Source organism: Komagataeibacter xylinus (assembly GCF_004302915.1).
Classification (GTDB): Bacteria; Pseudomonadota; Alphaproteobacteria; order Acetobacterales; family Acetobacteraceae; genus Komagataeibacter; species Komagataeibacter xylinus_C.
The window spans coordinates 1-112537 of record NZ_QQBI01000006.1; the positions used below are offsets into that span (position 1 = coordinate 1).

Genomic DNA, 112537 nt, shown 5'->3' on the forward strand with positions numbered 1-112537 from the left:
TTGTCATCCCACCAACCCCAAGCCATAAAAAACGGGAACTCTCCTTTTGAGTGGATACAAAAAGGGGGGCACGTCACTCCTGATGCCCTGCAGGACATAATCGTCCGACGCCAGATGGCCGAAAGCGCCGTGCTGAATGCCCTGCCGCGCCAGGGCGCAGGCATTGCCCTGCTCATGTCCGAACGCCGCGCCCTGCGCGCCGCCACGGCCGAACTCAACCGGCAGATGGATGCAGAGGAAGCGGAGCTCGCCCGCATCGCCCGCCGCCATGTGTCCCGCCACCTGACCAGCACCGGGCGAGGTGTGGCATGACGCAGGACTTCACGCCCATTCCGCCTGGTCATCTGGTCGGCCTGCTGTCCGATACGGACCAGAGCGCAGCCATCAATGTCTATCAGCAGTTCCACACCAATTTTATGGCTGCCGAAACCTACAGGCATCAGGGCAGCCTGCAGGCAGCCCGTTACACCGCCCGCATTGCCGATGCCCGCCTCGAGGACCTCGAGCGGCTCATCATGGCCCCGTTCATGGCCGAAGGCCCCGAGATCGAGGCCGACCTGTACCGCAAGGCACAGGCGGGGAGGGTGCAGTCGTGACCGAAGCCCCGATCAAGCTGACCAGGCGCGGGCAGGAAATGCTGGCCAAGATCCGTACCCGCGCCCTGCACGACGCCCTGCGTGATCAGGAAAAGCCGCCCACCATCGATGCGGTCCTGACCGCGCTGCTGATTCAGGTCACTGCAGGCCACGGGCTCATGGCCGATGTGGTGGCGCAACTGGTGAACAGGGAAGGGGACATCACCATCCCGCCCGAAACCCAGCTGGTGCAGCTGGCCTGCGAGGTTCTGGCGCGCGAGGTTCATGTCACGCCTGAACACAGGCGCAACGGCATCACGTATTCGAGCGGCCATTATGACCGGGCAGAGTGGATTGGCGCCCTCATGGATGCCGACTACAGCATGCCCCGCCTCGATACGGCGGAAATACTGGGGGAAATGTCGGGCGATCAGTTGCGCGCCCTCTCTCTTCTGGTCGCGAAACGCGCCGACATGCCCACCAAAGTGGGTGAACTGCGCGAATGGCTGGTTGGCAAGCTGCCCGACTGGCAGCCCGTTGTCTTCCATGCACCCGGGCCGCCCCGCGCGCCTTTCCGCGTAGGAGAGGAAGCATGATCCAGATCCCCGCTGACCAGGTCGACCGCATCCGCGATCATCTGCCCACCATGCCGGAAGTCATGGCCTGCACGCTGCTGTGCTGCGTGGTGTGGGGCGGCGTTGCCCTGATCGTGCTGGAGGCGCTGCCATGATGGAAACCCGCCAGCTCGATCTTGTCGACTACCTTGCAGGCATCACCGCGCCGCCCGCAGTGGCACCGCAGGAAAACCCGCTGGACCTGCTGCCACGCCGCCCCAAGGCATGGGAGCGCATGGTTGCCCACGTTCCTGCCGAGGATGTCCGCATCAGTATCTCCACGACCTGGACCCGGGTTGTGATGGAGCAACTGCGCGAGGACGGGCGCGGTGACCTGCTGTTCGCCAGCGGCAAGATCAGATCCGACGACGTGCCGCCCGACCTCATCTGGCCTGAGCCCTGCCGCCTGATCCTGATGACAGCCACCAGCGCCGCTCGCATTCACGAACGCTGGTGCCTGGAGGAAGCCCCCGGCACCGGCCTCACCAACACCTTCCGCTTTGCCCAGCAGCAGCACGCTGACCGGGCAACCGTGTCGCAGCAGCTGCGCGCGCTGGCACAGGAGCAGTCATGACCGAGACGAAGATAGAAGCACCGATGTATCTGCTTCCAGGACGGTTGACCCCGCAGCAGGAGCACCATGCTCAGGCGACGGTAATGGATCTCTATGGCAGTGATATCACCTTTACGGAGTTTCACGCCTATATGGCTGCCATCGCCACGCCCATCCAGCCGTGCGCAGATGTGGAGACGGCATGCTGGATCACTCCCGGCCGTATCGCATTTTTGCGCGATCAGCGGATCAATCCGAGCGCTGCATATGCATCTGCAGGTGCAACACCTACCTCTACCGCGCCAGATGACGTTGCCCTTGTTCGCCGCACCGACATGGAGGCGCAGATTAATGCGCTGAACATGAAGATCACGCAGCTCAAAAGCTGTCTGGCCAATATCCGCGCAACCTGCCTGCAGGCAGCCGAGGGACCGACACCAGCCAACAGTATGGTCGCTGCCGGTATACGGACCATGCACTTGGCCGATGTAGCCCTGAATGGGGAGGGACGGGTTTGAGCGACCTCACCAGTCATCCGATCCTGCAGGGCCTCGAGTTCGGGCGCGAGATCTACAGCATCGAGATCCACGGCAACGGCCGGGGCGAATATGTGGGCATCGTGCGCGAGGATGATGGCCCGTGCTGCATCGTATTCCGTGGCCCGCTGGTGACCGAGGGCGGCCGCAAGCTCATCCGCGCACGCGGCACGATGGCCTGGCCGAAGGAGGGCAGGGACAACGAATGACCGCAGCCCCAGCACACGCAATGGAAAAGCGCGTTGACGCGCACGCCATCGCCGAACGCACCGGCGTACCCCGCCGCACCATCCTCGCACTGGCCCAGCGCGGGGAAATCCCGGCCGCCAAGATTGGCCGCCGCTGGACATTCAGCCCCGCCCGCATCGAGGCATGGATCATTGAACAGGAGGCCCTTAATTGCCAAAGCCACCGCGTAGACAGCCGACCAAAAAACCGAAGAACTGCTTCCTACGCGGCGATACATGGTGGGCGGAAATCGTCGTTCGAGGTGAACGATACCGACACAGCCTATGCACAACTGATGCGCGGGAAGCGGAAAAGCGGATAAAGGCCCTGCGCCTGCGCCTCGAGCGCTCCGCCCTGGACGTACCGGGCGAGGAATCATGGAAGGCCGCCGTGGTGCGCTGGTCGACCGAGGGACTAGACGGCGTGAAGGACTCAGTCCGTACGCGCTACCTGTCCAGCATCCGCCGGTTTGACGAGCGCTTCGGCTCCCTGCTAGTGGCTTCCATCACCACGCGCGACATTGCCGACTGGATCAGCGACCGCAAGCGCATCGGCTCGGTCAGGCTGCACGGGGAGGGGAAGCAGATTTCCAACGCCTCCATCCAGCGTGACCTGACCGCCCTTTCGCGCCTGCTGAGCTTCTGCTGCTCGATCGGCTGGCGCACCGACAATCCGGTCCAGGCTTTCGACCGCACGATCATCCGTGAGCGGCGCGAGCCAAAGCGGCCGCCCACGCGCCGGGAAATCCAGACGGCCATCGATGCGGCCCCGCCCGGCATCGCGGGCATCCTGACCCTGCTGGCCGAGACCGGCATGCGGATGAATGAGGCCGTGATGCTCGAGCGCTGGCAGGTGGACAGCCCCAAGCGCCAGATCCTGCTCACCAAAACCAAGACCAGCAGGCCACGCACCATCAGCTGGCATACGCCCGGCGGCAATGCCACCCAGGCGCTGGAGCAGGGGGCGGCCACGGGCTTTCTCTACACGAGCGGCACCACAGGCAAGCCGTTCGCCAATTTCTCATCCAACCATGCCCAGATCATGCGGCGCATCCAGCGTGACAACCCGCTGTTCCGGCGCTTTGGGGTGCATGACCTGCGGCATGCCTTCGCTGTGCGCTGGCTGAAGGAAGGAGGGAATATCTATCGCCTGTCCCGCCACCTTGGACACAGTTCCGTGAAGGTGACCGAACAGAACTATCTGGGCTTCCTGACCGTGGAAGAGCAGGAGCGGGTCCAGTTCCAAGCGGAGCAGATTTTTGAAGGGGTCCCCACAAAATCCCCCACAGTGGCCTGAAAAACCGTCCAGAAACGACCAAAGCGCCCCGTGGGGCGCTTGGCTATTTCTCGTTTATTTACAAGAAGTTCTGGCGGAGGGGAAGGGATTCGAACCCTCGATACGACTTGACATCGTATAACGGTTTAGCAAACCGCCGCCTTCAGCCACTCGGCCACCCCTCCGCCGAAGAGCGCGCATTATAAGTAACACGGCGTTTGCAGGGCTGCTTCTAGCGTGTTGTCGCAACCCTGCATAGCCCTAAAATACGTTAAAGCCCGTTTTTACAGAACTTTTTTCAGGGCTTCGTTCACCATGGCCGGATTGGCCTTGCCAGCCATGGCTTTCATCACCTGGCCCACAAAAAAGCCGAACAGCCGGTCCTTGCCACCACGGTATTCTTCCACCTTGTCGGCGTTACGGGCCATGACATCGGCTACAGCGGCGTCAATCGCGCCAGTGTCGGTCACCTGCTTCAGGCCCTTGCGCTCCACAATGGCAGCCGCGCTGTCGCCAGTCTCGAGCATGTCCTCGAACACCTCCTTGGCGATCTTGCCATTGATGGTCTTGTCGGACACCAGATCCAGCATGCCCCCCAGTGCCGCAGCCGAGATCGGGCTGTCGGTAATGGTGCGGCCGGTGCGGTTGAGCGCACCAAACAGGTCACCCGTTACCCAGTTGGCAGCAAGGCGGGCATCACGGCCCTTGGCCACTTCCTCGTAATAATCGGCAATGGCCTGCTCGGCCACCAGCACGCTGGCGTCGTAGCGAGGAATGCCATATTCCTTGACGAAGCGGTCGCGCTTGTCATCCGGCAACTCCGGCAGGCCACGCTCAAGCGCGTCCACCCATTCCTGTTCCACAACCAGCGGCAACAGGTCAGGGTCGGGGAAGTAGCGGTAATCATGCGCGTCTTCCTTGCTGCGCAGCGAGCGGGTCTCGTTGCGCGAGGGGTCGAACAGGCGGGTTTCCTGATCCACTTCGCCGCCATCTTCCCATACCTCGATCTGGCGCGTGGCCTCGACCTCGATGGCGTGCATGACATAGCGGATCGAGTTGACGTTCTTGATCTCGCAGCGCGTACGGAACGGTTCGCCCGCCTTGCGCACCGACACGTTCACATCGGCACGCATGGAGCCTTCCTCCATGTTGCCATCGCACGTGCCCAGGTAACGCAGGATCTGGCGCAGCTTGCGCAGGTAGGCACCAGCCTCCTCGGGGCAGCGGATGTCGGGCTCGCTCACGATCTCCATCAGCGCCACGCCAGCGCGGTTGAGGTCGATGAAGGAGCGGGCAGGGTCCTGGTCGTGCATGGACTTGCCCGCATCCTGCTCCATATGCAGGCGCGTGATGCCGATATGGCGCACGGTGCCATCGGCCAGTTCGATCTCGACCGTGCCTTCACCCACAATCGGATGGGTGAACTGGCTGATCTGGTAGCCCGTGGGCAGGTCGGCATAGAAGTAGTTCTTGCGGTCGAACCGGCTTTCCAGATTGATACGCGCGCGCAGGCCGAGCCCCGTGCGGATGGCCTGGGCCACACATTCCTGGTTCAGCACCGGCAGCATACCCGGAAAGCCCGCATCGACCAGGCTCACATGCGTGTTCGGCTCACCGCCATAGGATGCCGACGCACCGGAAAACAGCTTGGAATGGCTGATGACCTGCGCATGGACCTCAAGGCCCACCACGATTTCCCACGCGCCGGTCTTGCCTTCGATCGTGTAGGTCATTTCGCGGCCTCCGCACGGATGGCAGGACGGTGGGTGAAGCCTGCGGCACTTTCCAAAGCATTGCCGGTGGCCAGCAGGGTTTCCTCGTCAAACGGGCGACCGATAAGCTGCAGGCCCAGCGGCAGGCCGGTAGCACCCAGCCCCACGGGTACGGACATGGCAGGCATGCCAGCCATGGAGGCAGGCACGGTGAAAATATCGTTCAGGTACATCTGGACCGGATCATCACTCTGTTCACCCTGCGCGAAGGCAGGGGTGGGTGCTGTGGGGGTGAGCAGCACATCCACCTTTCCGAACGCCTCGGTAAAGTCGCGGCGGATGAGGGTGCGCACCTTCTGGGCCTTCAGGTAATAGGCATCGTAATAGCCAGCCGAGAGCACGTAGGTGCCCATCATGATGCGGCGACGCACTTCTGGGCCGAAACCCGCGCGGCGGGTGGCTTCGTACATGGCATCGAGCGTATCACCCGGCACGCGCTCGCCAAAGCGCAGGCCATCGTAGCGGGCGAGGTTGGACGAGCATTCAGCCGGGGCCACAATATAATAGGTGGCAAGGCCGTATTTCGTGTGGGGCAGCGACACATCCACAATCTCGCAGCCTGCCGCCTTGAGCCATTCGATGCCCTGCTGCCACGCCGCCGCGATCTCGGCGGAGAGGCCCTCGGCGCGGTATTCGGCGGGAATGCCCACCTTCAGCCCCTTGAGGCTGCGACCTATGGCGGCGGAATAATCCGGCACGTCGCAATTGACGCTGGTGCTGTCACGCTCGTCAAAACCGGCCATGGACTGGAGCATGATGGCGCAGTCGCGCACGCTGCGCGCCATGGGGCCTGCCTGATCGAGCGACGAGGCATAGGCAATGGTGCCAAACCGGCTGCACCTTCCATAGGTGGGCTTGAGCCCCACAATGCCGCAATAGGCGGCCGGCTGGCGGATGGACCCGCCGGTATCGGTGCCGGTAGCCCCCATGGCCAGCCCTGCGGCAACAGCCGCGGCCGACCCGCCCGATGAGCCACCGGGCACCAGCGCCGCATCATCGCCATTGCGCTTCCACGGGTTTTCAACCGGGCCGAAGGCGGAGGTGATGTTGGCCGACCCCATGGCGAATTCATCAAGGTTGGTCTTGCCCACGAACACCGCGCCATCGCGCAGCAGGTTGGCCGTGACCGTGCTTTCATAGGGGGGTACGAAGTTCTTGAGGATATTGCTCGCCGCCGTGGTCCGCACGCCATTGGTGCAGAACAGGTCCTTGATGCCCAGCGGGATGCCGGTCAGCGCACGGGCCTCGCCTTTGGCCAGCACGTCATCCGCCTGCTGCGCCGCCTTGAGTGCTTCATCGGCGGTGGTGGTGATATAGGCGTTCAGGCGCGGGTTGAGGGCGGCGATGGCGTCGGTATGCGCGCGCACCAGTTCCACGGCGCTGAATTTGCGCGCGCGCAGGCCACTGGCGGCATCGGCAATTGTCAGTTCGGTCAGGCTCATCTTATTCAACAACCTTGGGCACGGTATAGAAGGGGCCAACGCCATCGGGCGCGTTGGACAGCACGGCATCACGGCAGTTGCCATCGGTCACCACGTCCGGCCGCGTGCGCAGGGCGGCATGGCCCGTGCCGACCATGGGGGTTACCCCCTCGACATCGACCTCGTTCAACTGCTCGACCCAGCCGAGGATCCCGTTAAGCTCCCCTTGCAGGGCGGGAACATCAGACTCGTCAATACCAATCCGTGCCAGTCTGGCAATGCGGCGGACGGTCGCGGGATCAAGCGACATGAAGCAATAACTTTCCATCAGAACAGGGGCAGAATATCCTGCGGCGCAGGACCGCTGAGGAACATACCCCCGACCATGCCCCTGTTCAACATATCCGATCTCCGTGCAGGCCTGCGCCGCGACCAGCGCCTGCTTGGCCTTGACCCCGGCAAAAAGACGATCGGCATCGCCCTGTCTGACGTGGGCCTGATGCTCGCCTCCCCGCATATGGGGCTCAGGCGTGGAAAACTGTCAGTCAACGCGGCTGAAATCAGCAAGATCGCCCGCACGCAGGATGTGGGCGGCCTGGTGGTGGGCCTGCCGCTTTCGCTTGATGGCAGCTTTGGCCCCGCAGCCCAAGCCGCGCGGGACTGGACGCTGAACCTGTCCGACATGACCGGCCTGCCTGCGGCGATGTGGGATGAGCGGCTTTCCTCCTCCGCCGTGAACCGCTTCCTCATTGCCGAGGCCGACATGACGCGCCAGCGCCGGGGCGAGGTGGTGGACCAGATGGCGGCGGCCTACATCCTGCAGGCCGCCCTTGATGCGTCGGTGCCGCAAGGGTAGGGGCACTTTCGAATTCGTGATGGCATGACTGGATTGTGCCAAAACCGGACCCCACCGGTGCGGGGGCTGCTATGCTGGCCTCCACCACCGGCGCGCACCGGGACGTGACCCCTCCCAAACGCTTCTTTCGCCGGACCCATGTTGCATAAACAAGGATGCCCGGCCATGCGCCTGCCACACCTGCCGTACCTTCATATCCATGTGCATGACCGCCCGCTGGCAGGCGACCCGCACCCGCACAACCTGTTTCACTGGAAGCTGTATTTCTGCGAGGCGATCGCCACCGCCATCCTCATGATCCTTGGCCTGAGTGCCGTCATCCTGCTCAGCGCGCCCGCCAGCCCGCTCGGCGCGGTGCTCATGCACCATCCCTATATCCAGACCGCGCTGTGTGGGCTGTGCTTTGGCCTGTCGGGCACGGCGGCGGCCATGACGCCGTTCGGCAAGGTCAGCGGGGCGCATATCAACCCTTCCGTTACGCTGGCGTTCTCGCTGGCCAGGCGCATCGGCGGGGTTGATGCGCTCAACTACATGATCGCACAGGTGATCGGCGCGTTTATCGGCACGGCGGTGGTGTATGAAGCGGGCAGGCTGATCGCCTGGTGGGGCAACATGGCCGTGGCGGTGCATTATGGCGCGACCGTGCCCTATGGCCAGATTTCAATCTGGTGGGCCATGTGGTCGGAAATGTTCGTGACCGCGGCGCTGATCGCCATGCTGTACTGGCTGGCCGCCCATCCGCGGTGGAAGTTCATCACCCCCTGGTCGGGGGGGCTGTTCTTTCTCGTGCTCAACCCGGTTACGGCATGGCTGTCGGGCAACAGCGTCAATTTTGCGCGCACGCTGGCCCCGGCGCTGTTTGCCGGGCAATGGTCGGGGCTGTGGGTTTACGTGGTGGGGCCCTTCGCCGGGGCGTCGCTTGCGGTCATGGCCATCCGCATGAACCTTTTGGGCAAGCTGCACCTGCTTGAGGCACGACTGGTCAATTTTGGCCATCATGGCCGCGTGCCAGGGCTCGATGACCCGCACCGCAAGCTCAACCACCCCGATGATCCCGACCATGTGCCCCCCGGCGCGGGGCCAGCCTGAACCCGCAGGCCCGCGCAAGGCGCAACCCACACGTGACATATTCCGTTATTTTGCTACGGGGGGATTAGCGGCCATAGTGCCGCGCCGCCATGCCTGCCATGGGCTGCCAAGGGAGAGTGCATAAGAATGAAGCGTTTTTTCAACACGCGCGAAACCGTTGTCACCGAAGCGCTGGACGGGTTCCTGCGCTCAAGCGCGGGCCATCACCTGTGCCGCCTGGATGGCTACCCCGATACCTGCGTGATCATGCGCCGCGAGATCGACCGCCGTGAGGTTTCGGTCATTTCGGGTGGCGGGTCGGGGCATGAGCCTGCGCATGCGGGCTTTGTCGGGCATGGCATGCTGACCGCGGCGGTGTGTGGCGCGCTGTTCGCCTCTCCCTGCGTTGATGCGATCCTGGCCGCGATCCTGGCCGCGATCCTGGCCACGACGGGGGAGGCAGGCTGCCTGCTGGTGGTCAAGAACTACACGGGCGACCGGCTGAACTTTGGCCTCGCCGCCGAGCGCGCCCGCGCATTGGGCAAGAAGGTGGAAATGGTGACCGTGGGCGATGACATCGCCCTGCCGGATTCAACCACCCCGCGCGGCGTGGCAGGCACGGTGCTGGCGCACAAGCTGGCGGGCTATGGCGCGGCACAGGGCTGGTCCCTGGAGCATGTGACCGAATTCGTGCGCGACGGCACCAAGCGCATGCGCACCATCGGCCTGGCGCTGGAGGACTGCAACCCCTATGAGCCCGCCCGCGCCAGCCGCCTGGCTGCCGAGCAGGCCGAGCTTGGCCTTGGCATTCATGGCGAGCCGGGCGCACAGCGCATTGCCTTGGCGGCCGCCAATGACCTGATGGCACTGGCCGCCCGCACGCTGGAGGCCAGCCTGCCCACAACCGTGCGCAATACCCGCTTCGCCCTCGTGCTCAACAACCTTGGCACCGTGCCAGAGGTGGAAATGGCGCTGCTGCTCGAAGCCTTCAGCCACACGCCACTGGCCCGCCGCATCTCGCACGTGATCGGCCCGGCACCCCTCATGACGGCGCTGGACATGAACGGCTTCTCGCTCACCCTCATCGAGCTTGACGAGGCCATCACCACTGCCCTGCAGGCCCCCGCCCAGCCACGTGCATGGCCCGGCATCACCACATTCGGCAGCCCCAGCGTGGCCCCCATGCCCGCCATGCCCGAGGCGTTTCCCTTCACGCCCAGCCATGACCCGACTGTCGCCAGCCTGCTGGCGCGGGGCGCTGAAGTGCTGGTGGCCAACGAGGCCGCGCTGAATGAACTCGATGGCAAGATCGGCGATGGCGATGCGGGCTCCACCTTCGCCAGCGCTGCGCGTGACATCACCGCCGTGCGCGACCGCCTGCCCATGAACGACCCGCACCAGCTCATGGCCACCATCGGCAATATCCTGACCCAGCATGCCGGTGGCTCGAGCGGGGTGCTGTTTGCCATCATGTTCTCGGCGGCAGGCCACAGCAGGCAGCCCTGGCAGCAGGCCCTGCGCGAAGGGCTGGCCCATATGATGGAATGCGGCGGCGCCAGGCCGGGCGACCGCACCATGATCGATGCGCTTTACCCCGCCCTGGAAGCGCTGGCCAATGCCGGCACGCTGCAACAGGCAGCCCTCGCCGCGCGCAAGGGCGCCGATGCCACCACCACCATGGACAGCGCCCGCGCGGGCCGCGCTGCCTACGTGCCCAGCGAGCATGTGCGCAACGTGCCCGACCCCGGCGCCGAGGCCGTGGCCCGCCTGCTTGAAGGGCTGGCGGCTGGCTGAAACACCATGCGGGACGCTCTTTGAGGGGCCTTCCCGCACAGGGCTACGGGGCAGGGGCGACGCTGGGCCATGATGGCCATGCCATTGGCCCAGATGGCGGCGGTGCAAGCCTTTTCTGGCGGGCAGCGAACGTGTCGTTCCAGTCCCAGCTTTGCATGAGCGCAGCACGTCCTGGAACTTGCCGGAGTGGGATGACACGGTCCGCAGATGACAAAAAGATTGCCTGCATCCCATCCTTTGAGCAGGCCAGCAGGCGCGTGAGAACCATCCCCCGTGCCGCCCCGGCGGGGGCCATCAATGCGGGCGGGAAAACAGGCAGGGCGGGTGGCCCATCCTGACGTATGGCCACCCCAACCAGCAATCAGGCTTTTCTGACGAATTCGGATTTGAGGTTTATTGCACCGATACCCGCGATCTTGCAGGCAATATTGTGCCCGTCCGTGCCATCGACCAGACGGATGCCCTTCACCTTGGTACCCCCCTTGATCACGGAAGAGGCTCCCTTGATCTTGAGGTCCTTGGTCACCGTAACACTATCGCCATCGGCCAGTACGTTGCCATTGGCATCGCGGATCTCGCCGGAGCCATCTGCACCACCTGCCGGCCTGTCGTTCGGGTTCCATTCACACCCGCATTCCGGGCAGGTCCACAGGCTGCCATCGGGGTAGACATGTTCGCACCCGCATTCGGGGCATTTGAGGTCGTTTTCCATGATTATCCTTACTGTCTGGGCCCATGCCCATAAAGCATGCGTGCCCCGACAGGAAGGATATGGATCATGCAGGGGTGATTTTGTGGTTGCAGCCAACCCCGAAGGGGCAGGGGAGGCACGTCCCTTATTGCTGGGGCGCCGTGCCGCCATGGGTGCTCACGCCGGGGCCACCGCCATCATCGGAGCCACCACCGGCGGGCTTGGGTTTGTCGCACCCGGCAAGGCAGGTCAGGACGGCCGCAGCCATCATCATCCGCGCAAGGTTTCGCATTGGTTTTCTCCTCTCCAGCTGTTCTGGCTTTCAAGAGGGGTAAACCGCCGGACCGCGCCACGGTTGCGTATGAAAACGGGGCAGCGCTGCGCCAGCAGGCCTGCGGCGCACATCTCGCGCATGCGCATGCAGCAACGATGGCGGTGCTGGAAGGAAGGATATTCCATCCGGTGCCTGTCCGTCTGTTCGAGGCTGTTCTAGCGGACAGCCTGCTTGCGGAAAAAACGCTCGACAGCCAGCATGCCAAGCAACAGCGCGACGCCAAAGCCTTCGCGTGTATGGTCGATGAGGTAACGCATAACGGCCTCCTCCATTTGGCTTGTCAGCTTCATACTGACGCATCATCGGCGCCAGCGGTAGTAAAAACGCACACATCGCTCTTCACGATATGGAACTGATCGCACAGGCCAGCCGGGTGTTGCGCATGCAGGACCGATTTTTTTCTTTTCCCGCCGCCCAAGTTTAAAAAACCAATTAAAGAAGTTTTTGGTGAAGCTTTTTCAAAAAGCTTCAAAAGACACCGCCTGTCCGAAAGCAGGACGTTTTTAAGAACACGTCAGGACATAACCTTGCCAGTGCCCCGCACGACGGCATAGGAAAAAGGTCATGTCATGCTCCCTGCCGTACAACCCCGCCCGTTCCATGCGCCCTTCCACCCGCCACAGGGCAGGGGGCATGCCATGACCCGCATTTTCATTGATGCCGATGCCTGCCCGGTGCGCGACGAGACCTATCGCGTCGCACTGCGCTACGGGCTGCATACCTTTGTCGTCTCGAACAGCGTGCTGGCCGTGCCGGCCTCGCCCCTGATCGAGCGCGTGGTGGTAACACAGGGCATGGACGTGGCTGATGACTGGATTGCCGGGCATGCCGCTGCGCATGACATTGTCATATCAGCCGATATTCCGCTGGCCGCGCGCTGTGTCGCGCGCGGGGCCTGCGTGCTCGACCCCAAGGGCCGCATTCTTGATGATAACGCCATCGGCATGGCGCTGGCCGTGCGCAACCTCATGACCGACCTGCGTGATACCGGCGTCATAACCCAGAGCAATCGCGGCTTTACCCGCGCTGACCGCTCCACATTTCTTTCCGCACTTGATACCGCCGTGGTCAAGGCCCGCAAACGCGCGGCAGGGCACGGGCGGCCGCTGCCTGTTGTGCCACCTACAACATGATTGTGGCAGGCGCGTAAAAAAAGCCGCCCGCTTCATGGGAAGCGGGCGGCACCGAGGCTGTGAACGCCGCCTATTTGAAAAAAGGCGGCACCCAAAAACCTTTACATGATCTTACTTCTGCGCAGCCTTGGCAAACAGGGCCGAGATCGCATCCTGCGCCTCGGTCTGGATAGCCTTGAGGTGAGCCTCGCTCTTGAAGCTCTCGGCATAGATTTTATAGACATTTTCCGTGCCGGAGGGGCGGGCGGCAAACCAGCCATCCCTGGCCGAGACCTTCAGGCCCCCAATGGCCGCGCCATTGCCCGGCGCGTTGGTCAGCGTGCTGACAATCGGCTCGCCGGCAAGTTCGCTCATGCCGATCTGCTCGGGCGAGAGGTTTTTCAGGATCGCCTTCTGCGCCGGATCGGCAGGCGCGTCGATGCGGGCGTAGTACGGCGTGCCAAGGCGCTTGGTCATGGCTTCGTATGCCGCACCGGGGGTCTGTTTGGTGCGGGCCGTGATCTCGGCGGCGAGCAGGCCAAGGATGATGCCGTCCTTGTCCGTGCTCCACACCGTGCCATCGCGGCGCAGGAAGGACGCGCCAGCACTTTCCTCACCACCAAAGCCGAGCGTGCCGTTATACAGGCCATCGACAAACCACTTGAAGCCAACGGGCACTTCCACCAGCTTGCGGCCGATTTCCTTGGCCACGCGGTCAATCATGCTGCTGCTGACCACCGTCTTGCCCACACCAGCTGCGGGGTTCCAGTTGGCGCGGTTGTTGAACAGGAACTCGATGGCGGTGGCAAGGTAATGGTTGGGGTTCATCAGCCCATACTTGCCCGACACGATGCCATGGCGGTCGGCATCGGTATCGTTGGCGAAGGCGATGTCAAAGCGGTCCTTCATCTGCACAAGGCGCGCCATGGCGTAGGGCGATGAGCAGTCCATGCGGATCTGGCCATCCCAGTCAGCGGTCATGAAGCGGAAGGTGGGGTCGACTTCCTTGCTCACGATGGTGGCGTTGATGCCGTATTTGTCAATGATCGGCTGCCAGTAATCCACCGCCGCGCCGCCAAGCGGGTCGATGCCGATGGAAATGCCGGATTCACGGATGATGTCCATGTCCACCACGGCGGCAAGGTCATCCACATACGGGTTGATGTAGTCATGCCGCTTCGTGGTGGGGGCCTTGAGCGCCTGCTCGTACGGCACACGGGCAACACCCTTCATGCCCTTGGCCATGTAGTCGTTCGCCGCGTTCTCGATCACCTTGGTGATGTCGGTATCAGCCGGGCCGCCATGGGGCGGGTTGTATTTGAAGCCACCATCCTCGGGCGGGTTGTGCGAGGGCGTGATGACCACGCCATCGGCAAGGTCGCTGTTGCGGCCACGGTTGCACGTCAGGATGGCATGCGAGATGACGGGGGTCGGGGTATAGCCGTCCTTGTCATCAATGCGCACTTCAATGCCATTGGCGGCAAAGACTTCAAGGGCTGATTTCAGCGCCGGGCGCGAGAGCGCATGCGTGTCGATGCCGATGAACAGCGGCCCGGTAATGCCCGCGTTCTTGCGGTAGTCAGCAATGGCCTGGCTGATCGAGAGGATATGGTTTTCATTGAAGCTGGTATGCAGCGATGAGCCCCGGTGCCCCGAGGTGCCAAACGCCACCCGCTGCGTTGCAATGGCGGGATCAGGCTTGCGGGTATAATAGGCATCAAGCAGGGCATCGATATTGACAAGACGGTCCGGATCGACCGGCTTGCCGGCAAAAGGGCTTACGCTGGGCATTGACTGCTCCCGAAATACATTATGAAAAAGCGCATATTCCAACAAATTTCCTTACAGCCCGCCCCGGCATGCGTCCAGCCACGCAAGGCAGGAAAATGAACCGGAGGCGGCAAGGAAACGCATCATGCCATGACACTGCCGCGCGCTTTGGGGGAATGACATTGAACTATATCAAAATCCGGACCTTTTTCGTTTCCTTGGCTGCGCATCACGTTCCCGCGCGGGCATGTTGCGCAGGGCAGGGGACATGTCCACTCTACAGGGCATGAATACCCCCACAGCCACCGATCATGCCGAACATCTGCGCCGCGACCGGCTGGAGCGCCTGCTGCGGCGCCTGCCCGCGCGGGGCGAACAGGCCATGCGCTGGCTGCTTCAGCCCGGGCGGGTCGTCATGCGCGGCATCATGGGCGGAGTGCTGATCGTGGGGGGCATATTCAGCTTCCTGCCGGTGCTGGGGTTATGGATGCTGCCGCTGGGCATTATCCTGCTGGCGGAGGACGTGCCTTTCCTGCGCAGGCTGAGCGCGCGCATGCTGGAATGGATAGAACGCCGCCACCCGAACTGGCTGGCGCCCGCCACGCCCCACAAAGGCTGAGGCGCAGGCCCTGTTCAACGCGCGCAGGACGACCGGTGCAAAGCCGCCACTGCCACGATCAGGGCATTGACCCCCAGCCCGACCAGGCCGGGATTGACTCCGCCGGGCATGAGGCCCGCCCAGTACAGCCCCACCGCCAGCCCGTCACCCGCCACAAGCCCCGCCGTAATGGCCAGAGGGGATACCCGCCACCCGCACAGGGCCACCAGCAGCCCAGGCGCGATCTGGATCATGCCCAGGTAATACAGGTTATTGAGCGTGACCATGATGCTGCCCAACCCCGCTGCCCCGGCGGCAGAAAGCAGCAGATAGACCCCGATCACGACCTGCGCGCCCACGCGCTGGCCCCTGTCGGACAGGCCATGGAGCATGTTGCGCGAGACCAGCGGCCCGATGGCAAGGCACACGCCCGCCAGGATAACCAGCGCCGAGATCGCGCACCCGCCCGCAACAATACCCTGCATCCACGGCGGCAGGGTGGTGGTCACGCCCAGCATGAACACATCATTGGCCGATGAGACGGCCAGCCCGCGTTTGCGCACGAATTGCGCGATCATGTACAGAAAGGGGAACATGAGCATGTAAAGCGGCATGAGGATCTGGTTGCGGCGCACCATCCGTGCCGAACGCGCGGTAAACACGAACGCCACCGCCTGTGGCGTAATGCACAGCCCCAGCGACTGGAGCATGATGGTGGAGACCACGAACAGGTCCTGCCGCGCGGGCACGACCGCCGCGGGTGTCGCCACATACGCAGCGGGCAGGCCCGTGGCCAGCAGGGCCGCACTCCCTCCGGCCACGATGGCCAGCACCAGCAGCACATCCTTCAGCACCGATACATAGGCCGGAGCGCGCACGCCTGCCAGCGCCACCCAGCCAAAGGTCATGCCCGCGCCAGCACCTGCCAGCATGGCGGGTGTTACATGCCAGTGCAGGCTGCGCATGACCGAAATCAGGCCGGTAAACTGCGTCTGCCCCAATGGCAGCAGAAAGGCCACGGCATTGGCCGCCACCACGATTTCCAGCAGCCGGCTGCCAAAATGCGCGCGAAAAATATCAGCCAGCGTCATGCTGCCTGTCCTGCGCCCCAGCTGCCACAACAGCGGCGCAAGCACGAACCCCACAGGGTAAGACAGCAGGATATACCCCATGAACCACCCGGCAAACGCCGCGCCATGCAGGTACACGCCCGTTGAAAAGCCCAGCACGCTGCCAATGCTGTAGGTCTCGCCAATGGTCAGGAAAAAGACCAGCAAGCCACCAAGTTGCCCGGATGCAACAAAGAAATCACGCGCATTGCCACTGCCGCGCCGCACCCGCGCATACACCGCCAGGGCAATGGAGGCGGCAATGACCACGCCAAAGCTGAGGAATTCCATTCAGTCCGCCCGGACCCGGCCCAGCCACCATGCCACCGCCATGCAGACTGGCACCAGCACCATGCAGGCAAACAGCCACGCCACCGCCGGGGGGAAACCAAAGACCACGCCATCAACATGCTCAAATAACAGAAAGCCCCCGATAACCAGCCCATAAGGCAGCCCCAGTCCCACAACCAGCATAAGCGGCGTGGTGGCAGGCAGCGCTTCACGGGCGTTATCAGAGGTGTCAGACACGCGCATCAGGCCCTGGTCAGGGGAAAGGGGGCAAGCAGGCGAAACGCTGCTTTTCAGCCATTGCCGCGCGGCTTCGCCTTCTTGCGGCCTACAACCGAGAGGCGGGTGGTAACAAGGTCATAGCCCATCTCGCGCACGATATTTTCCAGCAGGGCATCGAGTTTGGGATTTTCGAATTCGATCACCTTGCCGCTATCGGCGTCGATCAGATGGTAATGATCGCCATGATCGCCATCGGCCACTTCATAGCGCGCCCGACCGCCGCCAAAGTCACGGCGCTGGAGAATGCCGTTTTCCTCGAACAGGCGCACGGTGCGATACACCGTGGCGATGGAAATGCGCGGATCGACTTCCACCGCGCGACGGTACAGCTCCTCCACATCCGGGTGGTCATCGCTGTCCGACAGGACGAAGGCAATCGTCCTGCGCTGGCCCGTCAGTTTCAGGCCGCGTTCACGGCACAGGTCGGCCAGGGGAGAATCGGGAAAAGTCGGCTCTTTCATCGCCTCATAGCATAATGCATACAGACCGCCCCGGTCCAGTAGGGATAAGCGGTTCGGGCTGTCGATTTTAATTGCAAATGATAATCTTTCTCATTAATACGGTCTCACCAACACATTCAGGGAGCGGGCCGCAGCCACGGCCCGAGCGGATGATGACCAACACCACAGTTTTCATGAATGATCTTTCATCAAGCGAACGCCTGCTGGTCTGGTGCGTGCGCCGCCTGAGCGGGCAGGGCGACGGCACGCGGGGCACGCCAGGGCTGGCGCTGCCGTGTTTCCGGGCTGATTTCGCTGCTGTGATCGAGGCGTTCCACATGGCCATGAACCGCCTGCGGGCCTACCAGCGCGCGCCGGTGGATGTGGCGATCTGCTCGGCAACACACCTGACCGGCACGGAAAACCGCTTCCTGCTGGCTGCCGCCGCAGCACAGGAGGGGCACGAGGGCGAAGTGCGGCGCATGCTGCGGCCCATCTTCGTTCACCATCATGTGCTCTCGCCCTTTGCCGCCGCCATTACGCAACTCGGCGCGTGCCTGGCGGGGGCGGGCTACTGGCTGCCGCGGCGGGGCAACATGCTTGTGGCATCCAGCCGGGTGCCTGTCACGCCGCCGCGCCAGATGGGGGTGGCTACGGCACGGCCCGCACCCCGGCCCCATGCGCAGCAGGCCCAGCCCGTGGGTGCAGGCTGCCTTGCGGTCATGCGCTGGCACAATGGCGACATGGGCCATGCGCAGGTCATGTGGCCCGGCCCTGCCGCCAGCGTGCACACAGGTAGCCTGTAAAAAAACCAAAGGGGCCGCACGATCGTGCGGCCCCGGCATGGCGGGATGACAGCAATGCCACCCATCGTATCGATCCGGCAGGCGCGCCGGTTCATGGAAAATGCTTTCCTCGACCTGCTCGACATCCTTGCCTGGCAGGAAGGCGCGCCGCCCGCCACCGGCCCTGACCGGCCGGTGGGCCCGCATGGTGGCGGGATTACTCCTGATCGGGAGCAGGGGCGGAGTTGAGCTTGATGTATTGCGGCAGGCCAAGCTGCTTGATGAGGTCGAACTGGCGGTCCAGGAAGTCCTCGTGCTCTTCCTCGTTCACCAGGATGCGCAGCAGCAGGTCGCGCGAGACGTAGTCACGCACGCTCTCGCAATAGGCGATGCCTTCACGCAGGTCGCCAATCGCCTTTTCTTCCAGCTTCAGGTCGCATTTGAGGATTTCCTCAACGTCCTGCCCCACAAGAATGGTGTTGTAGCGCTGCACGTTGGGCAGGCCACCGAGGTAGAGGATACGCTCGATCAGCCAGTCGGCGTGCTTCATCTCCTCGATGGATTCCTCGTATTCCTTCTTGCCCAGCAGGGTCACGCCCCAGTGGCGCAGCGTGCGGGCATGCAGGTAATACTGGTTGATCGCCGTCAGCTCGTTGGTAAGCTGGGTGTTCAGGTGCTCGATGACCTTGGGGTCCTTGATGGGCATGTCCGTCTTCCTGTCTTGATGAATATATTATACCCCTCACGGGTTACTGTGTGGCAGGCCGTAACGCAATTACAAAAAAGCATTGCATAACCATGCCCTGCGCGCGACCCTGCGGCCGGGCCACGCCAGGCCACGGCCACCACGCAGGGCAGGGGTAAGCCATATGGACCAGACCAGCTACCGCACACTTGATGCAGGCGGCATCCGCGCATTCCTTGCCGGTCTGCCCACTATTGCCACCCGCCTTGGCGGCCTGCCCGAACGGTGGCAGGTGCGCGAGGTCAGTGATGGCAACCTCAACAATGTGTTTCTCGTCACCGGACCTGCGGGGGAAGTGTGCCTCAAGCAGTCGCTGCCGCATGTGCGCGTGGACCCGAGCTGGAAAATGCCGCTCGACCGCACGCATTTCGAGGCCGCATGGCTTGCCGCCATCGGCCCGCTGGTGGGCGGGCTGACCACCGAATACCTGCATTTCGACCCGGTGCTTTACGTGCTGGTGGTCGAGAGCCTGTCCGGCCACACCGTGCTGCGCACGGCGCTGATGCAGGGAGCGGACTGGCCGGAGGTCGCGCCGCGCATTGGCACGTTCGTGGCCCGGGCGTGTTTCGGCACCTCGCTGCTCGCCCGCCCGTTCGAGGATGTGTTTGACGCCCGCCGCCTTTTTGCTGCCAACCAGGCCCTGACCCGCATCACGCTCGACCTGGTGTTTGACGACCCTTACCGCGACCACCCGCGCAACCACTGGCATGATACCGCCCTGAGCCCCATCGTGCTCGATATCCGCACCAGTGCCGCGGCACTTCTGGCCGTCGAGAACCTGCGGCGGCGCTTCCTGTCGCAACCCCAAGCACTGTTGCATGGCGACCTGCATACCGGCTCGATCATGAGCACGGCGGATGATACGCGGGTAATCGATGGCGAGTTCGCGCTGTATGGGCCGATCGGGTTTGACTGCGGCATGTTCGTGGGCAACCTCGTGCTGCATTTCTTCGCAACACCAGACCTTGCGGCCCGGCAGGCCGTGCTGCGCGATATTGACAGCTTCTGGCGCAGCTTCCACACGCAGTTCATGGCGCTGTGGAATGCCGATGACGCTCCGCCGCCCGGCACGCTGCGCCCGCTGGCCTATGGCCCGGCGGCCCATGTGGCGCAACAGGCCTTCATGGATGAGGTAATGGGCGACACCATCGGCTTTGCCGCCATCGAGATCATCCGCCGCCTCATAGGCTACGCCCATACGGCGGATTTCGACACCATTACCGATCCACGCCTGCGCGCCACCTGCCGCGCAGGCGCGCTGGCCTTCGCCTATTACGTGCTCGACCACCTGGCGGACATACGCACGATCGCGGATTTCCTGTCCTGCCTAGGCGAGAATGAGAGGAAGGGCATATAAATCAGGACATGCCGCCGGGCATGAGGGCCGCCAGCCGGGCCATGGAGGCACGCATGTCGGCCTCGATTTCAGGCAGGGCGCGACAGGGTTCGGACGTGTCGAAATACCGGGCAAACGAAATGGCGCATCCAATGCCCGCCCGCGCCATGTCCAGCCGGGCCGTGGGGTCATGCGGGGCAATCAGGCGGTCAAACCAGTCCTGCGGGTCGGTTTCCATGCTGGTGGTGAACACCGTGCGGGTCGGTGCGCCCGCATGATCCGCACAGGTCACGCTCAGGCTGCGATATAAGAACGCCCGCGCCGGTACCTGGCGTGCAAAACCGGTGCGTCGCCCCTGCGCCGCGCCCTCTTCAGGTGGCATGAGGCGCCATGCGGCAGGCGCGCCATCCGGACCATCGCGCACCTCAAGGTCCAGTTCCGTGCCATCAAGTGCTGCCTGCACGACAGCAGCCACATGGGCCTGCGTCATCTCGCGCCGTTTCTCGCCATGGCTGCGGCTGCACCGCTGCCACAGCGCCGCCGCATTGACCAGGCTGACCAGGCCACGACGGGCGGCGGGCTTGTTGTTATCCAGCACCCACACATAGGTGCTGATGCCGGTATTGATGAACATATCCTGCGGCAGGGCAATGAGCGTATCAATCAGGTCATGCTCCACTAGGTAGCGGCGAATGGCGGATTCACCGCTCTCCACCCCGCCACCGTTCAGGGCGGCTCCGTGCGTGACCACGCCAATGCGGCTGCCGCCGTGGCGGGGGGCGCGCATCTTGGCGAGCAGGTGCAGCATGAACAGCATCGATCCGTCCGACACGCGCGGCAGGCCCGGCCCGAAGCGCCCTCGCGCGCCCAGCGCATGTTCCGCCTCCACGGATGCGCGAATGGCACGCCAGTCCAGCCCAAAGGGCGGATTGGCCAGCATGCGGCCAAAACGCTGCCGGGCATGGCCATCGGCCAGTAGCGTATCGCCATGCACCACTTGCCGGGGCCTGAGCCCGCGCAGCAGCAGGTCGGCACGCGCCAGGGCACAGGACTGCCTGCTCAGCTCCTGCCCGTACAGATCCACCATGACCCCGCGCGCGCGCAGGCGGTCAGCAGCACGGCCAAGCAGGACGCCGGTGCCGGCGGCAGGGTCATAGAGCGCAGGCCGGGTGCCGGGCGTGTCGGGGGCGCAGACAAGATCGACCATCAGGTCTGCCACCTCCGGGGGCGTGTAATGCGTGCCGGTGCCCTGCGTGGTAGTGAAATGGCTAACCAGTTCCTCGAACAGCCGGGCCATGGCTTCGCTGCCATGCAGGGTGGGGGAAAGGTCAAGGGCAGCGAAATGCGCGGCCAACGGGCCCAGCATGCCAACCGCCGCCAGCCGCCGCGCCAGCCGCTCGATCTCAAGCTGCGCCATGATGTCGCGCATGGCGGCGGGCAGGCGCTCAATCTGCCCCGCCAGCACCCCGAGCGGGTCGGTCGCGCAAGCAATGGCCGCAAGCCCTCCACGCGCGGGCGGGCGGGCCTGCTCAAGCCGCCGCAGCACGGTAAAGGCCAGTATGGCAGGCCCGTATTCAACCGGCGGCAACACGCGGCGCAACTGGCCCGCAATGCGCCATATGGCTGCAGCCGAGAGCAGGGGCGTGGTCATGGGCGAGTTAACGGGCGCGTTCTTCCGCCGCCGCCGTGCGCCACAGCGACAGGGCAACGGCAATGACCGCAGGCCCGATGAACAGCCCGAGCAGGCCAAACACGTGCAGCCCTCCCAGAATGGCCGTCAACACCGCAAGGAAGGGGATGCTGGTGCTGCCACTGATCAGCTTTGGCCGCACGAAGTGGTCGCCCGCGCCATAGGCAATGGTGCCGATCACGCCCACGATCACCGCCTGCATCACGCCATTGGCCGCAAAGGTCATGAGCGTGGTCACACAGAGCAGGATCGGCCCGCAGAACGGGATGACACTGACCACTGCGGTGACCAGCGTGAGCAGGGCAGGGTGCGGGGTGCCTGCAATGAAGTAGCCAATGCCCACCAGCACGCCCTGGCCCAGCCCCACCAGCACCAGCCCTGCCACCGTGCCGCGCACCGCACCCACGGTGTTGCGGATCACATCACGCGCGCGCCCACCCAGAAAATGCTGCCCGACCGCGCGTATATCGGCAATGAGCGTTTACGAGGCGTGGAGATAGAAATAGACCGACAGCGTGGCGATGATGAAGGTCTCGGTCATTTCCATCAGGCGATGCGGCAGTTCGCGCCCGTCGCCGGTGGCCACCATGCGCGACGCCACGCCGGTCCAGTGCCGCAGTTCATCGGGTTCGGACAGGTAGCGTTGCCACAACCCGGCCAGCCTCGGGCCAATGCGCGGGATTTCATTGATCTGCGGCGAGACGGGAATGCCATCATGCAACGCGCTCCGCCCCCACGCCATGAGCGATGGAATTTCCAGCCCCGCCCGCACAGCCATGGCAATCATGGGCACGGCCAGCAGCGCAAAGATGGCCGCCGCGATCAGCCCTGCCGCCACCCCGCGGCCCATGCCGCGCCCGACCAGCCGGTTAAAGAGCGGGAAGGTGGTGATGGTGAGGATGCCCCCCCACACGAAGGCAAACAGGAATGACTGTTCGATCCATGCGGAAAACAGCAGGACCGCACAGACGAATATGAAGGTTCCGACATACTGGGTCCGGCTCCGGTTTTCTTCCATATGGTGTGCTCTATCCTGCTGGAGTTCATAAAGGCTGCAATATAACGCAACGCCTGTGGTCATGGCAGCACAGGGTAAAGGCCCGGTTTACAAAAAGACACCATCCATCTTGTCCATAAGGGCGCAAGCTGGTCCATTAGCATCCCTTTTCTGACCCGGATGCAGCATGTCGCGCCCTTCGAGAACCTTTTTTACCGCCGACACCCATTTCGGCCATGCCAATATCATCCGCTACACGAAGCGCCCCTTTGAAACGGTGGCGGAGATGGATGCCACGCTGGTCAGCAACTGGAACGCCACCGTCGGCCCCGATGATGATGTATGGCACCTTGGCGATGTCGCGCACGGCACGCAGCGGGCCGAAGCGATCCTGCCCCGGCTGAATGGCCGCAAGCACCTGATCTGGGGCAATCATGACAGCGAGGCCGTGCAGACGCTGCCGGGCTGGGCGTCATCACAGGCCTATGCCGAACTCAGGCTCGATGGCCGCAGGGTCGTGCTGTTTCATTATCCCATCGCGGAGTGGAACGGCTTCTGGCATGATGCGCTGCATTTTTATGGCCATGTCCATGACAGGTTCACGCCCACCAGCCTGTCTTGTGACGTGGGGGTGGATGTGTGGGATTACCGGCCCGTCGCATTCAATGACGTCGTTGAAACTCTCAGCGGGCTGGCCCCGCCCGCACGCCCTGCCTGACGTAACACGCCCGGCCGCCCCGCTTTCATGAAGGCGGGGCCGCGCCCATGGCTGCGCGCCTGACAGCAACGCGGTATTCACGCAGCAGGCCCCGCAGTCGCGCCCGTTCATCAGCCTGTGCCGTGACCTGCTCCAGTCGTGCCCACACCGCCCGTGCGACCCTGCGCTGGCATGCCAGCGGCGGCATGGTCAGTTCCAGCGAGGCCAGTGTGAGCGTATCCACCTCGGGGAACACGCTGCCCCCCGCGCGACGGCGTAGTTCCGGCCCTGCCGCCCATAACGCCAGCGCCGCATAGCGCAGGTCCACATTCTCCCCGCGCGGCACCAGCGCCTTGCACCCCTGGCTGACCGCAAGCGGCCCGCGCCCCAGCCCCACCCGGCCCACGGGGGCACGGGTTGACACCACCAGCGCGCCCGCGGGCACCAGTATGGCCCGGCACGCGGCCAGTCCCGCCGCCGAAAGGCCGCGCAGCCCGCGCGTGACCCAGCAGGGGCGCCCGGGCGGCAGGTCCGCAGGGGTCAGCCACGTGACGTCATCGCCCCAGTAGGCAGGCTGGGTCGTGGCGGGCGTGCCACCGCCAACAATGTCAAATACATGCCCCACCAGCCGCCGCGTGCCACGTGCCGCCCGGGCGGCTTGCGCGATGATGGCCTGGACCTGCTCGCGCGCCAGCCCGTCAAGCCCGTCAAGCAGGTGCAACTGCCCGTCAATGCGCTGCAGGCTTCCTTCCAGCCGGTCGGCCACAAGGCGCTGGCAGGCAAGGGAAGGGCAGGGGACAGGCAGGCTGTTCATGCGTGCGCGCGTCAGCTTCGCGCGGGTCGCGCCCTCCACATATGGCCCATAGGAGAGGGTATTGAGGGCATGCGCCACGAAGCGGCCCTCCACGCCCGCGCGCGGGCGCAGCACATGCACATGGTTGCCCGCCCATAACGGCCCTTCATGAAAGAAGGCGACATCACGCATGGGATCGGCAAAAGGCGCGCCGTCCTCACCAAGCAGCACGAGGGCGCCATCAAACAGCGCCCGATCGACATGACCGGTCACGCCACTGGCCCCGTGATAGGGCACCGGACCCGGCCGTTGCGCCCGCTGCGCACGGTTGAGGGGCACGCGGCCTGCATCAAGGCACTCGACCAGGGCGCCAAGCGGCACCACGGGCCATGACGGGGGCAGGCTGTCGTCGCACGTCATGCCTTACTCCTTACCGTATAAAAAATACATCATGACAGGCGTTTGCGCCGCATGGCTGCTGGCCGTGCGCCATCGGGTCGTATAAACCCCACCCCAAGCACCATACATACCGCGTGCCACACACGATCATGACCCGGCGGGGCCATGGGTGAAGCAGGGGGTTCATGACGCGTCCAACCACATCCTTCGGGGCGGAATTCCGTTCCATCCTTGCCATTGCCGGACCGATGGGCCTGTCGCAGTTCGCCCAGATGCTGATGGGTGTGACCGATAACGTGCTCCTTGGCAGCCTGGGCGCCACGGCCCTTGCCATTGGCGGGCTGGCCACGGGCACGTTCTTCACCCTCAACGCCATCCTTGCCGCCATGATCGAGGCCGGTGGCATCCTGCTCTCGCAGGCGCGCGGGCGGCAGGACCATGCAAGCCTTGGCACCACCATCACCTCCATGCTCATGATTGCCATCGTGCTGTGCGGGCCGGAACTGTTCTGCCTGTACCATATCGATACGCTCCTGGCATGGCTGCACGAGCCCGAGGCCATCCGCGCGCCGGTGACCGGGTTCGTGCATATCCTGATGTGGGCGGTGCCGCCTGCGCTGCTCGGCCAGGGCGTGCTGACCACAGCGCTGCCGGTCATGGGCGCGCAGGGCATTCTCATGCGGGTGATGCCGTGCATTACGGTGGTGAACGGGGTGCTGAACGCAACGCTCATCCATGGCTGGCTTGGCCTGCCCGCGCTGGGGCTGCATGGCTCGGCGGTGGCGACTGTCATCACCCTGTGGTGCATGCCCCTCATCTTGCTGGCGTTCATGGCACGCAGGCCCGAACTGCGCACGACGCTACGCCCGCGCGCGCATGACTGGGGGCATACGCGTGCCCTGCTGCGCACCGGCCTGCCCATGCTGGCCGCCGCGATGGCGGAGGTCACGCTGTTCCAGGCCAATAGCTTCGAGGCCGCCAAGCTGGGCAATGCCGGGCTGGCGGCGTTCCAGATCATGCTTGGCATCGGCATGCAGTGCTTCGTGCTGTACCTGGCCATGGCACAGGCCTGCAACATACGCGTGGGCTACTGGACGGGCCGCGACGACCCGGCCATGGTCCACCGTGCCGCCAGTGCGGGCATGGTGCTGGGCCTGGGGGTGGCATGCGTGACCACGCTCATCCTGGCGCTGGGGCGGCAGGCCATCATCGGCTTCTATCTCGATGCAACCCTGCCGGAAAACGCACAGGCGGTGCATCTGGCACTTGCCCTCCTGCTGATCGGCGCGGCCTTTCAGGTGCCTGACGCCCTGCAGGCCATCGCCACGGGCATCCTGCGCGGGCAGGGTGACACCACCATACCCATGGTGCTGGCCATTATCGGTTACTGGGGGCTTGGCTTTCCCGCCGGGATATTCCTTGCCTTTGACCGGAGCATGGGCGTGCAGGGCCTGTGGTACGGCATTGGCCTCGGGCTGGTGGCGGTATTCGTGCTCCAGGGCACCCGCATCCTGTGGCGCATGAAGCGCACGGCGCAAAAAGGATAGAAAAACCAGCGCCGCCCGGCCTTTCCAGCCCGCACAGGGCTGCTTTTTTTAAAGGCGGCGTTTCCTGAAGCTTTTTGAAGAAAAGCTTCACCAAAAACGTCCTTTAATTCTAAAGCGCTGTCATGAGCGGCTTTCTTTTACAGTCGCTTGTGCATTTCCTCACGGATGGAGTTGCATTTCTTGGTAAACACGCCCGCCTGCGATGCGGTCATGAAATTGATCAGGAACGCGCCGAGCAGCGAACAGAACGAGAGAATGATCAGCACCCGCCCCATGAGCGAGATCACCCCGCTATAATGCACCGCCGAATACCATAGCAGCCCCAGGCTCAGCACGGCGCCGAACACACCGAGCACGCCGGTGGAGCGGATGAGGGATTCCTCCTCGCGGATGAAGGTGGAGGATTCCTGCCATAACATGAACAGCTTGCGGTCCATTTCCTGCACGGCGGCGGCATAGTCCTCGGCATCATCGGGATGCTGGTGGTCGGTGCCGCTGCGGTGCAGTTCAAGTTCCTGCCGCGCCTTGGCAAAGACGCGCCTGCGTTCCTTTATGGCGGGCAGGCTGATATCGACAAAGCTGAGAATGGCCACGTTGAGCCCAGCCGATAGCTGGATTACCGCTTGGAAATCACCCCAGATCACAGGTTGCCCCCTGAGGGTCCACATAACCGTGCACTGTAGCAAACCCTAACAAATACAAAGCCATTCAGCATGCAAGGGCTGCATGCCAGTTCCCAACGTACCATGCAATATGGCGGCACGCCTGCCTTTAGGGTTAGCATGAAGCGTGATGAATATCCATGTTCCCTCCACCTATGAGGTCTACCGTGGCTGGCAGTCCATACAGGGCACCGGGCTGGAGATCGGCACGAGCCTGCTTGTCGGCGCCGTACTGGTGCTGGCCTGCAGCATGGTGCTGTTCCTGCTGCCGACCTTCATCGCATGCCGCCGCAAGGTGCATAATGCAGCGGTTGTGGCGGTGGTGAACTGCACCCTGGGCATGACCGGAGTAGGGTGGGTGATCGCGCTGCTCATGGCCTGCCTGCTCGAGACCGATACCAGCCGCCATGCGCGCCTGCGGCACAGCGAACCGGCCACGTTCCTGACCCTGCCCTGAGGTTGCTGGGGGGAGGCCCCCCAGCCTTGACCGCACCAATATTGTTCAATTCGGTATATATTTACTTCAACGCATGGCAGGATCATATGACGTCGTCCAGCATGCAGCCCGTCATCATCATGACACCGGGCAATAATGACCTGCCGCCGGAGGTCTATGAAGAATATGGCCTCTGCACCCTTGAAGATGAAAGGGAGCATGCGCTCGACGGGCATGAATTCGGCCCCGAAGCCAAGGCCACCCTGCCTCATCGGGCCTGTGGTAAAGGCTTGCCCGCCCTCCGCAAAAGGCAGCGTTGAAATCAGGCCCGGCGACGAGGAAACCGAGGGCCGCATCGTCCATATCCCCTGATCTATGCCGCCCTCATGAAAAAAAGGAGCATGCCGGCTGGCACGCTCCTTTCAAATCGTCAGGATGTTTCTGACAGCGCTTTTTCAAAAGTCTGAAAGAATGCCGCCTTTTTGAAAAAAGGCGGCGCCCTGTTACTGCTGCTTGTACAGCAGGCGGGCGCGCAGCGTGCCCTTGAGTTCACGCAGGCGGTCAAGGATGCGGTTGTCCTTTTCCACATCGCGGCCGGTATCGGCCTCGACCACCACGTAGCCCAGTTCGCCCGCCGTCTGCAGGTACTGTGCGGTAATGTTGCAGGACTCGCTGGAGAATATCTCGTTAATCTGCAGCATGATGCCCGGCACGTTGCGGTGCACATGCATGAAGCGCGTGCCGTGCGGGTTTTCGGGCAGCTGCACGGTGGGGAAGTTCACCGCACCGAGCGTGGAGCCGATATCGGAGTATTCCACCAGCTTGCGGGCCACTTCCACGCCAATGCGCTCCTGTGCCTCCGCCGTGGAGCCACCGATATGCGGCGTCAGGATCACGTTATCCAGCCCGCGCAGCGGGGTTTCAAGCGGCTCGGCCGCCTGCTTGGGCTCCTTGGGGAACACGTCGATGGCAGCACCGAGCAGGTGGCCATCCTTCAGGGCCGCGGCCAGCGCATCAAGGTCCACCACGTTGCCGCGCGCGTTGTTGATGAGGAAGGAGCCCTTCTTCATCGCGCGGATCTGCGCCTCGCCAATCATGCCCGCGGTTTCGGGGGTCTGGGGCACGTGCAGGCTGACCACGTCGCTCTGGGCCAGAAGGGTTTCGAGCGTATCGACCGGCGTTGCGTTGCCATGCACCAGCTTGTCGATCACGTCATAATAGAACACGCGCATGCCAAAGGCCTCGGCCAGCACGGAAAGCTGCGAGCCGATCGAGCCATAGCCCACGATGCCCAGCGTCTTGCCGCGCACTTCCCAGCTATTGGTGGCGGATTTCTTCCAGATGCCCGCATTGCATTCTTCCGATTTGGGGAAGATGCGGCGCATCAGCATCACGATCTCGCCCATGACCAGTTCGGCCACCGAGCGGGTGTTGCTGTAGGGTGCGTTGAACACGGGAATACCGGCCTCACGCGCGGCGTCGAGATCGACCTGGTTGGTGCCGATGCAGAAGCAGCCGATGGCGATCAGGCGGTCGGCCTTCTCGATCACCTCGCGCGTGAGCTGCGTGCGCGAGCGGATGCCCACGATATGCACGCCTTCCAGCGCCTTCTGCAGGGCCTCGCCTTCCAGCGCCGTCTTGAGGCGGGTGACGTTCTCGTATCCGTTTTCCTTCAGCAGGTTGACGGCACTGTCATGAATGCCCTCAAGCAGCAGGATGCGGATCTTGTCCTTGGGAAGGGAAAGGTGGCCGGTGGATGGGCTGGTCATGTCGCGTGCTCCCGCTCTGAATACGGTCAAGAAGGTAGGTCGTCCCTATCCGATTGGCCGCGCCATCGCTAGGGGGGAAAGTTGAATTCGTGCCGTCAGCCCGCGCGCACGCCCGGCACGAGCAGGCCGCTCACATGCGGCAGGAGGCCAGCGTCACCAAGGGCAAGCACCGTGCCATCGCCATCGGCGCGCAGGGGCTGGCCCGCCCAGTCGGTCATGGCGCCGCCAGCCCCTTCCACAACCGGCACAAGGGCGGCCCAGTCCCATATCTTCATGGTGCATTCGGCAATGATGTCGATCTGCCCGAGTGCGAGCAGGCCGTAGGCGTAGCAGTCGCCACCCCAGCTTGTGCGCCGGACGGCTGCCGCCAGCGCGTCAAAACCGGGCTGGTGCGGAGCATCAAGGATTTCAGGCGCCGTGCAGGAGAGTTCGGCCTGCCCCACATCAGGGCAGGCCCGCGTGCGCGCCGCGCCGGGCAGGGTGGAGAGGAAACGCGTCGCCTCGCCCCGCAGGCCAATCCAGCGCTCGCCCGTGACCGGCTGGTCGATGATGCCAAGCACAGGCACATCGTCATGCAGCAGCGCGATGAGCGTGCCGAAGGTGGGCCGCCCGGTGAGGAAGGCGCGGGTGCCATCGATCGGGTCGATGACCCAGCGATACGGGCTCTCGCCGCCTTCAAGGCCGAATTCCTCGCCCATGATGCCAAAACCGGGCAGGCGCTCTGACACGACCGCCCGAATCGCACGCTCCGCCGTGCGGTCGGCAATGGTGACGGGGCTGGCATCGGCCTTGTCATGGGCCATGACCCCACGGCGGAAGAAGGGCAGCACCACGCTGCGCGCCACATCGGCGGCAGCGATGGCGGCTTCAAGCACCGCATCACGCGGGAACCCGGCGGGCAGGGCGCTCATCAGGGCGTCTCCGGCCTGAGCGAGCGCAGATAGGCGATCACGTCCGCACGGTCGGTTTCCGAGGCGATGCCGGGGAAGGACATCTTGGTGCCTGATGCGTAATCAGCAGGACCCTTGAGCCAGGCGGAAAGGGTGGCGTTGGTCCAGGTCTCGTCCTTGTGCGCCCTGAGCGCATCCGAGAAGTCATAGCCGGGAATATCACCCACATGCGTGCCGAACACGCCAAACAGGCCCGGCCCGATGATGGAAGGGCCATTTGGCGCCATGCTGTGGCACATGGCGCACTGCCTGTCGGCCAGGGCATGGCCCTTTTCCACGCTGGCCTTGGCAACCAGATCATCAATGGAGGCGCCCGGCGCAGGGGCCGCCGGGTGCGGTATGGCCACGCCAGCCTTCACGGGCAGGGGTTCGGGTACGGCCGTGTGGGCAATACCCCAGCTTGCGCCAAGCACCCCCACGGCAATGAGGCAGGCAACCCCGATCTGGTTAAGGCGTGTACTGTCCATGAAGTCGGGCGTCCTTCCCACGGTTGCATGTAAACCGCTCCTTACCTAGACTGCCGCGCGCCCTGTGTGAAGCATGCACGGGCGGCGGGCGGCCCGTGCCGCCGCGACAGATTACGGATGGCCCAGACCCAGACCCCATGAACCCTATTGTCCTGATTCCGGCCCGGATGGCCTCGACCCGTCTGCCGGGCAAACCGCTTGCCGATATCGCGGGCCAGCCCATGATCGTGCATGTGCTCAAGCGTGCGCAGGCTGCCTGCATCGGCCCGGTTGCCGTCGCCACCGCTGACCGCGCGATTGCCGATGTGGTGGAACACGCGGGCGGCACCGCCATCCTGACCGATCCGGACCTGCCCTCGGGCTCGGACCGTATCTGGCAGGCGCTCGGCGCGCTTGACCCGACCGGCAGGCATGACGCCATCATCAACCTGCAGGGCGACCTGCCGGGCATCGACCCCGCCTGCCTGCGCGCCGTGCTCTGCCCGCTGGCTGACAGCGCGGTGGATATCGCAACCCTTGTTGCCCCCGTGCGCGATGAGGCGGAAGCGAAAGCGGCCTCGGTGGTAAAAGTGGCCTGCGCCTTTGGCGGCGACGAGCCGGATGAAGTGGCGCGCGCGCTGTATTTTTCCCGCATGCCCATACCGTGGGGAGCCGGGCCGCTATGGCACCATGTGGGGCTGTACGCCTATCGCCGCGCGGCCCTCGCCCGTTTTGTCAGCCTGCCCGAAAGCGGGCTGGAACAGCGCGAAAAACTTGAGCAGCTCCGCGCGCTCGAAGCGGGCATGACCATTGGCTGCACCCGCGTGCCCGCAGCCCCCTTTGGCGTTGATACCCCCGCCGATCTTGAACGCGCGCGCCAGATACTGGGAGCCGTCGCATGAACGCAGAACGCATCATCGCCTTCCAGGGCCGCCCCGGCGCCTATTCCGACCTGGCCTGCCGCACCGCCCGGCCGGGCTGGACCACGCTGCCGTGCCAGACCTTTGCCCAGACCATTGCCGCCGTGCATGACGGGCAGGCCGAACTGGCCATGCTGGCCTGCGAGAACAGCCTTGCAGGCCGCGTGCCCGACATTCACGCCCTTCTGCCACAGGCGGGGCTGTTCATCGTGGGCGAGCATTTCCAGCGCGTGGAACATTGCCTGCTGGGCATTCCCGGCACAAAACTGAGTGATGCAAGGCGGCTGCACACCCATCCGGTCGCCATGGCGCAGGTGCGTGGCATCGTGACCGAGCTGGGGCTGGAGCCGGTTGTGGAGTTCGATACCGCGGGCGCTGCCGAGATGGTGCGCGACTGGGGCCGCAGGGAAGACGTGGCCGTGGCCTCCGAGCTGGCAGCCGAACTCAACGGGCTTGAAATTCTGCGCCGCAACGTGGAGGACGCCGCCCACAACACCACGCGCTTCTACATCGCATCGCGCCGGCCCGACACGCTGCCGCCGCCGGGCCCTGGTTTCATGACCACGCTGCTGTTCAGGGTCAACAACCAGCCCGGCGCGCTGTACAAGGCACTTGGCGGGCTGGCCACGACGGGCGTGAACCTGACGCGGCTGGAAAGCTACATGCTGGAAGGCTCGTTCTCGGCCACGCAGTTCCTGATGGACGTGGAGGGCCACCCCCAGGCACCCCCGCTGGCCGAGGCCCTGCGCGAGCTTTCATTCTTTTCGGAACGCCAGGAAATTCTGGGCGTCTATCCCGCATCCCCTTTCCGGCGGGAGGCGTGAGGGCAGGGCATGGCGGGCATATTTTGCCCCCCGTGCCGCATTGCCTGTATGATACCCTGCCTGCCCGCGCCGGGGCAGGGCAGAGCGCGTGAAAACAATGGTGCCGGACCTACCGGCGCATGCATAGCCAAGACACAGGATCCAGGTGGAAACAACCATGTTCAAGGGTTCCATGACCGCCCTTATTACCCCCATGAATACGGATGGGTCGCTTGACCTGCCTTCCATGGGCCGCTTCATCGACTGGCAGATCCAGCAGGGCACATCCGCACTGATACCGGTCGGCACCACGGGCGAAAGCCCGACACTGACGCATGATGAACATGCCAAAGTCGTTGAATTCACCATAAAATCCGCAGGCGGCCGGGTGCCGGTCATTGCCGGGGCCGGCTCGAACAGCACGGCCGAGGCCGTGGGCATGGCCCAGCAGGCGCAGAAGGCCGGGGCCTCGGCCGTGCTGGTGGTCACGCCCTATTACAACAAGCCCACGCAGGAAGGGGTGTACCGCCACTTCATGGCCGTGGCCGATGCCATCAGCATTCCCGTCATCCTGTATAATATCCCGGGCCGCTCGGTCATCGACATCTCGGTCGAGACCATGGCGCGCCTGGCGCTTCACCCCAACATCATCGGGGTCAAGGATTCCACGGGCGACCTGCTGCGCCCGCTGCTCGTGCGCCGCGCGGTGAAGAAGCCGTTCAACCAGATCTCGGGCGAGGACGGCACCGCGGTCTCGTTTCTGGCTGCCGGTGGCGATGGCTGCATCAGCGTCACCGCCAATGTTGCGCCCGCGCTCTGTGCTCAGGTGCAGCAGAGCTGGAATGATGGCGACGTCATGAATGCCATGGAACTGCAGGACCGGCTGCTGCCGCTGCATGATTCGCTGTTCTGCGAAAGCAATCCGGTGCCGGTCAAATTCGCTGCAAGCGTATTGGGGCTGATGGGCGAGACCTGCCGCCTGCCGCTGGCCCCGCTGGCCGATGCCAGCCGGGCAAAGGTGAAGGCAGCGCTCGATGCCGTTGGGCTGCTGGACTGAACCATGGCCAGCAAGAACAGAGGCAGCGGCATGATCTCGACCGGGATCGCCGCACAGAACCGCAAGGGCCGCTTCAACTACGCCATCCTTGAAACGGTGGAAGCGGGGCTGGTGCTCAAGGGGCCGGAAGTCAAAAGCCTGCGCATGGGGCGTGCCACCATCAACGAAGCCTATGCCGGTGAGCGTAACGGGGAGTTGTGGCTGATCAACAGCTACATCCCCGAATATCAGGGCGGCGTGCTGTCACGCTTTGAGCCACGTGCCCCGCGCAAGCTGCTCCTGCACAAGAAGCAGGTGGACAAGCTGCTTGGCGAGACCGCGCGCAACGGCGTGACCCTGGTGCCGCTGGACATCCACTTCAACAGCCGCGGCCTTGCCAAGCTGACGCTGGGCGTGGGCCAGGGCCGCAAGAAGGAAGACAAGCGCCACGCCATAGCCGATCGCGACTGGGCCCGCGACAAGGCCCGCCTGCTGCGCAACAAGGGCCGCGAAGATTAAAAAAACGGGCTGACAAAAAATCAGAAGTTTTTTGGTGAAGCTTTTTTCAGAAAGCTTCAACCTTTTGACACGCTCTGCATTTCGCAACGCCTCATCGGAACCAAGGCTGGAATACCAACAAAAACAGGGCCGTCCCTTATGGGATGGCCCTGTTTTTATTTATTCACCCACCCACGCCAGCCTTAAGCTGGCGTGGGGTAGGGGAAAGTATTCAGTCGACCGACAGGGCGGCTGCTTCGGGGCCTTTCTGGCCTTCAACAACCTGCACGTTTGCCGTCTGGCCTTCCGTCAGGCCGGACAGGCCCGAACGCTCAAGGGCAGAAGCGTGGACAAAGATGTCCTTGCCGCCATTCTCGGGCGTGATGAAGCCGAAGCCCTTGGTCGCGTTGTACCACTTGACCGTGCCGCGCATGTCCTGCGCATGCGACAGGTCAGGGGCAGGGCGACCGGAGCGCGAGAAGCCAGCGCGCGCACCGGGAGCGGCTGCGCCAAAGCCACCGCCACGGGGGCGCTCGGGCTGTGCCGTGCTCTCATCAACGGAAAGGACGCCGGCGACCTGGCGGCCCTTGGGGCCCTGACCGATCTGCACAACCAGCGTGGTGCCCGGCGCAACCGTGGCATGCCCGGTGGGGTTCAGGGCATTGGCGTGCAGGAACACGTCACCCGAACCATCGGACAGCTCAACGAAGCCGAAGCCCTTTTCGCTATTGAACCACTTTACAGTGGCGCTGATCTCCGGCCCGGATGCGACGATCTGGGGACCACCACCTCCACCACCAAAGGAGCGGCGCGGCGGCGGGGCGCCGCGATCACCAAATGAAGGCGACGACATGAAATCATCGTCAAACCCGCCGCGGCGCGGGGAGCGGGAGCTGCGGTCGGTCCTGTTACTTCTCAACGGTCGTAATCCCGAGGTCTAGGTGGCGGATGTTCCGTTGTGGAACACCACCGAATGAAAGCACGTTTGCAGGATGGGTTCTGGTCTGTCTGACCTTGGGCCGGGGTTTAGGCGGCGGCGGGCTCAGGAAAACTTTTTCCATCCTACGGTGACCCTAGCATAAATCGCATCGGCATCAACAACACCAAAGCATATTCCCGCCTTTGGTTGCCACACCAATTTTCATCCTGACCTGTTTGTGAGGGGCAGGAATGCAAAAAGGGAGGACGCAAAGATATAAATTAAATGCACAATTGTGCTTGATTTCTAGACGCAGTCGCACATTATCGACACATATCCCTGATATATTTGCCCCCCTTGCAGAGATAAGAAAAAACGCCATGCCCGATACACCACCCCCCCGGCGCGGTCGGGGCCGACCGCCCAAGACCGCCCGCGCACCCGAGGGTACACGCGCCATGCTGGTCCGCGCAGGCGTTGATTTATTGACAGAAAAAGGCTTTTCCGCCACCTGCGTGGATGACGTGCTGCACGCCACCGGCATCTCGAAAGGGTCGTTCTACTACTGCTTCAGCAGCAAGGAAGACTTCGGGCAGGTCCTGATCGAGGACTACGCCAGGTCTTTCAACGCCAGGCTGGACCTGTGGCTGCAGGAGCCAGATACGCCCCCGCTGCAGCGCCTGCTCAACTTCGTGCATGACGTGCGCGGCAGCATGCACAATCACGGTTTCCGCCGGGGCTGCCTGATCGGCAACCTGGGGCAGGAAATCGAAATGCTGCCCGATTCGTTCCATGGACTCCTGCTCACGATCCTGCACGGGTGGGAAAAGCGCGTGAGCGCCTGCCTGCTCGCAGGCTTCGGCACGCGGGCCACCGCCGGGCAGAAGCGCACCTGCATGCAGCTTGCCCGCTATTTCTGGATCGGGTGGGAAGGTGCCGTGCTGCGTGCCCGCATGGAGCATGCGCCCGAACCGCTGGACCTGTTCACCACGTTCTACATGGCGCAGGCAGCAGGGGCCCTGGGCGTCAAGCCGCCCGCGTGCCAGCCACCCGCTACCCCGCGCGTATCGCCCGCACAGCCTGCGCCCGGGCAAACAGTTCAAGCAACAAACTGACAGCCTGCCTGCGCCCGCGCAGGGCGGGGGGTGCCTTGTCCGGCGGGGTATCGACCAGCCTGCGGGCATCCTGTGCTGCAAGCCTGAGCAGCATGTCGACATGAAGCGGGCTGGCCAGCCGCAGGTCAGGCAGGCCGGACTGGCGCCTGCCGGTCAGATCGCCGCCGCCACGCAGGCGGAAATCCTCATCAGCGATAAGGAAGCCATCTTCCGTCTCGCGCAATAGCGCCAGCCTGCGCCGCGCGGTCTGGCCGAGCGCGCTGTCATGCAGCAGAAGACAATAGGATTCCGCCTGCCCACGCCCCACGCGCCCGCGCAACTGGTGCAGCTGCGCCAGGCCAAAGCGCTCGGCATGCTCGATCACCATCACCGTGGCATCAGGAATATCCACCCCTACCTCGATCACGGTAGTGGCGACAAGGATGCGCGTGCGCCCGGCGGCAAAATCGGCAATGGCCTGCTCGCGCAGGGCAATATCCTGCTGGCCGTGCGCCAGCCCCACGGCATCAGGCCCAAAATGGGCGGCAAGGGCATGATGCCGGGCCTCGGCTGCGGCAATGTCAACGGTTTCGCTCTCGCTCACCAGCGGGCACACCCAGAAAATGCGCGCCCCCCGCGCCAGCGCCCGCTCAAGCCCCGCCAGCAGGTCGTCCATGGCCGAGAGCGCATGCAGCGAGGTGCGCACCGGCTTACGGCCCGCGGGCTTTACATCCAGCCGGCTGACCAGCATGTCGCCCCACTGGGTCAGCAGCAGCGAGCGGGGGATGGGGGTGGCGGTCATGACCAGAACATCGGTCTGGTGGCCTTTCTCGCCCAGCATGGCGCGCTGCTCCACGCCAAAACGGTGCTGCTCGTCAATGACGGCCAGCGCCAGGTCATGAAACACCACGCTTTCCTGAAACAGGGCGTGGGTGCCGATCACCAGCCGGGCCGTGCCATCGGCAATGCGGGCCAGGGCCTCGCGCCGGGCCTTGCCTTTTACGCTGCCGCTAAGGAAGGCCACCGGCACGGGGGAGAGTTTTTCAAACGTGGCCAGATGCTGGCGGGCCAGAATTTCGGTCGGCGCCATCAGGGCCGCCTGGTGGCCAGCCTCAACCGCGCCCAGCATGGCCAGCAGCGCCACCAGCGTCTTGCCCGCGCCCACGTCACCCTGCAGCAGGCGCGTCATCTGGCGCGGGGCGGCAAGGTCGGCATCGATCTCGGCCAGCGTACGGGTCTGGGCCGTGGTAGGCTCATGGCCAAAGCGTGACAGCGCCACCGCGCGCAGGCTGCCATCACTCACGATGCTGCGTCCCGGCCGCAGGCGGTTGAGCCTGCGCGCCTGCGCCATGGCAACCTGCTGGGCCAGCAGGTCATCACATGCAAGCCGTGCCCGTGCCCGCTCGGACGCCCCTACCAGCGCCTCGCCCTCCATCAGGTCGGGGAAGTCAGATGGCCGGTGCAGCGTGCGCAGCGCCTGCTCGAAGCCGGGCCATTTGCGCTGCGCCAGCACGCTGGCATCCTGCCATTCCGGCAGGGCGGGAAACACCTCGAACGCCGCCCGGATGGCGCTGCGCACCTGGCTTGGAAACAGCCCCGCCGTAAGCGGCCAGACCGGGTCGAGCAGCGGAATTTCAGCAAGCCTGGCCTGCGGCACCAGATAGTCGGGGTGGGCCATGTTCAGCCGCTCCCCAAAGCGCTCCAGCGTGCCCGATACGGCAATGTTCTGCCCGGCCTCAAGCCTGCGCACCTGATGGGGGGAGAAGAACACCAGTTCTGCCTCCGCCGTGCCATCGCTCACCACCACGCGCCACGGCCGCTTGCCCCGGCCACCACCGGGGGCAGGGGGCACCACGCGCGTGATCGTGACCAGCAGCGTGCATACCCGCCCGGTTTCCGCCGCGCGCAGGGTAGGGCGGTAGCGCCGGTCCACTACCGATTCCGGCAGGTGGAACAGCAGGTCGATCACGCGCGCGCCCCCGGCCACCCGCGCCAGCAGCTTTGCTGTGGCCGGTTTCACGCCCTGCAGGCTTTCAATCCCCGCAAGCAGCGGGGCGAGAAGGGAATTGGCGGGCGGGGGTGGGGTATCGGACACGCGGCGGTTCATCCTGCGGGGTGGCATGCTTGTCATGCGGGCTGACATATGCCCGCATGAGGGCTATAGGACACCTGCGTTACGGAACAAAACACAACCATACAGGGGTGGAACGCAATGGAAGCCAGAACGCCTGATCTCTCCCGCCTCGATACGCGGCGGCGCAAGATCTATTACCGCGCGACGCATCGCGGCACGCATGAAACCGACGTGCTGATCGGCGGGTTCGTCGCCCCCCGGCTCGAGGGCATGACCGAGGCCGAACTCGACGCGCTTGAAGCGGTGATGGACCTGCCCGATGCCGACCTGGCCGACTGGCTGAGCGGCCGCCGCCCGGTGCCGCCTGAACTCAACACGCCCATGATGCAGCAGATCATGGCCGATGCCACCGATCCCGCCCGCCTTGCCGCAATCCGGGGCGGAAAATGAACGATACGGCAGGTTTCTCGCTCGCACCCGGCGCGCCCGTTCCCGTTTGGGGCGTGCCGGATGGGTATGACGCCTTCCTGCTCGCCCGCCGCCTGGGCGAGAACGAAGGCCCCGTGCTGCATGTGTGCCGTGATGATGCCTCCATGGCGCGCATTGCAGACCAGCTGGCCTTTGTCGCACCCGGGGCGGAAATCCTCCGCTTTCCGGGCTGGGACTGCCTGCCGTATGACCGTGTCTCCCCCAACCCCGCCATCATCGCGGAGCGGGTGGCAACCCTGACCCGCCTGCTGGAAAAGGCGACAACGCCGCGCATCGTGCTGACCACGGTGATGGGCGCCATCCAGCGCGTGGCCCCGCGCGCGGCCTTTGCGGGGCAGTCGATCACCATCAGGGCGGGCGAAAGCCTTGATGCGCCCTTCCTGATGGAACTGCTCATCGCCCATGGCTACAACCGCACCGATACGGTGATGGAGCAGGGCGAGTTCGCCACCCGTGGCGGCATTTTTGATATTTTCCCCGCAGGCGAGGCCGAGCCCGTGCGCCTCGACCTGTTTGGTGACGAGGTGGAAAACATCCGCCGCTTCGACCCCGGCACCCAGCGCTCGACGGCGAAGATCGACAGCCTGACCATGCGCCCGGTGGCCGATTTCAGCCTTGATCCCGCATCCATCTCGCGCTTTCGCACCGGCTGGCGTGACCTGTTTGGCCCGGCTGCCGCCAATGACCCGCTGTACCAGCACATATCGGATGGCAGGCGGCATGCGGGCATGGAGCACTGGCTGCCCCTGTTCCATGAACAGATGGAAACGCTGGTGGACTACCTGCCCGGTGTCACCATCTCGCTCGCCAACCAGGCCGAGGAGGTGCTGGCGACCCGGCTGGAAATGATCACCGATCATTACGACGCCCGCAAACAGCCCACGCGGGAAGGCGAGGTGCCCTACCGCCCGCTGCCGCCGCACCTGATGTATCTCGACCGCAAGGGCTGGGATGCGATGATTGCGGGCAGGAAGGCCGTGGTGTTCATGCCATTCGCCCAGCCCGATGGCGCGCCGGGCATGGATGCGGGCGGCAGGCCCGGCCAGATGTTTGCCAAGACCGTGACCGAGGGGCGCGAGAACGTCTTCCCCATGCTGCATGCGCGGGTTGAGGAATGGGCGCAGACCGGCAGGCGCGCCTATGTCACGGCCTGGACGCGCGGCTCGTGCGAGCGCATTGGCGTGCTGCTGCGCGAATACCGCCTGCCGGTGCAGACCTTTGCCACATGGAAAGAGGCGCAGAAGCTCAAGCCCGGCACGGTAGGGCTGCTGACGCTGGGGCTGGAGCGCGGGTTCGTTGCCGATAACTTCGCCTTCATTTCCGAGCAGGACCTGCTGGGCGAGCGGATCTCGCGCCCGCCCCGGCGGCGCAAGAAGGCGGACCAGTTCATATCCGAAGCCTCCGAGATCGCGGAAGGCGACCTGATCGTCCATCAGGATTACGGCATTGGCCGCTATGACGGGCTGGAGACCATTGGCGTAGGCACCGCGCCGCATGACTGCCTGCGCCTGATCTATGATGGCAACGAGAAGCTGTTCCTGCCCGTCGAGAACATTGAACTGCTCAGCCGCTTCGGCTCCGACCAGGCGCATGTGGCGCTCGACAAGCTTGGCGGCGTGTCGTGGCAGTCGCGCAAGGCGAAGATGAAGCAGCGCATCCGCGACATGGCGGGCGAACTCATCCGCACCGCAGCCGCACGCGCCCTGCGTGAAGCCCCGGCGCTGACGCCTGAAGAAGGGCTGTGGGATGAATTCTGCGCCCGCTTCCTCTTCATCGAGACCGAGGACCAGTCCCGCGCCATTGCCGATGTGCTCGACGACATGGCCTCAGGCAAGCCGATGGACCGGCTGGTATGTGGCGACGTGGGCTTTGGCAAGACCGAAGTGGCGCTACGCGCCGCCTTCGTTGCCGCCATGTCGGGCGCGCAGGTGGCGGTGGTGGTGCCGACTACGCTGCTGGCCCGCCAGCATTACCGCACGTTCTCCGCCCGCTTTGCGGGGCTTCCGGTCAATGTGGCGCAGCTTTCGCGCATGGTCACGGGCAAGGAAGCCACCGCCGTGCGCAAGGGCCTGGCCGATGGCACGGTCAATATCGTCATCGGCACCCACGCCCTGCTGGCCAAGACCGTGAAGTTTGCCGATCTTGGCCTGCTGATCGTGGATGAAGAGCAGCATTTTGGCGTGGCCCACAAGGAAAAGCTCAAGGCCCTGCGCGAGGACGTGCATGTGCTCACGCTTTCGGCCACGCCGCTGCCGCGCACGCTGCAACTGGCCCTGACCGGCGTGCGCGAGATGAGCCTGATCGCAACCCCGCCCACCGACCGGCTGGCGGTGCGCACCTTCATCATGCCGTTTGACAGTGTGGTGATCCGCGAGGCGATCCAGCGCGAGCGCTTCCGCGGCGGGCAGGTGTTCTGCGTGGTGCCGCGCATCGAGGACCTCGACCGCATGGCCACCCGCCTGCACGAGATCGTGCCCGACGCCCGGCTGGCGCAGGCCCATGGTCGCCTGACACCAACCGAGCTGGAACAGGTGATGACCGAGTTCAGCGATGGCAAATACGACATCCTGCTCTCCACCAATATCGTGGAAAGCGGGCTGGACATGCCCGCAGTCAACACGCTCATCATCCACCGTGCCGACATGTTTGGCCTGGGCCAGCTCTACCAGCTGCGCGGGCGCGTGGGGCGCGGCAAGCAGCGCGGCTATGCCTACCTGACCTGGCCGCAGACGCATGTGCTCTCGGCCGCAGCCCAGAAGCGGCTGGAAGTGATGCAGACGCTCGATACGCTGGGCGCGGGCTTTACGCTGGCCTCGCACGACCTTGACCTGCGCGGGGCGGGTAACCTGCTGGGTGATGAGCAGTCGGGTCATATCCGTGAAGTGGGCATCGAGCTGTACCAGCAGATGCTCGAGGATGCCGTGGCCGACCTGCGCACCGAGAAGGGACGGCGCAAGCTGCAGGACCGCGACTGGACGCCCAACATCATCCTTGGCCTGCCGGTGCTCATACCCGACAGCTACGTGACCGACCTGCCGGTGCGCCTTGGCCTGTACCGCCGCATCGCGGCCCTGGCCAATGATGCCGAGGTCGAGGCGATGGAAGCCGAACTGGTTGACCGCTTCGGCACGCTGCCCGATGAGGTGCGCAACCTGCTGGACGTGGTGACACTCAAGCGCCTGTGCCGCGAGGCGGGCGTGGAACGGCTGGAAGCAGGCCCCAAGGGCATGGTCATCCAGTTCCGGGGCAATACCTTCGCCAACCCGGCGGGGCTGGTGGCATGGATCGCCCGGCAGAAGGAAGCCAATGTACGCCTCCGGCCCGACCACAAGCTTGCGATCATACGCGAGATGACCAACGCCCAGCGCATTACGCAGGCCCGCAAGGTGCTCGGCGCGCTGGTGCGGATGGTGCATGAGGAGGCAGGCGTTTCGGCCTGAAAACGGGGTGCCTTTTTCTTACAAAAGCACCCCTCTCTGAAGCTTTTTGAAAAAAGCTTCGCCAGACACTTCTTTCAGTCGGTGTCCGTTCACAAAAAAAACCTGACAGGCCAAAGCAGTCTGTCAGGTTTCTGATCCATTTAAGGGGGTTTGATGCCCTTTAGCGAATGGGCAGTGGAATGTGATTGACGGTCATGACGCCGCCCGCCCAGCTCACATCCCACCCCGTTCCGCCCGAGGCCGATTTGTGGCCAAACAGCTTGGCCAGGACCAGGGCTGCACTGGCCCGGGTCTGGCCCGCGTTGCGCAGGGTCTCGATCACGGCATCAAGGTTCTGCACCTGAATATGGCCATTGGCTGATGACGCATCGGTATTGCCGGTAAGGCTGGCATCGCCATTGCCGGTAATCTGCATGGCGCCGCGCTGGGCGGTGAGTGATGAGACATGCAGCGGCACCATGACCGTCTCGCTCGGGTGGCCGGTAATGGCTGCGGCAAGCGGCACGAGTGATGCGCTGGGCACCGAGGCATTGGCCGTGGCCTGCTGGGGCAGGGCATTGACCAGAAGCGTGTTGTGCGAGCCGGCTATGCCAAGGCCCTGCGTATCAAGCGTGAGGGTGGCGGGGGCGGTGTCGCCTTTGGCACCGGCAAGGTGCAGATGCGCGCGATGGAAGGAGAGCTTCGTCTCCCCGCTGCTCAGCAGCCCATCCTGCCAGATCAGGTCATAGCTGCGGCCCGTGCGCAGCCCGTCCATGATGGGCGTTGCGGCGGAGACGAAATAATCCTGTGCGCAGCCCTGCGAATGGTGGCCGGTCAGGGTGGCCAGCAGCACGAGCGAGGCCACGTCCTCCATATCGCGCAGGGCCTGCGCCCCCAGTCCCGTGCCGCTGGCCGTGATATCACCTGCGTGAAAGGTCTGGTGCACGTCTCCCGCCAGGGCCAGGTCGTAGTTATGGCCAGCAAGCGTGTTGTTGCCATGCGGCTGGCTGCTACTGGCAAGCTGCGCGCTGGCGCAGGTGTCGGGCAGGGTCGTGGCCTGCGCCGAACCCACGCATGACAGGGCGGCAAGGACCGTGGTGATGATGGATATTTTTTTCATTTGCAGTACAAGTTGGCGTGAATAGGCGGCGGATGCAATCCGGTATAATTTCCGCATCATCCCCATAGCATCAGGCTATCTCCTCCACCATGCTCCGCAAACTTGATTCCTTCCTGCTATGCCTGCTGGCCACCGTTGGCATGGCCAGCGTGCTGCCCTGCCGCGGTGTAGGGGTGAGGGTGTTCAATATCCTCGCCATCATCATGATCGCGAATATGTTTTTCCTCCAGGGCGCGCGCCTGTCGCGCCGGGCGGTGGTGGAGGGACTGACCGGGTGGCGCATCCACCTCGCCATCGTGCTGTGCACGTTCGTCATGTTTCCGCTGCTTGGCATGGGCCTGCATGCGGCCTTTCCGCGCCTGCTTGATGCCCCGATGTGGACAGGCCTGCTGTTCCTGTGCTGCCTGCCCTCCACCGTGCAGTCCTCCATCGCGTTCACCTCGATTGCACGCGGCAACGTGGCGGCGGCCATCTGTTCGGCAACACTGTCGAACATACTGGGCATTTTCATAACGCCCGTGCTGGTGGGCATCGTGTTCAGCCGCCATGCCAGCGGGGGCGGCGGCGGGATCATGCCCATCGTGGGGCAGCTGCTCGTGCCCTTCATCGCCGGGCAGGCCCTTCAGCCCCGGATCGGGGCCTGGGCGCACCGGCATAAGAAGCTGCTTTCCTTTTCCGACCGGGGGTCAGTCCTGGTGGTGGTCTATACCGCCTTCAGCGAAGCGGTGACGCAGGGACTGTGGCACCGCCTGCCTGCCAGCCAGCTTGGCCGGGTGGTGCTGGCCGATGCGGGGCTGCTGGCCCTGGTGCTGGGGCTGACCCTGCTGGTCGGGCGCGCGGGTGGCTTTGCGCGGGCGGACAGGATCGCCATCCTGTTCTGTGGTTCCAAGAAGTCGCTGGCATCAGGCGTGCCGATTGCCAGCGTGCTGTTCGCCCCCACCGAGGTGGGGCTGATCGTGCTGCCGCTCATGATCTACCACCAGATCCAGCTTTTTGCCTGCGCCACGCTGGCACGGCGTTTTGGGACCGGGAAGAAGGATTGACCTAATCTACCCCCTCGCGCATGGCGGCCCGGCCCGGTATGTAGGCAGGCCGATAATGCCCGCCGGGCATGACAACCGCACGAAATGGTGGAGAGAGATGACAGGACTGGACCCGGATAACTGGGATGCGCTGCGGGCCTTGGGCCACCAGATGGTCGATGACATGATGGACCGCCTGTCCACCCTGCGCGAGCGCCCGGTGTGGCAGCCCATGCCACCCGCCCTGCGCGCGCAGTTGCACACCGGCCTGCCGCACGCGCCCACTCCGCCGGAAGAACTTTACGCCCGCTTTCGCGAACTGGTTGAACCCTATTCCACCGGCAACGTGCACCCCGGCTTCATGGGCTGGGTGCATGGCGGCGGCACGGCGGTGGGCATGCTGTCGGAACTGCTGGTGGGGGGGCTGAATGCCAATTGCGGCGGCCGCGACCATGCGCCCATCGAGGTCGAGCGCGAGGTGATCCGCTGGGCCGCCGAGATGTGCGGCTTTCCCGCCGAGACAACGGGGCTGCTGGTTACCGGCTCCTCCATGGCCAACATGATTGCCGTCATCACCGCCAGCCGCGCCGTGCCCGACGGGCTGAAAATGCGGGCCGCGGGCGTGGGCAGCCGCAGGCTGGTGGGCTATGCCGCCGCCACGGCCCATGGCTGCATTTCGCGCGCCTTCGACCTGACCGGGCTGGGCACGGACAGCCTGCGCGTGATTCCGGTGGATGAACACAACCGCATGGTCCTGCCCGCACTCGAGCAGGCCATTGCCCGCGACCGGGCGGCAGGGCTTGAGCCGTTTATCGTGATCGGCACGGCTGGCACGGTGGATACCGGCGCGATTGATGACCTGAACACGCTGGCCGACATCGCAACGCGTGAGGATATCTGGTTTCATGTCGATGGCGCATTTGGCGCGCTGGCCATGCTGTCCGACACGCTGCGGCCCATGCTGCGCGGGCTGGAACGGGCCGATAGCGTGGCCTTTGACTTCCATAAATGGGCACAGGTGCAGTACGATGCGGGCTGCATCCTTGTCCGCCGCCCCGGTGCCCAGGTTGACGCTTTTGCCCAGTCCCGCGCCTATCTTGCACGCGAGGACCGCGGCCTTGCCACCAATGGCCCGTGGTACTGCGACCTCGGCCCCGACCTGTCACGCGGGTTCAGGGCGCTGAAAGTGTGGATGACGCTGGGCACCTATGGCGCCGATGGCATGGGCGACATGATTGCCAATTGCTGCGCCATCGCCCGCCACCTCGCTGCCCGTGTCGAGGCCAACCCGCGGCTGGAACTGCTCGCACCCGTGACCCTGAACATCGTGTGCTTCCGCATCATCGCCCCCGTGGAGGATCTGGACCACTTCAATGGCGAGGTGGTGAAAGACCTGCATGAAAGCGGGATTGCGGCGCCGTCCACCACCATCATCAACGGGCACAAGGCCGTGCGGGCGGCCATCGTCAACCACCGCACCACCACTGCGGATGTTGACCGCATGCTCGATGCGCTGCTCGAACTCGCCGACCGCAGACTGGTCGCCGCCTGAAAAAAAGAATCCCCGCGCCAGACACGGCGCGGGGCAGGGGAGCCGATGGCCTTCAGCGTTGACGGCGCGCCCCCCGCGCCGCTTCCTCGCCAAACAGTTCGGACAGCTTCTTCATCATCGTGCCGCCGAGTTCCTCGGGGTCGGTAATGGTCACGGCGCGACGGTAATAGCGCGTCACGTCATGGCCAATGCCGATGGCCAGCAGTTCGGTGCTGGTGCGCGTCTCGATATGGGCAATGACCTCGCGCAGGTGGTTCTCGAGGTAGGAGCCAGGATTGGCGGACAGCGTGCTGTCATCCACCGGCGCACCATCGGAAATCACCATCAGGATGCGCCTGCCTTCCGGGCGGGCGGCAAGGCGGCGCTGGGCCCAGAGCAGGGCCTCGCCATCAATGTTTTCCTTGAGCAGCCCCTCGCGCAGCATCAGGCCAAGGTTGCGCCGCGCGCGCCGCCACGGCATGTCGGCCGCCTTGTAGATGATATGGCGCAGGTCATTCAGCCGCCCCGGGTTTTCGGGCTTGTGCGCCTGCACCCACGCCTCGCGGCTGCGGCCACCTTTCCATGCACGGGTGGTGAAGCCGAGCACTTCCACCTTCACCGCGCAGCGCTCGAGCGTGCGGGCCAGGATATCGCCGCACATGGCGGCCACCGAGATGGGGCGGCCACGCATGGAACCTGAATTATCGATCAGGAGCGTGACCACCGTATCGCGGAAATCCATGTCACGCTCGCGCTTGTAGGACAGCGAGAGCATGGGATTGACCACGATGCGCGAAAGCCGCCCGGCATCGAGCATGCCTTCCTCAAGGTCGAACTCCCACGCGCGGGTCTGCTGCGCCATGAGCTTGCGCTGCAGGCGGTTGGCCAGCTTGGACACCACGCCCTGCATGCTGACAAGCTGCTGGTCGAGCGTCTGGCGCAGGCGGAACAGTTCTTCCGCGTCGCACAGATCCTCGGCGGCGATTTCCTCGTCATAAACGGTGGTGAAGGCATGATAGCCGCGCTGCGGCTCCGCTTCCTCCGCTTCCCCCTCGGCCGGGCCACCGGCTTCTTCCGACCCGCTGGCCGAGCCACCCTGCTCGCCATCATCGGGTTCGTCATCACTGGCGCCGGTGCCCTGCGACATCTGCATGGGCTGGTTGCTGTCATCCTCCTCCGGGCCGTCCTCCTGGGCATCGGGGGTGGTGTCGTCAGCGGGTTCCTCGTCATCGCTACTGGCGGCCTCGGCATCGCTCGTGCCGTCATCCGCCTCTTCCTCGGGCGTGGTTTCCTGCTGGAGCAGATCACACGCCATGAGCAGCCGGCGCGCGGCCTGGGCAAATTCCTGCTGGCTGTCCTGGCGTGCCGCCATCTCATCAAGGGCGCGGCGGGCAGCGGGCGGCAGATCCTCGGCCCAGCGCGCCATCAGGTCATGCATGGATTGCGGCACCGGATGGCCCGACATGCGCTCGCGCGCCAGCAGCCCCAGCGCGAAGGGCGTAGGCAGCTTTGTGTGGCTGGGCAGGCGGTCAAGGCCCATATCGGCGCATTCCTGCGCCAGGCGGGCATCAAGATTGGCGGCCACCCCGGCCATGTGCCGCGCGCCAAGACTTTCCACCCGGGCCTGCTCGAGCATGTCATACACTTCGCGTGCTTCACCCGCGGGCGGGCGGGCACTTTCATGCAGGGGTGCATTGTGATGGCGCAGGCGCAGGGCCGCGGCATCGGCCGCACCGCGCATGCGGGTCATTTCCGCCCCGGTCATGCGGCGCGAGGGGTGGGGCAGGCGCACATGCGTGCCGGTAACCGACACGCCGGAAGGCACGGGGCCATTGAGGAACGAGACCTCGGTCTGGGCCTGCCCACCCACGGCCCGCACGGCGCCAACCGTGGCGCGCTTGAAGCGCTCGGCGGTGCGGGCTTCATCCTCGGCCTGCGGGGCGGGGGTGTTTTTCCGGTTCTCGCGCATGCGTGCCTGCCCTGTCATCAGCCCCGTGGCGCCAGCGGGCTGGCGTTGAAGCAGCGCTGGTAATATTCCGCCACCGTGGGGCGCTCCGCCTCATCGCACTTGTTGAGGAAGGTAACGCGGAAGGCGAAGGCAAGATCGTTGAAAATACGGAAGTTTTCCGCCCAGCTGATGACCGTGCGCGGCGACATGACGGTGGAAATGTCACCCGCGATGAAGCCCGAGCGCGTGAGGTCGGCCAACGCCACCATGCTTTCCACCCGCTTGCGGCCCGCTTCGTCCTTTTTGGGGTCGATGCCCATCTTGGCCAGCACGATGGCGGTTTCCTGCGCGTGGGGCAGGTAGTTGAGCGTGGTCACGATGTTCCAGCGGTCCATCTGGCCCTGGTTGATCTGCTGCGTGCCATGATACAGGCCCGTCGTATCGCCCAGGCCCACCGTGTTGGCCGTGGCGAACAGGCGGAAGAAGGGATGCGGGCGGATCACGCGGTTCTGGTCGAGCAGCGTCAGGTGGCCTTCCACCTCAAGCACGCGCTGGATCACGAACATCACATCGGGGCGGCCGGCATCATATTCATCAAACACCAGCGCGCAGGGGTGCTGAAGGCCCCACGGCAGCAGGCCCTCGCGGAATTCGGTGATCTGCTGGCCATCCTTGAGCACGATCGCATCCTTGCCGATCAGGTCGATGCGCGAGATGTGGCTGTCGAGGTTGATGCGCACGCTCGGCCAGTTGAGGCGGGCGGCGACCTGCTCGATATGCGATGACTTGCCGGTGCCATGATAGCCCTGCACCATGACGCGGCGGTTGAAGGCAAACCCCGCCAGGATGGCCAGCGTGGTGTCGTGGTCGAATTTGTACGACGGGTCGATATCGGGCACATGATCCGTGCGCACCGAGAAGGCAGGCACCTTCATGTCGCTGTCGATGCCGAACACATCGCGTGCCGAAACCTGCAGGTCAGGCGCATTGACGGCCGAAATGGCGGGGAGTGGCGTGCCGCTTGCATCCACGGCGGCAGTTGTCAGGTCTGCTGGTTCGTTCATCTGCTTTATCTCGTCCGTCACTTCGTCTGTTAGGGCCCACCATGACAGCGCAGGGCGGCATATCGGGCCTTGAGTATAAACATATCTGTAACAGATCGGCCATATGATGGCGCGGCCCGTTTCAGGCGCGCCGGGCCGCATCCTCATGCCCGCTGGTGGCCACCAGATGGGCGCGCACCGTGGTGTAGGCGAGATTGATGCCCTTGAAGCGCTCTTCCGCGTTGCGATCGCCGCCATTGGCATCGGGGTGGTGCTGGCGGGCAAGCTGCCTGTAGCGGGTCTTGAGTTCCTCCATCGACACGGGCCAGCCCAGGTCGAGCACGCCAAGCGGATAGCGCAGCGCGGGCGGCGCGCCGACCCGGCGGTCCACATCCTGCTGGCGGCGCGCACGGCTGCGCGCGCGTGCCTTGGCCGCCCCCCTGAGCAGGTCGAGCGGGTCGATCACGTCATCCTCGCTGAACGCGCGGGCGGCGCTGCCCTGGCCCAGCTTCCATGAAGGACGGTCCCATGAGGCATCGGCGCGGATATGCGCCTCGATCTGGCCGGGCGACATGCCGCGGTAATAGTCCCACCGTGAATTGTATTCACGCACATGTTCAAGGCAGAACCAGAAATACTTGTTCAACGCATCACGCGAGCGCGGGGCCCGGTAGCCTGCGGGCTGGTCGCAGCCATGCATGTCGCAGCAGCGATCCGGCGCATCGGGATCGGGGTCAAAGGCGCGGTGCCGGGTGTTCCTTCTCTTCATCATTCCCGTTATGTGCGCCTGTCCATGCTTCGTGCAAGAGCGAAGCTGTGCAATGAATGATCCCGCTATCATGGAGCCGCCAATGGAACAGCACGCAACCGGCCGGGCCGGACGGATCGACCGCATCATACGCGAACACCTCGCCCCGGTGGAACTCACCATCCACGATGACAGTGCCCGCCACGCCCACCACGTGCATGTGCGCGACAACGGCGTGCAGGCAGGTGAAAGTCACTATAACGTGCTGATCGTCAGCCCCGCCTTCGAGGGCGTGGGCCGCGTGCAGCGCTCGCGGCTGGTGCATGAGCTGCTGGCGGGTGAATTCGCGGGTGGCATGCATGCGCTCTCGCTCGTGCTGCGCACGCCCGCCGAGCAGGCGCGGATGGCCACGGCATGAAACCCGCCTTTCCCTTCGCCACGCGGCGGCTGATGATGGGCGGCCTACTCACGCTGCTCGCCGCCTGCGCGGGCACGCCTGCCACCACATCACCCAATCAGGCCGATGACATCGCCCGCGTCGAGACCTACCTCAACACCTCACGCGGGTTGCAGGCCAATTTCGTGCAGACCTGGCCCGATGGCGGCAAGGGGCAGGGGGTCATGCATTATGACCCCGGCCGCCTGCGGCTGGATTATGCCACGCCGGGCTCGATGAAGCTGGTGGCAGCGAACGGGCACCTGCTGTTTGTCGATCACCGGCGCGAATCGGTCACCCGCATGTCGCTTGGCCGCCAGCCGCTCGGCCTGCTGCTTGACCAGCCGGTGCACCTGTCTGGCCAGATTGCGGTCACAGCGGTGCAGCACGGGCAGAACAGCCTGCAGGTCTCACTGGGGCGGCGCGATAGCGAATCGCAGGGCATCCTGACCCTCGGATTCGCGGATATCGGGGGCAAGCTGTCGCTGCTGGTCATTGAAATGACCGACGTGGAACGCCAGCACATCCGCCTTGACCTGACCGATACCACGGTCAGCGGGCAGGCCTGGCCTGACGCAATGTTTACCCTCAGCTCCAGTAATTGACCGCAGGACGGCGCGCGGCCTTACTCCCGCGCGCCACGAATCGGGCCGAGGCAGGATTCCCATGTCTCGGCCAGCGCGGTATCCACGTCCTCCATGCTGACCCGCTTGCCCAGTTTGGCCAGGCTGGTCACGCCGTATTCGCTGATGCCACAGGGCACGATTCCGCCAAAATCGCTCAGGTCGGGGTCAACATTGATCGCGATTCCATGCCAGCTCACCCAGCGTGAGACCCGCACGCCAATCGCCGCGATCTTTTCCTCCCGCCCCGTGGCGGGGTCGACCACCCACACGCCAATACGCTCGGCGCGGCGCTCTCCCGTCACCCCAAAGCGGGCGAGGGTGCGGATGATCCATTCCTCCAGCGCATGAACATAGGCCCGCAGGTCGCGCGGGGGCACCATGGCACGCGGGCGGGTCAGGTCGAGCATGGCATAGGCCACGCGCTGGCCGGGACCGTGATAGGTCCACTGCCCACCACGCCCGGCAGGGTAGGTGGGGTAGCCACGCGGGTTGAACAGGTCCGAATCCCTTGCCGATGTCCCGGCGGTGTATGTGGGGGGATGTTCGAGCAGCCACACGCGCTCGGGGGCAGTACCCGCCCGAATTCCACGGGCCTGGGCCTCCATCTGAGCCAATGCGGTGGGGTAGGGCACCTGTTGTGGTGCTTTATTCCATAAAAATTCATTTTCGGTCATTGCCCGCTCGTCTTTCATCAGCTATACGCCCATTCATCGTCATGACGGTATCGCTCACTCGATGCTCGTTGTCACGTTGCGGCCATGGCGGAATGGTAGACGCGCAAGCTTGAGGTGCTTGTGGGGGCAACCCCGTGGAAGTTCGAGTCTTCTTGGCCGCACCACTGACTTTTCCTGAAAATTGATGCGAGATGAAACACATCACCCCAGCGGGGCAGATGTGTTTTTGTATGCACGGAATTTAAATTGTCTGTTCCCTGCAACTCCCGGGCGGGAAGGGCGTTCAGGCTCATGTCATAAAAAAGTCACAATTCTTCCTCATTGAGTGCCTCACTCTACCGCAGGGTCATACACCCCGCAGAACAGCAGTTCAGGCTGACCCGTACGTTACAAATGATGTCGATTACGCCATCATTTGCGATGATGCATGGCAATAGTGATTTAAATCATGTTTGGTCCTGATGAAGCACGCTATATCCTTTCCCATCTGGCAACACCCTGATCCCTGTCATCATTATAACAATGGGCGGTCAGCCGGGATTGTCTGTTTCTGCCATGCATCTTGAGGTAAATATTAGTGATTAAGCCCCTTAAAAAAGCCGTATTGCCGGTTGCCGGCCTTGGCACCCGTTTCCTGCCCGCAACCAAGTGCGTGCCCAAGGAAATGCTCACCGTTGTCGATCGCCCGCTGATCCAGTACGCCATCGACGAAGCGCGTGAAGCCGGGATCGAGGAATTCTGCCTCGTGTCCAGCCGGGGCAAGGATTCCCTGATCGACTATTTCGACATTTCCTATGAGCTTGAAGACACGCTGAAGGCCCGCAAGAAGGCCTCCGCGCTCAAGGCGCTCGAAGCCACGCGCGTGACCCCGGGGTCCATGCTGTCCGTGCGCCAGCAGGAGCCGCTCGGCCTTGGCCACGCCATCTGGTGTGCGCGTGAGTTCATTGGCAACGACCCGTTCGCCATCCTGCTGCCCGATGACGTGGTGCAGAGCGAAAAGTCCTGCATCGGCCAGCTGGTTGAAGTCTACAACAAGACCGGCGGCAACGTGCTGGCCGTGACCGAGGTGCCGCGCGAGCAGACCGGCAGCTACGGCATCCTCGACGTCGGCGCGGATGACGGCAAGACGGTTGAAGTGAAGGGCCTTGTTGAAAAGCCCGACCCCAAGGATGCGCCCTCGACCCTGTCGGTCATTGGTCGCTACGTGCTGACGGCGGACGTGCTCAAGCACCTTGCCAAGCTCGAAAAGGGTGCAGGCGGCGAAGTGCAGCTGACCGACGCCATGGCCAAGACTATCGGTCACGTGCCGTTCCACGGTTACCGCTACGAAGGCAAGCGCTTCGACTGCGGCAGCAAGCCGGGCTTCCTTGAAGCACAGATCGCCTTCGCCCTCGCACGCGAGGACCTGGCGGGCGACGTGCGGGAATTCCTCAAAAAGTATAAATGAGCTTCAGGCACCATTTCGACCCCACAAGCCTGCGGGAATACGATATCCGCGGGATTGTGGGCGAAAGCCTGACGCAGGACGACGCCTATGCCATCGGCCGCACCTTCGGCTCCATGGTGGCACGGGCTGGCGGCTCGACTGTCGCCATCGGTTATGACGGACGCCTGTCATCCCCCGCCCTTGAGCGCGCGCTCGGGGCAGGGGCCATGGCGTCTGGCATGACCGTGCTACGCATCGGGCGTGGCCCCACGCCGATGCTCTATTTTGCCGCGACCACGCTGGTGGCCGATGGCGCGATTATGGTGACAGGCAGCCATAACCCGCCTGACCATAACGGCTTCAAGATGGTGCTTGGCAACAGACCATTTTTTGGTGAACAGATCCGCGAACTGGGCCGACTGGCCGCAGGCGGCGATGTCGTGGCCGAGGCCACCGGCACCACGCGCGATGTGAACGTGATTCCCGCCTATGTCGATCGCCTGCTGCGCGACTGGGATGGTACGGACCGGCCCCTCAATGTCGTATGGGACAGCGGCAATGGCGCCGCGGGCGAAATCCTGTCACTGCTGGTGAAAAGACTGCCGGGCAGGCATCGCATTCTCAACGCTGAAATTGACGGCACTTTTCCCGCCCATCATCCTGACCCGACCGTTCTGGCCAACCTCGAGCAGCTTATCGCCGCAGTGAGGGAGGATGGGGCTGATCTGGGCCTGGCCTTTGATGGCGATGCCGACCGCCTGGGCGTGGTGGACAATACCGGCACCGTGCTGTGGGCGGACCAGCTTATGGTTGTGCTGGCGCGCGACATCCTGCGCGACCATGCGGGTGCTACAGTCATTGCCGATGTCAAGGCAAGCCAGACCCTGTTTGAAGAGATTGACCGCGCAGGCGGCACGCCACTGATGTGGAAGAGCGGGCATTCCCCCATCAAGATGAAGATGGCCGAGACCGGCGCGCCACTGGCGGGCGAGATGTCAGGCCATTTCTTTTTTGCCGATCGCTGGTACGGATTTGATGACGGGCTATACGCGGCACTCCGCCTGCTGGGTATCGTCTCGCGGCTCAGTGGTCCGCTCTCCGATGTGCGGCTGGGCCTGCCTGCTGCCGTTTCCACGCCTGAACTGCGCTTTGCTTGCGCCGATACCCGCAAATTCGCGGTGATTGCCGAAGTCGCCAAACGGCTTGAACGCAGCGGCGCACGTGTCTCCACCATTGATGGCGTGCGCGTGAGCACACCCGATGGCTGGTGGCTGCTCCGCGCCTCCAACACCCAGGCGGTTCTTGTTGCCCGGGCGGAAGGCGCGAGTGCCGCGGCACTGGACCGGCTGAAGACCGCGATCACGGCGCAACTGGAAGCATCTGGCCTTCGCGCGCCCGACTTTTCCGGCACGCCCGCCCTACATTAATCAACGCTGCCGGGCGAACTGCTTAAAGACTATTTAAAAAGATAGTCCCTCTAAAACCCTGAAATTATATAAGTTTTTGGTAAAGCTTTTTTCAAAAAGCTTCGAAAGACGTCGCCTTTGTGAAAAAAGGCGACACCCAAAAACTTTTCTTATTTTTTATCAACGATCTGTTTTCAAACAGTCTCTTATTTGCCTAGAAAGCGGCGCAGCCCCAGCCCCTGCGGGCGCTCATGCAGCACGGAAGGCTGGTAGGCGATGGAAATGATGTCATGCGCCTGCTGCCACACGGCCACGTCTTCCGCCCGGTCGGTCTGCACGGTGGTCACGCCACAGCGGAGCAGGAACTCGTACTGATCGGGCAGCGGCGTGCCGGTGGCCCGGATCTCGCCGGTAAAGGACAGATGCTCACGCAGGGCACGGGCCTGCGTAAACGCCCGCCCATCGCGAAAAGAGGGAAAGTTCACTGCCACCAGCGCCAGCCGGGGCAGGGCAGGGCGCAGCACGGCCACATCCACATCCGGCCCGATGGCAACGCCAAGCGGTGCCGCCTTCGGGCGGGCCAGCCCTTCCTCCAGCCGTTCAAGCGGCACGATGACCGCACCATCAGGCAGGGCCTCGCCTGCAATGGCCTGCGCCCAGCGGTCTTCGGTCACACGACCATTCTCAAGCAGGGGCATAGACGGCATCCTTGAAGCTTGCGGCACCAAGGCGCCGGTAGGTATCGATAAACGCCTCACCTTCATGGCGAAGCACAAGGTAGGTGTCGATCAGCCGGGCAATGGCGTCGACCGTTTCATCCTCCGGCAGGGCCGGGCCGATGATCTGGCCAATGGCCACGTCATTTTCCGCCGAGCCGCCAAGGGTGAGCTGGAAAAACTCCTCGCCGCGCTTGTCCACGCCCAGAATGCCGATATGCCCCGCATGGTGGTGGCCGCAGGCATTGATGCAGCCCGAGATGTTGATGCGCAGGGTGCCAATGTTTTCCTGCAGTTCGGGGCTGGCAAAGCGCGCGCTCAGCTTCTGCGCGATGGGGATGGAGCGCGCATTGGCCAGCGCACAGTAATCCAGCCCGGGGCAGGCGATGATATCACCCACCAGCCCGATATTGGGCGTGCCCAGCCCGGCGCCATCGAGCCTGAGCCACAGGTCACGCAACCGGTCCTTGCGCACATGGCCCAGCACCACGTTCTGCATGTGGGTCACGCGGATCTCGCCAAAGGAGAATTCATCGGCCAGATCCGCAATCAGGTCCATCTGGTCGGCAGTGACGTCACCGGGAATGCCGCCATCGGGCTTGATGGACACGACCGCGCTGATGAAGCCTTCATGCCGGTGGGCGTGCGTGTTGGTGCGCACCCAGCGGTCAAAGCGGGCATCGGCCTTGCGGGCGGCCTCGAGCTTCTGTGCCGCATCGGCAGGGGCATCCAGGTCGGGAATGCCGAAACGTGCGCGAATGCCTTCCACAATGGCGGGTTCAAGCCGGTAATCCGCGCGGTTCATCTGGGCGAATTCGGCATCGACCTTCTCGCGAAACTGCTCCACGCCCAGCGCCTGCACAAGGATCTTGATCCGCGCCTTGTACATGTTGTCGCGCCGCCCATAGGCGTTGTACACGCGCACCACGGCCTCGAGATAGGCCAGCAGGTCTTCCTCGGGCAGGTTGTCGCGCAGTTGCACGCCAATAATGGGCGTGCGGCCAAGCCCGCCACCTACGAACACGGTGAACACGGCCCGCCCGTCCGGGCCGGGATGGGCGACGAGGCCAATATCATGGAAGCGCGCGGCCACGCGGTCATTGGGGCTGCCGCTGATGGCGATCTTGAACTTGCGCGGCAGGAACGAGAATTCCGGGTGCAGCGTGGACCACTGGCGCAGGATCTCGGCATGGATGCGCGGATCAAGCAGTTCATCGGCGGCGGCACCGGCAAACTCGTCACACGTCACGTTGCGGATGCAGTTGCCGCTGGTCTGGATGGCATGCATGTTCACGCCCGCCAGCCGCTCGAGGATATCGGGCGTATCCTCAAGCCGGATCCAGTTGAACTGGATGTTCTGGCGCGTGGTGAAGTGGCCGTAATCACGGTCATACGTGCGGGCGATATGGGCGAGTTCGCGCATCTGGTCCGAACCCATCATGCCATAGGGCACGGCCACGCGCAGCATGTAGGCGTGTAGCTGCAGGTATAGGCCGTTCATCAGGCGCAGGGGCTTGAATTCGTCCTCGGTCAGGTCGCCTGCCACGCGGCGGCCCACCTGCTCGCGAAACTGGGCCACGCGCTGCGACAGAAAGGTGCGGTCCACCTCATCATAGGCGTACCGGCCAACCGGCAGGGTTGCGGTGTCAGTGGACATGGGGTGTCTCCACGGGAGCGAAATCAGGGTGCACGGTCGGCCCGAAGGCCCGGATGCGCTCGCGCACGGTCAGCGGCGTGACACGCGCGGCATCAGGATCAAGCTGCACGCCATAAATGCCCACCACCGTGCCTGCATCCGCCGCCGCCTTCGCCTGCTTTATGGCGCCTTCCACCGCTGCATTGTCAAACACGCGGGCCTGGCTGATCGCCTCCGACCAGCCCTGCGGCGCAAGCCATACGATACGGCCATCAAGCAGCCGGTTGGCGGTAATGACGCTGGCGCCGGTCATGTCCCGGCGGTTGTTCCTGACATCCACTTCTGAACCGATCCCTTTCAGGCAACGGGCATGTAACTGCCTTGTACTACTATAGGTGCACGGTCCATGCCCACGCACCCATTCTTCCAATCCGGTAATGCAATACCGGCATGCCTGCAACCAGGCATGCCGGTCGCACCATCAGGATGTCTGGCGCCGTGCTGATGCATCCAGACGGATGGCATCCGTGATGTAGGCCGCAAGCCGGGCGGCTGTCTCATCACGCGAGACATCGGTGGTCTCCACCCGCAGGTCGGGCTTTTGCGGAGCCTCATAGGGGGCATCCACGCCGGTAAAGCCTTCGATCTTGCCTGCGCGGGCGGCGGCATACAGCCCCTTGGGGTCACGCTGCTCGCAGGTGGCCTGCGGCGTGTCGATGAAGATTTCATGGAAACCTTCGCCAACGACCTGACGCGCCATTTCGCGATCCGCCACGGTGGGCGAGATCAGCGCCACGATCACAACCTGTCCGCTCTCGGCCAGGATGCGGGCGACGGCTGCGGCACGGCGTACGTTTTCACGCCGGTCGGCTTCCGAGAAGCCAAGGTCCGCGCACAGCCCGGCACGCAGCGTATCGCCATCAAGCACCGACACGTCGATGCCACGGGCGAACAGGCGGTTTTCCGCCTCGCGCGCCAGCGTGCTCTTGCCCGCACCCGGCAGGCCGGTCATCCAGAACACGCCACCACGATGCCCCTTGGCCTGCGCGCGGTCCCACAGCGATACGGCGCTGCCGGTGGGGTGGATGGCATTGCGGCCTGCAACGCTCTCCGCCACCCCGATCAGCGGCGCGCCGCCCACGATCTGCTGGTTACGGTCCACCAGCACGCCACGCCCATCGGCCGTACCGGGCACGAACGGGTCGAACAGCATGGTTTCGGACACGGCCAGCGTAATCTCGGCAAAGCCTTCGGGCGGCACTTCCTCGGCGGGGTGCTCGGTCAGGTCTTCCAGCCGCACGACGGAGTCAATGGCCGCAACCGTGACCTGGTGCTCGGCCGTGGCAAGGCGCAGCCTGAAGCTCTCGCCCACGCGCAACGGCTCCTGGCGCAGCCAGAACAGGCGCGTGCGGATGCGGGCCGCGCGCAGCGGCGCATGGTCGGCAGGGAACAGGAAGTCGCCCCGGTCGGGGATCACGTCCGGCTCAAGGGTTACGGCTACCGACTGGCCGGCCACGGCGGCCACCTGCGGGGCGGTGTGCCAGCTTTCGATGCTGGCGATGCGGGCTTTTGCGCCATGCACGCCAATCACCACCTCATCACCCACCCGGATGCGCCCGCGCTCGATGCGGCCCACCACGATGCGCTTGGTGTCAAAACGGTAGACATCCTGCACCGGCAGGCGCAGCGGCAGGTCGGCGCGTGAGGAAGGGGCGGGGACGGCGGCCAGCGCCTCGGTCAGGGTCGGGCCCTTGTACCACGGCATCTTGTCCGAGCGCGAGGCCATGTTGTCGCCCTCGCGCGCAGATGCGGGCACGAACACGGTCGGCTCGATTTCAAGCTGGAGCAGCAGCTTGGTGATGTCGCGCTCGGCGGCCTCGATCTTCTTCTGGTCGTAGTTGAAGATATCGACCTTGTTCATGAACACGATCACATGCCGGATGCCGATCAGGCGCAGCAGCATGGCATGGCGGCGGGTCTGCTCCTGCGCGCCCTCATTGGCGTCAACCACCAGCACGGCGGCCTCGGCATCGGCGGCGCCCGTAATCATGTTGCGCAGGAACTGCCGGTGGCCCGGCGCATCCACGATCACGAACTGGCGGTTACCCAGCTTGAAGGGAATGCGCGTGGAATCAACGGTCACGCCCTGGTCGCGCTCGATCTGCAGGCTGTCGAGCAGGAAGCTCCATTCAACCGTCAGCCCGCGCTTCTTGCTGGACTCGATGATCTGCGCCACGCGCCCTTCGGGCAGGCTGTCGGTGTCATACAGCAGGCGGCCGATCAGCGTGGACTTGCCGTGATCGACATGGCCCACGATCACGATGGGAGTGGCGGCATCCTGCGGGGCAGGGGTCGGGATTGTATTCATTGTCTGTAACTCCGTCCTGTCCGCTCAGAGGTAGCCGGCCACGCGCAGGCGCTCGAAGGCATCCTCGGATTCATGGTCCATGGCGCGACCCGCGCGCTCGGATGTGCGCGAGGTTTCAAGCTCGGCAATCACCTCGGCCACGGTCGAAGCATTGCTCTCGATCGGGCTGGTAATGTCCTGGTCACCCAGCGAGCGGTAGCGCTTGCCCTCTTTCGAGAAATACAGGTCAACCAGCGGAATGCCCTCGCGCTCGATATAGCGCCAGATGTCGATCTCGCGCCATGACAGCAGGGGGTGAACGCGCACATGCACGCCCGCCTCGTGCGGGGTGGCATACTGGTCCCAGAATTCGGGGGGCTGGTTGCGCACATCCCATTTATGGCCCGAGCCGCGCGGGCTGAACACGCGCTCCTTGGCACGGGTGGCCTGTTCATCACGCCGGATGCCAGCAATCACGCCTGCCAGCTTGTATTTGTCGATCATCGCGGCAAGCCCGGCCGTCTTGCGCGCGGCGGAACGGGCTGCGGGCGGCAGGGTGGGGTCGATTTCCTCGACGGGCGGGCAGTCGCCAAGCAGCAGTTCGAGGTTCCACTTCTTGGTGTATTCATCGCGGAATTTATACATTTCCGGGAATTTCTTGCCGGTATCGACATGCATAACCGGAAACGGCACGCGCCCGAGGAAGGCCTTGCGCGCCAGCCAGAGCATGACGTTTGAATCCTTGCCCAGCGACCACAGCATCGCCAGTGGCTTCAGCTTGCGATAGGCTTCACGCAGAATGAAGATGCTCTGGGCCTCGAGTTGGTCGAGATCGTCCATGGAATTACAGACCTTCCGTAACAGGAAAGAAAACGGGAGAAACCGCACGCCCCGACATGGGGGAGGCGGAAAAGGAAATCATGCGCCCTGACCGGCTGGCTTGCGCATGTGTATGCCGCATTCGGTCTTGGCCTTGCCTGCCCAGCGGCCCGCACGCGGGTCGGCTCCTTCGCCCACGGGGCGCGTGCACGGCGCGCAGCCGATGGAAGGATAACCGCGCAGCGTGAGCGGATGGCGTGGCAGGTTGCGCCGCGTCATCTCGGCATCGAGTTCACGCGGTGTCCAGGCAATGAGGGGGTTCAGCTTGATCTTGCCGCCCGGCGCATCCTCAATCACGGGCAGGCCCTGCCGTGTGGCCGCCTGCGTGCGTTTGCGCCCCGTAATCCACGCATCAAACGGGATCATGGCCTCATCCAGCGGCTCGACCTTGCGCAGGGCGCAGCAGGCATCGGGGTCGAAGGCCCAGAGTTCCGCCGTGGGGTCGCGCTTTTCAAGCTGTACGGGATTCGGGTGCAGGTCACGCACGTCGCGCAGGCCCAGTGTGCGGGCGAGTTCGTGGCGGTAGGCCAGTGTCTCGGGGAAGTGCTGCCCCGTTTCAAGGAACAGGACCGGAACGGCAGGATCAATTTCAGCCGCGAGGGCCAGCATGACAGCAGATTCCGCCCCGAAGGACGATACCAGCGCGATCCGGCCGCGCAGCCGCGTCAGGGCGACACGCAGCACGTCGGATGCGTTTTCACCCGCCTGCTTCAGTTCAGCCACAACATCCGCATCGATACGCATAATGTTCCCCGCACCCGATTTACACTAGGCCATAGCGTTCTTTTCACGCCACACCTACTCCTGGCGGAGTGTAAAATCAAGGGAAAGGCATAATTTATACGTATCCTGATGCGTATTTCATATATGTCCCCCCGGCATGGCGGCAAGGGGCGCGCCACATGGTGGCTAGCGGCTCATGAGCACCACGATATCGCTGTTTTCAAGCATATGGCGTGTCACCCCGCCCAGGATCATCTGCCGCAGGCGGGAATGGGAATAGGCCCCCATCACCAGCATGTCGGCATTGAAATCATGGGCTGCGGCGAGCATTTCCTCGCCCACGGGGCGTGTATCACTCCCGAATTCGTGAATATTGGCCTCGATGCCATGCAGCGAGAGGAAAGAGCGCACATGCCGCGCCTCCGGCCCGGGCCGCTGGTAGGCGGGACTGTAGAGGATGCACACCGCCTCCGCCCGGCGCAGCAGGGGCAGGGCGTGATGGATGGCCGATGCCGCCTCCGACGTGCCATTCCAGCCGATGCAGATGCGCTTGCCGATGGTAGGCGGCGCTACGGGCGGGGCTATGATGACCCCGCGCCCGCTTTCAAACAGGATGGCGTGCAGGGTCTCGGATGAAGAGACATCGCCTTCCGGGTTGGGCTGGCGCAGCACCACGATATCAGACAGCCGCGCCTGAAACGACACCACGCTGCGCGTATGCCCGCTATGGGCGATGAAACTGGCCGAAAGCGCATGCATGTTGCCCGGCGAAAGGGGGGAATCCACCGCCACGACGGGAATATTTTCCCGGCGGGTAAAGGCATCGAACAGGCCGCGCACCTCATGCAGGCGTTCGGAACTTTCCTTCAGCGCGGTGGAAATCATGTCCTGCACCATCACGCCGGACATGCCTTCGCCCACCAGCGGGCCGACTTCCTGCATGTCGGTGCCGACATGCAGCACGGCAAGGTGCGCATCGAACATGCGCGCGACCACGCCGCCTACATGCAGCGCACTCTGCGCGTGGCTTGCGCCACCTAGCGGCAGCAATATCCTGCGCACACACATTTCAATGAGCCTCCTGATCCGTTCACGGGGTGTCCGCATGGGTGGCGTTGCTGGCACCCGTTGCCGGGTAAAACGGATCAGGCGGCATTAAGTTCTTCCCTCAGGGATAAAGGCGCTCGGTCTGCCATCCGTCCGGCGTACGATCCCACACCGCGCGGTCATGCAGGCGGTAGGGGCGATCCTGCCAGAATTCAAAATGCCGGGGCACGAGGCGGAAGCCGCTCCAGTTGGCGGGGCGGGGAATGATCGCCTCCGGGTCGGGGTAGCAGGCCTCGAGGTCCGCCACCGCTTTTTCAAACACGGCGCGGTCGGCAAGAGGGTGCGACTGGTTCGAGGCGATGGCGCCAAGCCGCGAGATGCGGCTGCGGCTGGCAAAATAGGCATCGGCCTCGGCAGGGGTAACGGGCTCGACCGGCCCCTCGATGCGGATCTGGCGGCGGATGCTCTTCCAGTGAAACAGCAGGGCTGCGTGCGGGTTGGCCTTCAGCTCGGCGGCCTTGCGGCTGTTGAGGTTGGTGTAAAACACGAACCCCCGCCGGTCGGCACCCTTGAGCAGGATCATCCGCACCGAGGGGCGGCCCTCGGCGGTGGCGGTGGCCAGCGCCATGGCGTTGGGGTCGTTGGGCTCATGGGCCGTGGCATCCGCCATCCAGGCCGTGAACAGGTCGAACGGGTCGGCGGCAAGGTCGATCAGGGGAGAGGTCATGGGCTCCGTCCGCTGGGCGTTTCGCGCGCGCCATCCGGCGAGGCGACGGGATGCGAAACATATGGAAACATAAGGTAAGTTACCGTGTGACAAATATTAGCTACAATTACAGCATTCGGCATCTTGTCCGAAACGGCAGCTTGTGCAACCACGAGGCCGAAAATTTCATCCGTCATTTACCAGTTTAAGGATAGCAGCATGTCAGACGGCGCACCCAAAATCGCCATCAAGGGTTCATTGATGAAAGGCAAGCGGGGCCTTGTCATGGGTGTTGCGAATGACCGCTCCATTGCCTGGGGCATCGCGCGCGCCGTGGCCGAGCAGGGGGGCGAGCTGGCCTTTACCTACCAGGGCGAGGCGCTGGGCAAGCGCGTGCGCCCGCTGGCCGAGACCGTGGGCTCGACGCTGGTGCTGCCGTGCGACGTGACCGATGACGCCGCGATGGACGAAACCTTTGCCGCCATCGAGAAGGCATGGGGCAAGATCGATTTCCTCGTTCACGCCATTGGCTGGGCGGACAAGCAGTTCCTGCGCGGGCGTTATGTCGACACCCCGCGTGACGCCTTCCTCAAGGCGATGGACATCTCATGCTATTCCTTCACCGCCGTCGCCCGCAGGGCTGCCGCCATCATGAACCCGAATGGCTCGCTGCTCACGCTCACCTATCTGGGGGCAGAGCGCGTGATGCCGCATTACAACGTGATGGGTGTTGCCAAGGCCGCACTCGAGGCTTCGGTGCGCTACATGGCGGTTGACCTTGGCGGGGATGGCATCCGTGTAAACGGCATCTCGGCAGGCCCCGTCATGACGCTGGCCGCCAATGGCATCGGCGATTTCCGCTACATCCTGAAGTGGAACCAGTACAACTCCCCGCTCGAGCGCAATGTGTCGCTTGAGGAAGTGGGTGGTGCGGGGCTTTACATGCTGTCCGACCTGTCGGGTGGTGTGACGGGCGAGATCCATCACGTTGATTCCGGCTACCACATCGTCGGCATGAAGAACCCCACCGCGCCGGACATTACGGTCGCGGGTAACTGATCGCGGGAAGTCTGCCCTCATGTCGTACAACACCTTCGGCCACATGTTTCGCGTCACCACCTGGGGGGAAAGCCATGGCCCTGCCATTGGCTGCGTGATTGATGGCTGCCCGCCGCGCATCCCGCTGGATGTGGGCGACATCCAGCCGTGGCTGGACCGGCGCAGGCCGGGGCAGTCGAAATTCACCACCCAGCGCCAGGAAGCCGATCAGGTCGAGATCCTGTCCGGCGTGTTCGAGGGGCAGACAACCGGCACCCCCATCTCGCTGCTGATCCGCAATACCGACCAGCGCTCGCGTGATTATGGCGACATAGCCACCCGCTACCGCCCCGGCCATGCCGATGTGACGTATGACACCAAATACGGCATCCGCGACTATCGTGGGGGTGGCCGTTCCTCGGCGCGCGAGACAGCCATGCGGGTTGCCGCGGGCGCCGTGGCGCGCAAGGTGCTTGGCGCAGGCGTGCGTATTCGTGGCGCCATGGTGCAGGTCGGCCCGCACGGTATCGACCGCGCGCGGCTGGATTGGAACCAGGTGGATACCAACCCGCTGTTCTGCCCCGACCCTCGGGCGCTGCCCGTGTGGGAGGATTACCTGGCCGATATCCGCAAGAAAGGCTCGTCAATCGGTGCGGTGATCGAGGTGGTGGCCGAGGGCGTGCCGGCGGGGTTGGGCGCGCCGATCTATGGCAAGCTTGATTCAGACCTTGCCATGGCGCTGATGAGCATCAATGCCGTCAAGGGCGTGGAAATTGGCGAAGGCTTTGCCGCAGCCAGCCTGACGGGCGAGGAAAATGCCGACCCCATGCGCATGGAAGATGGCAGGCTCCGTTTTGCATCCAACCATGCGGGCGGCGTGCTGGGCGGCATTTCAACCGGGCAGCCGCTGGTGGCCCGGTTTGCGGTCAAGCCCACGAGTTCGATTCTCACGCCCGTGCCGTCCGTCACGCGGGAAGGGGAGAATGTGGACGTGATGACAAAGGGGCGCCACGACCCCTGCGTTGGCATCCGTGCCGTGCCGGTAGGCGAGGCGATGATGGCCTGCGTGCTGGCCGACCACCTGCTGCGCCACCGGGGGCAGGTGGGAAGCTAGGCTTCCCACCACAGGCTGCTCAGCCCTTCAGCTTCGCATCCAGCGTAACGGTCGCGTTGAACAGCTTGGAGACCGGGCAGCCTGCCTTTGCCTTCTCCGCCAGTTCCTTGAACTGGGCTTCGCTCGCACCCGGAATTTCGGCTTCCAGCGTCAGTTTGGCATGGGTGATGGCAAAGCCTTCGCCCTGCTTGTCGAGCACGATTTCGGATTTTGCATCAAGCGACTTCGCCGTAAGCCCCGCGCTGCCCAGAATGCCCGAAAGCGCCATGGCGAAGCAGGCCGCGTGGGCCGCGCCAAGCAGCTCCTCGGGGTTGGTGCCAGGTTTGTCCTCGAAGCGGGTGTTGAAGCCGTAGGGCTGGCTTTCCAGCACGCCGCTCTGGGTCGAGATCTCGCCCTTGCCATCCTTCAGGCCGCCTGACCAGTGAGCCGTCGCAAATTTCGTGATCGCCATTGCGGTTCAGTCCTTCATGCAGTTGCAGTACGGGCGCATCCGGCACCCTTGGGTGACGGTTATCCCTATCACCGGGCAACAGGGCTGCGGCCCCAAAGTTGCATCACGATGCATTCGCTACCGGTTGGGTCTTGCAATATGCGCCCAAAACGGCCATATCCCGCCACGGTCCCGCGTTGGAGCCAATTCGCACGTGAAGCCGAGACCTCTGGTGTCCTTGCAATACAGGGCGTGCTTCACGGAGGATAAACCAGACACAAGGATATAGCCGACATGGCGATGCCTGAATTCACAATGCGCCAGCTGCTCGAAGCCGGCGTGCACTTCGGTCACCACACCCGCCGCTGGAACCCGCGCATGGCGCCGTACCTGTTCGGCGTGCGCAACCAGGTCCACATCATCGACCTGCAGCAGACCGTTCCCATGCTGGACCGGGCGCTCAAGGCGATCCGTGACACCGTGGCCGGTGGTGGCCGCGTGCTGTTCGTGGGCACCAAGCGCGCCGCTGCCGACCAGGTGGCCGAAGCCGCCAAGCGTTGCGGCCAGTATTACGTCAACCACCGCTGGCTTGGCGGCATGCTGACGAACTGGAAGACCATCACCGGTTCGATCAAGCGCCTGCGCGGCATTGACGAAATGCTGGAAAACGGCACCCAGGGCCTGACCAAGAAGGAAGTTCTGGACATCACCCGCGACCGCGAGAAGCTTGAGCGTTCGCTCGGCGGCATCAAGGAAATGGGCGGCCTGCCGGACATCCTGTTCGTGATCGACACGAACAAGGAAAAGCTGGCGGTCGAGGAAGCCAACAAGCTGGGTATCCCGGTCGTGGCCGTGCTGGACAGCAACTCCGACCCGCGTGGCGTGACCTTCCCGATTCCGGGCAATGACGACGCCATCCGCGCCATCGCGCTGTATTGCGAGCTGGTTTCGTCCGCCGTGCTCGATGGCATCTCCGCCGAGCTCGGCGCATCGGGCGAGGACTTCGGCGCATCCGAAGAACTGCCGGTCGACCCCGCCGTGGAAACGGCCGTGACGGAAGCCGCCGCTAGCGCGGAATGAAAACGGGCGCCAGCGTGGCCCCGGCCCGCTGGCGCAACTGACACAGCAAGGACACGCCCCGCCCGCTTGCGGGGCGTGCGCCTGTCGTGATGGAGTATCAGCATAATGGCGCAAATTACCGCAGCGCTCGTCAAGGAACTTCGCGAGAAGACCGGCGCGGGCATGATGGACTGCAAGAAGGCCCTCAACGAAGCCGAAGGCGACATCGAGGCCGCGATCGACTGGCTGCGCAAGAAGGGCCTTTCGGCTGCTGCCAAGAAGTCTGGCCGTGTTACGGCTGAGGGCCTGGTAGGCGTGGCGCAGGCCGACCTGAAGGCCGCCATGGTCGAGATCAACGCCGAGACCGACTTCGTTGCCCGCAACGAGCATTTCCAGAACTTCGTGTCCGAAGTGGCGCATGCCGCCCTGAGCGTGGGCGACGATCTGGAAAAGCTCAAGGGCGCCGTGCTGAAAAGCGGCCGCACCGTGGCCGATGAACTGACGCACCTGATCGCCACCATTGGCGAGAACATGTCCATCCGTCGCGCGCGCGTGCTGAGCGTGCCCTCGGGCGTGGTCGCCACCTACGTGCATGGCGCAGTCAGCCCCGGCCTGGGCAAGATTGGCGTTCTGGCCGCTGTTGAAGCGCCGAGCGCCAGCGAAGCGCTGGAAGACCTGGGCCGTCGCATCGGCATGCATGTCGCCGCCACCCGCCCGGCAGCGCTGGATGTTGACAGCGTCGACCCGCAGGCGCTCGAGCGCGAGCGCGCGGTGCTGGTGGAGCAGGCCAAGGCTTCGGGCAAGCCCGATGCCATCATCGAGAAGATGGTCGATGGCCGCATCCGCAAGTTCTATGAGGAAGTGGTGCTGCTCGAGCAGGTCTGGGTGCATGATGGCGAAAGCCGCGTGCGCAAGATCGTGGAGAAGGCAGGCGCCAAGCTAAACGGCTTCGAACGCTTCCAGCTCGGCGAAGGCATCGAGAAAGAAGACAACGACTTTGCCGCTGAAGTGGCGAAGGCTGCCGGCAACTGATCCGGTTTCCGGTTTTCTTTTAACAAGGGCGGGGGCTTCCTGATGGAATGGGAGGCACCCGCCCTTGTGCTTTCTGCCACGCCCTATGGCGAGGGTAGCGCCATCGTGCATGTGCTCACCAGTGAGCATGGCCTCTATCACGGCCTTGCGCGTGGCGGTTCATCAAGCCGGGGGCGCGCGGTCTGGCAGACCGGCAACCTGGTGCGCGCGCGCTGGGTGGCGCGGCTGTCCGAGCAGCTTGGCAATATCTCGGCCGAGGTAGTGCATGCCTCGGCTGCGCGCATCCTCAATGACCCGCTGCCACTGGCCATGCTGGCCTCGCTCTGCGCTCTGGCCGATGGCTGCCTGCCCGAGCGCGAGCCGCACCCCGCCATTTTTCAGGGGCTGGCCAGCCTGCTGGCGCGCATCAGCCTCGACCCGCACTGGGCGGTGACCGAGGCCATGCCCGAAATCGTGCGCTGGGAACTGATGCTGCTCTCCGATCTCGGCTTCGGCCTTGATCTGACCCGCTGCGCTCTCGGTGGGCCTGCTGATGACCTGCGCTGGGTCTCGCCGCGCACGGGGCGTGCGGTATCGGACAGCCGGGCAGGGGAATGGCGCCAGCGCCTGCTGCCGCTGCCCGGTTTCGTGCTGCATCCTGATGAAATCGGCACCCCGCAGGACTGGTATGACGGCCTGCGCCTGACCGGGCATTTCCTGCAACGCGATGCGTTTGGCCAGCGCCATCGCCCTGTGCCCGAAGCACGTGGCAGGTTGCTCGACCTGATCGCGCGCGAAGCCGATATCACGCCGCCAGATACGCCCGCGGATGAAACGCCGGCCACGCCTGGCTGATACACCATTGGACAAACCGTAAAGTTTCGCTATCTGTTCACCTGCGGGAGGAAGATTGCATGCCTGTGGACCCAACAGTCGGCCATATTGAAGATACCAAGCTGGCCGATGCGCTGAGCCAGCGCTACCTGGCCTATGCCATGTCGACCATCATGTCGCGCTCGCTGCCCGATGTTCGCGACGGGCTCAAGCCCGTGCACCGGCGCATGATCTATGCCATGCAGCAGCTCAAGCTTGACCCCACGGCGGGGTTCAAGAAATGCGCCCGCGTGGTGGGTGACGTGATCGGTAAATACCACCCGCATGGCGATGCCTCGGTCTATGAGGCGCTGGTGCGGCTGGCACAGGATTTTGCCGTGCGCTACCCGCTGGTGGAAGGGCAGGGCAATTTCGGCTCGATCGATGGCGATAACGCCGCCGCCATGCGCTACACCGAATCCCGCCTCACCGCCGTGGCCAAGGCCCTGCTTGAAGGCATTGACGAGGACAGCGTCGATTTCCGCCCCACCTATGATGGCGAGGAGCAGGAGCCGGTCGTGCTGCCTGCGGCCTTCCCCAACCTGCTGGCCAACGGGGCGGCGGGCATTGCCGTGGGCATGGCAACCTCCATCCCGCCACATAACGTGGGCGAGATCTGTTCAGCCGCCCTTGCGCTGATCCGCAAGCCCGCCACCACCACGCTTGAGCTGCTTGAGCACATGCCGGGACCGGACTTTCCCACCGGCGGAGCCATTGTAGAGGATCGTGACGCCATCGCCCGCGCGTATGAGACCGGGCGCGGCTCCTTCCGCATCCGCTCGAAGTGGGAAGTGGAACAGGGCCGTTTCGGCACATGGCAGATCGTGGTGACCGAGATCCCGTATCAGGTGCAGAAATCTCGCCTGATCGAGCAGGTGGCCGATCTGATGGAGCAGAAAAAGCTCCCGCTTCTGGCCGATATCCGCGATGAAAGCACGACGGACATCCGTCTGGTGCTTGAGCCCAAGTCACGCGGCATCGAACCCGCCGTGCTGATGGAAACGCTGTTCCGCGCCACCCAGCTTGAAAGCCGCTTTGGCCTGAACATGAACGTGCTTGGCGCCGATCAGGTGCCCGGCGTGCGCAGCCTCAAAGAGGTGCTGCAGGCCTGGCTCGACCACCGGCACGACGTGCTGCTGCGCCGCAGCACCAACCGGCTGCAGGCGGTCAACCGGCGGCTGGAAATTCTCGATGGCTTCCTTGCGGTCTACCTCAACCTTGATGAGGTCATCCGCATCGTGCGCGAGGAGGATGATGCGAAGGCGGCGCTGATGGCCACGTTCAGCCTGACCGAACTGCAGGCTGACTCCGTGCTCAACATGCGCCTGCGCAGCCTGCGCCGGCTTGAGGAAATGGAAATCCGCGCCGAGCATGCCAAGCTGAGCGCTGAAAAACAGTCCCTGCAGGACCTGCTGGGCCAGGAAGGCCTGCGATGGAAGCGCATTGCGGCTGAAATCAAGGATATCCAGAAGAACTTTGGCAGTGGCGCGCTTGGGGCCCGGCGCAGCACGCTGGCCGAACCGCCGCCCGAGATCGATGTGGAAGCCGCCCTGCCGGTCGAGCGCGATCCGCTGACGGTCATCCTGTCGCAAAAGGGCTGGATCCGCACCGTGCGTGGCCACGGGCAGGACCCGCAGGGCCTCAAGTTCAAGGAAGGCGACGGGCCGGGCATGGCGGTGGAATGCCACAGCAACGACCGGCTGTGCGTCTTCGCCACCGATGGCCGCGCCTTTACGCTGCGCGTGGCCGACCTGCCGCGTGGCCGGGGCGATGGCCAGCCGCTGCGTTTGCTGATCGACCTGTCGAATGATGAGGACATCATCACGATGTTCCCGGTTGATGACAGCGCAAAACGCCTGCTCGCCTCGAGTGCCGGGCGCGGGCTGGTGGTGGCGGAATCAGCCATGACGGCGGAAAAGCGCACCGGCAAGCAGATCCTGAACCTCAAGGAAAACGAAAGCGCGCTGGTCTGCGCCCCGGCAGGTGGCGATCATGTGCTCGTGCTGGGGCAGAACAGGCGCATGCTGGTCTTCCCGCTCGAGCAGTTGCCGGAAATGACGCGCGGCCTTGGCGTGATCTTGCAGAAATACAAGGAAGGTGGCCTGCGCGATGCTGTGGTGTTTGACGCAGCCAGTGGCCTGCCCTGGCCAGATCCCAACCGCACCCGTGCCTTTGCCGATGTGAAGGAGTATGTGGGCAAGCGCGCCGATACCGGCAAACAGGCCCCCGCCTGGGCCACCCGCAAACCAAAGGGCTGAAAGAGAAAAGTTTCTGGCGAAGCTTTTTTCAAAAAGCTTTGAATAACGCTGCCTTTTTTAAAAAAGGCAGCGCCCAGAAACTTTTACTTGCCGTCAATATCCGGTTGCGGCGGATGGAACAGGTCATCGGGCAGGAAGGCGCTGTCCTGCGGCTGCGTGGCATCAGGCTGGCTCAGGTCAAGGTCATGCCACACGCCGCGCGTCATGATCTGGGCGGGACGGAAGCGGGCCTTGTAGGCCATCTTGTGGCTCTCGCTGATCCAGTAGCCCAGATACAGGTAGGGCAGGCCGAGCGTGCGGGTATATTCGATCAGGTGCAGCACCGCGAACGTGCCCAACGAGCGCGAGGGCAGGTCGGGGTCGAAAAAATCGTAAACGGCGGACAGCCCGTCATCAAGCTGGTCCACCAGCGCCACGCAGACCAGGCGGCCCGCCGCATCGCGGAACTCGATCATGAAGGTCTCGACCGTCGTATCCTCGATCATGGCGCGATAATCGGGGAAGGTCATGGAGGCCATGTCACCCCCGTCATGCCGGGTGGCCTGATAGGCGCTGAACAGGTTGAACTGCTCGGGCGTGGCATGGGGCGGCACGCGTGTGCCGCGTAGCCCGTTATTGCGCCCGAACACGCGGCGCTGCGTGCGGCTGGGCGCAAAGCGGGCAACCGGCACGCGTATGGGCGTGCAGGCGGTGCAGTTGGCGCATACGGGGGCATAGGCAATGGTGTGGCTGCGCCTGAACCCCGCGCGTGACAGGCGGTTATGGAACGGCACGGCCTCGGGGCCGCCAATTTCGGTCACGACCTTGCGCTCCATGCGCCCCGGCAGGTAGGGGCAGGGCATGGGGGCGGTGGTATAGAACAGCTGTGGATGCCGTGGCGATGTGTAGGTCATGCGCTCTTCACCAGCCGGAAAACGGAAAAAAGACAGCCCCGCGAACCGGAAAGAAAGACTGCCCGTATGCTTATACGGTTATCATATCTCTCCGGTTGCAGGCATCAACTATCCGGCGGTGCCAGAGGAGCGCTTTCAGGCCGGATCAGGCGCGCAGCAGGCGGGCGGCATCAAGCGCGAAATAGGTTAGTACGCCATTGGCGCCCGCGCGGCGAAAGGCCATCAGGCTTTCCAGTATCACGCGGTCACGGTCGAGCCAGCCGTTCTGTATGGCGGCCATCAGCATCGCGTATTCACCCGAGACCTGGTAGGCGAAGGTCGGCACCGCGAATTCCTGCCGCACGCGCGCGATCACGTCCAGATACGGCATGCCGGGCTTGACCATGACCATATCGGCCCCTTCGCGCAGGTCCTGGGCGACTTCACGCAGGGCTTCATCGCTGTTGGCGGGGTCCATCTGGTAGGTTTTCTTGTCACCCGTCAGCAGCCCGCCCGAACCCAGCGCATCGCGAAAGGGGCCGTAGAAGGCGCTGGCATACTTGGCGGCGTAGGACATGATGCGGGTATTGACCAGCCCGCTGGCATCGAGCGCCGTGCGGATGGAGCCGATGCGCCCGTCCATCATGTCGGACGGGGCGATGATGTCGATGCCCGCCGCCGCCTGGTTGACCGCCTGCGTGACCAGGATTTCCACCGAGGGGTCATTGACCACGTAGCCATCCTCGATCAGCCCGTCATGGCCGTGGCTGGTATAGGGATCGAGCGCCACATCGCCGATCAGGCCGATTTCAGGGAATTCCTTTTTCAGCAGACGGGCGGCGCGGCACATCAGGTTATCGGGGTTGGTGGCCTCGGTCCCGGCTTCATCACGCAGGCTGGTGGGGGTGATGGGAAACAGGGCGAGGGCAGGGATGTCGAGCTTCGCTGCCGGCTCGACATGGGCTGCCAGCCGGTCAAGGCTGACACGCTGCACGCCGGGCATGGAGGCCACGTCCGTTACGGCGTTGGTGCCCTCGGTCACGAAGATCGGCCAGATCAGGTTATCGGTCGAGAGCGTGTTTTCAGTAACGAGGCGCCGGGTGAACCGGTCATGCCGGTTACGCCGCAGCCTTACATGGGGAAACTGACCGATGCTCATCCAATCCAACTCCAGTGAAGTAAAGGGAGCCCGACTATGATCCGCCAGCCGCGTCCTGCCAAATGATGATGCGGTAACACTTACTCCCGCTCCTGCATGGCAGGCATGTCGTGGCCCAGCCTGCTGTGCCGCATGCCATACAGCCCGTACACCACCAGCCCGATGGCCAGCCACACCACCAGCCGCAGCCAGGTCAGTCCATCAAGCGAGACCATGACCGCAAGGCAGCTTGCAATGCCGGCAACGGGCACGACCATGCCGCCGGGCACGCGGAACACGCGCGGGCGATCGGCTTCACGCACGCGCAGCACCATCACGCCCACGCACACGATGACAAAGGCCAGCAGCGTGCCGATCGAGGTCATGTTGGCCAGTTGCGTAATGGGCAGGAAGGCCGCCATGACACCGGTCACCACCATGAAGAACAGATGGCAGGCCACGGGCGTGCCCCAGCGTTTATGGGTGCGGCCAAACATGGGCGACAGCAGCCCGTCGCGCGACATGGCGAAGAACACACGGCTCTGCCCCAGCAGCATGAGCAGCATGACCGACAGGAACCCGCATATCACCCCCACCTTGACGGCGGCCTTGAGCCAGACAAAGGGGGTCTGGTCGATGGCCGTGGCCACGGGGGCGGCATCACCTGCAAGGTCGCGGTAATTGACCAGCCCCGTCAGCACGAACGAGAAGCTGATATAGACCAGCGTGCAGATGACCAGCGTGCCCATCAGCCCGATGGGCATGGTGCGGCCGGGGTTGCGGGTTTCCTGCGCTACGGTGGAGATCGCGTCAAACCCCAGATAGGCGAAGAACACCAGCCCCGCAGCCCGCATGATGCCTGACAGCCCGTAATGCCCGAACTCACCCGTGTTGGGGGGGATGAAGGGCGTGTAGTTCGCGGTCTTGATGTAGGGCAGGCCAAAGCCGATCACGGCGGCGATGATGATCAGCTTGACCACCACGATCACGCCGTTGAGCCGCGCGGATTCGGAAATGCCGCGCATGAGCAGGACGGAAAGCGCGAAAATGACGAACACGGCAGGCAGGTTGGCCAGGCCATGCACGGGCTGGCCACCCGCCATGCCCACCACCTCGAATGGCGAGGCCATGAAGCGGGGATCGATATGGATGCCCCAGCCCTCCAGCAGCGAGCGCATGTACCGCGCCCAGCTGACCGACACGGCAGAAGCGCCTACCGTATATTCCAACACCAGATCCCAGCCGATGATCCAGCCCGCCAGCTCCCCCAGCGCGGCATAGGCATAGACATAAGCACTCCCCGCCGAGGGGATCATCCCCGCAAGCTCGCCATAGCACAGCCCGGCAAAGGCGCAGGCGATGGCGGCTACCGCAAATGACACGATCACGGCAGGCCCGGCATTGTTGCCTGCGGCGATGCCGGTCAGCGAGAACAGGCCCGCCCCGATGGTGCCGCCCACGCCAAGGGTCAGCAGGCTGCCAACCCCCAATACGCGTTTCAGCCCGGCATCGGGCATGGGCGCGCCCACGGGCAGCCTGCGCAGCAGCGCGCGCCTGATGTCCGTGCTCATGGGGTCACACCTGTCATGCCGCGGGGGAGTGCATGGGGGGGAACAACTGTCAAATCAGCCTCTCTCGGTCATTTTGGCGTTGTCTAAACGCCACGATATGGCGCACATAGCAGGCCTGTCCCCATAGGTGTCATGTCCGTTTGCCCAGCCGGAAATGACAGACGATAATTTGATGGAGAACCATACCGGTGTCGGACCCTATCAGCCAGAGTGACCTCAAGCAGTTTTTCCGCGCCCCCCTGACCGAAGCCGACCCCGATGTCGCCGCCATGATCGATGCGGAACTGGTGCGTCAGCGCGACGGGATCGAACTGATCGCCAGCGAGAACATGGTCTCGGCCGCCGTCATGGCCGCCCAGGGCAGCGTCCTGACCAACAAATACGCCGAAGGCTATCCCGGTCGCCGCTATTATGGCGGCTGCGTGGAAGTGGACAAGGTCGAGACCCTGGCCATCGAGCGCGTGAAGAAGATGTTCGGCGCCGAATTCGCCAACGTGCAGCCCCATTCCGGCGCCAACGCCAACCAGGCCGCCTTCATGGCCATGGTCAAGCCGGGTGATACTGTGATGGGCATGAGCCTTGCCGCCGGTGGCCACCTGACGCATGGCGCGGCCCCCAACTACTCGGGCAAGTGGTTCAATGCCGTGCAGTACGGCGTGCGCAAGCAGGACGGCCTGCTCGACTACGAGGAAATGGAGCGCCTGGCCCGCGCCGAAAAGCCGAAGCTGATCGTGGCCGGTGGCTCGGCCTATCCGCGCGTCATCGATTTCGCCCGCTTCCGCGCCATTGCCGATGAGGTGGGGGCTTACCTGATGGTGGACATGGCGCATTTCGCGGGCCTTGTCGCCGCCGGGCTGTATCCCTCGCCGGTGCCGCATGCGCATGTCGTGACCTCGACCACGCACAAGACCCTGCGCGGCCCGCGTGGCGGCCTGATCCTGACCAACGATGCCGACCTGGCCAAGAAGATCAACTCCGCCGTGTTCCCCGGCCTGCAGGGCGGCCCGCTCATGCATGTCATCGCGGGCAAGGCGGTGGCGTTTGGCGAGGCGCTGCGCCCCGACTTCAAGACCTATCAGGAAGCCGTGGCCAGCAATGCCCGCATCCTGGCCGAGACACTGGTCAAGGCTGGCTTTGACATCGTAACCGGCGGCACCGACTGCCACCTGATCCTTGTCGATCTGCGCCCCAAGGGCGTTACGGGCCGTGCCGCCGAGCGCGCGCTCGAGCGCGCGGGCATTACCGCCAACAAGAACGCCATTCCCTTCGACCCCGAAAAGCCCGCCATCACCTCGGGCATCCGCTTGGGCAGCCCGGCGGCCACCGCGCGTGGCTTTGGCGCAGCCGAGTTCCATGAAATCGGCCTGATGATCGACGAAGTACTGACCGCCCTTGCCAAGACACCCGGTGAGGAAGGCTGCGAGAAGACGGAGCAGGCCGTGCATGCCCGCGTCAAGGCGCTGTGCGCCCGCTTCCCCATATACGCCTGAACATGAGGCACGCCCGCCCCGGTCAATAACGGGGCGGGCCTTACGCCGGACTACTGGCGGCCCGGGCGAAGCGCACCGCCGTATGTCCGCGCGCGGGGCGCAGGTTGGGCATGACCAGCATGCACCGGTCATAGGGCGTGCGGATCTCGTCACGCCCGTCATGCGCGACCAGCGTGCCGCGTGCGGGCAGGACCTGCCCGCCACGGAACGGGGCCACGAAACGGAACGCGCCGGTGCGCGCCGTCACCACATCCGTCACCATCATATCGCGTTGCGGCACGGATGTGCCGGAAGCCGGTACCGGCAGGCCACAGCACGGCCCGATCAGGGACATGACAGCCTGCATGGCCCGGCTTACCGTGCTTTCATGCCAGTGCTGCCCTGCCTCGAGCAGGCAGGCGGCGGCGGGGCCCTCATCACTGAAGCGGGGATGGTCGATCAGCCTGCATCCGCTCGGGTGCCCCTGATCAGCCACGGCCGTTGCAACACCGCCAATGCGCTGCGCCATCTCCCGCCCCGCTGTTGCCAGCCCTGACAGGATCAGCGGATCACCCGGCCACAGCATGGAATGCAGGTCGAGCAGCCTGTCCGCCGTCAGGATAACGGGCAGCAGCACACGCGCGCGGTCGAGTTCATGCGCGGCACGCGACCCCGCCAGCGTGGCAGGCGACCAGACGCGGTTCATGTCTTCCTCCACGCAACGCGCCCTTATGGGGTCACGCGGGTCGAAAAGGTCCATGGCCTCGGGGTTGGCGAATATGAAGGACAGGCGGCCAGAACGCGGGCGGATGCGCGCGCGCAGCAGGCGGTCAAGCACGATGGCGCCCGCGAATTCATTACCGTGGATCAGGCTGACACACACGATATGCGGCCCCGGCCTGCGCCCCTCGTAATGCATGACACCGGGTATGCCGCAATTCCCCGCCCGCCATGGCGCGATGTCAGGGGGGGTGAGGTCAACGCGCCATCGGGGCAGGGGCTGGACTGGCGGCGGCAGGCGGTCAAGAAACGGCGTGGGTCGCGTCACGCGCACCGGCAGCGGTGCTTCATCCGGCCCGCATGTCATGCCCCGTGCCGCCCGACAGGGCGCAGGCTGGCCCCATCACGGTGCAGGCCGGGTGCGTGCATGACAGCGTGGTTCATCATGCCAGCAGTTTATCCGGCCCGCCTGCCACGGCAAGGCCACCACCCCGCCCGGAGCATGACAAATGCATGACGGCGTGCAGGCTTATTCCGGCAGTGTTGCGATACGGATACGCTGGCCGGTCAGGCGTTCGATCTCCTTCAGCGCCTGACGCTCCTCGGGCGCACACAGGGCCACGGCCATGCCGCGCCGGCCCGCGCGCGCCGTGCGGCCGATGCGGTGCACATAGGCTTCGGCGGGGGAAGGAATATCGTGGTTGATGACCAGGGCAATGTCGTCAATATCGATTCCGCGCGCCATCACGTCGGTCGCCACCAGCACGCCCACGCGGCCCTGGCGGAAATCACGCAGCATGTGCTCGCGCCGGGCCTGCGAATGATCGCCATGAATGGCAACGGCCGGCGTCAGCGCCGAGACCGCGCGGGCGATGGCATCCGCCTCGTGGCGCGTACGCACGAAGATCATCGCGCGCTGCATGCCATACTGGCGCAGGCAGGCCAGCGTTGCCGCCGCCTTTTGGCGCATCGGCACGAAAATGGCGTATTGCGCGATGCGGGGCGCGGGAGCCTGTTCGGCCTCCATGCTCACGCGCACGGGCTTGTGCAGCAGGCGGGCCGCGAGGTCTGCCATGGCGGGCGGCATCGTGGCCGAGAAGAGCAGGGTCTGGTGGCGTGGCGGCAGGGCAGCGGCAAGGGCCAGCATGTCCTCGGCAAAATCGGGGTCGAGCATGCGGTCCGCCTCATCAAGCACGAACTGCGTGATGGTGGACAGGTCGAGTTCGCCGCCCCGCGCGAGGTCGATCACGCGCCCCGGCGTGCCGACCACGATGGCGATTCCCTCGGCCAGCGTTTTCGCCTGTGCCGCGCGCGCCGTGCCGCCGGTAGCCTGCAGTGCGCGCAGGCCGCTGCCACGGGCGAGGCCACGCAGCACGCCCGCCGTCTGGCCCGCAAGCTCGCGCGTGGGCGAAAGGACAAGGCAGCGCACGCGGCTGTTATCGGCGCTGTCATCCGCGCCTTCGCCCTGCATCAGCGCGGACAGGAGCGGGGCCGCGAAGGCGATGGTCTTGCCACTGCCGGTGCTGGCAAGGGCCTCCACGTCCCGGCCCGCCATGATGGGGGGAATGACCGCGTTCTGGATCGCGGAAGGTTGGTGCAGGCCCATGCGGGCCAGTGCTGCCACCACGCGGCCATCAAGCCCCATGCCGGAAAATGTCGGTTCTGTCTCGCTCATTGCTGCCCCATAGCGCGGGTAAGCCCGCGACAAAAGGGGCAGGGCATTGACGGCCCGCCCCATGTCCCGCCAGATGGCGGCATGCATGCTTCCTTACGCCCCGCAACCGTTATCGCGCCAGACCTTGCGGGCATGCGCTCGCAAACCTTTGGCCTGGCGCAGCGCGCGGGCCTTGCACCCGAACTGCATGCCCTGGCGCCACGCGGCCTGTGGCGGCACATGCCCGCCGCCTGGTGGCCCGCACCGCTACGCGCCATCAGGCCGCTCGGCCTGCCCGATACATATCGCGACAACCCGGTCATCACCATAGGCGGCAGCGGGGGCGCGGTAGGGGCGGCGCTGAAGCGCGAAGGGGCCTGCGTGATCCAGGTGCAGAACCCCCGCCTTTCACCCGCGCACTTCGATCTGGTCATTGCCAACCACCATGACCGGCTGCGCGGCCCCAATGTCGTGCTCACGCGCACGGCGCTGCATGGCATAACCCCCGCTCTGCTGGCGCAGGCGCGGGAGGAATGGGCGCCCCGGCTGGCGCATCTGCCCCGCCCGCTGGTCTCGGTGCTGGTAGGGGGCGGCAACGGGCGCTTCCGCCTTGGCCCGGCAGAAGGGGCTGCCCTGGCGGCTGACCTGGCGGCCATGATGCGGCGTGACCGCGTGGGCATTGCGCTCACGCCCTCGCGCCGCACCGACCCTGCCGTGTGCCGTGAACTGCAACGCGCCCTTGCGGGCCCCGATGCATGGGTATGGGACCAGACCGGGCCCAATCCCTATCCTGGCCTGCTGGCCTGTGCCGATGCGATCGTAGTGACGATGGACAGCGTTTCCATGGTATCAGAGGCGGTGGCAACATCCGTGCCCGTAATGGTGGCGGCACTGCCGGGCCGGTCGCGGCGCATCGGGCATTTCCTGCGTGAGCTCGAACACGCTGGCCGCATCCGCCCCTTTACCGGACGGCTGGAAACATGGGGGGCAACACCCCTTGATGATACCGAACTGGCGGCGCAGGCCGTGCGGCACTATTGTGGCCTGCCACCCCTGGCCTGATCACCCTCCCGCCCGCACCGAAGTGGAACAAGACGGCATCCATGCTTGGCATTCGTACCTTTGACCCGCGCACCGGCGGCAACATGGCCTACCGGGCCCTGACCCATCCGCTCGCCGCTGAAAAACTGGCCATTCTGAACCACGCACTGGCCGAGGCCGGTCCTGTCGCGATCTATGACCCGCACGGCATGGCTGAAACCATCCTGCCCCTGCTGCCCGTGCCGCTACAGGTTGCGGAACTGTACACCCATGATTCGCTCAGGGTAGGGCAGCCCTGCTGCGGGCAGGTGCTGCGCGCGCTGGCTGACCTGCCCGCAAGTACGGCCACGACCGTGTGGGCGCTGGATTTCGCCTCCGGCATAATGGAAAACCGCCTGGCGGGCCTCATGCCCCCCGGTGGCACGCTGCTCACGCTGGCTCCGGTCCGCTTGCCGCAGGACATGCTCTCGGTGGGGCACCATTATCTTGACCGGCTCAATTTCGGCACCAATTTCGCGTTCTTCCGCGAAACAGAAGAGTTCTCCACCCGTCTGGTCACCGCCAATTACTGGGCCCGCTACGGCGCGCGCGACGTCCGGCTGTGGCTGCGTTTGTTCGATGAAAGCGGCTGCGTGCTGCACACATGGGAACAGCCCGTACCAAAAGGCGAACAGGCCATCGTGCTGGATAGCGCCGAGATCCGCCAGCGCTTTGGCCTGCCCGCGTTTACCGGCCAGCTTTTCATCCATGCCATCGGCATCGCGGGCCATGATGTCGTGAAATACGCGCTCGAGACGCGCGGCAAGGGGGCCAATGCCAGCCTGTCGGTCACGCATGATGCCAATGCCTGGCCTGCCAACCGCTACGCCAACCTGCCAGCCCCCGCACCGGGCGAGGACGTGGTGCTGTGGGTGCAGAACAGCCACGACCTGACCATTCCCGCCGGTACCATGACGCTGAACCGCATGGGGTGTGACGAACAGGTGGCCATTAGCCCGACGCTGGCCCCGTACCAGACGCTGGCGGTGCACGTGCATGACATGCTGCCCGATCTCGCCTGGCCCGCGCAGGTTGAATTCCGCGCGGGCGGGTATGTCGTGCGCCCGCGTTATGAGGTGACGCGGGGCGCGCGCACCCGCATCGCGCACCTTAACGTGCAGCGCGCCGATTTGCAGCCTGATCCCGGCATTGCCGGACTGGACCCGCGTTTTTTCGGGCGGGGGTATCTGCTGCCCTTTCCGGTGCCTGACCCCGCGCGTTACCGCACGCTGGTCGTACCCGCCCCCATGGCCGAAAGCCTGACAAGCCTGCCCGTGCGCGTGGACTGCTTCGATCAGGCCGGGCAGGCCGGACCCGCGCGGTTCATGGGCAATCTGGGGCGTGACCATGCCAGCATGCTTGATGCGGGCGCGCTTGCAGGCAGCGCAGGGCATGCCGAACTTGTCTATGACTTTTGCGAAGGCGGGCAGGCCGATGGCTGGCTGCATGCCCTGATCCGCTACGAGGACCGCATGAGCGGCCATGTGGCCGAGACCAGTTTTGGCGCGCATATCTTCAACACCGCCATGACCTATCGCGGGGAGCCGCAATCCTATGCGGGGCCGCCGCCGGGGCTTTCCACCAGGCTGTTCCTGACTGCAGCGCTGCATGAACCCTACAGTTTCTGCATGCTGATCTATCCGGCATCAGGGCCGTGGCATGCCATGTCAGACACACAGCTTTCGCTCCATGCCGCCCATGGCGCGGTCATGGCAGAAGAGCGGCTGGCCATTCCGCTGTCTGGCTCGTGCGAAATCTGGCCGCACGAGGTATTCGGGCGGGCTGCGCTGGAAATTGCGGGCAAGGGGGCTTATGTCATCATCCGTGACACGACCTGCCGCCTGTTTGGCTATCATGGCCGCAGGAGCGGAGACGGACGGTTTTCAATCGACCATATGTTCGGCTTCTGAACGTACCGCGGGCAGGCATAAGGCTTGCGCGCGGGGCGCAGGCCCGGCCTGACCGCTCCGTAAGCAATGAACCGGCCCATGACCGGCATGGAGGAAGACCGACCACACCATGATCGTACAGGACACCAATTTCTTCTGTGACATGCCCGACGACATGAAATACCTGCGCGACCGCAACCCGCCGCAGAATTTTCTTGAGCAGAACATGATCTTTGTCCTGCCCGGGCGGCTGCGCAAATTCCGCCGCAACCTGTTTCATGTCCGGCGCACGGAGGCAGATGCCACCGTTTACGCGCCGCTGTTCCGGGTGCGCTGCATCACCGAACGCGAGCCTGTGCCAGAAGGCTATGACGGGCCGTTTGATGTGTTTCCCTTCTACACCAACCCCACGCGCAAGCGCCGCCGCACGCTTGATTACTACGTGCTGTTCCTGTTTCAGGACAAGCTGTCCTACGTCAAATGCCGCGATGCGTTAGGGCAGGTGCCGTAAGCTTTACCAAAACTTTTGGGGCTGGCGTGATGTGGCCAGCCTGTCCATACGGCAACGCGCTGCGTGTGCCATGCCCATTGTTATGGGCTGCAACGCAGTATTTTATGCTCGTATTATCAAGGATATAAGGCCGGATGGTGGGTGCGACAGGGATTGAACCTGTGACCCCCGCCGTGTGAAGGCGATGCTCTACCGCTGAGCTACGCACCCATCCGCTTCGGTGGGGCTTATTTAGTCCAGGCAGGCAGGGTGCGCAAGAGGGAAAAATCGCTTTCGGGTCATTTTCCACCCACACGGCGGAAGCGGTAGGCCAAAGCCTCGGCAATATGGCCACGCTCCACATCGGGCTGCGCGCCCAGATCGGCTATGGTGCGGCCCACGCGCAGCAGGCGGGTGAAGCCACGGGCGGAAAGGCGCATTTTTTCAGCGGCCTGCACGGCAAAGTCACGCGCGGGCGCGGTGACGCGGAAATCATCGGTCGAGGCCTCGGCATTGCGGGCCTCGCCCTGCCGGGCCTGCTGGCGGCCCACGGCCTCACGCACGCGGGCCGCCACAATGGCACTGGCCTCGCCACCCTTGAGTTCGGCAATGCGGCTCAGGGGCATCGGTTCGACATGCACGGTCATGTCCAGCCGGTCGAGCAGCGGGCCGGACAGGCGAGCCTGATAATCCTCGCCACAGCGGGGCGCCTTGCGGCATTCCTGCGCCGCATCGCCCAGATAGCCACATTTGCACGGATTCATGGCCGCAATGAGCTGGAAGCGGGCAGGGTAGGTAACATGGGCCGCAGCCCGGGCGATGGAAATGCTGCCGGTTTCCATCGGCTGGCGCAGCACTTCGAGCGCCGCCCGGCCGAATTCGGGCATTTCATCCAAAAACAGCACGCCGCGATGCGCCAGACTGACCTCGCCGGGCCGCGCCCGCGCACCGCCACCGCTCAGGGCCGCAGGGCTTGAAGAATGATGCGGGTCGCGAAACGGTGGCCGGCGCACGGGCTGGCCATCCCTGAGCAGGCCGCCAATGCTGTGAATGCGGCTGATCTCCAGCATTTCAACTGGCGTGAGGTCCGGCATGATGCCGGGCAGGCGGGCGGCCAGCATGGATTTGCCAGCACCGGGCGGCCCGACCATGAGCAGCGAATGACGGCCCGCGGCGGCAATTTCCAATGCGCGGCGCGCGGTTTCCATGCCGCGGATATCAGCGAGGTCGGGCAGGGCGGTCAGGTCTTCTGGCGCGATGGGGGGCAGTTCGACCGGCTCGATCACCTGCTGGCCGCGAAAATGGTTGAGCAGCTCGGGCAGGGAACGGATGGCGAGGATGTCCATGTCCTCACTGGCCCAGCGGGCCTCCACGCCCTGGGCTGCGGGGCAGATCAGCCCGAGCGACAGGCTGGCCGCGGTCATGGCGGCGGGCAGCACGCCACAGACCGGGTTGACGCCGCCATCAAGCGACAGTTCGCCCAAAGCCGCGTAACGCTGCGCCATGTCACCCGAAAGCAGCCCCATGACGACAAGCAGGGCAAGGGCGATGGGCAGGTCGAAATGCGATCCTTCCTTCATCAGGCTGGCAGGTACCATATTGACCACGATGCGTTTGGCCGGCAGCGCAAGCCCCATGGCCGACAGGGCCGCGCGCACGCGCTCACGCGATTCATTGATGGCCTTGTCCGGCAGGCCCACGATCAGGAAAGATGGCAGGCCGACGGAAAGCTGAACCTCGACTTTGACAGGAACGGCCTCGATGCCGGAAAATGCAAAACCGCAGATCGATGCGAGCGCCGTATCAGTCATGCATGGATGATGCCGGATTGCGGGCGACTTGGCCATTATGGAACATGGCGAAACGGGCCGGATCATCCGCCCCGGCTTCTTTCACTCTCAATTTGTTGGCATAATATTTCTTATAAAACTTTTGGATGCGCGGGGAAGAGGGTGCCTGTGCCTGACCTGCCAGCTTTCATCATCCCATTCTGGCTGTGCGGTTTTATGCACATCTGTGTCCCGGACAGCCATGCCGCACAGCTTGTGGCCCCCATGCCACAATGATGCGCCGCCCGGACACGGCGCATCACTTTCGCCCTTCCCTTAAGCGTCGTGGAACATGTCGAGATCACCAAAGCGAGTGAACTCGCCTTCGAAGAACAGGTTCACCGTCCCTGTCGGGCCATGGCGCTGCTTTTCCAGGATCAGTTCGGCGCGGTTATGGGCCAGATCCATCTTGCGCTGCCACTCCTCCATCGCGGTCTGGTACTTGTCCACGGAATCGTAGGAGGTTTCCTTGGGCTGGCGCTGCTGGAGGTAGTACTGGTCACGATAGACGAACATCACCGCATCGGCGTCCTGCTCGATCGAGCCGGATTCACGCAGGTCCGACAGCATGGGCCGCTTGTCTTCCCTGCTCTCGACCTGGCGCGACAGCTGTGACAGCGCAATGACCGGCACCGAGAGTTCCTTGGCCAGCGCCTTGAGCCCCTGCGTGATCATGGAGATTTCAAGCACGCGGTTATCGGCCTTGGTGCCGACCGAAGGCCGCATGAGCTGCAGGTAATCGACCACCACAAGGCTCAGCCCCTTGGTGCGCGCCAGCCTGCGGCAGCGCGTGCGCATGGCCGAAAGTGTGATGGCGGGCGTATCGTCAATATGCAGCGGCAGCTGGGCCAGTTCGCGGCTGACCTGCACAAATCGGTCGAATTCCTTCTGCACCAGCTCGCCACGACGGATTTTCTCGCCCGAGACGCTGGACTGCTCGGACAGGATACGGGTCGCCAGCTGCTCGGCCGACATTTCCAGCGAGAAGATGGCGACCGAGCCCTTGGGCTTGGCATCATCCTCGGCCTCGCGCGCAGCCTGCATGAGCGAGCGCGCGGCGGAGAATGCAATCTTGGTGGCGAGCGCCGTCTTGCCCATGGCGGGCCGCCCGGCAAGGATCAGCAGGTCGGATGGATGCAGGCCGCCGGTTTTCTTGTCGAGGTCGCGCAGCCCCGTGGTCAGGCCCACCACGTCGCCGTTACGGTCAAAGGCGTGCTGGGCAATCTTGACCGCATCGGCCAGGGCACGGTCAAAGGACAGGAAGCCACCATCCTGCCCCTTCTCGGTGGCGAGGCGGAACAGCGCCTCCTCGCTGGCGGCGATCTGGTCGGGGCCATCAAGGTCGGGGCGCGCGCCAAAGGCGTTGTTCACCACGTCCTGCCCGATATCGATCAGCTGGCGGCGGATCCAGGCATCATGGATCACGCGGCCATAGTCGGCAGCGTTGATGATGCCGACCATCGATGTCAGCAGCTTGGCCAGATAGGACGTGCCGCCCACGGGGTCGAGCACGCCGGTATTCTGGAAATAGATGCGCAGCGTGACCGGGTCGGCCAGCTTGCCTTCTTCGATATGCTGCGAAATCGCGTCATAGATCTTCCCGTTGATCTCATCGGCGAAGTGTATGCCGGTCAGGAAGTCGGAAACACGATCATAGGCCTTGTTGTTGGTCAGCAACGCGCCGAGCAGCGCCTGCTCGGCCTGCAGGTTGGCAGGCGGCAGGCGCTGCGACACGCCAAGGAGCGAGTCCGGCTGGCGGGACTCAGCGGAGGGAGGATTCTGGATGGTATTCACGCCTTCCTTCTATCCGATCAGACGGCCGCGCCGGAAGAGATGATTATGCATGGCCGTGCCACCAGGCGTCCTCTCCTGCGTGGCATAATAAAAAACATGTTTTTCGCCTCGCTCCGGGCCAACGCGCGGGGTTGCGCGCTTTTTGCCCATGCCCTGCAGGCGCACAGGCACCTGACGCGCAGGCGGGCGGGTTGCCGCATGGGTCTTTTCTGATTAGGCGTCGAAAAATCCTTTCCGTGGAAATATGGTCATGACCCCACTTAACAAGACATCCCTGCCCCACCTGCCGCCCGAGATCGTGGTACCTGCCTATGACCGCAGCAAGGTAACGCCCGGCATCGCGCATATCAGCGTTGGCAATTTTCATCGCGCGCATCAGGCCGTCTATATCGACCGTGTGCTGGCGCGCGCGGGCCAGGAAGGCTGGGGCCTGCTGGGCGTTGGCCTGATGGAAACCCCGCACGAGGCGCAGAAAGCGCAGGACATGGCAGCGCAGGATGGCCTGTATTCCCTGACCGAATGCGCGCCCGATGCGCCAAACGTGGTGCGCGTGATCGGCTCCATTACGGAATATATGTACGCCCCCGACGACCGGGCCGCCACCATCGCCCGCCTGGCCGACCCCGCTATCCGCATTGTCAGCCTGACCGTGACCGAGGGCGGCTATTACGTTGATGAAAATGGCGTCTTCCCCCTCGATCATCCCGTCATTGCCGAAGACCTGAAGCGCGATGTGCCGCACACGGTGTTCGGCCTGCTGACCGAGGCGCTGCGCCTGCGACGCGAGAACGGTGCGGGTCCGTTCACCATCCTGTCATGCGACAACCTGCCCCAGAACGGCCATGTGGCGCGCGCTGCCTTCCTCGGCTGGGCGCGGGCGCGTGATGCGGGACTGGCGCAGTGGATGGAGGAGAATGTCACCTTCCCCTGCACCATGGTGGACCGCATCACCCCCGCCGTGCACCCCGAGGATGTCAAACGCCTCGATGCCGAAAGCGGGCTTGATGACCGCATCCCCGTCTTCTGCGAGGATTTCATCCAGTGGGTCGTCGAGGACAGGTTTTGCGCGGGCCGCCCGGAACTCGAGGCCGTGGGCGTGCAGTTTACCGATAATGTCGAGCCGTATGAGGCGGTGAAGCTGCACATGCTCAATGCCTCGCACTCGCTGCTCGGGCTTTCGGGCGTGCTGTCGGGTTACCGGTTTGTCAGCGAGATTATGCTCGACCTGAACGAGGTCTCCCTCGTCGAGCAGTATCTGGCCTTTGATGCCGAGCCCCTGCTGCACGCGCCGCCGGGCATGGCACTGCGGGAGTATGGCAGGCGTCTGCTGCACCGTTTCCGCAACAAGGCGATCAGCGACCAGTTGCTGCGCATTGCCTTTGACAGCACGTCCAAGCTGTCCATGTTCATCAGGAGCACCGCCATGGGCGTGATCGCCCATAACCGCCCGGTGGAGCGCATTGCCTTCGTGGTGGCCTGTTATGCGGAATATCTGCGCGGGCGTGACGACAAAGGCACAGTCTATGATGTGGTCGAGCCACACCTGACCGATGAAGACCGCCTCAAAGCGGCCTCATCCAACCTAGAAGATGCGCTGGACATGACCGCCTTTGCAGGCTGGGACCTGCGGGAAAGTGCGGTTTTCGTGCAGCGCTACCTGGCGTTGCGCCAGTCCCTGCGCGACCGGGGCACCCGCGCCACGCTGGCGGAGGTTGTATCCACCGGGGAATAGCCGTTCACGGGGAGATGTAATCCCCTGAAATATTAAGACACACGTTTTATTCATAAGGTTGGGCTTGACCTGATGGCGTCTCCTACGTTTTCTCATTGAAAATGTTCGGACTGTATCACGGTAATCAGGAAAACTTATGAATAGCCTCATACGCTCGGCTCCCCTTCTCGCTGCGGCCATTGCCGTCTGCGCCCTGACAGGTCTCTACCTGCTGGGAGGCGGGCTATGGCTGTGTCTCATCGGCGGCTCCTTTTATTATGTCATCGCTGGCATATTGCTGCTGGTCACGGCGGTGCTGCTGCTACGGCGGCAGGCCATGGCGCTCACGGTCTATGCCGTGCTCCTGCTCGGCACGATGGTGTGGGCCGTGCAGGAAGCCGGGTTTGATTTCTGGGCGCTCGCACCGCGTGGCGATATTCTGGTGCCCATCGGCATCGTGCTTGCCCTGCCGTGGATAACGCGCCACCTGCAGCCTGCCAGCCCCGCCACCCGCCTGCCCCTGTTCGGCGCGATTGGCGCCGCCGTGGTCGTGGTGGGCGCGGCCCTGACACAGGACCCGCAGGACATCGCGGGCAGCCTGCCGCCCGTGGCAGAAAATGCCCCGGAGCCGGGCGATGCCCACCAGATGCCCGATGAGGACTGGCAGGCCTATGGCCGTACCCAGTTTGGTGACCGGTTCTCCCCGCTCAAGCAGGTCAATGCCAGCAATGTCAGCAAGCTGAAGGTCGCCTGGACGTTCCGCACCGGCGACCTGCGCGGCCCCAACGACCCCGGTGAGATCACCGATGAGGTCACGCCCATCAAGATCCGTGATACGCTCTACCTGTGCACCCCCCACCAGATCCTGTTCGCGCTCGATGCAAAGACCGGCCAGCAGCGGTGGAAGTTCGACCCCAAGCTGGCCTACAACCCCACCTTCCAGCATCTGACCTGCCGTGGCGTGTCCTATCATGAGGACAGGGCGGATGACGCGCAGGCGGCGGATGGGGCAGCAGCCCCGGCCGAATGCGCCCGCCGCATCTTCCTGCCCACCAATGATGGCCAGCTTTTCGCGCTCGATGCCGCAACCGGCGCGCGCTGCGCAAGCTTTGGCAATAATGGCGTGGTGAACCTGCAGGACGGCATGCCGGTCAAGACGCTGGGCTTTTACGAGCCCACCTCCCCCCCGGTCGTGACCGATACCACCGTGATCGTGTCCGGCGCCGTGACCGACAACTACTCCACGCACGAGCCTTCAGGCGTGACACGCGGGTTCGACGTGCATACCGGCGCGCTGAAATGGGCGTTCGATCCCGGCAATCCCGACCCGAACGAGATGCCGTCCGAGCACCACACCTTCGTGCCCAACTCCCCCAATTCGTGGATCACGTCATCCTATGATGCCAAGCTCGACCTGATCTACATCCCCATGGGCGTGCAGACGCCCGATATCTGGGGCGGCAACCGCGGCGCCGATGCCGAGCGCTATGCAAGCTCCATCGTGGCGCTGAACGCTTCCACCGGCAAGCTGGTCTGGTCCTACCAGACCGTGCACCACGACCTGTGGGACATGGACATCCCCGCCCAGCCCAGCCTGGTCGATATCCGCAACGAACAGGGCGAGGTCATTCCCACCCTGTATGCCCCGGCCAAGACCGGCAACATCTTCGTGCTCGACCGGCGTAACGGCCAGCTCGTGGTGCCCGCCCCCGAGCGCCCCGTGCCCCAGGGCGCAGCGCCGGGCGATCACGTTTCGCCCACGCAGCCCTTCTCGCAGCTGACCTTCCGCCCCAGCAAGCTCCTGACCGATGCCGACATGTGGGGCGGCACGATGTATGACCAGCTGGTCTGCCGCATCATGTTCCACCGCCTGCGCTATGACGGCACGTTCACGCCGCCTTCGCTGCAGGGCACGCTGGTCTTCCCCGGCAATCTCGGCATGTTCGAGTGGGGCGGGCTTGCGGTCGACCCCGTGCGCCAGATCGCGATTGCCAACCCCATCGCCATTCCGTTCGTGTCCAGGCTGATCCCACGCGGGCCGAACAACCCGGCAACGCCTGACAAGTCCCTGCCCTCGGGCTCGGAGAGTGGCGTGCAGCCGCAGTTTGGCGTGCCTTATGGCGTGGACCTGCATCCGTTCCTCTCGCCGTTCGGCCTGCCGTGCAAGCAGCCTGCCTGGGGCTACATGTCGGGCATCGACCTGCGCACCAACAAGATCGTGTGGAAGCACCGCAACGGCACGATCCGTGACAGCGCGCCGCTGCCCATGCCCATCAAGATGGGCGTGCCCAGCCTTGGCGGCCCGCTCACCACGGCAGGTGGCGTAGCCTTCCTCACCTCCACGCTCGATTACTACATCCGCGCCTATGACGTGACGAACGGCCAGGTGCTGTGGCAGGACCGCCTGCCCGCCGGTGGCCAGTCCACGCCCATGACCTATGCGGTCGATGGCAAGCAGTACATCGTCACCGCCGATGGCGGCCACGGGTCGTTCGGTACCAAGCTGGGCGACTACATCGTCGCCTACAGCCTGCCTGACGGAAACTGATGCCCGCGCCGGGGAAGGATTTTTCCTTCCCCGGCTTGACATTGCCCGTCATATCTATATTCACCTGTATATAGATGCTGCTCATACAGGCCACCTTGCAAACCATTATCCACGGTTTTGCAGGGATTTTCTGCATTAAGTAGAAAAACAAATAAGTCTTATCATCGCTTTGATCTTACGCGCGCCCGAACGGCTTGATTAGGAAACGGTAATACTAAAGTTTCCGCCGTGGCGCCGATGTTCCCGCACATCCGGCAGTTCCGGTGCTTCGGAGGGGGTGCAATGTTGCGCCGCCTCCTGTGTTTCGCGCCATGACGGCACTGGAACCGGGCGGATGATACGGGGTGATATGATGACTTTCACAACCGCGAGAACATCGTGATTAAACGTATTGCAGCAGCGATTGTGGGGATCGGTGTCGCCGGTGGCGTCGGGTTCCTGGCCTATGCATGGTATCCGGCCATTGCGCCGGTTGCACCGCCTCCTCCCTCCACCTTTACCGCAGCCCAGATCGAGCGCGGGCGCGTGCTGGCCGCTGGCGGCTACTGCGCGGAGTGCCACACCCGCACCGATGGCGTGCGCGGCGTCGAGCTTGCAGGTGACTACAAGATGGACACGCCCTTTGGCGCCATCTTCTCCTCCAACATCACGCCTGACCCCGAGACGGGCATCGGCCGCTGGTCGGAGGCCGCCTTCAAGCGCGCCATGCGCAAGGGCATCTCGCGTGACGGCACGCAGCTCTTCCCCGCCTTCCCGTTCGATCATTTCACGCACATGACGGATGAGGACATCGACGCGGTCTACGCCTTCCTCATGACCCGCCAGCCGGTGCATTCGGTCAAGCGTGACAACACGGTGGGCTTCCCCTTCAACATCCGCCTCGAGCAGGCGGGCTGGAAACTCCTGTTCCTGCATGAAGGGCCGCTCAAGAACAACCCGAAGCAGGATGCCGAGTGGAACCGTGGCGCGTACTTCGCCGAAGGCCTAAGCCACTGCTCGGCATGCCACACGCCGCGTAACCTGATGGGTGCCGAGAAGGCCAGCGCGCCCTATGATGGCGCCCCGGTTGATAACTGGATCGCGCCCCCGCTCAATGATCACAACCCGACCCCGGTCGTCTGGACCGAGGACGAGTATTTCAAATACCTGCGCTTTGGTTCCGCCCCGCTGCACGGCAGTGCCGCCGGCCCGATGTCGCCGGTGGTGCATGGCGGCCTGAGCGAGATGCCTGAATCCGACGTGCATGCCATCGCGCATTACCTGGCCGAGATCGACCATTCCGCCACCCGCGTCAGCCAGGACCCCAAGGCCATTGCCTGGGCCATGAAGGCCTCGATGAAGGATCTGGTCGGCCCGCAGGTCAACCCGAACGCCAAGCTCTATGCCGGCGCCTGTGCCGCGTGCCACGCCAATGCAGGCCCGCAGCCGGTTGAAGGCCGCCCCGACCTCGCGCTGAACAATGCGCTGTGGCTGGATGAGCCGACCAACCTGTTCCAGGTCATCCTGCGCGGGATTGGCACGACGGAAGGCATTTCCACGGTGTCCATGCCCAGTTTCTACCATTCCTTCTCGGATGCGGACCTGGCCCGGCTGGCAACCTACCTGCGTGCGACCCGCACGACCCTGCCGCCGTGGACCGATCTGGAAAAGAAGGCAGCCGACGTGCGCAAGACCCTGCCCGCGCCACCTGTCGCGTCGTCCCATTGAGCTGAAAGACGGAGCTAGAACATGACGACCTTTCGCCTCAATGGACGGGACGTAACCGTTGACGTGCCGGATGATACCCCCCTGCTGTGGGTCATCCGTGACGAAGTAGGCCTGACCGGCACCAAATTCGGCTGCGGCATCGGCATGTGTGGTGCGTGCACCATCCATATCGGTGGCCGGGCCACCCGCTCGTGCGTGACGCCAGTCAGCGCGGCAGAAGGTGCCGACATCACCACGATCGAAGGCATCGACCCCGAGGGTAACCACCCCGTGCAGCAGGCCTGGCGCGAGATCCAGGTACCGCAATGCGGCTACTGCCAGTCCGGGCAGATCATGCAGGCCGTGAGCCTGCTGAAGGATTACCCCTCTCCCACGGATGAGGAAATCGATGCCGTCATGGCGGGCAGCCTGTGCCGGTGCATGACCTACATTCGCATTCGTGAGGCCATCAAGAAGGCCGCGGCCAACGCACGCGGAGATGCATCAAATGGGTAGATTAAACCGCTTCCGCCTGGGCAAGGACGGACGCCGCGAACAGAGCACCCTGTCGCGTCGCGGCTTTCTTGTCACCTCGCTGGGTGCCGGGGTCATGTTCGGCTTCGCGCGCCCGGCCTCGGCCAACCAGATTTTCCCGCTCGACAAGGCGCTGCCCGGCGATGGCGCGTTCGAGCCGACCATCTGGTGCTCGATTGCGCCCGATGGCGAGATCACGGTCAACATCATCCGCGCGGAAATGGGCCAGCATATCGGCACGGCGCTTGCCCGCATCATCGCGGACGAGATGGAAGCCGACTGGAGCAAGGTCCGCATCAACTACGTGGACACCGACCCCAAATGGGGCCTGATGGTGACCGGCGGCAGCTGGTCGGTATGGATGACGTGGGATGTGTTCCGCCAGGCTGGCGCCGCGACCCGCACCGCACTGGTCGAGGAAGCCGCCCGCCTGCTTGGCACGACACCCGACAAGTGCACGGTCGCCAATGGCATCGTGACGGCTGGCACCAAGCAGATCAGCTTTGGCGATATCGTGGCCAAGGGCCATCCGTCGCATTCCTTCACGCCCGAGGAAATGGCCAAGCTGCCGCTCAAGCCCGCGAGCGAACGCCGCCTGATCGGCAATGCCGAGATCAAGGCGCTGGACATTCCGGCCAAGACCAACGGCACCGCCATCTACGGCATCGACGTCAAGGTGGAGGGCATGGTCTATGCCCGCCCCAAGATGCCGCCCACCCGCTATGGCTCGAAGGTGCGCTCCGTTGATGATACGGACGCCAAGAAGATCAAGGGCTACGAGCGTTACCTGATCATCGAGGATCCGTCCGAGGTGGTGCAGGGCTGGGTCGTGGTGCTGGCCAAGACCTACAGCGCCGCCATCCGCGCGGCAGATGCGCTGAAGGTCGAGTGGACACCGGGCGAGACCATCCACACATCCGAGGCCGACATCCAGGACCGTGGCCGCGAGCTGATCAAGAACAAGGATGGCGGCGTCTACATCTTCAATGATGACGGCGTGGACCAGGCCTTCAGTGGCGCGCATACGGTCATGGAGCAGGAATATACCTGTGCATCCGTGCTGCACTACCAGCTTGAGCCGACCAATGCAGTCGCCTTCGAGAAGGACGGCGTGTACGAGATCCATGCCGGCAACCAGTGGCAGAGCCTGATCCTGCCCACGCTGGCCAAGGCGCTGCAGGTGCCCGAGAGCAAGGTGATCCTGCGCAGCTACCTGCTTGGCGGGGGCTTTGGCCGCCGCCTCAACGGTGACTACATGATTCCCGCCGCCCTTGCGTCGAAGGCGCTTGGCGGCAAGCCGGTCAAGCTGATCCTGACGCGCTCGGACGACATGCAGTTCGATTCCTTCCGCTCGCCTTCCGTCCAGCGCGTGCGCATGGCGTTTGATGGCAGCGACAGGATCACGGGCATGGACTACCAGGCCGCCGCAGGCTGGCCCACGGGTGTCATGGCCGAAGCCTTCATGGAAAAGGGCGTGGACGGCAAGCCTTATGACCAGTTCGCCATCGCCGGTGGCGATCACTGGTACGAGGTTGGCGCCTTCCGGGTGCGCGCGCTGCGCAACGACCTGGCGGAAAAGACCTTCCGCCCGGGCTGGCTGCGTTCGGTCAGCCCCGGCTGGACCAGCTGGGGGGTCGAGTGCTTCCTCGATGAGGTCGCGCACCGCCAGAAAAAAGACCCCGCCCAGTTCCGCCTTGACCTGCTGACCGCACAGGGCCGCAACAAGGGCGAGGCGCCGGATTCCGTGGGTGGCGCGCTGCGTCAGGCTGCTGTTGTCCGTCGCCTGATGGAGAAGTCGAACTGGGGCAAGACCACCCTGCCCAAGGATACCGCACTCGGCCTTGCCACCACGGCAGGGCAGGAACGTGGCATGCCGACCTGGATCGGCTGCGTGGCACAGGTGCATGTCGACCGTAGCACCGGCGTGGTCACGTGCCAGAAGCTGACCATCGTGGTTGATGCGGGCACCGTGGTCGACCCTGATGGCGCCAAGGCCCAGACCGAGGGTGCGGCGCTGTGGGGCCTGAGCATGGTCCTGTTCGAGAACACGGAAATCGTGAACGGCCTGCCCGTGGACCGGAACCTGAACACCTATACCCCGCTGCGTATTGCCGATACGCCGGAGATGGACATCGAGTTCCTGCCCAGCACCGAAAAGCCCATGGGCCTTGGTGAGCCGGGCACGACGGTGGTGGGGCCCGCCATTGGCAACGCCATCTTCAACGCCGTGGGCGTGCGCCTGCGCCATATGCCGGTGCGCCCGGCCGATGTGCTGCGCGGTTTGCAGGGAAGCTGATACCGCGCATCCTGATGCACTGAAAAAGCCCGGCATGCGCCTTGCATGCCGGGCTTTTTTCATGGCCTGCGCATTCCTTCAGCTACCGGGACGCATGCCCATGCACGCTGCCAGGATCGCCACGAAGCATAACTCCGCCAGGCAGATGACAAACCACTGCACCGTCATGTAGCCCCGTGGCATGGCGCCACGCCGCCAGGCCATGCGTTCCACCACGACTGTTGCGGCAAAGCCTGCGATCAGCGTCATGAGCCCGGCAAGTTCCTGCACGGTGGCGGCGCACAGCCCGATCCAGCCAACAAAGGCCGGCAGGCCGCCGAGCGCAAGCCGCAGGTTGGTCAGGCGCTGCGTGCCGCCTGCGGGTATGATGTCAGGCTGCTCCAGCGCCAGCCCCCAGTGCACCGCGCCGAGGAAGGACAGCATCACCGCACCATAGCCCACGGCGGCGGTGAGCAGGCGTGGCGTATGGTCGGGCGAAAGGAACAGGATTGCACAGGTGCAGCCAAACAGTGGCAGCAGGCTGGCCAGGGCAGTGACGATGGCAAGCAGCGGCAGGCGTTTCACGGCGGGGTCTCCTAATATCTTGTGCTGGGTTGCATACCCTACTCTGGCGTGATGCGTTGCATCTGTTATCGTGAGGGAGGATATGCATGCTGGTGGCATGCGGCATCCCCATAATGTCAAATCTGAGGAAACAGATACCATGAGCGCCATTATCGATATCATCGCCCGCGAAATCCTCGACAGCCGGGGCAATCCCACCATCGAGGTGGATGTTGAACTGGCATCGGGCGCCAAGGGCCGTGCTGCCGTGCCGTCAGGTGCCTCCACCGGCGCGCATGAGGCCGTGGAACTGCGTGATGGCGACCCCAAGCGCTACGGCGGCAAGGGCGTGCTCAAGGCTGCGGCCAATGTCGAAGGCGAAATCCTTGAAGCGCTGCAGGGCGTGGAATCAACCGATCAGGTCGCCATTGACGAGGCGATGATCGACCTTGATGGCACCCCCAACAAGGCCCGGCTGGGTGCAAACGCCATCCTTGGCGTGTCGCTCGCGGTGGCCAAGGCCTCGGCGGAAGAACTGCAGACCCCGCTCTACCGCTACGTGGGCGGCGTTTACGCGCGCACCCTGCCCGTGCCGATGATGAACATCATCAATGGCGGCCAGCATGCCGATAACCCGATCGACATCCAGGAATTCATGATCCAGCCCGTGGGCGCCCCCACGGTCACGGATGCCATCCGCATGGGGTCCGAAATCTTTGCCCAGCTCAAGAAGAGCCTGTCAGGCGCTGGTTACAATACCAACGTCGGCGATGAAGGCGGGTTTGCCCCGGCGCTGAAATCAGCCGATGAAGCCCTTGGCTTCATGATGCGCGCGGTCGAGGCGGCAGGCTACAAGCCGGGTGACGACGTGACCTTCGCTCTCGATTGCGCGGCCACCGAGTTCTATAAAAATGGCCGCTACGAACTGGCGGGCGAGGACAAGAGCCTCGATGCCGCTGGCATGATTGCCTATCTGGCCGATCTTTCCGCCCGCTACCCCATCATCTCCATCGAGGACGGCCTGGCGGAAGACGACTGGGAAGGCTGGGCCGAACTGACCGCCAATCTGGGCCACAAGCTGCAACTGGTGGGTGATGACCTGTTCGTGACCAACCCCGACCGCCTGCGCCGGGGCATCAAGGCGGGTGTTGCCAACTCCCTGCTGGTCAAGGTCAACCAGATCGGCACGCTGAGCGAGACGCTCGAAGCGGTGCAGATGGCCCAGCATGCGGGCTATACGGCCGTGATGAGCCACCGCTCGGGCGAGACGGAAGACAGCACCATCGCCGACCTGGCCGTGGCGACCAATTGCGGGCAGATCAAGACCGGCTCGCTGTCGCGCTCGGACCGCACGGCAAAATACAACCAGCTGATCCGGATCGAGAACGAACTGGCCACGGCGGCACGCTATGCCGGGCGCACGATTCTCAAGAACGGGTGACACGCCGGCCCGGACGGGTTAAGCCCGTCCGGCTTCAAGGGATGCGAAAAGGGGTGATGGAATGCAGGTAGTCAAGATCGCGAAGCGTGTGATGCGCGCGACCATTCCCCCTGCCCTGTTCATCGCGCTGACGGGTTATTTTGGCTGGAACGTCATGCGCGGCGAGCATGGGCTGCACAGCTACGCCACGCAGTTGCACCTGCTTGATGAAGCACGTTCGGCCCAGAAGGACGCCACGGCCGAGCAGGAAGTGTGGCTGCGCCGCGTGCGTGGCCTCAAGGAAGGCGCGCTCGACACCGACCTGCTCGATGAACGCGCCCGCTCCATGCAGAACCTCGCGCGCCCGGATGAGATTGTCGTGCCCTACGCGGAGCATGACCATCTGTACTGAGAGGCCCCGGCAAGCGGCAGATACAAAAAAACCCCGGCGGAAAACCTGCCGGGGTTTTTTTCATCTCCGCAAACCGGGAGATTATTTGATCTTCGCTTCGCGGAAGGCCACGTGCTTGCGCGCGACGGGGTCGTATTTCCGCAGTTCCATCTTGCCGGTCTGGGCGCGGGCGTTCTTCTTGGTCACATAGAAGTAGCCCGTGTCCGCCGTGGAGACGAGTTTGATCTGAATGGTGTTGCTCTTGGCCATGATATCCTCAGCACTGCTCCGCCGCTGCTGGAACACTCAGGTGCAGCAGTGGTTCAAGTTGGCGGAAAATGCGCATACACAAGGCTCAGGTCAAGCACCTTGACCGATATTTCTGCTGGAATCGCCCCAGAATGGCAAAAAAAATGGAGTGCCGTGCCCGATGTTGAGTGTAGCGCAAGCGCGTGAGCAGATTCTGGAGGGGGTTTTCCCCCTCCCAGCCGAGGTCGTGGCCCTGACCGATGCCTGTGGGCGCGTCAGTGCCGCCCCCATCACGGCGGGGCTGTCCAACCCGCCAGCGGATGTCTCGTCCATGGATGGCTATGCCGTGCGCGCGGCGGACCTTTCGGCTGGCGGTGCAACGCTTGCCTGCATTGCCGAGGCCCCTGCGGGCCATCCCCTTACCGGGGCGGTCGGCCCCGGGCAGTGCGTGCGGATCTTTACCGGCAGCGTCATGCCCGCCGGCACCGATGCCGTGCTGATACAGGAGAATGCGCAGCGCGAGGGCAGCAGCGTGCATACCACCCACACGCTGGCGCCGGGCACCTATGTGCGCCGCAAGGGGCAGGATTTTGCAGCGGAGCAGGTGCTTGTGCCCCCAGGCCGCAGGCTTTCGGCACGCGATGTGGGCCTGGCGGCGGCGGCCAACAATGCGTGGGTACAGGTCACCCGCCGCCCGCGTGTGGCCATTGCCGCCACCGGCGATGAACTGCTGCTGCCCGGCAGCGCCATTGGCGCGGGCCAGATTGCCAATTCCAACACGCCCATGCTGGCTGCCCTACTGCGCGCCGTGGGCGCCGAGCCGGTCATGCTGCCGGTGCTGCGCGATGACATGACCGATGTGGCGACGCTGGAGCGCATGGTTGATGGCGTGGACATGCTGCTGACCGCAGGCGGTGCCAGCGTGGGGAGCCACGACCTGGTGCGCCGCGGGCTGGAACAGGTGGGGCTGAAAACCGATTTCTGGAAGATTGCCATGCGGCCGGGCCGCCCGCTGATGTCGGGCCATCTGGGCCGCCTGCCCTTTATCGGCCTGCCGGGCAACCCGGTTGCGGCTTTCGTGTGTTCCATCGTATTCGTGCTGCCCGCCCTGCGGCGCATGGCCGGGCTGGCGCAATCCGTCGAGCCGCCGGTTCACGCCATTCTGGGCTGCGACGTGCCGGAAAACGACCAGCGCATGGACCACCTGCGCGCAACGCTTGCGCATGACGGACAGGGCCGCCTGGTGGCAACGCCCTTCCCCATGCAGGATTCGGCCATGCTGCACGTGCTGGCGCAAAGCCAGGCGCTGGTGCTGCGCGCGCCCCATGCGCCAGCCGCACAAAAGGGCGATGCCTGCAAGGTGATCCGTATCGATCACGTCTTTGCATAGGCCGGAATGCCAGTTGACGCGGCAGGGGGAACCAATATAGAACATGGAACAGGTTTTTGATTTGTTCCACGGCGTTCGCGCATTGGCGGCGCTGCTCACGGCAAAAGGACATGTGGCATGCTCACCAGGAAACAACATGAGCTTTTGCTGTTTATCGATGGCCACCTGCGCCGGACGGGCTTTTCACCCTCCTTCGATGAAATGAAGGATGCGCTCGGCCTGCGCTCCAAGTCTGGCATCCATCGCCTCATTTCGGCGCTGGAGGAGCGTGGGTTCCTGCACCGCAGGCATCATCGGGCCCGCGCGCTCGAGATCCTGCGCCTGCCCGATATCGATCCGCCGCCGCCCCGCCCTGCCGATTCGCCCCACCCCGCGCCAGACCTGCCTGCGCCTGAACAGATCGCAGCCGTAATGGACGTGCCCTTCGTGGGGCGCATTGCCGCGGGCAATCCCATCGAGGCCATCACCCCCGAGACCACCCGCATCACCGTGCCCGCCGACATGCTGGGCAAGGCCAGCCATTATGCGCTGGAGGTGACGGGCAACTCGATGGAGGAAGCGGGCATTCTGGATGGTGACATGGTCATCATCCGTGAGCAGAACCACGCAAGCGATGGGGAAATCGTGGTGGCACTGATTGATGGCGATGAGGTGACCCTCAAGCGCATCCGTCATCAGGGCAGGGAAATTGCGCTGATCCCGGCCAATAGCGCGTATGAAACCCGGGTTTTTCCGGCAGAACGTGTGTACATACAGGGCACGCTGGCCGGCCTGATCCGGCGCTATTAACGGTTAGCGCACTGCCAGCCACACCGTTTCCGGGTGCCGCCCCGTTTCAAAAAGGCGGCGTATTCATGCCTGCATAATGTCATGCCACGGGGGCAGCAGGGCTGCGAGTTGCGCCACCGCTTCCGGCCCCATGGGCGTCATGGGCGGGAACTGCGCCAGAATGCGCACCTGCCCGTGGCGCATGATGGCATCGCGCCCCACAGGTTCGGGCGGCCCGTTCAGGATCACGCCTGCCACATGCAGGCCCCGTGCCCGCAGGGCGGCAAGGCTGAGCAGCGTGTGGTTGATCGTGCCCAGCGTGCTGCGCGCGACCAGCACCACCGGCAGCGCCAGCCGCGCCATCAGGTCGACCATCAGGTAATCAGGCGCAATCGGAACAAACACGCCCCCTGCCCCTTCCACCACGACCGGGCCTGCCGCAGGGTCGTGATGCGGCACGGCGATACGGGCCGGGTCGATGCTGGCATGGGCCTGCCGCGCTGCATCCTCAGGCGAGAGCGAGGCCCCGAAACTTGCCGCGGGCGGATAGAGCCGCGTGGCATCTATCCCCGCCAGGTGGCGCAGGCTCGTGCTGTCGGATGGCGCATCATCCGTGCCGCTTTGCAGGGGCTTCCAGTAAGCCGCGTTCCAGGCCCGCACCAGGGCGGCGGAGGCGACGGTCTTGCCCACGTCCGTATCCGTACCGGTCACGAACACACCGGGCCATGGCGTACGATGAAACCGCCCGTACGCCACATGGTACGACATGGCAAAAGGCGCATCCCCAGCGCCTGCCGCAGCCAGTACGCGCCGCAGGCCATCCGTGCGGGGGCTATCCGTATGGGTCGCGCCAATCGCACGGAGTTCGCGCACGAAGGCCAGTGGGGACGCTGGCGTATCGATGATTTCAGTATCTTGCCACAGGCCCGCGCCACAACCGGGCCATTCGGCCTGCAACGTGGCGCAGGGTGGGTAATCCATCATGGGGCATGTCACGCCTACGGCGTCATACGCCGCCCGCCATTGGCGAAAGCTGCCCGCGCACAGGGTTGCCAGCGCCATGTGCCCCCCCGGCGCCAGCAGGCGGGCCAGTCCGGCGAGTGCCGCCTTGCGGTTGGCAAACCACTGCATGGCCAGGCTGGAGCAGATCAGGTCGAACGGGCCGGTCAGGTTTGGCGCTTCGCCATCCATGCGGTGCAGCACAAGTTGCCCGTCATCAGGCATGCGTCGTGCAAGGCGTTGCAGCATGTCCGGCGCAATATCAGTGGCGGTGATGTGGGCATGGGGAAACAGGCGGCGCAGTTCACGGGTCAGGAAGCCGGTGCCACAGCCAATTTCCAGAATACGGCGCGGGGCATGAGGGTGCATGCCAGCGGCAATGCGCCGGGCCAGTTCGGTAGCGGCAATGCGCTGGATGCGGGCTGCCTGCTCGTAGTGCCGCGCCATATCGAAACGGGCGGCAATGCTGTCCTTGCGCGTCATGATGGCATGATCCGTCTGGCCATGGTGGTGATGGCATCCGCGCAGGCCGTGGCATGCGTAAGCGGAAGCAGATGGCCGCCTTCCAGCCATTGCAGGGAGCGGGCAGGAAAACAGGCCTCGGTCAGCGCGGGGGGCGCAATGGCATCCTGCGTACCCGCCATGACATGGACCGGGCATGTCGTGCGGTTGAGGTCAGCCCGGCAATCCATGTCCATCAGGGCCTCGAGCCCGGTTTCAAGCCGGTCGCGCTGGATCGGTTCAGGCACTGGCGCATCAATGCCCGCGCGCAGGCGGAAGCTGTGCAGCAGTCCCTGCGGCGCACGCAGCAGCCCCTGGCGCATGCGTTCGATCACGCGCCGGCCGATCCCGGCTGGAAAGTCCGGTCCGGCCCCGAACCGGCTGAAGCCGTTTATAAGGATCAGCCCCCGGCACAGCGGTCCATGGTGGCGCAGAAGCCATAACGTGCCCAGTGAGTGCCCGACTCCGATATAGGGTTCCTGTGGCAGTTCCATATGAGCGTGGGGGGCAAAGAAGCCGAAGTCGAGGCCACGCGTCCGTGCCGTGCCAAGGGCCGCGCGGGTCGCGGCCCAGAAGGTCGGGTCGAACGCCCAGCCATGCACGAAGGCTACAGGCAAGGTGGCGCTCATGCCGCACTCTGTTGCAGGGCCAGCGGAATGGCGGTGGCAAGCTGGTCGATCATGGCATCGGTATGGGCCGCACTCAGCGCAAGCCGGATGCGGCTGCCATTGGGCGGCACCGTGGGCGGGCGTATGGCGGCGGCAAGCAGGCCCTGCGCCTCAAGGCTTGCGGCAAAGCGCAGCGCACGGGCGGCATCACCGAGCATGATCGGCACGATCTGCGTGGTCGAGGGTTCGGGCGACAGGCCGCAACGGCGCACCACATCGCGGATATGGGCGGCATTGCGGGCCAGGCGGGCACGCTCTGCATCCAGATGGGGCACGCATTCAAGGGCTGCATCCATCGCGCCAAGCATGGCAGGTGGCGGGGCGGTGGTGAACACGAAGCCCGAGCAGGCATTGACCAGCCAGTCACACAACGCGCGCGAGCCGGTTACGAACGCGCCAAACCCGCCCAGCGCCTTGCTGAACGTGCCCATGACCAGATCGATCTCATGCCCCGCGCACAGGCCACGCCCCTGCGGGCCGAGCACGCCGGTGGCATGGGCTTCATCCACGTAGGTGAAAGCGCCGTGTTCCCGCGCCAGTGCGCCAAGGCGGGCGATGTCGGTGCGGTCGCCATCCATGCTGAACACGCTTTCCGTCACGATGATCCGCAGGCCCGGATCATTGGCGTGGCGCAGTAGCAGGCTTTCCAGATGGTCAAGGTCGTTGTGCCGAAAGCGGATCTGCCGCACGCCCGCCGCCATGCAGCCGTGGTGCAGGCTGGCATGGTTCAGCCGGTCGGCAAATACCAGCGGGGGGGCGCCCTGCTCGCCTGCCAGCCGCAATATGGCCGCCAGCACCGATGCATTGGCCTGCCACCCGCTGGCCAGCAGCAGTGCCGCCTCGGCGCCCTTGAAGGCGGCGAGACGCGTTTCCACCGCCATGTGCCGCGCTGTGGTGCCGGTCACCAGTCGCGAGGCGCCCGCACCTGTTCCATCCTCATGCAGCCACTGCGCCGCACGGGCGGCGAGGGCCGGGTGATGTGACAGGCCGAGGTAATCATTGGATGAGAAATTGACCAGTGCACGCCCGTCACGGATAACGGTGACCGGCCCGCTTTGGCGCACGGGGCGCAGCACGCGACGGATATGGCGCTGCGCCATCTGGTCGAGCGCGGTCTGGAAAAGGGTGTCAAAACAGGCCATGAAGCGCATTCTCCTGCCGGAGCCTGCCGCCCCGGTCAATCCCGCCAATGCAATATCACGGAGACAGCGCATGTGTGGACCTGAATGGCTGGAGCGAGGCATACAGCATGTCTGGCTGCCCTACGCGCAGATGCAGACCGCCCTGCCCCCGCTACCCGCCACGCGCACGCAGGGCTGCACCATCACGCTGGCCGATGGCACGGAACTGCTGGATGGCATCGCCTCGTGGTGGACCGCCTGCCACGGCTACAACCATCCCCATATCCGCAACGCGGTGGCGGCCCAGCTTGAGCGCATGCCGCATGTCATGTTTGGCGGCCTGGTCAATGAACCGGCCCTGACGCTGGCAGGCCGCCTTGCCGCCCTGCTGCCCGGCGACCTGGAGCGGGTATTCTTTACGGATTCCGGCTCAGTCGCGGTCGAGGTGGCCATGAAGATGGCCATCCAGTACTGGCTCAACCGGGGCCAGACCGGGCGCACGAAGCTGCTGGCCTTTCGCGGCGGCTACCATGGCGATACCATCGCCACCATGGCCGTATGCGACCCGGAGGAAGGCATGCACAGCCTTTATAACGGTGCGCTGCCCACGCATTTTATCGCCGACCTGCCGGTCGATGCCACGAGCACCGCAGCCCTTGATGCCCTGCTGGCACAAAACGCAGGCAGCATTGCCGCCATCATTACCGAACCCCTGGTGCAGGGCGCAGGCGGCATGCTGTTCCATGCCCCCGAAGTGCTGCGCACCCTGCGCACCCTGGCCGACCGCCATGGCGTGCTGCTGATCCTTGATGAGATCTTTACCGGCTTTGGCCGTACCGGCACGATGTTCGCCTGCGAGCAGGCCGGAATCGTGCCTGATATCATCACGCTTTCAAAGGCATTGACCGGAGGCACGATGGCGCTGGCCGCCACTGTTGCGCACAGGCATGTATTCGAGGCCTTCCTGTCCGATGATCCGTTGCATGCACTCATGCATGGGCCGACCTTCATGGCCAATGCCCTGGCCTGCGCCTGTGCCAATGCCTCGCTCGACCTGTTTGCAACCGAACCCCGCCTGCAGCAGGTGGCCCGTATTGAAGCACAGCTGCGCGCCGGGCTCGAACCCTGTCGTGCCCTGCCCCATGTGGTTGACGTGCGTGTCATGGGGGCCATTGGCGTGGTGGAACTTGACCGCATACGTGACATGAATGCGTTCAAGACCGCCCTGATCGCACAGGGCGTATGGGTACGTCCCTTCCGTAATATCGTTTACCTGACGCCTGCTTTCACCATCACGCCCGCCGAACTCAGCCATCTTTGTGCTGCAATCCATACGGTTCTGGGGGATATGCCGCCGGATCAGCGCTAGGCCATCAGGGACTGATCTGGTATGGAAGCATATGACTTTTTTTCAGCATAGATCCTGGCGCATGACAAATCATGACAGCAAGCGGCAGATCGTACTGAAGATCCTGTCGGATGGTCAGGCGCGTTCCGTCAAGGAAATTGGCGACCTGTTTCCCGAACTTGGCACCTATCATGCCCGCCTGGCGCTGCAGGCCCTACGCAATCAGGGGCTGGTCACGGTGGAAGACGCGCCGGGGGCGAGCGATGGCCGCAAGCGCAAGGTCTGGCGGCTGGTCAAGCCAACCGCCTGAATGAAATGACCCCCGCAGCAGCGCTGGCGGGGGTCGGCCCGTCTGTCAGGACGGGGTGGATTCCAGTTCTTCCTTCTTGCCTGCGGCAGGCTTGGCGCGGCTGCTGCGGCGCGGCGCGCGGGGTGCGCGCGGCGCGGGGGCCGGTGCGGCTTCAGGGGCTACGTCAATCGTGGGCTGGGGGGCGGTTTCCGCAGGCTCGATCACGGCCGGCTGCTCGGCTGCGGGCTCGGCGGGTTCCTCAGCGGCGTTCTCGCTGGGCTGGCGGTTCTCGACGGGGCGCGGCTGCCGGTTGGACATACGCTCCTGGCGTTCCTGCTGGCTCTGCTGGGCTGCCTGCGTCATGGCGTTGAGAATGCGGAAATAATGTTCGGCATGCTGGAAATAGGCTTCCGCCATGACGCGGTCGCCGCTGCCGCTGGCGTCGCGGCCAAGCTGGAGGTATTTCTCAAACAGCTGCTGTGCCGTGCCCCGCACGCGCAGGTCCGGGCCATTGCTGTCAAATACATGGTTGCGGTTCAACGGGATCTGGCCATTATTATGGCGTACGGTTCCGCCACTGCTGCCGCCCGAACGATGGTGACGGCTCCGCATGCGTTTCATGTTCATAAGCTGTCGCAGCACTTTCCTGTTGCCGGTCGCTGGCGCTGCCCTGGACCGTGGGGCGGTCTCTGCCCGTCCCGTCTGTTGCCATGTTGATTGTCCGGCACGACACCGGACGCGGATCCCTGCGCATGGCGGAACCTGTCAAGGGTTCGGGTCGCCTGTATTTCTGTTTTGCAATCGGGATCGCCCGCGGGGAATGGAACAGCAATCAACCCGCTTTTCGTTTTCCCTGCGTTTTGGCAATATAACCTGCACGTTTCTTTCTGCCAAATTATTTTTTCACCACCAGCGCACGCCCTATTCCGCCAAGATCGGGGCGTATTTCCACAATATCCAGTCCCGCCGCACGCATGAGTGCGGGCACGCTCTCATCCTGGCCAATGCCAAGCTCCAGCACGCCCAGCCCCCCCGGAGCCAGCAGGCATGGCAGGATCGTGGCCAGGGCACGGTAGGCGACAAGCCCGTCAGGCCCGCCATCAAGCGCGCGCGCGGGTTCATGGGCCACCACATCGGGCATGAGGGTGGCCAGATCGGCATGCGGAATATAGGGCGGGTTGCTCAGAACAAGGTCGAACGGCCCCTCAACCCCATCGGCCCAGTTGCAGCACAGCATATGACTGCGTGCGGCCAGTCCGTTGCGCGTGGCGTTGAGGGCGGCGAGCGCCACAGCCTGCGGGTTGAGGTCCGTGCCAATACCATGGGCGTGCGGATATTCCGCGAGGGTGGCCAGAAGCAGGCAGCCCGTGCCGGTGCCGATATCAAGCACGCGCAGCGGGGCGTTGCGGTCAGGCAGGTGGTCGAGCACGGCCTCGACAAGGGTTTCGGTGTCGGCACGGGGGATGAGGGTTGCGGGTGACACCGCAAGGTCGAGCGACCAGAACCCGGCCTGCCCGGTAATATAGGCCATGGGCTCGTAACGCAGGCGGCGGGCCAGCACCTGGGCAAATTGTGCCTGGGCAGCATCTGTCAGCCTGTCGATGCGGAGCAGGCCGGCAAGGTCGGTCCCGGCCGCGTGGGACGCAAGCAGGCGGGCCTCGCGCTGGGGGGCCTCGATGCCTGCGGCCTGCAGTTGCTGCGTCGCATCACGCAACAGGTGGCGCAAATTTGTGGGCGCTGGTGTCATGGCATCTTTCATCACAGCTGCTTTCCGTCATACTGGGGCATCATGTACCTGCCTGCCCTTTCATCGCGCCTTGCGCGCATGCTCCTGGCCGCCATGCTGTGCGCTGGCGCTTCCCCTGCCCTCGCCGGGTCGTTCGATGTCAGGGACGACTACGGCATGGGGGAGATTTCGGAGGCCGAGCGGTTTTATGTCGATGAGCAGCTCGTCGCCACCTTTCAGCTTGACGCGAACCATACCAGCCAGACGGTCCATGTCGATACCGCGATGGGGCGCCTCAACCACAGCTACGCCCTGTGCGGGGAAATTTACATCCGCCGCCCCGGTGGCAAGATCGAGATCCATCAGGTCAGCGGCGAAGGCGTGCTGTATCATCCCGATGGCCACCATTTTGAGGCCATTGCCTCGCGCAATTTCACCGAATTCTATCTTGTCGATGAAGATGAGCCCGAAAGCGTCGAGCGCCATCCCGGCCATAGCAGCCTGTGCGCCGCACCCACGTCCTGAACGGGGCTTCCCTCAGCCCTCATCCGCCGCAAGCAGGGCGGCCTGTTCTTCCTGCGTCAGGGCATCGACGAATTCATCGAGTTCACCCGCCATCACGCGGTCGATCTTGTAAAGCGTGAGGCCGATGCGGTGGTCGGTCACGCGACCTTGGGGAAAATTGTAGGTGCGGATGCGCTCGGAGCGGTCGCCCGTGCCCACCTGAGCGCGGCGGTCGGCGGCGCGGGTTTCGTGGGCGGCGGCGCGATTGCGCTCATACAGGCGCGCGCGCAGGATCTTCATGGCCTTGGCGCGATTCTTGTGCTGGCTCTTCTCTTCCTGCATCGCCACCACGATATTGGTGGGCAGATGGGTGATGCGCACCGCGCTCTCGGTCTTGTTGACGTGCTGCCCCCCTGCTCCGGATGCCCGGTAGACATCAATGCGCAGGTCACCTTCATTGACCTCGACATCCACTTCTTCCGCCTCGGGCAGCACGGCCACGGTGACGGTGGAGGTATGGATGCGACCCTGGCTCTCGGTCGCCGGCACGCGCTGCACGCGGTGCACGCCGGATTCATATTTCAGCCGGGCGAATACGCCCCGCCCGGTAATGCTGGCAATGCCCTCGCGCAGGCCACCGAGTTCGGACTGGTCATATTCCAGAATCTCGAAACGCCAGCCGCGCTGGTCGGCATAGCGCTGGTAGGCGCCAAACAGTTCGGCAGCGAACAGCCCGGCCTCGTCACCACCCGCGGCGGGGCGGATTTCAAGGATGGCGCTGCGTTCATCCGCCTCGTCACGCGGCAGCATGGCCAGGCGGATGTCGTGGCGCAGGCCCGGGATCTGCGTGCGCAGTTCGTCAAGTTCGGCCTGGGCGAGTTCGCGCATCTCGGGGTCAGCGAGCATCTGGCTGGCATCGCGCTCGGCCTCTTCCGCCCCGCGCAGCGCGTTTACGCGCGAGACAATCGGCTCAAGCTCGGCATACTCGCGTGAGGCCTGCGTGAAGTCGCTGCCCGACAGGCCCTGGGCCAGAAGAGCCTGCAATTCCTCGCACCGGCCAACGATCCGGTCCAGGCGTTCGTCGAATTTTGACACGCTCAGCCCCCTGCGGCGGTTCCGGCCTGCAGGGCGGCGGCCACGCCATCAAGGGGTACCTCGGTCTGCTGCCCGCTATCGAGGTTCTTGAGCTGGGCTACGCCGCGTGCAATCTCGTCGCTGCCGATCACCACGACATGCGAGGCCTTCATGCGATTGGCGCGTTCCATGCGGCGCTTCATGTTGCCGCGATAGGACGTTTCGGCCCGGATGCCAGCAGCCCGCAGGCCCTGCAGCACGGTCAGGGATACGGCCTGCGCATCCGCCCCCATCGGCACGACGGCCACCGGGCGCGCCTCGGACGGCACATCCTCAAGCAGCATGGACAGGCGCTCGATCCCGCCCGCCCAGCCAATGGCTGGCGTGGCGGGGCCACCCATTTCGGCCACGAGGCCATCGTAGCGCCCCCCCGCCAGCACGGTGCCCTGCGCGCCAAGGCGCTCGGTCACGAACTCGAAGGCGGTATGCCCGTAATAATCCAGGCCCCGCACAATGCGCGGATTTTCCCTAAAGCGCACGCCCATCGTATCCAGCGTGCTGCGCAGGCCATCCCAAAAAGCCTGGGCCTCGGGCGTAAGGAACTGGGCAATGGTAGGGGAATCCGCCACCAGCGCACGGTCCTGCGGGGCCTTGCTATCGAGAATGCGCAGCGGGTTACGCTCCAGCCGGGCTTGACTGTCGGCGGAAAGTTCGGCGCGCCGTTCGCTGAAATAGGCGATCAGCGCCGTGCGCCAGGCATCACGGCTGGCGCTGTCGCCCAGCGTGTTGAGCTCCAGCACCACTTCATCGCCAATGCCAAGCGCGTGCAGCACGTCGCGGCCCATGGCAATGACCTCGGCATCGGCCAGCGGCTCGGCGGAACCCAGCAGTTCGGCACCGATCTGGTGGAACTGGCGGTAGCGTCCCTTCTGCGGGCGCTCGTAGCGGAACATCGGCCCGGCGTAAAACACCTTCTGCGGCAGCGACTGGGTCAGCCCGTTGGTGACCAGGGCGCGGCAGATGGCCGCCGTGCCCTCGGGCCGCAGGGTCAGGGATTCACCGCCACGGTCCTCGAATGTGTACATCTCTTTCGAGACAACATCGGACGTATCGCCCAGCGAGCGCGAAAAGACCCGCGTATCCTCGAACACGGGGGTCGACCACTCGTCAAACCCGTACAGGCCGACAATGCGGCGCGCGGTTTCCACTACATGGTTGAACCGCCTGCGTTCCTCACCAATCAGGTCATGGGTGCCACGAACGGGCTGTAAGCTGCTCACTACGCGATATTCCTGTATTCAGTCCGATGGCCCGCACGCAGGCCACCGGTCAGGCCGCGTGCCCCTTGGCCGGGCATGCGGCGTTTGACTCAGTCCGTGGTGGACATGCTGGCCTCGCGGGCCATTTCCTCGGCGGGGGTGTTGTTGGCATCCGCCTTTTCCAGCACGGCCACCTTCTTCTCCACCAGCTCCACGATATGCTCGATCATGTCGCCCGCAGGCATGGTGTGGTCCTGCTTGCCGGCGGAATAGACCATGTGGCGGCCCGAACCGCCGCCGGTCACGCCGATATCGGTCATCAGCGCCTCGCCGGGGCCATTGACCACGCAGCCGATGATCGACAGCGTCATGGGGGTCTTGATATGGGCCAGGCGGTCTTCCAGCGTCTGCACGGTCTCGATCACGTTGAAGCCCTGCCGCGCGCAGGACGGGCAGGAAATGATCTTCACGCCACGATGGCGCAGGCCCAGCGACTTCAGGATATCCCAGCCGACCAGCACTTCCTCTTCCGGCTCCGCCGAGAGCGAGACGCGCATCGTGTCACCCACGCCCGCCCACAGAAGGTTGCCCAGCCCGATGGAGGACTTGACCGTGCCCGCGCGCTTGCTGCCCGCCTCGGTAATGCCGATATGCAGCGGGTGGTCGCATACATCGGCAAGCTGCTGGTAGGCCGCGACCGCCATGAACACGTCCGACGCCTTCACGCTGATCTTGAACTCGTGGAAGTCATGATCCTCAAGGATCTTGGCGTGTTCGAGCGCGCTTTCCACCAGGGCCTCGGGGTTGGGCTCGCCGTATTTTTCCAGCAAGTGCTTCTCAAGCGAACCGGCATTGACGCCGATGCGGATGGAGCAGTTGTGGTCCTTCGCCGCCTTCACCACCTCGCGCACGCGCTCGGCGCTGCCGATGTTGCCGGGGTTGATGCGCAGGCACGCGGCGCCGGCCTGGGCGGCCTCGATGGCGCGCTTGTAGTGGAAGTGGATGTCGGCCACGATCGGCACGTTCACTTCGCGCACGATCTCGGCCAGTGCCTTCGTGCTCTCCTCATCGGGGCAGGACACGCGCACGATATCCACGCCCGCAAGCTCGGCGCGGCGGATCTGCGCGATCGTGGCCTCGGCATCGGTGGTCAGGGTGTTGGTCATGGTCTGCACCGAAACCGGGGCATCACCACCGACCGGCACGCTGCCGACATGGATCTGCCGCGACTTGCGGCGTTCGATGTGCTGATAGGGACGATAGCTGCTCATTTCTGTGCCCTCCACATTAAGGCGGCGGTATGTGCTCCGGCCCGCCGTGGCGGGGCGTGGCACGGCCCGATGGTCTGTTACATGCCGGTTCCCGGCATGGCGGCCACATTGTGGACCATGCCGTAGGAGACCCTTTTACTCCGGATTGATGTGCTGCGGGAGGGGCGGAGAGAGATTATTGCCGCTCCCTGTGGCGGTTGTGCCGCCTGGCTGCACGGATGAAGGCATTGGCGGGTGGATATTTGCCGCAGGCGCGGCATGCAGCACCGAGCCATCAGCCACGGCTGCCGGGGTGAGCGGGATATTGTGCCGCACTTCCCCGTTGCGGCCCAGCGGCTGGGTCGTGACCCCGCCCGCGGCAAGCGTCAGGCCGCCCGCATTGCCCACGGTCAGTTCCAGGCCGGTCTGGCCCTGCGGTGTCTGCCATGTCTCGCCGGGCTGGAGCACGTGGTCATACAGCACGGGGCCACCATGCTTGCGCACCTGCACCCAGGTCGTGGCCGATGCGTTCAGGGTCACGCTGTCGCCAGCCGCAACCGGGGCTGGCGTGGCCGGGGCCTGCTGGGCCAGCACGTTGCGGTCCTCGCCCATTTTCTCGAGCGGCTGCGCAGGTGCGGCAGGTGCCGGCATGGGCGGGAGCACTGCCGCGGGCGGCAGCGTGGCAGGCGTTCCGGTCAGCGCCTCGCGCTCCTGCGGTGGCAGGGGCTGGGGCGCGGGCCGTTCATCCGTGGGTGGCAGCACCGAGGCCACCTGCGGCGACGCGGTCGTGCCCGATGACACGCCCGGCAGGGTCAGCTTGGCCGGAAGGTCATGAATGCCCTGCGAGCCGGTAAGCTTGTACCACCCCGCATAGGCTCCCACCAGAATGACGAGGCCGCACAGCAGGAGCACGCCGGTTGGCAGCCCCCGGTCAGGCAGCGGCACGGGAAAGGACAGTTCGGCCTTGCGGGTAAAGGCCCCCCGGCTTTCGATCTTGAAGCGTTCGGCAAGCTGTTCGCCTTCCAGCCCCAGCGCATTGGCGTAGCTGCGCAGGAAGCCGATGGCATAGGCCGAGCCGGGAAGTTCGCCGGGGCGCCCCTCCTCAAGGGCCTGCAGGTAAGGCAGGCGGATGCGCAGCCATGCCGCGACATCGGGCAGGTTCCAGCCCAGCTCCTCGCGGCGCGCGCGCAGCATGTCACCAACCGAAGCGATGGGAGTGGTGCCCGGTGCTGGCGCAGGCGCGCCCGGCGTTGCCTTGCCACGGAAAATGCGCTTGCCGTCGGTCATCCGTAGCGGGCCCTCTCTTCCTGACGGATCAGGGCATCGATGGCCTGATCGACCAGCTGATTGATAATTTCGCTGACCGGCTGCTCGGCGGTGATCATGCCCACGGACTGCCCGGCCATGACCGATCCATTCTCCACATCGCCATCGATCACGGCACGGCGCAGGGCACCCGCCCAGAAATGCTCGATATCAAGCTGGGCGGCTTCCTTGGTCAGTTCACCACCCTGAAAGCGGCGCAGCGTTTCCGCCTGGTGCTGCATGAAGCGCCTAGTGCCTGCATTGTTCAGCCCGCGCACCGGAATGACCGGAAAGCGCTCGTCAAGCTGCACGGATGTCACGGCATCACGCGCGTTGGCGCGGATGAAGGCCTTCTTGAAGTTTTCATGCGCGATGCTCTCGCGTGAGGCGGCAAAGCGCGTGCCAAGCTGTGCGCCCGATGCGCCCTGCTCAAGGTAGGACAGGATCGCATCCCCCCGCCCCAGCCCACCTGCCACGAACACCGGCACGTCATGGATATGGGGCAGGATTTCCTGCGCGAGCACCGTCAGCGACACGGGGCCGACATGCCCGCCTGCTTCCGATCCCTCGATCACCAGCGCATCGACGCCCAGCCGCACCAGCCGCTTGGCCAGCACGAAGGCGGGCGCGAACGCAATGACCTTTGCACCCCCGTCCTTGATGGCACGGATGACCGGCCCGGACGGGATGCCGCCCGCCAGCACCACATGCGTAATGCCCGCGCGGATGCACACCTGCACCAGGTCATCAAGCCGGGGGTGCATGGTGATCAGGTTCACGCCAAAGGGCTTCTTGGTCAGCACCTGTGTCGCCGCGATTTCCTCGGCCAGGCGCTCGGGCTCCATCGCGCCGCAGGCCAGCACGCCAAAGCCGCCCGCGTTGGAAATGGCCGAGACAAGGTTGCGCTCGCTCACCCACGACATGGCACCCGCCAGCAACGCGTATTCGCTGCCCAGGAAGCGCGTGCCACGACCCCACAGGTGGTCGAGGCGGGCACGGGCCTCCCTGCGGCGCGCGGGGTCGGTCAGGGCGGACGGGGCATCAGGGGTGGCGGCCATGGTGGTGCTCACGCTGCATCCAGCCCATAGGCGGTGTGGAGCGCGCGCACGGCCAGCTCGGTATATTCGGAGGCGATCAGCACCGAGACCTTGATCTCGCTTGTCGAGATGACCTGCACGTTGATGTTGCGCTCGGCCAGGGTGCGGAACATGGTGCTGGCCACACCGGCATGCGAGCGCATGCCAACACCCACGACGCTGATCTTGACCACGCTGTCATCGGTCTGCAGTTCGGCGTACTGGGTGGTGGCGTGGGTGCTTTCCAGCACCGAAATGGCGCGGGCGAGATCGGTCTTGCCCACGGTGAAGGTCATGTTTGTCATGCCATCATCGCCGGTGCTCTGCACGATCATGTCCACGTTCACGTTGGCGTCGGCCAGCGGGCCAAACACGGCGGCGGCAATGCCCGGCCGGTCGGGAAGCTGGCGGACGGAAACCTTCGCCTCGTCCCGGGAGTAGGCAATTCCGGCGACCTGTTCCTGTTCCACGATTTCGTCCTCATCCACGACTAATGAACCGGGCAGATGCCCTTCCGATGGTGCTGGCCCGTCATTGAAGCTGGAGAGCACCTGCACGCGCACGCGCTCCTTCATGGCCAGTTCCACGCTCCGGGTCTGGAGCACCTTGGCGCCGACCGATGCCAGTTCCAGCATCTCCTCGTAGGTGATGCGGTCCAGCTTGCGTGCCTTGGTAACAATACGGGGATCGGTTGTATAGATTCCGTCCACATCCGTGTAGATGTCGCAGCGATCCGCCTTCAGCGCCGCAGCCAGCGCCACGGCCGAGGTGTCGGAACCGCCACGGCCCAGCGTGGTGATGCGCCCGTCTTCTCCAATGCCCTGGAAACCCGCCACGACCGGCACCTGGCCCGCGCGCATGCTGGAAATCAGGGCCGCGCCATCGATTGATTCGATGCGGGCCTTGCCGTGGGCGTTATCGGTGCGCAACGGGATCTGCCAGCCCAGCCAGGAGCGGGCGTTGATGCCCAGCTTCTGCAACGCTATGGCCAGCAGGCCGCTGGTCACCTGCTCACCGGTGGAAACGACGGCATCGTATTCACGTTCATCGTGCGTTGCGGAAAGATCGCGGCAGTAACCGACAAGGCGGTTGGTCACGCCAGACATGGCGGAGACCACAACGGCAACCTCGCACCCGGCCTCGACCTGTTTCCGGACTTTTTCCGCCACGGCCCGAATCCGGTCAAGATCGGCGACGGAAGTGCCGCCGAATTTCATCACGATCCGCGGTACGGTAGGGGACATCGGAATAATGGCTCCATTATGGCTCGGGCTTCAGCATATCCGGAGTGGGGGCCAGTTGGCCAATCCGGGGCATTGCGTTATGCGCAAGCCGCGTCACATACATCTCCGCAGCTTCCGCGTCCAGCGGGAGAAAGCCAAATGAAAGGCGGTGCACCCATGCAGCATCACGATTCGACCGTTGTGTCGGCGGATTCCGTCGCCCCGGATGAAATCGCCCATTTCAGCGATCTCGCTGCCCGATGGTGGGATCCCGCAGGCCCCATGCGCCCGCTCCATGCCATGAACGACCTGCGCACGGGCTGGGCCATGCGCCACCTGCCCGCCCCCGTGGCACAAGATGGCACGCGGCGCACGCTGCTCGATATCGGCTGTGGCGCGGGGCTGGCCAGCGAGGCCTTTGCCCGCGCGGGATTTGACGTGACCGGGCTTGATGCCTCGCAGGCGGCGATCACGGCAGGGCGGCTGCACCTGCGCCACCATCCCCTGCCCCAGTC

112 protein-coding genes and 3 tRNA genes (1 of these 115 cut by a window edge) are annotated in these 112537 nt (G+C 64.4%); 59 read left to right on the top strand and 56 right to left on the bottom strand.

The window, feature by feature from the left end:
- Positions 1–114 precede the first annotated feature (114 nt).
- The 9 genes from DV027_RS05450 to DV027_RS05485 all read left to right on the top strand — a co-directional run bounded on the left by DV027_RS05450 (position 115) and on the right by DV027_RS05485 (position 3802).
- Entirely contained in the window at positions 115–312 is a 198-nt protein-coding gene (locus DV027_RS05450) for a hypothetical protein (protein WP_242621742.1), read from the top strand.
- Complete coding sequence (locus tag DV027_RS05455) at positions 309–596, top strand: hypothetical protein (protein WP_130730902.1); 288 nt, start codon at positions 309–311, stop codon at positions 594–596. Before DV027_RS05450 ends, DV027_RS05455 begins: the two co-directional genes overlap by 4 nt.
- Positions 593–1171, top strand: a complete 579-nt coding sequence (locus DV027_RS05460) for a chromosome partitioning protein (protein ID WP_130730903.1) — start codon at positions 593–595, stop codon at positions 1169–1171. Before DV027_RS05455 ends, DV027_RS05460 begins: the two co-directional genes overlap by 4 nt.
- Positions 1168–1305, top strand: coding sequence for a hypothetical protein (locus tag DV027_RS17410; protein WP_165399116.1), 138 nt, complete (start codon positions 1168–1170; stop codon positions 1303–1305). Before DV027_RS05460 ends, DV027_RS17410 begins: the two co-directional genes overlap by 4 nt.
- Positions 1302–1763 carry a hypothetical protein gene (locus DV027_RS05465; RefSeq protein WP_242621743.1) on the top strand — a complete coding sequence of 154 codons (462 nt, stop codon included), beginning with the start codon at positions 1302–1304 and terminating at the stop codon, positions 1761–1763. The genes DV027_RS17410 and DV027_RS05465 overlap by 4 nt, the downstream gene beginning before the upstream one ends.
- A complete protein-coding gene (locus tag DV027_RS05470; RefSeq protein ID WP_130730904.1) occupies positions 1760–2260 on the top strand; it encodes a hypothetical protein in 501 nt (166 codons plus the stop codon). The genes DV027_RS05465 and DV027_RS05470 overlap by 4 nt, the downstream gene beginning before the upstream one ends.
- Positions 2257–2487 (top strand): hypothetical protein, encoded by a 231-nt coding sequence (locus DV027_RS05475; protein WP_130730905.1) that lies wholly within the window; start codon positions 2257–2259, stop codon positions 2485–2487. Before DV027_RS05470 ends, DV027_RS05475 begins: the two co-directional genes overlap by 4 nt.
- A complete protein-coding gene (locus tag DV027_RS05480) occupies positions 2484–2828 on the top strand; it encodes a helix-turn-helix domain-containing protein (protein ID WP_207303423.1) in 345 nt (114 codons plus the stop codon). Before DV027_RS05475 ends, DV027_RS05480 begins: the two co-directional genes overlap by 4 nt.
- 68 nt (positions 2829–2896) lie before the next feature.
- Complete coding sequence (locus DV027_RS05485) at positions 2897–3802, top strand: tyrosine-type recombinase/integrase (protein WP_242621744.1); 906 nt, start codon at positions 2897–2899, stop codon at positions 3800–3802.
- 71 nt (positions 3803–3873) lie between these two features.
- Here the strand turns inward: DV027_RS05485 and DV027_RS05490 are convergent.
- The 4 genes from DV027_RS05490 to gatC form a co-directional block, all read right to left on the bottom strand.
- Positions 3874–3966, bottom strand: a tRNA-Ser gene (locus DV027_RS05490).
- Between the two features lie 99 nt (positions 3967–4065).
- Positions 4066–5514 carry an Asp-tRNA(Asn)/Glu-tRNA(Gln) amidotransferase subunit GatB gene (gatB, locus tag DV027_RS05495; RefSeq protein WP_130730906.1) on the bottom strand — a complete coding sequence of 483 codons (1449 nt, stop codon included), beginning with the start codon at positions 5512–5514 and terminating at the stop codon, positions 4066–4068.
- Positions 5511–6995: an Asp-tRNA(Asn)/Glu-tRNA(Gln) amidotransferase subunit GatA gene (gene gatA, locus DV027_RS05500; RefSeq protein ID WP_130730907.1), complete on the bottom strand. Its 1485-nt coding sequence runs from the start codon at positions 6993–6995 to the stop codon at positions 5511–5513. Before gatA ends, gatB begins: the two co-directional genes overlap by 4 nt.
- Before the next feature lies 1 nt (position 6996).
- Complete coding sequence (gatC, locus tag DV027_RS05505; protein ID WP_078527604.1) at positions 6997–7284, bottom strand: Asp-tRNA(Asn)/Glu-tRNA(Gln) amidotransferase subunit GatC; 288 nt, start codon at positions 7282–7284, stop codon at positions 6997–6999.
- 75 nt (positions 7285–7359) lie between these two features.
- Here gatC and ruvX point away from each other — a divergent pair, with 75 nt between their 5' ends.
- The 3 genes from ruvX to DV027_RS05520 all read left to right on the top strand — a co-directional run bounded on the left by ruvX (position 7360) and on the right by DV027_RS05520 (position 10692).
- Positions 7360–7830: a Holliday junction resolvase RuvX gene (gene ruvX, locus DV027_RS05510; RefSeq protein WP_130730908.1), complete on the top strand. Its 471-nt coding sequence runs from the start codon at positions 7360–7362 to the stop codon at positions 7828–7830.
- A 165-nt stretch (positions 7831–7995) separates the two neighbouring features.
- Positions 7996–8919, top strand: a complete 924-nt coding sequence (locus DV027_RS05515; protein WP_130730909.1) for an MIP/aquaporin family protein — start codon at positions 7996–7998, stop codon at positions 8917–8919.
- A 126-nt stretch (positions 8920–9045) separates the two neighbouring features.
- Entirely contained in the window at positions 9046–10692 is a 1647-nt protein-coding gene (locus DV027_RS05520) for a dihydroxyacetone kinase subunit DhaK (RefSeq protein WP_130730910.1), read from the top strand.
- 361 nt (positions 10693–11053) lie between these two features.
- On the opposite strand, the gene DV027_RS05525 is transcribed toward DV027_RS05520, so the two are convergent.
- Together DV027_RS05525 and DV027_RS17415 are read right to left on the bottom strand one after the other, a co-directional pair.
- A complete protein-coding gene (locus DV027_RS05525) occupies positions 11054–11404 on the bottom strand; it encodes a zinc ribbon domain-containing protein YjdM (protein WP_130730911.1) in 351 nt (116 codons plus the stop codon).
- 124 nt (positions 11405–11528) lie between these two features.
- A complete protein-coding gene (locus DV027_RS17415) occupies positions 11529–11675 on the bottom strand; it encodes a hypothetical protein (protein WP_165399117.1) in 147 nt (48 codons plus the stop codon).
- Here DV027_RS17415 and DV027_RS17420 point away from each other — a divergent pair.
- Together DV027_RS17420 and DV027_RS05535 are read left to right on the top strand one after the other, a co-directional pair.
- Complete coding sequence (locus DV027_RS17420; RefSeq protein WP_165399115.1) at positions 11675–12073, top strand: hypothetical protein; 399 nt, start codon at positions 11675–11677, stop codon at positions 12071–12073. The genes DV027_RS17415 and DV027_RS17420 overlap by 1 nt on opposite strands.
- Before the next feature lie 282 nt (positions 12074–12355).
- Positions 12356–12850 carry a YaiI/YqxD family protein gene (locus DV027_RS05535; RefSeq protein WP_130731030.1) on the top strand — a complete coding sequence of 165 codons (495 nt, stop codon included), beginning with the start codon at positions 12356–12358 and terminating at the stop codon, positions 12848–12850.
- 111 nt (positions 12851–12961) lie between these two features.
- On the opposite strand, the gene pgm is transcribed toward DV027_RS05535, so the two are convergent.
- Positions 12962–14620: a phosphoglucomutase (alpha-D-glucose-1,6-bisphosphate-dependent) gene (gene pgm, locus DV027_RS05540; protein WP_130730913.1), complete on the bottom strand. Its 1659-nt coding sequence runs from the start codon at positions 14618–14620 to the stop codon at positions 12962–12964.
- A gap of 247 nt (positions 14621–14867) precedes the next feature.
- On the opposite strand from pgm, the gene DV027_RS05545 reads away from it, so the two are divergent.
- The gene (locus DV027_RS05545) at positions 14868–15218 is read left to right on the top strand and encodes a hypothetical protein (protein WP_130730914.1); all 351 of its coding nucleotides are present in this window, start codon (positions 14868–14870) and stop codon (positions 15216–15218) included.
- 14 nt (positions 15219–15232) lie between these two features.
- Here DV027_RS05545 and DV027_RS05550 read toward each other — a convergent pair whose 3' ends face one another.
- From DV027_RS05550 to DV027_RS05560, 3 genes are read right to left on the bottom strand one after another with little or no spacing between them, the layout of a single operon-like run.
- On the bottom strand, positions 15233–16597 hold the full coding sequence (locus DV027_RS05550) for a sodium:solute symporter family protein (protein ID WP_130730915.1): 1365 nt from the start codon (positions 16595–16597) through the stop codon (positions 15233–15235).
- Entirely contained in the window at positions 16598–16834 is a 237-nt protein-coding gene (locus DV027_RS05555; protein WP_130730916.1) for a hypothetical protein, read from the bottom strand.
- A gap of 53 nt (positions 16835–16887) precedes the next feature.
- On the bottom strand, positions 16888–17337 hold the full coding sequence (locus DV027_RS05560; RefSeq protein ID WP_130730917.1) for a Fur family transcriptional regulator: 450 nt from the start codon (positions 17335–17337) through the stop codon (positions 16888–16890).
- Between the two features lie 149 nt (positions 17338–17486).
- Between DV027_RS05560 and DV027_RS05565 the strand changes: the two genes are divergently transcribed.
- Both DV027_RS05565 and DV027_RS17425 read left to right on the top strand, forming a co-directional pair.
- Entirely contained in the window at positions 17487–18122 is a 636-nt protein-coding gene (locus DV027_RS05565; protein WP_130730918.1) for a hypothetical protein, read from the top strand.
- A 54-nt stretch (positions 18123–18176) separates the two neighbouring features.
- A complete protein-coding gene (locus tag DV027_RS17425) occupies positions 18177–18350 on the top strand; it encodes a hypothetical protein (protein WP_165399118.1) in 174 nt (57 codons plus the stop codon).
- Here DV027_RS17425 and bfr read toward each other — a convergent pair.
- Positions 18319–18807 carry a bacterioferritin gene (gene bfr, locus DV027_RS05570; RefSeq protein ID WP_078523985.1) on the bottom strand — a complete coding sequence of 163 codons (489 nt, stop codon included), beginning with the start codon at positions 18805–18807 and terminating at the stop codon, positions 18319–18321. The two genes, DV027_RS17425 and bfr, sit on opposite strands and share 32 nt — an antisense overlap.
- A 163-nt stretch (positions 18808–18970) precedes the next feature.
- Between bfr and mtnK the strand changes: the two genes are divergently transcribed.
- Entirely contained in the window at positions 18971–20203 is a 1233-nt protein-coding gene (mtnK, locus tag DV027_RS05575; RefSeq protein ID WP_130730919.1) for an S-methyl-5-thioribose kinase, read from the top strand.
- A gap of 1 nt (position 20204) precedes the next feature.
- On the opposite strand, the gene DV027_RS05580 is transcribed toward mtnK, so the two are convergent.
- The 3 genes from DV027_RS05580 to DV027_RS17830 are packed head-to-tail and all read right to left on the bottom strand — an operon-like array spanning position 20205 to position 22890.
- On the bottom strand, positions 20205–21833 hold the full coding sequence (locus DV027_RS05580) for a class I SAM-dependent DNA methyltransferase (RefSeq protein ID WP_130730920.1): 1629 nt from the start codon (positions 21831–21833) through the stop codon (positions 20205–20207).
- Between the two features lie 7 nt (positions 21834–21840).
- Positions 21841–22293 carry an AI-2E family transporter gene (locus DV027_RS17825; RefSeq protein ID WP_242621745.1) on the bottom strand — a complete coding sequence of 151 codons (453 nt, stop codon included), beginning with the start codon at positions 22291–22293 and terminating at the stop codon, positions 21841–21843.
- A gap of 60 nt (positions 22294–22353) precedes the next feature.
- Positions 22354–22890, bottom strand: coding sequence for an AI-2E family transporter (locus DV027_RS17830; RefSeq protein WP_242621746.1), 537 nt, complete (start codon positions 22888–22890; stop codon positions 22354–22356).
- A 166-nt stretch (positions 22891–23056) separates the two neighbouring features.
- On the opposite strand from DV027_RS17830, the gene DV027_RS05590 reads away from it, so the two are divergent.
- Positions 23057–23587 carry a metallophosphoesterase gene (locus tag DV027_RS05590; protein ID WP_130730921.1) on the top strand — a complete coding sequence of 177 codons (531 nt, stop codon included), beginning with the start codon at positions 23057–23059 and terminating at the stop codon, positions 23585–23587.
- Between the two features lie 25 nt (positions 23588–23612).
- Here the strand turns inward: DV027_RS05590 and DV027_RS05595 are convergent, their stop codons facing one another.
- Positions 23613–24779, bottom strand: coding sequence for a restriction endonuclease subunit S (locus tag DV027_RS05595; RefSeq protein ID WP_130730922.1), 1167 nt, complete (start codon positions 24777–24779; stop codon positions 23613–23615).
- Between the two features lie 164 nt (positions 24780–24943).
- Here DV027_RS05595 and DV027_RS05600 point away from each other — a divergent pair, with 164 nt between their 5' ends.
- Complete coding sequence (locus tag DV027_RS05600; protein ID WP_130730923.1) at positions 24944–26305, top strand: MATE family efflux transporter; 1362 nt, start codon at positions 24944–24946, stop codon at positions 26303–26305.
- Positions 26306–26442: 137 nt separating this feature from the next.
- Here DV027_RS05600 and DV027_RS05605 read toward each other — a convergent pair whose 3' ends face one another.
- Positions 26443–26949 carry a hypothetical protein gene (locus tag DV027_RS05605; RefSeq protein WP_078523993.1) on the bottom strand — a complete coding sequence of 169 codons (507 nt, stop codon included), beginning with the start codon at positions 26947–26949 and terminating at the stop codon, positions 26443–26445.
- Between the two features lie 148 nt (positions 26950–27097).
- On the opposite strand from DV027_RS05605, the gene DV027_RS05610 reads away from it, so the two are divergent.
- Both DV027_RS05610 and DV027_RS05615 read left to right on the top strand, forming a co-directional pair.
- The gene (locus DV027_RS05610) at positions 27098–27424 is read left to right on the top strand and encodes a superinfection immunity protein (protein WP_130730924.1); all 327 of its coding nucleotides are present in this window, start codon (positions 27098–27100) and stop codon (positions 27422–27424) included.
- Positions 27425–27450: 26 nt separating this feature from the next.
- Positions 27451–27723, top strand: coding sequence for a hypothetical protein (locus DV027_RS05615; protein ID WP_130730925.1), 273 nt, complete (start codon positions 27451–27453; stop codon positions 27721–27723).
- Between the two features lie 183 nt (positions 27724–27906).
- On the opposite strand, the gene serA is transcribed toward DV027_RS05615, so the two are convergent.
- The 3 genes from serA to DV027_RS05630 all read right to left on the bottom strand — a co-directional run bounded on the left by serA (position 27907) and on the right by DV027_RS05630 (position 30589).
- Positions 27907–29172, bottom strand: a complete 1266-nt coding sequence (gene serA, locus DV027_RS05620) for a phosphoglycerate dehydrogenase (RefSeq protein WP_130730926.1) — start codon at positions 29170–29172, stop codon at positions 27907–27909.
- 95 nt (positions 29173–29267) lie between these two features.
- Positions 29268–30083: an inositol monophosphatase family protein gene (locus DV027_RS05625; protein WP_130730927.1), complete on the bottom strand. Its 816-nt coding sequence runs from the start codon at positions 30081–30083 to the stop codon at positions 29268–29270.
- Positions 30083–30589 carry a c-type cytochrome gene (locus DV027_RS05630; protein WP_130730928.1) on the bottom strand — a complete coding sequence of 169 codons (507 nt, stop codon included), beginning with the start codon at positions 30587–30589 and terminating at the stop codon, positions 30083–30085. Before DV027_RS05630 ends, DV027_RS05625 begins: the two co-directional genes overlap by 1 nt.
- A gap of 137 nt (positions 30590–30726) precedes the next feature.
- Here DV027_RS05630 and DV027_RS05635 point away from each other — a divergent pair, with 137 nt between their 5' ends.
- The 4 genes from DV027_RS05635 (at position 30727) to smpB (ending at position 33846) form a co-directional block, all read left to right on the top strand.
- Complete coding sequence (locus tag DV027_RS05635) at positions 30727–31470, top strand: 3-deoxy-manno-octulosonate cytidylyltransferase (protein WP_130730929.1); 744 nt, start codon at positions 30727–30729, stop codon at positions 31468–31470.
- On the top strand, positions 31467–32312 hold the full coding sequence (locus DV027_RS05640; protein ID WP_130730930.1) for a prephenate dehydratase: 846 nt from the start codon (positions 31467–31469) through the stop codon (positions 32310–32312). Before DV027_RS05635 ends, DV027_RS05640 begins: the two co-directional genes overlap by 4 nt.
- A 157-nt stretch (positions 32313–32469) precedes the next feature.
- Positions 32470–33348 carry a 4-hydroxy-tetrahydrodipicolinate synthase gene (gene dapA / locus DV027_RS05645; protein WP_130730931.1) on the top strand — a complete coding sequence of 293 codons (879 nt, stop codon included), beginning with the start codon at positions 32470–32472 and terminating at the stop codon, positions 33346–33348.
- Between the two features lie 3 nt (positions 33349–33351).
- Complete coding sequence (gene smpB, locus DV027_RS05650) at positions 33352–33846, top strand: SsrA-binding protein SmpB (RefSeq protein WP_130730932.1); 495 nt, start codon at positions 33352–33354, stop codon at positions 33844–33846.
- Positions 33847–34057: 211 nt separating this feature from the next.
- Here the strand turns inward: smpB and DV027_RS18045 are convergent, their stop codons facing one another.
- Positions 34058–34744 carry a cold-shock protein gene (locus DV027_RS18045; RefSeq protein ID WP_130730933.1) on the bottom strand — a complete coding sequence of 229 codons (687 nt, stop codon included), beginning with the start codon at positions 34742–34744 and terminating at the stop codon, positions 34058–34060.
- 380 nt (positions 34745–35124) lie between these two features.
- On the opposite strand from DV027_RS18045, the gene acuR reads away from it, so the two are divergent.
- Positions 35125–35859, top strand: a complete 735-nt coding sequence (acuR, locus tag DV027_RS05660; protein WP_242621747.1) for an acrylate utilization transcriptional regulator AcuR — start codon at positions 35125–35127, stop codon at positions 35857–35859.
- Here acuR and recG read toward each other — a convergent pair.
- Positions 35798–37945, bottom strand: coding sequence for an ATP-dependent DNA helicase RecG (gene recG, locus DV027_RS05665; protein ID WP_130731031.1), 2148 nt, complete (start codon positions 37943–37945; stop codon positions 35798–35800). The two genes, acuR and recG, sit on opposite strands and share 62 nt — an antisense overlap.
- A 105-nt stretch (positions 37946–38050) precedes the next feature.
- Between recG and DV027_RS05670 the strand changes: the two genes are divergently transcribed.
- Both DV027_RS05670 and mfd read left to right on the top strand, forming a co-directional pair.
- Positions 38051–38362: a succinate dehydrogenase assembly factor 2 gene (locus DV027_RS05670; protein WP_130730934.1), complete on the top strand. Its 312-nt coding sequence runs from the start codon at positions 38051–38053 to the stop codon at positions 38360–38362.
- Complete coding sequence (gene mfd, locus DV027_RS05675; protein ID WP_130730935.1) at positions 38359–41841, top strand: transcription-repair coupling factor; 3483 nt, start codon at positions 38359–38361, stop codon at positions 41839–41841. The genes DV027_RS05670 and mfd overlap by 4 nt, the downstream gene beginning before the upstream one ends.
- A 160-nt stretch (positions 41842–42001) precedes the next feature.
- Here mfd and DV027_RS05680 read toward each other — a convergent pair whose 3' ends face one another.
- On the bottom strand, positions 42002–42940 hold the full coding sequence (locus DV027_RS05680) for a hypothetical protein (RefSeq protein ID WP_130730936.1): 939 nt from the start codon (positions 42938–42940) through the stop codon (positions 42002–42004).
- Between the two features lie 89 nt (positions 42941–43029).
- Here DV027_RS05680 and DV027_RS05685 point away from each other — a divergent pair, with 89 nt between their 5' ends.
- Together DV027_RS05685 and DV027_RS05690 are read left to right on the top strand one after the other, a co-directional pair.
- Positions 43030–43983 (top strand): bile acid:sodium symporter family protein, encoded by a 954-nt coding sequence (locus DV027_RS05685; protein ID WP_130730937.1) that lies wholly within the window; start codon positions 43030–43032, stop codon positions 43981–43983.
- Between the two features lie 97 nt (positions 43984–44080).
- A complete protein-coding gene (locus DV027_RS05690; RefSeq protein WP_130730938.1) occupies positions 44081–45514 on the top strand; it encodes a pyridoxal phosphate-dependent decarboxylase family protein in 1434 nt (477 codons plus the stop codon).
- Between the two features lie 52 nt (positions 45515–45566).
- On the opposite strand, the gene DV027_RS05695 is transcribed toward DV027_RS05690, so the two are convergent.
- The 3 genes from DV027_RS05695 to DV027_RS05705 all read right to left on the bottom strand — a co-directional run bounded on the left by DV027_RS05695 (position 45567) and on the right by DV027_RS05705 (position 49256).
- Positions 45567–47462: a cobaltochelatase CobT-related protein gene (locus DV027_RS05695; protein WP_130731033.1), complete on the bottom strand. Its 1896-nt coding sequence runs from the start codon at positions 47460–47462 to the stop codon at positions 45567–45569.
- Positions 47463–47479: 17 nt separating this feature from the next.
- Entirely contained in the window at positions 47480–48505 is a 1026-nt protein-coding gene (gene cobS / locus DV027_RS05700) for a cobaltochelatase subunit CobS (protein ID WP_130730939.1), read from the bottom strand.
- A gap of 121 nt (positions 48506–48626) precedes the next feature.
- Positions 48627–49256 (bottom strand): J domain-containing protein, encoded by a 630-nt coding sequence (locus DV027_RS05705; protein WP_130730940.1) that lies wholly within the window; start codon positions 49254–49256, stop codon positions 48627–48629.
- Between the two features lie 79 nt (positions 49257–49335).
- Here DV027_RS05705 and DV027_RS05710 point away from each other — a divergent pair, with 79 nt between their 5' ends.
- On the top strand, positions 49336–49650 hold the full coding sequence (locus tag DV027_RS05710; RefSeq protein WP_130731034.1) for a BolA family protein: 315 nt from the start codon (positions 49336–49338) through the stop codon (positions 49648–49650).
- Complete coding sequence (locus tag DV027_RS05715; RefSeq protein ID WP_130730941.1) at positions 49647–50273, top strand: LolA family protein; 627 nt, start codon at positions 49647–49649, stop codon at positions 50271–50273. Before DV027_RS05710 ends, DV027_RS05715 begins: the two co-directional genes overlap by 4 nt.
- Positions 50274–50293: 20 nt before the next feature.
- On the opposite strand, the gene lipB is transcribed toward DV027_RS05715, so the two are convergent.
- Positions 50294–50986 carry a lipoyl(octanoyl) transferase LipB gene (lipB, locus tag DV027_RS05720; RefSeq protein WP_130730942.1) on the bottom strand — a complete coding sequence of 231 codons (693 nt, stop codon included), beginning with the start codon at positions 50984–50986 and terminating at the stop codon, positions 50294–50296.
- A 60-nt stretch (positions 50987–51046) separates the two neighbouring features.
- Here lipB and DV027_RS05725 point away from each other — a divergent pair.
- The 3 genes from DV027_RS05725 to pgmG all read left to right on the top strand — a co-directional run bounded on the left by DV027_RS05725 (position 51047) and on the right by pgmG (position 53821).
- A tRNA-Leu gene (locus tag DV027_RS05725) sits at positions 51047–51132 on the top strand.
- Between the two features lie 413 nt (positions 51133–51545).
- A complete protein-coding gene (galU, locus tag DV027_RS05730) occupies positions 51546–52415 on the top strand; it encodes a UTP--glucose-1-phosphate uridylyltransferase GalU (protein ID WP_110568246.1) in 870 nt (289 codons plus the stop codon).
- The gene (gene pgmG, locus DV027_RS05735) at positions 52412–53821 is read left to right on the top strand and encodes a phosphoglucomutase/phosphomannomutase PgmG (protein WP_130730943.1); all 1410 of its coding nucleotides are present in this window, start codon (positions 52412–52414) and stop codon (positions 53819–53821) included. The genes galU and pgmG overlap by 4 nt, the downstream gene beginning before the upstream one ends.
- A 185-nt stretch (positions 53822–54006) precedes the next feature.
- Here pgmG and DV027_RS05740 read toward each other — a convergent pair whose 3' ends face one another.
- From DV027_RS05740 to pdxH, 8 genes are all read right to left on the bottom strand, one after another.
- Positions 54007–54498 (bottom strand): DUF934 domain-containing protein, encoded by a 492-nt coding sequence (locus DV027_RS05740; protein WP_130730944.1) that lies wholly within the window; start codon positions 54496–54498, stop codon positions 54007–54009.
- Positions 54485–56173 carry a nitrite/sulfite reductase gene (locus DV027_RS05745; protein ID WP_130730945.1) on the bottom strand — a complete coding sequence of 563 codons (1689 nt, stop codon included), beginning with the start codon at positions 56171–56173 and terminating at the stop codon, positions 54485–54487. Before DV027_RS05745 ends, DV027_RS05740 begins: the two co-directional genes overlap by 14 nt.
- Positions 56163–56492 carry a DUF2849 domain-containing protein gene (locus DV027_RS05750; RefSeq protein ID WP_130730946.1) on the bottom strand — a complete coding sequence of 110 codons (330 nt, stop codon included), beginning with the start codon at positions 56490–56492 and terminating at the stop codon, positions 56163–56165. The genes DV027_RS05745 and DV027_RS05750 overlap by 11 nt, the downstream gene beginning before the upstream one ends.
- Positions 56493–56633: 141 nt before the next feature.
- On the bottom strand, positions 56634–58520 hold the full coding sequence (gene cysC / locus DV027_RS05755; protein ID WP_130730947.1) for an adenylyl-sulfate kinase: 1887 nt from the start codon (positions 58518–58520) through the stop codon (positions 56634–56636).
- A gap of 24 nt (positions 58521–58544) precedes the next feature.
- Positions 58545–59339 carry a sulfate adenylyltransferase subunit CysD gene (gene cysD, locus DV027_RS05760; protein ID WP_061271758.1) on the bottom strand — a complete coding sequence of 265 codons (795 nt, stop codon included), beginning with the start codon at positions 59337–59339 and terminating at the stop codon, positions 58545–58547.
- Between the two features lie 78 nt (positions 59340–59417).
- Positions 59418–60122: a phosphoadenylyl-sulfate reductase gene (locus DV027_RS05765; protein WP_130730948.1), complete on the bottom strand. Its 705-nt coding sequence runs from the start codon at positions 60120–60122 to the stop codon at positions 59418–59420.
- A gap of 165 nt (positions 60123–60287) precedes the next feature.
- Entirely contained in the window at positions 60288–61169 is an 882-nt protein-coding gene (locus tag DV027_RS05770) for a universal stress protein (RefSeq protein ID WP_130730949.1), read from the bottom strand.
- A 100-nt stretch (positions 61170–61269) separates the two neighbouring features.
- On the bottom strand, positions 61270–61875 hold the full coding sequence (gene pdxH / locus DV027_RS05775; protein WP_130730950.1) for a pyridoxamine 5'-phosphate oxidase: 606 nt from the start codon (positions 61873–61875) through the stop codon (positions 61270–61272).
- A gap of 198 nt (positions 61876–62073) precedes the next feature.
- On the opposite strand from pdxH, the gene fabI reads away from it, so the two are divergent.
- Positions 62074–62913: an enoyl-ACP reductase FabI gene (gene fabI / locus DV027_RS05780; RefSeq protein WP_130730951.1), complete on the top strand. Its 840-nt coding sequence runs from the start codon at positions 62074–62076 to the stop codon at positions 62911–62913.
- A gap of 19 nt (positions 62914–62932) precedes the next feature.
- The gene (gene aroC / locus DV027_RS05785; protein WP_130730952.1) at positions 62933–64006 is read left to right on the top strand and encodes a chorismate synthase; all 1074 of its coding nucleotides are present in this window, start codon (positions 62933–62935) and stop codon (positions 64004–64006) included.
- A 19-nt stretch (positions 64007–64025) separates the two neighbouring features.
- Here the strand turns inward: aroC and DV027_RS05790 are convergent, their stop codons facing one another.
- On the bottom strand, positions 64026–64457 hold the full coding sequence (locus DV027_RS05790) for an OsmC family protein (RefSeq protein WP_130730953.1): 432 nt from the start codon (positions 64455–64457) through the stop codon (positions 64026–64028).
- A 273-nt stretch (positions 64458–64730) separates the two neighbouring features.
- Here DV027_RS05790 and rpsB point away from each other — a divergent pair, with 273 nt between their 5' ends.
- From rpsB to parC, 4 genes are all read left to right on the top strand, one after another.
- Complete coding sequence (gene rpsB, locus DV027_RS05795; protein ID WP_061271752.1) at positions 64731–65516, top strand: 30S ribosomal protein S2; 786 nt, start codon at positions 64731–64733, stop codon at positions 65514–65516.
- Positions 65517–65621: 105 nt separating this feature from the next.
- The gene (gene tsf / locus DV027_RS05800) at positions 65622–66527 is read left to right on the top strand and encodes a translation elongation factor Ts (RefSeq protein WP_130730954.1); all 906 of its coding nucleotides are present in this window, start codon (positions 65622–65624) and stop codon (positions 66525–66527) included.
- A gap of 42 nt (positions 66528–66569) precedes the next feature.
- A complete protein-coding gene (recO, locus tag DV027_RS05805) occupies positions 66570–67361 on the top strand; it encodes a DNA repair protein RecO (protein WP_130730955.1) in 792 nt (263 codons plus the stop codon).
- Positions 67362–67420: 59 nt separating this feature from the next.
- Positions 67421–69637: a DNA topoisomerase IV subunit A gene (gene parC, locus DV027_RS05810; protein WP_130730956.1), complete on the top strand. Its 2217-nt coding sequence runs from the start codon at positions 67421–67423 to the stop codon at positions 69635–69637.
- Positions 69638–69720: 83 nt separating this feature from the next.
- Here parC and DV027_RS05815 read toward each other — a convergent pair whose 3' ends face one another.
- The 3 genes from DV027_RS05815 to DV027_RS05825 all read right to left on the bottom strand — a co-directional run bounded on the left by DV027_RS05815 (position 69721) and on the right by DV027_RS05825 (position 73218).
- Positions 69721–70530, bottom strand: coding sequence for an arginyltransferase (locus DV027_RS05815; RefSeq protein ID WP_130730957.1), 810 nt, complete (start codon positions 70528–70530; stop codon positions 69721–69723).
- 145 nt (positions 70531–70675) lie between these two features.
- Positions 70676–71668 carry a porphobilinogen synthase gene (gene hemB / locus DV027_RS05820; RefSeq protein WP_130730958.1) on the bottom strand — a complete coding sequence of 331 codons (993 nt, stop codon included), beginning with the start codon at positions 71666–71668 and terminating at the stop codon, positions 70676–70678.
- Positions 71669–71748: 80 nt separating this feature from the next.
- Positions 71749–73218: an amino acid permease gene (locus DV027_RS05825; protein WP_165399119.1), complete on the bottom strand. Its 1470-nt coding sequence runs from the start codon at positions 73216–73218 to the stop codon at positions 71749–71751.
- 200 nt (positions 73219–73418) lie between these two features.
- Here DV027_RS05825 and glyA point away from each other — a divergent pair, with 200 nt between their 5' ends.
- Positions 73419–74708: a serine hydroxymethyltransferase gene (gene glyA, locus DV027_RS05830; RefSeq protein ID WP_207303427.1), complete on the top strand. Its 1290-nt coding sequence runs from the start codon at positions 73419–73421 to the stop codon at positions 74706–74708.
- A 40-nt stretch (positions 74709–74748) separates the two neighbouring features.
- Here the strand turns inward: glyA and DV027_RS05835 are convergent, their stop codons facing one another.
- Together DV027_RS05835 and DV027_RS05840 are read right to left on the bottom strand one after the other, a co-directional pair.
- The gene (locus DV027_RS05835; RefSeq protein WP_130730960.1) at positions 74749–75774 is read right to left on the bottom strand and encodes a M14 family metallopeptidase; all 1026 of its coding nucleotides are present in this window, start codon (positions 75772–75774) and stop codon (positions 74749–74751) included.
- Positions 75775–75936: 162 nt separating this feature from the next.
- The gene (locus DV027_RS05840; RefSeq protein ID WP_242621748.1) at positions 75937–77082 is read right to left on the bottom strand and encodes a DEAD/DEAH box helicase; all 1146 of its coding nucleotides are present in this window, start codon (positions 77080–77082) and stop codon (positions 75937–75939) included.
- An 81-nt stretch (positions 77083–77163) separates the two neighbouring features.
- On the opposite strand from DV027_RS05840, the gene DV027_RS05845 reads away from it, so the two are divergent.
- The 3 genes from DV027_RS05845 (at position 77164) to DV027_RS05855 (ending at position 80541) form a co-directional block, all read left to right on the top strand.
- Positions 77164–78123 (top strand): mitochondrial fission ELM1 family protein, encoded by a 960-nt coding sequence (locus tag DV027_RS05845; protein ID WP_130730961.1) that lies wholly within the window; start codon positions 77164–77166, stop codon positions 78121–78123.
- Between the two features lie 41 nt (positions 78124–78164).
- Positions 78165–80051, top strand: a complete 1887-nt coding sequence (locus tag DV027_RS05850) for a hypothetical protein (RefSeq protein WP_130730962.1) — start codon at positions 78165–78167, stop codon at positions 80049–80051.
- Positions 80052–80160: 109 nt separating this feature from the next.
- Positions 80161–80541 (top strand): hypothetical protein, encoded by a 381-nt coding sequence (locus DV027_RS05855; protein WP_130730963.1) that lies wholly within the window; start codon positions 80161–80163, stop codon positions 80539–80541.
- A gap of 135 nt (positions 80542–80676) precedes the next feature.
- Here DV027_RS05855 and DV027_RS05860 read toward each other — a convergent pair.
- From DV027_RS05860 to DV027_RS05870, 3 genes are all read right to left on the bottom strand, one after another.
- Positions 80677–80751: transfer RNA gene (locus tag DV027_RS05860), tRNA-Val, on the bottom strand.
- A 68-nt stretch (positions 80752–80819) separates the two neighbouring features.
- Positions 80820–82331, bottom strand: coding sequence for a YifB family Mg chelatase-like AAA ATPase (locus DV027_RS05865; RefSeq protein WP_130730964.1), 1512 nt, complete (start codon positions 82329–82331; stop codon positions 80820–80822).
- A gap of 294 nt (positions 82332–82625) precedes the next feature.
- Positions 82626–84143: a replicative DNA helicase gene (locus DV027_RS05870; RefSeq protein ID WP_130730965.1), complete on the bottom strand. Its 1518-nt coding sequence runs from the start codon at positions 84141–84143 to the stop codon at positions 82626–82628.
- Positions 84144–84393: 250 nt separating this feature from the next.
- Between DV027_RS05870 and DV027_RS05875 the strand changes: the two genes are divergently transcribed.
- The 5 genes from DV027_RS05875 (at position 84394) to DV027_RS05895 (ending at position 92918) form a co-directional block, all read left to right on the top strand.
- Positions 84394–85875: a mannitol dehydrogenase family protein gene (locus DV027_RS05875; protein WP_130730966.1), complete on the top strand. Its 1482-nt coding sequence runs from the start codon at positions 84394–84396 to the stop codon at positions 85873–85875.
- Between the two features lie 136 nt (positions 85876–86011).
- Positions 86012–88402 (top strand): glucose/quinate/shikimate family membrane-bound PQQ-dependent dehydrogenase, encoded by a 2391-nt coding sequence (locus DV027_RS05880; RefSeq protein ID WP_130730967.1) that lies wholly within the window; start codon positions 86012–86014, stop codon positions 88400–88402.
- A gap of 378 nt (positions 88403–88780) precedes the next feature.
- Positions 88781–90109: a c-type cytochrome gene (locus DV027_RS05885; protein WP_130730968.1), complete on the top strand. Its 1329-nt coding sequence runs from the start codon at positions 88781–88783 to the stop codon at positions 90107–90109.
- Between the two features lie 21 nt (positions 90110–90130).
- Positions 90131–90604: a (2Fe-2S)-binding protein gene (locus tag DV027_RS05890; protein WP_061271735.1), complete on the top strand. Its 474-nt coding sequence runs from the start codon at positions 90131–90133 to the stop codon at positions 90602–90604.
- Positions 90597–92918: a xanthine dehydrogenase family protein molybdopterin-binding subunit gene (locus DV027_RS05895; RefSeq protein ID WP_130730969.1), complete on the top strand. Its 2322-nt coding sequence runs from the start codon at positions 90597–90599 to the stop codon at positions 92916–92918. Before DV027_RS05890 ends, DV027_RS05895 begins: the two co-directional genes overlap by 8 nt.
- A gap of 78 nt (positions 92919–92996) precedes the next feature.
- Here DV027_RS05895 and DV027_RS05900 read toward each other — a convergent pair whose 3' ends face one another.
- Complete coding sequence (locus DV027_RS05900) at positions 92997–93482, bottom strand: DUF3429 domain-containing protein (protein WP_130730970.1); 486 nt, start codon at positions 93480–93482, stop codon at positions 92997–92999.
- Positions 93483–93621: 139 nt separating this feature from the next.
- Between DV027_RS05900 and eno the strand changes: the two genes are divergently transcribed.
- The gene (eno, locus tag DV027_RS05905; protein ID WP_130730971.1) at positions 93622–94902 is read left to right on the top strand and encodes a phosphopyruvate hydratase; all 1281 of its coding nucleotides are present in this window, start codon (positions 93622–93624) and stop codon (positions 94900–94902) included.
- A gap of 61 nt (positions 94903–94963) precedes the next feature.
- Positions 94964–95293 (top strand): FtsB family cell division protein, encoded by a 330-nt coding sequence (locus DV027_RS05910; protein ID WP_130730972.1) that lies wholly within the window; start codon positions 94964–94966, stop codon positions 95291–95293.
- 81 nt (positions 95294–95374) lie between these two features.
- Here DV027_RS05910 and rpmG read toward each other — a convergent pair whose 3' ends face one another.
- Positions 95375–95542 carry a 50S ribosomal protein L33 gene (gene rpmG, locus DV027_RS05915; RefSeq protein WP_007400522.1) on the bottom strand — a complete coding sequence of 56 codons (168 nt, stop codon included), beginning with the start codon at positions 95540–95542 and terminating at the stop codon, positions 95375–95377.
- Positions 95543–95702: 160 nt separating this feature from the next.
- Between rpmG and DV027_RS05920 the strand changes: the two genes are divergently transcribed.
- Both DV027_RS05920 and lexA read left to right on the top strand, forming a co-directional pair.
- Positions 95703–96911 (top strand): molybdopterin molybdotransferase MoeA, encoded by a 1209-nt coding sequence (locus tag DV027_RS05920; RefSeq protein ID WP_130730973.1) that lies wholly within the window; start codon positions 95703–95705, stop codon positions 96909–96911.
- A 117-nt stretch (positions 96912–97028) separates the two neighbouring features.
- Positions 97029–97700 (top strand): transcriptional repressor LexA, encoded by a 672-nt coding sequence (gene lexA, locus DV027_RS05925; protein WP_130730974.1) that lies wholly within the window; start codon positions 97029–97031, stop codon positions 97698–97700.
- Between the two features lie 63 nt (positions 97701–97763).
- Here the strand turns inward: lexA and bioD are convergent, their stop codons facing one another.
- From bioD to DV027_RS05940, 3 genes are read right to left on the bottom strand one after another with little or no spacing between them, the layout of a single operon-like run.
- A complete protein-coding gene (bioD, locus tag DV027_RS05930; protein WP_130730975.1) occupies positions 97764–99161 on the bottom strand; it encodes a dethiobiotin synthase in 1398 nt (465 codons plus the stop codon).
- Entirely contained in the window at positions 99158–99808 is a 651-nt protein-coding gene (locus tag DV027_RS05935; protein WP_130730976.1) for an alpha/beta fold hydrolase, read from the bottom strand. Before DV027_RS05935 ends, bioD begins: the two co-directional genes overlap by 4 nt.
- Positions 99805–100998 carry an aminotransferase class I/II-fold pyridoxal phosphate-dependent enzyme gene (locus tag DV027_RS05940; RefSeq protein ID WP_130731037.1) on the bottom strand — a complete coding sequence of 398 codons (1194 nt, stop codon included), beginning with the start codon at positions 100996–100998 and terminating at the stop codon, positions 99805–99807. The genes DV027_RS05935 and DV027_RS05940 overlap by 4 nt, the downstream gene beginning before the upstream one ends.
- 61 nt (positions 100999–101059) lie before the next feature.
- Here DV027_RS05940 and DV027_RS05945 point away from each other — a divergent pair, with 61 nt between their 5' ends.
- Positions 101060–102337, top strand: coding sequence for an adenosylmethionine--8-amino-7-oxononanoate transaminase (locus DV027_RS05945; RefSeq protein ID WP_130730977.1), 1278 nt, complete (start codon positions 101060–101062; stop codon positions 102335–102337).
- Between the two features lie 31 nt (positions 102338–102368).
- Entirely contained in the window at positions 102369–102626 is a 258-nt protein-coding gene (locus DV027_RS05950; protein ID WP_130730978.1) for a hypothetical protein, read from the top strand.
- Positions 102627–102671: 45 nt separating this feature from the next.
- On the opposite strand, the gene DV027_RS05955 is transcribed toward DV027_RS05950, so the two are convergent.
- Positions 102672–103232 (bottom strand): DUF4167 domain-containing protein, encoded by a 561-nt coding sequence (locus DV027_RS05955; protein ID WP_130731038.1) that lies wholly within the window; start codon positions 103230–103232, stop codon positions 102672–102674.
- 268 nt (positions 103233–103500) lie between these two features.
- A complete protein-coding gene (prmC, locus tag DV027_RS05960) occupies positions 103501–104364 on the bottom strand; it encodes a peptide chain release factor N(5)-glutamine methyltransferase (RefSeq protein WP_130730979.1) in 864 nt (287 codons plus the stop codon).
- Between the two features lie 30 nt (positions 104365–104394).
- Here prmC and DV027_RS05965 point away from each other — a divergent pair, with 30 nt between their 5' ends.
- On the top strand, positions 104395–104856 hold the full coding sequence (locus tag DV027_RS05965; RefSeq protein ID WP_130730980.1) for a hypothetical protein: 462 nt from the start codon (positions 104395–104397) through the stop codon (positions 104854–104856).
- Positions 104857–104868: 12 nt separating this feature from the next.
- Here the strand turns inward: DV027_RS05965 and prfA are convergent, their stop codons facing one another.
- The 6 genes from prfA to DV027_RS05995 form a co-directional block, all read right to left on the bottom strand.
- Positions 104869–105930 (bottom strand): peptide chain release factor 1, encoded by a 1062-nt coding sequence (gene prfA / locus DV027_RS05970; RefSeq protein ID WP_130730981.1) that lies wholly within the window; start codon positions 105928–105930, stop codon positions 104869–104871.
- Positions 105931–105932: 2 nt separating this feature from the next.
- Positions 105933–107189, bottom strand: coding sequence for a histidine--tRNA ligase (gene hisS, locus DV027_RS05975; protein WP_130730982.1), 1257 nt, complete (start codon positions 107187–107189; stop codon positions 105933–105935).
- An 89-nt stretch (positions 107190–107278) separates the two neighbouring features.
- The gene (gene ispG, locus DV027_RS05980) at positions 107279–108439 is read right to left on the bottom strand and encodes a flavodoxin-dependent (E)-4-hydroxy-3-methylbut-2-enyl-diphosphate synthase (RefSeq protein WP_130730983.1); all 1161 of its coding nucleotides are present in this window, start codon (positions 108437–108439) and stop codon (positions 107279–107281) included.
- Positions 108440–108574: 135 nt separating this feature from the next.
- A complete protein-coding gene (locus DV027_RS05985) occupies positions 108575–109705 on the bottom strand; it encodes a helix-turn-helix domain-containing protein (protein WP_130730984.1) in 1131 nt (376 codons plus the stop codon).
- A complete protein-coding gene (locus DV027_RS05990) occupies positions 109702–110781 on the bottom strand; it encodes an NAD(P)H-dependent flavin oxidoreductase (protein ID WP_130731039.1) in 1080 nt (359 codons plus the stop codon). Before DV027_RS05990 ends, DV027_RS05985 begins: the two co-directional genes overlap by 4 nt.
- Positions 110782–110789: 8 nt before the next feature.
- Positions 110790–112043 (bottom strand): aspartate kinase, encoded by a 1254-nt coding sequence (locus DV027_RS05995; protein WP_130730985.1) that lies wholly within the window; start codon positions 112041–112043, stop codon positions 110790–110792.
- 156 nt (positions 112044–112199) lie between these two features.
- Here DV027_RS05995 and ubiG point away from each other — a divergent pair, with 156 nt between their 5' ends.
- Positions 112200–112537: the beginning of a bifunctional 2-polyprenyl-6-hydroxyphenol methylase/3-demethylubiquinol 3-O-methyltransferase UbiG gene (gene ubiG / locus DV027_RS06000; RefSeq protein WP_130730986.1), read on the top strand. Its footprint extends 412 nt past the window's final position; the window shows 338 of its 750 coding nt (coding positions 1–338); its start codon is at positions 112200–112202; its stop codon lies off the right edge, out of view.

Coding starts and splice junctions, on each gene's coding strand:
- DV027_RS05450 (WP_242621742.1), top strand. CDS start 115: ATGGCCGAAAGCGCCGTGCTGAATGCCCTGCCGCGCCAGGGCGCAGGC.
- DV027_RS05455 (WP_130730902.1), top strand. CDS start 309: ATGACGCAGGACTTCACGCCCATTCCGCCTGGTCATCTGGTCGGCCTG.
- DV027_RS17410 (WP_165399116.1), top strand. CDS start 1,168: ATGATCCAGATCCCCGCTGACCAGGTCGACCGCATCCGCGATCATCTG.
- DV027_RS05465 (WP_242621743.1), top strand. CDS start 1,302: ATGATGGAAACCCGCCAGCTCGATCTTGTCGACTACCTTGCAGGCATC.
- DV027_RS05470 (WP_130730904.1), top strand. CDS start 1,760: ATGACCGAGACGAAGATAGAAGCACCGATGTATCTGCTTCCAGGACGG.
- DV027_RS05480 (WP_207303423.1), top strand. CDS start 2,484: ATGACCGCAGCCCCAGCACACGCAATGGAAAAGCGCGTTGACGCGCAC.
- gatB (WP_130730906.1), bottom strand. CDS start 5,514: ATGACCTACACGATCGAAGGCAAGACCGGCGCGTGGGAAATCGTGGTG.
- gatA (WP_130730907.1), bottom strand. CDS start 6,995: ATGAGCCTGACCGAACTGACAATTGCCGATGCCGCCAGTGGCCTGCGC.
- gatC (WP_078527604.1), bottom strand. CDS start 7,284: ATGTCGCTTGATCCCGCGACCGTCCGCCGCATTGCCAGACTGGCACGG.
- ruvX (WP_130730908.1), top strand. CDS start 7,360: ATGCCCCTGTTCAACATATCCGATCTCCGTGCAGGCCTGCGCCGCGAC.
- DV027_RS05515 (WP_130730909.1), top strand. CDS start 7,996: ATGCGCCTGCCACACCTGCCGTACCTTCATATCCATGTGCATGACCGC.
- DV027_RS05520 (WP_130730910.1), top strand. CDS start 9,046: ATGAAGCGTTTTTTCAACACGCGCGAAACCGTTGTCACCGAAGCGCTG.
- DV027_RS05525 (WP_130730911.1), bottom strand. CDS start 11,404: ATGGAAAACGACCTCAAATGCCCCGAATGCGGGTGCGAACATGTCTAC.
- DV027_RS17415 (WP_165399117.1), bottom strand. CDS start 11,675: ATGCGAAACCTTGCGCGGATGATGATGGCTGCGGCCGTCCTGACCTGC.
- DV027_RS05535 (WP_130731030.1), top strand. CDS start 12,356: ATGACCCGCATTTTCATTGATGCCGATGCCTGCCCGGTGCGCGACGAG.
- pgm (WP_130730913.1), bottom strand. CDS start 14,620: ATGCCCAGCGTAAGCCCTTTTGCCGGCAAGCCGGTCGATCCGGACCGT.
- DV027_RS05545 (WP_130730914.1), top strand. CDS start 14,868: ATGTCCACTCTACAGGGCATGAATACCCCCACAGCCACCGATCATGCC.
- DV027_RS05550 (WP_130730915.1), bottom strand. CDS start 16,597: ATGGAATTCCTCAGCTTTGGCGTGGTCATTGCCGCCTCCATTGCCCTG.
- DV027_RS05560 (WP_130730917.1), bottom strand. CDS start 17,337: ATGAAAGAGCCGACTTTTCCCGATTCTCCCCTGGCCGACCTGTGCCGT.
- DV027_RS05565 (WP_130730918.1), top strand. CDS start 17,487: ATGATGACCAACACCACAGTTTTCATGAATGATCTTTCATCAAGCGAA.
- DV027_RS17425 (WP_165399118.1), top strand. CDS start 18,177: ATGCCACCCATCGTATCGATCCGGCAGGCGCGCCGGTTCATGGAAAAT.
- bfr (WP_078523985.1), bottom strand. CDS start 18,807: ATGCCCATCAAGGACCCCAAGGTCATCGAGCACCTGAACACCCAGCTT.
- mtnK (WP_130730919.1), top strand. CDS start 18,971: ATGGACCAGACCAGCTACCGCACACTTGATGCAGGCGGCATCCGCGCA.
- DV027_RS05580 (WP_130730920.1), bottom strand. CDS start 21,833: ATGACCACGCCCCTGCTCTCGGCTGCAGCCATATGGCGCATTGCGGGC.
- DV027_RS17830 (WP_242621746.1), bottom strand. CDS start 22,890: ATGGAAGAAAACCGGAGCCGGACCCAGTATGTCGGAACCTTCATATTC.
- DV027_RS05590 (WP_130730921.1), top strand. CDS start 23,057: ATGTCGCGCCCTTCGAGAACCTTTTTTACCGCCGACACCCATTTCGGC.
- DV027_RS05595 (WP_130730922.1), bottom strand. CDS start 24,779: ATGACGTGCGACGACAGCCTGCCCCCGTCATGGCCCGTGGTGCCGCTT.
- DV027_RS05600 (WP_130730923.1), top strand. CDS start 24,944: ATGACGCGTCCAACCACATCCTTCGGGGCGGAATTCCGTTCCATCCTT.
- DV027_RS05610 (WP_130730924.1), top strand. CDS start 27,098: ATGAATATCCATGTTCCCTCCACCTATGAGGTCTACCGTGGCTGGCAG.
- serA (WP_130730926.1), bottom strand. CDS start 29,172: ATGACCAGCCCATCCACCGGCCACCTTTCCCTTCCCAAGGACAAGATC.
- DV027_RS05625 (WP_130730927.1), bottom strand. CDS start 30,083: ATGAGCGCCCTGCCCGCCGGGTTCCCGCGTGATGCGGTGCTTGAAGCC.
- DV027_RS05630 (WP_130730928.1), bottom strand. CDS start 30,589: ATGGACAGTACACGCCTTAACCAGATCGGGGTTGCCTGCCTCATTGCC.
- DV027_RS05635 (WP_130730929.1), top strand. CDS start 30,727: ATGAACCCTATTGTCCTGATTCCGGCCCGGATGGCCTCGACCCGTCTG.
- DV027_RS05640 (WP_130730930.1), top strand. CDS start 31,467: ATGAACGCAGAACGCATCATCGCCTTCCAGGGCCGCCCCGGCGCCTAT.
- dapA (WP_130730931.1), top strand. CDS start 32,470: ATGTTCAAGGGTTCCATGACCGCCCTTATTACCCCCATGAATACGGAT.
- smpB (WP_130730932.1), top strand. CDS start 33,352: ATGGCCAGCAAGAACAGAGGCAGCGGCATGATCTCGACCGGGATCGCC.
- acuR (WP_242621747.1), top strand. CDS start 35,125: ATGCCCGATACACCACCCCCCCGGCGCGGTCGGGGCCGACCGCCCAAG.
- recG (WP_130731031.1), bottom strand. CDS start 37,945: ATGAACCGCCGCGTGTCCGATACCCCACCCCCGCCCGCCAATTCCCTT.
- DV027_RS05670 (WP_130730934.1), top strand. CDS start 38,051: ATGGAAGCCAGAACGCCTGATCTCTCCCGCCTCGATACGCGGCGGCGC.
- mfd (WP_130730935.1), top strand. CDS start 38,359: ATGAACGATACGGCAGGTTTCTCGCTCGCACCCGGCGCGCCCGTTCCC.
- DV027_RS05680 (WP_130730936.1), bottom strand. CDS start 42,940: ATGAAAAAAATATCCATCATCACCACGGTCCTTGCCGCCCTGTCATGC.
- DV027_RS05685 (WP_130730937.1), top strand. CDS start 43,030: ATGCTCCGCAAACTTGATTCCTTCCTGCTATGCCTGCTGGCCACCGTT.
- DV027_RS05690 (WP_130730938.1), top strand. CDS start 44,081: ATGACAGGACTGGACCCGGATAACTGGGATGCGCTGCGGGCCTTGGGC.
- DV027_RS05695 (WP_130731033.1), bottom strand. CDS start 47,462: ATGCGCGAGAACCGGAAAAACACCCCCGCCCCGCAGGCCGAGGATGAA.
- cobS (WP_130730939.1), bottom strand. CDS start 48,505: ATGAACGAACCAGCAGACCTGACAACTGCCGCCGTGGATGCAAGCGGC.
- DV027_RS05705 (WP_130730940.1), bottom strand. CDS start 49,256: ATGATGAAGAGAAGGAACACCCGGCACCGCGCCTTTGACCCCGATCCC.
- DV027_RS05710 (WP_130731034.1), top strand. CDS start 49,336: ATGGAACAGCACGCAACCGGCCGGGCCGGACGGATCGACCGCATCATA.
- DV027_RS05715 (WP_130730941.1), top strand. CDS start 49,647: ATGAAACCCGCCTTTCCCTTCGCCACGCGGCGGCTGATGATGGGCGGC.
- lipB (WP_130730942.1), bottom strand. CDS start 50,986: ATGAAAGACGAGCGGGCAATGACCGAAAATGAATTTTTATGGAATAAA.
- pgmG (WP_130730943.1), top strand. CDS start 52,412: ATGAGCTTCAGGCACCATTTCGACCCCACAAGCCTGCGGGAATACGAT.
- DV027_RS05740 (WP_130730944.1), bottom strand. CDS start 54,498: ATGCCCCTGCTTGAGAATGGTCGTGTGACCGAAGACCGCTGGGCGCAG.
- DV027_RS05745 (WP_130730945.1), bottom strand. CDS start 56,173: ATGTCCACTGACACCGCAACCCTGCCGGTTGGCCGGTACGCCTATGAT.
- cysC (WP_130730947.1), bottom strand. CDS start 58,520: ATGAATACAATCCCGACCCCTGCCCCGCAGGATGCCGCCACTCCCATC.
- cysD (WP_061271758.1), bottom strand. CDS start 59,339: ATGGACGATCTCGACCAACTCGAGGCCCAGAGCATCTTCATTCTGCGT.
- DV027_RS05765 (WP_130730948.1), bottom strand. CDS start 60,122: ATGCGTATCGATGCGGATGTTGTGGCTGAACTGAAGCAGGCGGGTGAA.
- DV027_RS05770 (WP_130730949.1), bottom strand. CDS start 61,169: ATGTGTGTGCGCAGGATATTGCTGCCGCTAGGTGGCGCAAGCCACGCG.
- pdxH (WP_130730950.1), bottom strand. CDS start 61,875: ATGACCTCTCCCCTGATCGACCTTGCCGCCGACCCGTTCGACCTGTTC.
- fabI (WP_130730951.1), top strand. CDS start 62,074: ATGTCAGACGGCGCACCCAAAATCGCCATCAAGGGTTCATTGATGAAA.
- aroC (WP_130730952.1), top strand. CDS start 62,933: ATGTCGTACAACACCTTCGGCCACATGTTTCGCGTCACCACCTGGGGG.
- DV027_RS05790 (WP_130730953.1), bottom strand. CDS start 64,457: ATGGCGATCACGAAATTTGCGACGGCTCACTGGTCAGGCGGCCTGAAG.
- rpsB (WP_061271752.1), top strand. CDS start 64,731: ATGGCGATGCCTGAATTCACAATGCGCCAGCTGCTCGAAGCCGGCGTG.
- tsf (WP_130730954.1), top strand. CDS start 65,622: ATGGCGCAAATTACCGCAGCGCTCGTCAAGGAACTTCGCGAGAAGACC.
- recO (WP_130730955.1), top strand. CDS start 66,570: ATGGAATGGGAGGCACCCGCCCTTGTGCTTTCTGCCACGCCCTATGGC.
- parC (WP_130730956.1), top strand. CDS start 67,421: ATGCCTGTGGACCCAACAGTCGGCCATATTGAAGATACCAAGCTGGCC.
- DV027_RS05815 (WP_130730957.1), bottom strand. CDS start 70,530: ATGACCTACACATCGCCACGGCATCCACAGCTGTTCTATACCACCGCC.
- hemB (WP_130730958.1), bottom strand. CDS start 71,668: ATGAGCATCGGTCAGTTTCCCCATGTAAGGCTGCGGCGTAACCGGCAT.
- DV027_RS05825 (WP_165399119.1), bottom strand. CDS start 73,218: ATGAGCACGGACATCAGGCGCGCGCTGCTGCGCAGGCTGCCCGTGGGC.
- DV027_RS05835 (WP_130730960.1), bottom strand. CDS start 75,774: ATGACATGCGGGCCGGATGAAGCACCGCTGCCGGTGCGCGTGACGCGA.
- DV027_RS05840 (WP_242621748.1), bottom strand. CDS start 77,082: ATGAGCGAGACAGAACCGACATTTTCCGGCATGGGGCTTGATGGCCGC.
- DV027_RS05845 (WP_130730961.1), top strand. CDS start 77,164: ATGCATGCTTCCTTACGCCCCGCAACCGTTATCGCGCCAGACCTTGCG.
- DV027_RS05850 (WP_130730962.1), top strand. CDS start 78,165: ATGCTTGGCATTCGTACCTTTGACCCGCGCACCGGCGGCAACATGGCC.
- DV027_RS05855 (WP_130730963.1), top strand. CDS start 80,161: ATGATCGTACAGGACACCAATTTCTTCTGTGACATGCCCGACGACATG.
- DV027_RS05865 (WP_130730964.1), bottom strand. CDS start 82,331: ATGACTGATACGGCGCTCGCATCGATCTGCGGTTTTGCATTTTCCGGC.
- DV027_RS05875 (WP_130730966.1), top strand. CDS start 84,394: ATGACCCCACTTAACAAGACATCCCTGCCCCACCTGCCGCCCGAGATC.
- DV027_RS05880 (WP_130730967.1), top strand. CDS start 86,012: ATGAATAGCCTCATACGCTCGGCTCCCCTTCTCGCTGCGGCCATTGCC.
- DV027_RS05890 (WP_061271735.1), top strand. CDS start 90,131: ATGACGACCTTTCGCCTCAATGGACGGGACGTAACCGTTGACGTGCCG.
- DV027_RS05895 (WP_130730969.1), top strand. CDS start 90,597: ATGGGTAGATTAAACCGCTTCCGCCTGGGCAAGGACGGACGCCGCGAA.
- eno (WP_130730971.1), top strand. CDS start 93,622: ATGAGCGCCATTATCGATATCATCGCCCGCGAAATCCTCGACAGCCGG.
- DV027_RS05910 (WP_130730972.1), top strand. CDS start 94,964: ATGCAGGTAGTCAAGATCGCGAAGCGTGTGATGCGCGCGACCATTCCC.
- rpmG (WP_007400522.1), bottom strand. CDS start 95,542: ATGGCCAAGAGCAACACCATTCAGATCAAACTCGTCTCCACGGCGGAC.
- DV027_RS05920 (WP_130730973.1), top strand. CDS start 95,703: ATGTTGAGTGTAGCGCAAGCGCGTGAGCAGATTCTGGAGGGGGTTTTC.
- lexA (WP_130730974.1), top strand. CDS start 97,029: ATGCTCACCAGGAAACAACATGAGCTTTTGCTGTTTATCGATGGCCAC.
- bioD (WP_130730975.1), bottom strand. CDS start 99,161: ATGACGCGCAAGGACAGCATTGCCGCCCGTTTCGATATGGCGCGGCAC.
- DV027_RS05935 (WP_130730976.1), bottom strand. CDS start 99,808: ATGAGCGCCACCTTGCCTGTAGCCTTCGTGCATGGCTGGGCGTTCGAC.
- DV027_RS05940 (WP_130731037.1), bottom strand. CDS start 100,998: ATGCGCTTCATGGCCTGTTTTGACACCCTTTTCCAGACCGCGCTCGAC.
- DV027_RS05945 (WP_130730977.1), top strand. CDS start 101,060: ATGTGTGGACCTGAATGGCTGGAGCGAGGCATACAGCATGTCTGGCTG.
- DV027_RS05950 (WP_130730978.1), top strand. CDS start 102,369: ATGACTTTTTTTCAGCATAGATCCTGGCGCATGACAAATCATGACAGC.
- DV027_RS05955 (WP_130731038.1), bottom strand. CDS start 103,232: ATGAACATGAAACGCATGCGGAGCCGTCACCATCGTTCGGGCGGCAGC.
- prmC (WP_130730979.1), bottom strand. CDS start 104,364: ATGAAAGATGCCATGACACCAGCGCCCACAAATTTGCGCCACCTGTTG.
- DV027_RS05965 (WP_130730980.1), top strand. CDS start 104,395: ATGTACCTGCCTGCCCTTTCATCGCGCCTTGCGCGCATGCTCCTGGCC.
- ispG (WP_130730983.1), bottom strand. CDS start 108,439: ATGAGCAGCTATCGTCCCTATCAGCACATCGAACGCCGCAAGTCGCGG.
- DV027_RS05985 (WP_130730984.1), bottom strand. CDS start 109,705: ATGACCGACGGCAAGCGCATTTTCCGTGGCAAGGCAACGCCGGGCGCG.
- DV027_RS05990 (WP_130731039.1), bottom strand. CDS start 110,781: ATGGCCGCCACCCCTGATGCCCCGTCCGCCCTGACCGACCCCGCGCGC.
- DV027_RS05995 (WP_130730985.1), bottom strand. CDS start 112,043: ATGTCCCCTACCGTACCGCGGATCGTGATGAAATTCGGCGGCACTTCC.